Raw genomic sequence first — 112,319 nt, 5'->3', positions numbered from 1 at the left:
GGCAATCGGCCTCGTGCTGGTGCTCTCGGTCGACTGGTTCATCGGCATGGCCCGCGCGCTCGGCAACCTCGTCGGCAACTGCGTGGCGACGGTGGTGGTGGCGGCCTGGGAAGGCGACCTCGACCGCGCCAAGGCGGCCAAGGTGCTCGAAGGCGGCGAGATGGTGGACGTGACGGCGGGCTAGCGCTCCGGATCAATCGTTCCACTGGAGGAGCGGCGTTCCATACGCCCTCCTCCAAACGGACAGGAAGCGTGGAAACCAGGAGTGAGCTACGGCGCCCTTGTAAGCCCAGGTGCGATATTTCAGACCATGCTCCGAGATCAATTCCTGATAACCGCCATGGACCTCGGTCGCGGTCCGGATGTCCTTCAATATCCCCTGGGCGCAGGCCCGATAGGTATCGCCTCCCGAGAATTCGTCGTAGTCGAGCATGCGATCGGCAAACTCGACGTTGAAGGTCGGCCAGGACGAACGCCCCTGATAGGCGGGAGCTGCGATCTTGTGGATCATCTTGTTCCGGGGATTATCCGCGGACACCAGGAAATGGAACGTGCTGGGGATGCGGAAACGCGGCTCGGCGATGATCAGATCCGTCGTGGCCGCGAACAGCGCGCGCTCGCTTGCCTCGCTCATATCCCAAAATCCGCGATGCACGCTGACGAAGTCCAGGGCGACCGATGACACCGGCGAGCCCGCCGGACCATCCAGAGAGTGCCTGATATAGCCGCCCTTGCCGAACAGGCGGAGCAGGTCCCTCTTGTAGTGTCCGAGGTCGTGCCCGAGCAGCCGCTTCAGCTCATTCTCGTCGACGACCCCGAGCTGCACGCCCCACACGAACGTCGTGTAGACGCAGGCGTTGGTGACGAAACGTCTGCGCTCGGCACGCGTGTCCGTCGCCGCGGAACGCGGCGCGCGGGCGTCGCAGAGCAAATACCTGACACCGTCGTCGTCGAACGGCTCCAGCTCACGCGCGAGTTGAAGGATCGCGCGCTTCAGGTCGCCACCGTATTCGGCCAGCAACAAGCGGCCGGCATGCGCGCATTGTGACATCGCCAGATAGGACGACGCTCTCTCCTCGGCAAAGATCATCTGCCGCAGGCCGGCCAGAATGCCGAGCAGCGTGTCCGACGGGCGCGAGAAATAGTTCACGCCGAGATACCGTGCGTGTCCCGCCGGGACGATGGTCGTCGTGACGACGTTGGCTCGAACCGCCTCCAGCAACAGACGGACGCTCTTTTCGAGCAGACGCGCCCGCCGCACCGCGTCCTGCGCATCCATGATGGTCTCGGGGTCGAGGACATCAGGATAGAACCAGGCGAAGTCGCGCGGATAATAGGCGGATGCGTGCGGCGCTCCCGTGACGAGAAAGGACTCGGTCACCGAGAAGGCGCTGTCCATCGAGTGCCGGTAAAGATCCTCGATGGCCGACAACGAAGGATGCGACTTTCTCAGGAATCGATCACCGAGAAAATTGACGGCCTGAAGAGCGTTGGCGGCAAAGGTCGCGGCCATACCCTGGTAAAACCGATTTCCGCGATGTGACGGCAAGGAAATATCGCTGTTCATGTGCGCCTGGTGTCTCGGGATCCCGGCGATGGCCGGCCACCGTTCCAAGCGTGACTGATTCGTGTCTCGTCCCGATGACGTGCGGGCTCCCGATAGTCACTTCGCGCTGGCGCGATCCTCCCGCGGCCTGAAATTCTCGATCACCCTGAGCAGCACCCGTGCGCCGGCGTCGGCGTCGGCGAGCTCGACATGCTCGTCCGGGTGATGGCTGACGCCGCCACGGCAGCGGACGAAAATCATGCCAACATCGGCGATGTCAATCATGGCCATGCCGTCGTGCCCGGCCCCGCTCGGCAGGTCGAACACGGAAACGCCTTCCGCGGCGATCGCCTGCGCGATCTGGTCTTTCAGCCAGGACGCGCAGGGTGCGGTGCGGTTCTCGTGGGTGACATCGAGCTGGAGCGCCAGCTGCCGGCGCTTAGCGATCGCCTCGATCTGCCTGACGACGTCGGCGACCGCGCGCTTGCGGTGCATGTCGGTCGGCGCGCGCATGTCGATGGTGAAGGACACCTCGCCCGGGATGACATTGGTCGCGCCGGGCCTCGCCTGGATGTAGCCGACGGTGCCGACCAGGCCGCCCTCGTCGGTCCGGCAGAACTGCTCGATCGCGCCGATGCATTCGGCCGCGCCGGTGAGCGCGTCACGGCGCAGCGCCATCGGCACGGTGCCGGCGTGACCGGCCATGCCGTTCAGCCGCGCGGCCAGCCGTGTCGCGCCCGCAATCGCGGTGACAACGCCGACGGGCAGGTTCTGTGCTTCCAGCACCGGACCCTGCTCGATGTGCAATTCGAGATAGGCCAACAACTCGCGCCGGGCCCGCGCGGCCGCGCCGACATGGTCCGGGTCGAGGCCAAACTTGACGAGCGCATCGCGCATCGACACGCCGTCGCGATCGCGCGTGTTCAGGACGCTCTCGTCGAAAGTGCCGGCCACCGCACGGCTGCCGAGCAGCGTTGAGGCGAAACGTACCCCCTCCTCGTCGGCAAAGCCAATGACCTCGATCGCGAACGGCAGGCGCTTGCCGCGGCGGTTGAGATCGGCGACGCAGGCGATGGCCGTGATCACACCCAGCGGCCCGTCCCATTTGCCGGCGTCGCGCACGGTGTCGTAGTGCGAGCCGAGCATCAGGCAGGGCGCCCCCGGCCGCTCGCCCTCATAGCGGCCGCAGACATTGCCGATCGCATCGAGATGCGCGCTCATGCCGGCCTCACGCATCCAGCCGAGGATGAGATCCGCAGCGGCGCGCAGCTCCTTGCTGAGATAGATGCGGGTGAGCTTGTCGGTCTCTTCCGAAATCGCGCCGAGCACGTTGATGCGGCGAACGATCTCCTCGCCGAGCGATGCATCTTGAACGGCGGTAGCAGCACCCATCTCGGTCGAGCTTTCCATCTTCTGGGACCGCGGCGGCGGCGGTCCTGGCGGCGATCGATACAAGTTCGGTGCCAGCAAAATAATGCGGCCGGCGCCGTCCCAATCAGCGCGTGGTTAGCATGAATGCGCCTCGCCGGCAGACTGCCCGACGCCAGTCATGCACATGCGAGAGCTGGTTAAGACTGCTCAACTCCACTGCATACAATAGAACAACATTGCCCATAAATTGACCTGCTATTTTCCTCAGCAGGATTCCATCAAGATATATATCCTTTATTTTTCAATAGCTTGTATCGTTATGCACACTTCATAGCCTCTGGCACAAAGCTTGCGACAACTTATCCCGGCTCCGCCAAACCGGCGGTGGCCGCGAGATCAAGGCGGGGCATCCGCCAAGGGGAGCAAGCAATGGATTTTGGCAGGATTTCACGACGTCATTTGTTGCAGGGCGGCGCCGCCCTCACCCTCGGCGCGGCGGCGGGCGCCCGCCCGGCCTTCGCGGCCGACACCACCATCGGCTTCATCTATGTCGGCTCGCGCGACGACTACGGCTACAACCAGGCGCATGCCCAGGGCGCGGCAGCGCTAAAGAAGATTCCCGGCCTCAAGGTCGTCGAGGAAGAGAAGGTGCCGGAGACCGACGCGGTCGAGAAGACGATCGAGTCCATGATCAATCTCGATGGCGCCACCCTGCTCTTCCCGACCTCGTTCGGCTACTACAATCCGCACATGATCAAGATGGCCAACAAGTTCCCGAAGCTGCGCTTCGAGCACTGCGGCGGCCTCTGGACCGACAAGGACCCGAAGAACGCCGGCAGCTATTTCGGCTATATCGACGAAGCCCAGTACATCTCCGGCATCGTCGCCGGCTACACCTCCAAGAGCGGCAAGCTCGGCTTCGTCGCCGCAAAGCCGATCCCGCAGGTGCTGCGCAACATCAATGCCTTCGCGCTCGGCGCAAAGCTCGCCAATCCCAAGGCGACGACGCAGGTGATCTTCACCGGTGACTGGTCTATGCCGGTCAAGGAAGCCGAAGCCACCAACAGCCTGATCGACCAGGGCGTGGACGTCCTCACCTGCCACGTCGACGGGCCGAAGACGATGGTCGAGAACGCGGCGCGCCGCGGCGCCTTCGTCTGCGGCTATCACACCAACCAGTCGCCGCTCGCGCCGAAGGCGTATCTCACCGGCGCCGAGTGGAATTGGGAAGCGCTCTATCCGAAATTCGTCAAGATGATCGCCGCCGGCGAGAGCATCCCGAACTTCTATCGCGGCGGCCTCAAGGAAGAGATCGTCAAGACCTCGCCCTATGGCGAAGCCGTCTCCGCCGAAGCGCGCAAGCATGCCGACGACATCAAGGCCAAGTTCTTGTCGGCGGAAGGATACGCGATCTTCAAGGGAGGGCTCGTCGACAACAAGGGCAAGACGATGATCCCTGCCGGCACCGATCGCGGCCAGAAGGATCCCGAACTGGAGAAGATGGACTATCTCGTCGAAGGCGTGATCGGAGCGACTTCGTGACCACGGAAGCGGCGGATTCCGCCGAGGCGGCCGGGACAATTGCCCCGGCCGCCGATCCGGGATTCCTCCAGCGCCACGGCGCGACAATCGAGTACATCCTGATCCCGGGCGCGGCGCTCGCCGGCGCGCTCGTGGTCTTCGGCATTTTCGTCGCGATGTTCGGCAAGAACCCGCTCGACCTATATTTCTACATGTACTACGGCGCCTTCGGCACCTGGTTCTCCTGGCAGAACACGCTGACGCGCGCAGCGCCCCTGATCCTCACTGCGCTCTGCACCGCGCTGCCCGCGCAGCTCGGCATGGTCATCATCGGCGGCGAAGGCGCGCTGCTGATCGGCGCGCTGTCCGCGACGAGTGCTGCGCTCGCACTCCAAGGCATGCCGCCGCTCGTCGTGCAGATCGCCATGGTCATCGCCGGCGTGATCGGTGGCGGTCTGTGGATCATGCTATCCGGCGCGCTTCGGCAGTACCGCGGCGTCAACGAGACCATCTCGAGCCTGCTGCTCGTCTACATCGCGCTCGCGATCCTCAACCATCTCGTCGAGGGGTTGATGCGCGATCCCGCCAGCCTCAACAAGCCGTCGACCCGCGAGATCGGTGCCGCCAACATGATCGGCTCCATCCCCGGCACCGACGTGCATTGGGGTCTCGTCTTCGGCTTGATCGCGGCGATCGCCGCCTACATCCTGATCTATCACACCGTGTTCGGCTTCGCCGCGCGGGTCGCCGGCGGCAACATCCGCGCCGCGAAGATCGTCGGCCTCGGCGTCAGCAAGCTGATCCTGACCGTTTGTTTCCTCGCCGGCGGCGCCGCAGGCGTTGCCGGCATGGTCGAGGTCGCGGCCGTGCAGGGGCGCACCAACGCCAATCTCGCGGCTGGCTACGGCTTTACCGGCATTCTCGTTGCGTTCCTGGCGCGGCAAAATCCGCTCGCCGTCATCCCCGTCGCGATCCTGCTCGGCGGCATCAGCGCCAGCGGCGGCCTGTTGCAGCGCCGCCTGGGGCTGCCCGACGCCTCCGTGCTGGTGCTCCAGGGCATCATCTTCGTCTTCGTGCTGGCCAGCGATGCGCTCTACGGCCGCATCGGATTCTTGAAGGGAAGATCCTGAGATGGCAGACGGATCGATCGGACTCTGGACCGTCCCGCTCGCCGTGCTCGGCGGAGCCATTCGCGTCTCCACGCCTTTCCTGTTCGTGAGCCTGGGCGAATGCATCACGGAGCGCTCAGGCCGCATCAATCTCGGCCTCGAAGGCACGCTGGTGATGGGCGCGATGAGCGCCTACGGCATCTCCTATCTCTCGGGATCACCATGGTTGGGTGTGCTCGCCGCCGGCATCACCGGGGCGCTTCTCGGCGCACTGCATGCCGGCATCTGCTCGCTGCCGCGCGTCAACGACGTCGCGGTCGGCATCGCCCTGATGCTGTTCGGCACCGGGCTTGCCTTCTATCTCGGCAAGCCGCTGATCGAGCCCACCGCACCGCGGTTGCCCGCGATCGATTTCGGCTGGTGGAGCGACATCCCGCAGGTCCGCGCGGCGCTACGCGTCAATGTCCTGTTCCTGATCGGCGTCGCGCTGGCACCGATCCTGTATTGGGCCTTCAGAACCACGCGGTGGGGCCTTCTCATCCGCACCGCCGGCGAGAGCTCGGATGCGGCACGGGCGATGGGGCACTCCGTGCTGCTAATCCGCCTGCGTGCCACCATGGTCGGCGGCTTCCTCGCCGGCATCGGCGGCTCGTTCCTGTCGCTGTTCTATCCCGGAAGCTGGAACGAGGGCCTGTCCTCCGGGCAGGGCATCACCGCGGTCGCGCTTGTCATCTTCGCGCGCTGGGATCCCCTGCTCTGCCTGTGGGCCTCGCTCGCCTTTGGCGGCGCCGCGGCGCTGGGACCGGCACTGCAATCGGTCGGCGTCACCTCAGGCTATCACCTCTTCAACGCCGCGCCCTACATCCTGACGCTGGCGATCATGATCATCACCAGTTCGCCCAAACGCACGCTGACCGGCGCGCCCGCCGAACTCTCGATCACACGGTAACGCGCGACACGCAACGAGGTCGTCCATGCCCGAGCGCTACATCAAGTCCGAGCCCTATGCCTGGCCTTATAACGGTGACCTCCGTCCCGAGAACACGGCGCTGATCATCATCGACATGCAGACCGATTTCTGCGGGGTCGGCGGCTACGTCGACAAGATGGGCTATGACCTCTCGCTGACGCGGGCGCCGATCGAGCCGATCAAGAAGCTGCTCGCGGCGATGCGCGCCCAAGGCTTTCACATCATCCATACCCGCGAGGGCCATCGTCCCGATCTCTCCGACCTGCCCGCCAACAAGCGCTGGCGCTCGCGGCAGATCGGCGCCGGCATTGGCGACCCCGGACCCTGCGGACGTATCCTGGTGCGCGGCGAACCCGGCTGGGACATCATCGAGGAGCTTAGCCCCCTGCCGGGCGAGCCCATCATCGACAAGCCTGGCAAGGGCTCGTTCTGCGCCACCGACCTGGAGTTGATCCTGCGCGTGCGCGGCATCGAGAACATCGTGCTGACGGGCATCACCACCGACGTCTGTGTCCACACCACCATGCGCGAGGCCAACGACCGCGGCTTCGAATGTGTCCTGCTGCACGATTGCTGCGGCGCCACGGACAAGAGCAATCACGATCATGCGCTGAAGATGATCAAGATGCAGGGCGGCGTATTCGGCGCGGTCTCGACCTCCGAGGCCTTCATAGGAGCGATTTCGTGATCATCGGCGAAACGCCTCCGCCCTCAGGCGCGTTCGGCGTCGACGCCATCGCCATGACCATGCGCTTCGGCGATTTCCTGGCGCTCGACAATGTCGAGCTGAAGGTGCGGCCGGGGTCATTCCATGCGCTGCTCGGCGAGAATGGCGCCGGCAAGTCGACGCTCGTCAAGTGCATCATGGGCTATTACCACGCAACCGAGGGCGACATCATCGTCGGCGGCCGCGAGCAGGCGATCGCCAACCCGAAAGACGCTCACGCCCTCGGCCTCGGAATGGTCTACCAGCACTTCACGTTGGTGCCGGCCATGACGGTCGCCGAAAACCTCGTTCTGGCACGTGACATTGTGCCGGCCGTGGTGGACTGGTCGAAGGAGATGAAGCAGCTCGAGGCCTTTCTGGCGCGGATGCCCTTCAAGGTGCCGCTCTCCGCAAGAGTCTCCGACATCTCGGCCGGCGAACGGCAGAAATGCGAGATCCTGAAACAGCTCTATCTGAAGCGCCGCTTCCTGATCCTGGACGAGCCCACCTCGGTGCTGACGCCGGCGGAGGCGGACGAGGTGCTCGGCATGCTCCGCGACATGGTCGTCAAAGGCGAGCTGACGATCCTGATGATCACGCACAAGTTCCGCGAGGTCATGGCCTTTGCCGACGAGGTCACGATCCTGCGCCGCGGCAAGCTCGCCGGAGCCGGCAAGGTTGCCGAGCTGACGCCGGACGCGATGGCGCGCACCATGATCGGCGCCGAGGAGCTGACGGTGCAGCCGCCGCGCACCGGCGAAGCCGGCCAGGCGCGGCTGGAGCTGGAAAAAATTCGCGCGCTCGACGACGCCGGCGCCATTGCCGTCCATGACGTTTCCCTCACCGTGCGCGCCGGCGAGATCGTCGGCATCGCCGGCGTCTCCGGCAACGGCCAGCGCCAGCTCGTCGAGGTGCTGGCCGGCCAGCGCGAGGCCGAGAGCGGCGAGGTCCGCGTCGCCGGCGATCCCTATCACGCCAGCCGCGAGGAAATGCGGCGCCACAAGATGTCGCTGCTGCCCGAGGAGCCGCTGAAGAACGCCTGTGTCGGCGGCATGAGCGTCGCCGACAACATCGCCTTCCGCGAGTTCGACCGCGCACCGTTCGCCAGCGGCGGCTGGTGGCTCAATCGCAGCGCCTTCCGCAACGACGCCATGAAGAAGATCGGGCAGTACAAGATCAAGACTCGAACGCCCGATACGCCGATCTCGGCGCTCTCGGGCGGCAATGTCCAGCGCGCCGTGCTGGCCCGCGAGCTCGGCGGCGACGTCGAGGTGCTGATTGCCGCCAATCCCTGCTTCGGTCTCGACTTCGCGGCGGTGGCGCAGATCCACGCCGAGATCATGGCGGCCCGCAACCGCGGCGCGGCGGTGCTGCTCGTCAGCGAAGACCTCGATGAACTGCTCGAACTGTCCGATCGCCTCGTGGTAATGTTCCACGGCGAGTTCGTGTATGAAGCACGAACCAGCGAAGCCGATCTCACCGTGGTCGGCCGGCACATGGCGGGACACTGACTGCGGAGGACCGATGGACGGCGCACGCGACGAGCACTTTCTGCGTCTGTCCTTTGCGGTCGCCCGCCGTTCCCTCACCCATGGCAACCATCCCTTCGGCTGCGTCGTCGTCGGTGCGGACGGCAAGGTGCTGATCGAGACCGAGAACGGCTACATGCCCGATTGCGACGGCACTGCGCATGCCGAGCGCCTCGCGGCCACGCAGGCCTGCCGCACGCTCAGCCGCGAGGTGCTCGCAAAGGCCACGCTCTACTCCTCGGCAGAACCTTGTGCGATGTGCGCCGGGGCGATCTACTGGGCCGGCATCGGCCGCGTCGTCTACGGCCTCAGCGAGCACCGCCTGCGCGGCGTCACCGGCAACCACCCGGAGAACCCGACCCTCGATCTGCCCTGCCGCACGGTCTTTGCCAGCGGCCAGCGACCGACGGAAGTCGTCGGGCCGCTGCTGGAGGACGAGGCCGAGGTGCTGCACGACGGCGTGTGGACGAAGTAGCCGCCACCACAAACTCGGAAGCGTAGGGTGGGCAAAGGCGCTCTTGCGCCGTGCCCACCATTTGAATGCAATCGAAGCAGAAGTGGTGGGCACGCTTCGCTTTGCCCACCCTACGGCAGCGTCTTCCCGTAAATACAAATGGCGCCGCACGGGTCATGCGCGGCGCCGTCGTTGCAGCTTGGAGTCTTCAGCCGATTAGAACTTCACAGTGATGCCACCGTAGACCGTCGATTCGGTGCAGCTCTTGGTGCTCTGGCCGGTCGCGGCGACCGTGCAGACACCCGCCATGGCGTTGTGGTCGAGACCGAACTTGTTCTGCCAGTAGCGGTAGGCAACCCAGAGGTCGACGAAGTGCGAGTACTTGTCACCCCAGACCGCCTTCGAGGCATCGAAGGTCAGGCGGATCGGTTCGCTGTTCAGCTCGGTCTTGGACTTGGTGCTGAAGATGCCGGTGCCAGACAGCGCGGGAAGGCCGTTCGAGTCGCCCTTCGGTCCGTACCAGCCGGCGCGGCCGCTGATCGACCAGAATTGCATGTTGGGCGGCAGGAAGCCGAGGTCCATGTAGTAGTTGATCTCGACGGCCCAGGTCGGGTTGTAGCTGACATTGCCGTCCGAGTTACACGTCACGCCCGCAACGCCCGGTCCGAACAGGCCGCACTGGGTGAAGGCGTTGTGGTTCGAGAACTCCCAGTACATCAACGGAGCGACGTTGATGTAGCCCTTGTAGGGAAGGTCGAAGGCGAACTGGAGACCGGCGACGACGTCGCGCTTGGCGGGCGCGAGGAAGGTGTTCTCGGTGTTGGCGTCCATGCCGACTTCGAACGAGATGTTGTGCAGCGGCCCCATGGTGAAGGCCTTTGTGTTGAAGATCTCGTTCCAGCCGAAGGTCGAGCGGAACAGGCCATAGATCTCGGTCGCACCCGCGCAGTCGCTGGCGGTGCCGCCGATGTTCACGCCGGGCGCGACGCAAGGGCTGGCGGGGTCATTGTGACCCGACTTGAACATCGAGATGGTGAAGAAGTTGGTGCCGTAGGCCCAGAGGTCGAAGTGGGTGAAGGAGTAGACCTGCTTGGCTGTGGTGCCGTTGATGCTGCCGTCGGGGCGAACACTCCACATGCCGGGGTCGGTGCCCTTGGGCATCCAGGAGAACGTGACGCGGTTGTCGATCACCAGGAAGAACGGGAGGTCGGCCGGCTTCTTGGCAGCCTTGACCGGCAGATCCGCCGCCTGGGCCAGGCCAGAGGTAGCGAGCGTAGCAAGTGACAGCGCGGCGGCTGCAATTGCCTTGAAGCGAAACGACATCCTGAATACCCCCAAGTTTGGACACGTAAAAATGAACGTCCCTTGGGTGCGACACTTGCGCCGATCTCCCGGGGTGAGAAGCCTCAACTTTTTTCAAGGCATGCCGCTTGTTTCGGCAGCCGGTGGCTCTTCTCCGCGGAGTTTTGAGGATTCTTGTGCGCTCCCACCTGCCTGCATGCGGTAAGGCAAGGCGGGCCATTGCCGGACATTCCCGTTTGATTTTGTTTGCTTTTCATGTCGGGGCGAAAGGACAGACATGATGATCGGCGGCCATCGTCACGTCGGCCTGCAAATGCATACGCGCGGTGGCGCGACTTTGCTCAACTCCACGTCAAGCCTGCACAGCCGGTTCCGATTTGGCTTGAACCGTCACAAATTTGCAACAGACGTCACGCGCAAGCCGCGCCCGCAAGGACAGTCCTGAGGCGCTGGAGCACGATCCGCGCACGGCGAGAGCGGCGACTCGCCGCCTGCCGAAGCGTTGAGCAAGGGATGACGCTTTTTCACACCTTACGCGGCGGTTCAAACTAGCTCACTATTGAGGCACTTCACCCCATGCAAGCGCATCAGCGAATGTTAGATCCGACGCCTAACGGCCTGCATTCCGGCGAGTCCCCGCTGCTTCAGACGCTCGGGCTCACCAAGCGCTATGGGGATTTCCTCGCCAACGACTCCATCGACATCGATATCTGGCCGAAGGAAATCCACGCGCTGCTGGGCGAGAACGGCGCCGGCAAATCCACGCTCGTCAAGGCGATCTACGGGCTGATCCAACCCAGCGCCGGCGAGATTCGCTGGCAGGGCGAACGAATCGTGCTGTCGGGCCCGTCGGAAGCTCGCAGCCGCGGCATCGGCATGGTGTTCCAGCATTTCTCGCTGTTCGACAACCTCACCGTTGCCGAGAACGTCGCGCTCGGCCTCGATGGGAAAGAATCCTTCAAGGACATGTCGGCGCGGCTGGAGCAGGTGTCGAAGACCTATGGACTGCCGCTCGACCCCAGACGCGAGGTCTGGCAATTGTCGGTCGGCGAGCGCCAGCGCATTGAGATCGTCCGTGCGCTGATGCAGGATCCGAAATTCCTGATCCTGGACGAGCCCACCGCCGTCCTGACGCCGCAGGAGGCCGACCAGCTCTTCATCGTGCTGGAGCGGCTGAGGGCCGAAGGCCGCGCCATCCTCTACATCAGCCACAAGCTGGAGGAGGTGAAGCGCCTCTGCGACACCGCCACGATCCTGCGCGGCGGCAAGAAAGTAGACACCTGCAATCCCCGGCTCGAGACCGCCGCCTCGCTCGCGCGCATGATGGTCGGCGGCGAGATCAAGGAGGTCAAAGCGCCCGCCGGCCGCAAGACCACCGTGCCGCGGCTCGTCGTCAACGACCTCTCGCTCGCGCCGAGCGAAGCGCACGGCGTTCGGCTGGAGCACATCTCGTTCGAGCTGAAGGGCGGCGAGATTCTCGGCATCGCCGGCGTCGCCGGCAACGGCCAGGACGAGCTGTTCGCCGCGCTCTCCGGCGAGCGCCTGTCCAAGGACCCCGGCACGGTGGTGATCGAAGGCATCGCCGCCGGGCATCTGTCGATCACGCACCGGCGTAAGCTGGGTGCCGCTTTCGTTCCCGAGGAGCGGCTCGGCCACGGCACCGCACCGCGCATGAAGCTGTCGGAGAACGCGCTGCTGACCGGGCACGCCGCCAGCGGCATGGTCCATCGCGGCTTCATCGACACCGCCGCGACGCTGAAGACCGTCGATCGCGCGACCGAAACCTTCGACGTGCGCAAGGCCAAGCGCGATCCGGAGGCTGCGAGCCTTTCCGGCGGCAATCTGCAGAAGTTCATCGTCGGCCGCGAGATCCTGCGCAACCCGGCAGTGCTGGTGGTCAGCCAGCCGACCTGGGGCGTCGATGCCGGCGCCGCCGCGGTGATCCGCCAGGCGCTGCTCGATCTCGCGACCGCCGGCGCCGCGGTGCTGGTGACAAGCCAGGATCTCGATGAGCTCGCCGAGATCGCCGACCGCATCGCCGTGATGTTCCACGGCCACCTGTCGGCGCCGCTCGCAACAAGCGAAGCGACCCGCGAAAAACTCGGCCTTTTGATGGGCGGCAGCAGCCTGGAGCCGAAGGAGGCCGCGCATGCAGTTGGTGCTTGAGAAGCGCGCCGAGCGCTCCAACACGATCGCTCTGGTCTCGCCGCTGATCGCGATCGGCCTGACGATCGTCACCATGACCATCCTGTTCGCGATCCTCGGCAAGAATCCGCTCCTCGCCCTGCATGCCTATTTCATCGCGCCACTGACCGACGGCTATTCGCTCCAGGAGATCGCGGTGAAGGCGACGCCGCTGGTGATGATCGCGATCGGCCTGTCGCTCTGTTATCTCGCCAATGCCTGGAACATCGGCGCCGAGGGGCAATTCCTGATCGGCGCGGTCGCCGGAAGCTGGATCGCGGTGAAGACGCAAGGCACTGACGCCGGGGCCTGGGTATTGCCGGCCATGCTCGTGCTCGCAGCCGCTGCAGGCGCGCTCTATGCGCTGATCCCGGCGATCTGCAAGGTGAAGTTCGGCGCCAGTGAAATCCTGACCAGCCTGATGCTGGTCTATGTCGCCGACCTCTTCCTTGATTATCTCGTGCGTGGCCCCTGGCGCGATCCGCACGGTTTCAACTTCCCGACCACCGCCGAATTCGATCCGGTGGCGACGGTGCCGCTGCTGATCGAAGGCGGCCGGCTGCATCTCGGGTCGATCATCGCCCTGCTCGTCGTTGCGGCGGCGGCGATCCTGCTCGGACGAACCATCAAGGGTTTCGAGATTCGCGTAGTCGGCGCAGCGCCCCGCGCGGCGCGGTTCGGCGGATTCAACGCCGACCAGCTGATCATCCTGACCTTCGCGGTTTCCGGCGCGCTCGCGGGCCTTGCCGGCATCATTGAGGTCGCGGGTCCCGTCGGGCATCTCCAGCCCGGCATCTCGCCAGGCTACGGTTTTACGGCGATCATCGTCGCCTTCCTCGGCCGGCTGAACCCGCTTGGAATATTAATTGCAGGTCTTTTTCTCGCACTGACCTTTATCGGCGGCGAGCAGGCGCAGATCGCGATGAAGATCCCGTTGGATGTCACCAAGGTGTTTCAGGGCATTCTGTTGTTCTACGTGCTCGCCTGCGACTCCCTCATCCTCTACCGCTTCAAGCTGGTCTTCCCGAACCGACAGGTGGCCCGTGGAACTGGTTGAAGCCATCATCCTTGCGGTGCTCGCCGCCTCGACGCCGCTCCTGATCGCGGCGACCGGCGAGCTCGTGACCGAGCGCTCCGGCGTGCTCAATCTCGGCGTCGAGGGAATGATGATCGTCGGCGCGGCCTGCGGCTTTGCCGGCGCCTGGCTGACCGGCTCGATTCTGGTCGGCGCGCTGTTCGGCATCGTCGCGGGCACGCTGATGTCGCTGATCTTCGCGCTGATGGCGCTCGGGCTCGCCGTCAACCAGGTCGCAACGGGCCTCGCGCTGACCATTCTCGGCATCGGGCTCTCCGGCCTGATCGGCGCCGGCTTCGTCGGCGAGCGCATCACGCCGGCTGCGCATCTCGCCCTTCCCGGCCTCACCGACATTCCGCTGGTCGGCCGCGTGCTGTTCGGCGAGGACGCCTTCGTCTATTTCTCCATCGCGCTGATCATCGGCGTCTGGTGGTTCCTGTACTGCACGCGGGCGGGCTTGATCCTGCGCGCCTGCGGCGACAATCACGTCTCGGCGCATGCGCTCGGCTATCCCGTGCTGCGCATCCGCACCTTCGCCGTGATGTTCGGCGGCGCCTGCGCCGGCCTTGCCGGCGCCTATCTGCCGCTCGCCTATACGCCGTTCTTCATTCCGGGCATGACGGCGGGTCGCGGCTGGATCGCGCTGGCGCTGGTGGTGTTCTCGTCCTGGCGGCCGGGCCGGCTCGTGGTCGGTGCTTATCTCTTCGGCGCGGTGACCATCCTGCAACTGCACGCGCAGGGCTGGGGCGTCGGCATTCCCTCGCAATTCATGTCGGCGCTGCCTTACCTCGCGACCGTCATCGTGCTGGTCCTGTTGTCCCGCGCGCGCACCGGCGGCTCGACCGCGCCGGCCGCGCTCGGCACCGTGTTCGTGCCTGACCGCTGAGTTTTCATTTCCGCGACGGGCGCGATGGGGCGCGCACGCTGCGGATCGTGGCTTTCCCCGACTATCTGGAGATTGATGATGAGAAAATCACTTTTTGCGCTGGCTGCCGGGCTTCTGCTTGCCGGAAGCGTCAGTGCCGCCTCCGCCGCCGACAAGCTGAAAGTCGGCTTCATTTACCTCGGCCCGGTGGGCGACCTCGGCTGGACCTACCAGCACGAACAAGGACGCCTGGCGCTGGTGAAGGAACTGGGCGACAAGATCGAGACCACCACGCTCGAGAACGTCCCTGAAGGTCCCGACGCCGAGCGCGCCATCGAGCAACTCGTCCGCGCCGGCAACAAGCTGATCTTCACCACCTCGTTCGGCTACATGGACCCGACGCTGAAGGTCGCCAAGAAGTATCCGAACGTGCATTTCGAGCACGCCACCGGCTACAAGCGCGACAAGAACATGTCGACCTATTCGGCCAAATGGTACCAGGGCCGCTACATCCAGGGCCTGATCGCGGCCAAGATGTCGAAGTCGGGCGTGCTCGGCTATATCGGCTCGTTCCCGATTCCCGAGGTCGTCTCCGGCATCAACGCGACGATCCTCGCGGCGCAGACCATCAATCCGAACATCAAGGTCAAGATCATCTGGGCCAACACCTGGTTCGACCCGGGCAAGGAAGCCGACGCCGCCAAGGCGCTGATCGACCAGGGCGCCGACGTGATCATGCAGCACACGGACTCGCCGGCGGCAATGCAGATCGCCAGCGAACGCGGCAAGCTCGCCTTCGGCCAGGATTCCGAGATGATCAAGTTCGGGCCCAAGACCCAGCTGACCTCGATCCTCGACACCTGGGGCCCCTACTACATCGAGCGCGTCAAGGCCGAGCTGGCCGGCACCTGGAAGTCCGAGGACACCTGGGGCGGCCTCGACAGCCACATGTTCGCGATGGCGCCCTACACCAACATGCCCGACGACGTGAAGAAGATGGCCGAGGATGCCCAGGCCGCGATCACCGCCGGCAAGCTGCATCCGTTCAAATGCCCGATCGTTGGGCAGGACGGCAAGGAGGTCGAGTGCAAGGGCGGCGCCAATCTCGCTGACGGCCAGATCCTTGGCATGAATTTCTACGTCAAGGGCATCGACGACAAGCTGCCGGGCAAGTAGCACGCTTCTTGCATTGCCTGGACCACCTGCTCCTCCCGGAGGAGGTTCGGAGGGGGTAGCCACAAGCACCCGGCACTTGTGGTTGCCCCCTCTTTTTAGTCCGCCCCTATCCCGCCTGCATCGCCCGCGCCGCGGAACTGTGGCGGCGGATGAGATCGGCGACATCCAGTCCCGGAATCGCGCCGTCGATCACGGCCCATTGTCCTGCCACCATGACCCGGTCGGCCCGGTGCGCCCCGCACAGCACCAGCGCGGCCAGGGGATCGCCATGGCCGGAGAAACGCAGTTCGTCGAGCCTGAACAGCGCCAGATCGGCTGCCTTGCCCACGGCAATCTCGCCGAGTTCCGGCCGACCGACACAGGCCGCCGAGCCCTTGGTGGCCCAGCGCAGCGCATCCTTGTGGCTGACCTTCGTCACCCCGTAGCGCGCCCGTTGCAGCAGGAACGCGGCCCGCACCTCCTGCATCAGATTCGACCCGTCGTTCGAGGCCGAGCCGTCGACGCCGATGCCGACCCCGACACCGGCATCCTCCATCTCGCAGACCGGACAGCAGCCGGACGCCAGAAGCTGGTTGCTACAGGCGCAATGGCTGATGGTCGTCCTGGCCTTGCCGAGCCGCTTGATCTCGTCGGCGTTGAAAAAGATGCCGTGGGCGAGCCAGGTCCGCGCGTTGAGCCAGCCGCATTGCTCGAGATAGTCGAGCGGACGGCAGCCATACATCTGCTGGCAGAATTTGTTCTCGTCCTCGGTCTCGGCGAGATGGGTGTGCTGGCGCACGTCGAGCTTGTCGGCGAGATCGGCGGTCGCGCGCATCAGGGAGGTCGTCACCGAGAACGGCGAGCAAGGCGCCAGTGCGATCTGCACCATCGCATCCGCACCGCGCTGGTGATGTTTCGCGACGACGCGTGCGCTGTCGGCGAGGATCGTGTCCTCGTCCTGCACGACGCTGTCCGGTGGCAGGCCGCCGTCGCGCTGCGACAGGTTCATCGAGCCGCGTGTCAGCAGCACGCGCACGCCGAGCCGTTTTGCGACTCCGACCTCGATATCGACGGACTCCTCGAGCCCCGCCGGGAACACGTAGTGATGATCGGTCGTGGTGGTGCAGCCCGACAGCAGCAGCTCGGACATCGCCACGGTCACACCGAGCTCCAGCGATTCCGGCGTCATCCTCGCCCACACCGGATAGAGCGCCCGGAGCCAGGGAAACAGCACGCGGTCCATCGCCGCCGGCAGCGCCCGCGTCAGCGTCTGGTAGAAATGATGATGCGTGTTGATAAGGCCCGGCAGCACGACGTGTTCGCTCGCGTCGAACACCGCGACATCCGCCGTCGCAGGCACGCCGCCGGCCGGCACGAGCTCGACGATCCGGCCATCCTTCACCACGATCCCGCGCCCGGCGCCGTCGGCGAGGATGGCCAGGGGATCCCTGATCCAGATCGGCTTTGCGTCGCTCATGATCCTGTTTCTCCCCACATCCGCTGACGGCAGGCCTGCAAGGCGGAGGCCAGCCTAATCGCGTTCCCGCTGCGACTTCTTGTTGCGACTTGGCTCTGGTCTTGCAAGACTTTCTCTCGGTACAAATCACTCGATGCAAGCGCTGGCGCAGCCATGGACTTGAATACCATCACAGCCGTAGCCCATCCGCAAACGCGCGCGCAGCTGCCCGTTTGGACGCCAGGTGATGCTTGGCTCGCAGGCGGCACCTGGCTGTTCTCGGAGCCGCAAGCGCAGCTGACGCGGCTGATCGATCTCACCGATCTGAAATGGCCGGCGCTGACGATCACCGAGAGCCATCTCGGCATCGCCGCCACTTGCACCGTCGCGCAGATCGACGGACTCGCCTGCCCGCCCGACTGGCTCGCAGCGCCGCTGATCAACCAGTGCTGCCGCGCGTTCCTCGCTTCGTTCAAGATCTGGAAGACCGCGACCGTCGGCGGCAATCTCTGCATGTCGCTGCCGGCGGGACCGATGATCTCGCTCACATCCGCGCTCGACGGCGTCTGCACGATCTGGAAGGCCGGCGGCGGCGAACAGAAGATTCCCGTGATCGACTTCGTCACCGGCAACCAGCGCAACCGCCTGACGCCGGGAGACCTGCTGCGGCAGATCGATATCCCGATTGCCGCGCTGAAGCGCCGCACGGCGTTTCGCCAGATCTCGCTCGCCCCGGTCGGCCGCTCGGCGGCACTCCTGATCGGCAGCCTCGATAGCGACGGCAAGCTGGCGCTGACAGTCACCGCATCGACGGTGCGGCCGATCCGCCTCACCTTTCACAAAGCCCCGGACGCGAGCGCGGTTCGCGACGCGATCGTGCAGCAGGTCACCGATGACCTCTACCACACCGACATCCACGGCAAGCCGCTCTGGCGCAAGCACATGACGTTGCGGCTCGCCGAAGAGATTCGCGGCGAACTCCTGGGGGCAACGCCGTCATGAGCTTCGAGATCAACGGCAAGACGTTTCCGCAGGAGTCGCGTGCCGGCCAGTGCCTCCGCACGTTCCTGCGCGAGCTCGGTCATTTCGGCGTCAAGAAGGGCTGCGACGCCGGCGATTGCGGCGCCTGCACCGTACTGCTCGACGGCGAGCCGGTGCACAGCTGCCTGATCCCGGCGTTCCGCGCCGAGGGGCGCACTGTGACCACGATCGAGGGCCTCGGCGGCGACCACGGCGCGCATCCGATGCAGCAGGCCTTCCTCGATGCGCAGGGCTTTCAATGCGGCTTCTGCACCGCCGGCATGATCCTGACCTGCGCCTCGCTGAACCAGGCGCAGCGCACCGATCTCGGCGCCGCGCTGAAAGGCAATATCTGCCGCTGCACCGGCTATCGCGCGATCGAGGACGCGCTGCTCGGCAAGGTCAACGTCGAGGAGAGCGTCGAGGCCGGCGCCGCCTTCGGCCGCAGCCTTCCGGCGCCAGCAGGTCCCGATGTCGTGCGCGGCAAGGCACGCTACACGTTCGACACGCAGATTGACGGCCTGCTGCACATCAAGCTGCTCCGCTCGCCTCACGCGCACGCCAGAATCACCGCGATCGACAAGTCTGCGGCGCTCAGCGTTCCCGGCGTGCATGCGGTGCTGACGCATGAGGACGCGCCATCGGTGCTGATCTCGACCGCGCGGCACGAGAAGGACTGGATGGACCCCGAGGACACCCGCATCCTCGACGACGTCGTGCGCTTCATCGGCCAGAAGGTCGCGGCCGTCGTCGCCGAAAGCGAAGGCGCCGCCGAGGAAGCCTGCCGGAGGCTCAAGGTCACTTACGAGGTCCTGCCTGCGCTGATCGATCCAGAGCAGGCGATGGCGCCCGGCGCACCCATCATTCATCCCGACCGCACCACCGAGAACCGCGTCGCCGACGCCAGGCGCAACCTTGCGGCTGAGACCCATGGCGAGTTCGGCGATGTCGCAGCAGCACTCGCCACATCCGCCGTCACCTACGAAGCCACCTTCCACAGCCATCGCGTGCAGCACGCCGCGCTGGAGACCCATGGCGGCCTCGCCTGGCTCGACGCGTCCGGCGTGCTCAACGTCCGCACCTCGACGCAGGTGCCGTTCCTGACCCGGCGCGCGCTGTCCGACATCTTCCAGCTGCCCATGGACAAGGTCCGCGTGTTCTGCGAGCGCGTCGGCGGCGGATTTGGCGGCAAGCAGGAGATGTTCGTCGAGGATATCCTTGCGCTCGCCGCGCTGAAGACCGGACGCCCCGTGAAGCTGGAGCTCACCCGCGAGGAGCAATTCATCGCGACGTCGACGCGGCATCCGATGCGGGTCCACATCAAGGCCGGTGCCGATGCCGACGGCAAGCTCACCGCACTCCAGCTCGACGTGCTCTCCAACACCGGCGCCTACGGCAATCACGCCGGCCCGGTGATGTTCCACTCGCTGTCCGAGTCCATCGCCGTCTACAATTGTCCGAACAAGCGGGTCGACGGCTACGCCGTCTACACCAACACGGTGCCATCGGGCGCGTTTCGCGGCTATGGCCTGCCGCAGACGCTGATCGCGATCGAGGCCGCAATCGACGAGCTGGCCGGGCAGCTCGGCATCAGCCCCTACGACATGCGCCGGCGCAACATCGTCAAGCCAGGCGACCCCATGCTGTCGCCGCCGCCATCCGAATTTCACGACGTGCTCTATGGCTCCTACGGGCTCGACCAGTGCCTCGATCTCGTCGAGCGCGCGATGCAGGCGGATGGCCCGCGGCCGGAGCTGTCGCCGGAATGGCTGATCGGCGATGGCATCGCGCTGACCATGATCGACACCGTGCCGCCCGCCGGCCACATCGCGGACGCCATGATCGCGCTCAACGACGACGGCGGCTTCGATCTCACCGTCGGCACCGCCGAGTTCGGCAACGGCACCAGCACGGTCCACCGCCAGATCGCGGCGACGACGCTGGCGACCACCGTCGACAGGATTCGCCTGCGCCAGTCCGACACCGCCCATGGCGGCCACGACACCGGCGCCTATGGCAGCGCGGGCACCTTCGTCGCCGGCAAGGCGACGCATGCAGCCGCCATGCAGCTTGCCACGGACTTGAGGGCGGCCGCGGCCGGCGCCTGGCTTTGCGATGTCGGAAGCTGCGCGCTCGAGGACGAGTTCGTCGTGAGCGGCGTCAGGCGCATGTCCTTTGTGGAGCTTGCGAAGCTTGCGCGCGAACGCGGCCAGCCGCTCGCAGCACAAGGCAATTCCGGCGGCACGCCGCGCTCGGTCGGCTTCAACGTGCAGGGCTTTCGCGTGGCGGTGAACAAGGGCACCGGCGAGCTCAAGATTCTCAGAAGCGTGCAGGCCGCCGACGCCGGCGTCGTCGCCAATCCCATGCAGTGCCGCGGCCAGGTCGAAGGCGGCGTCGCGCAGGCGCTTGGTGCTGCGCTCTACGAGGAGATGGTGATCGACGCGGACGGCCGCGTCACCAACGCCAAATTCCGCGACTACCACCTGCCCTCCTTCGCGGACGTGCCGCGCACCGAAGTCTTCTTCGCCGAGACCTCCGACACCATCGGCCCCTTGGGCGCGAAGTCGATGAGCGAGAGTCCGTACAATCCGGTCGCCGCGGCGCTCGGCAACGCGATTGCAGACGCCACCGGCATCCGCTTCACCGCACCACCGTTCAAGCCGGACCGGCTGTTTCCGGCGCTGCACGATAAATTTGGTTAGTCCTATTTTGGGGGATTCATTCGTGAGCAGCGAGGTCCATCCCGTCGACGAAGTCCTGCCGGTCCCGCGCCTGCTCGCGCTCGGGCTCCAGCATGTGCTGGTGATGTATGCCGGCGCGGTCGCGGTGCCGCTGATCATCGGACGCGCGCTGAAGCTGCCGCCGGAGGACGTCGCCTTCCTGATCAGCGCCGACCTGTTCGCCTGCGGGCTTGCGACGCTGGTGCAATGCCTCGGCTTCCCCGGCGTCGGCATCCGCCTGCCCGTGATGATGGGCGTAACGTTTGCCTCGGTCGGACCGATGCTCTCGATGGCCGCCGCGCCCGACATCGGCCTGCTCGGCATCTACGGCTCCGTCATCGCCGCCGGCCTGTTCGGCATCGTCGCCGCGCCCTTCGTCAGCCGGCTGCTGCCGCTGTTTCCGCCGGTCGTCACCGGCAGCATCATTCTCGTCATCGGCATCTCCTTGATGCGGGTCGGGATCAAGTGGGCCGGCGGCGGCCTGCCGACCTTGACGAAGGTCGTCGACGGCGTTGCCGGCAGCTTTCCCAATCCGGCCTATGGGCAATTGCAGGGGCTCGGCATTTCGCTGTTCGTGCTGCTTTTCATCCTCGGCCTGATCAAATGGGGCACCGGCTTCCTCGCCAACGTCTCCGTGCTGCTCGGCATCGTCGCCGGCGCCGTGCTCGCGACCATTCTGGGCGTGATGCATTTCGACAAGGTCAGTGCTGCCTCCTGGGGCGCGCTGGTGATCCCGTTCCGCTTCGGCATGCCGCAATTCCACCTCGTGCCCGTCGTCACCATGTGTGTCGTCATGATCGTGGTGATGATCGAGTCGCTCGGCATGTTCCTCGCGCTCGGCGACATCACCGGCAAGACGGTCGACCGCGAAGCCCTGAGCCGGGGCTTGCGCGCCGACGGCGTCGGCACGCTGCTCGGCGGCATCTTCAACACCTTTCCCTACACCTCGTTCTCGCAGAATGTCGGCCTCGTCTCCGTCACCGGCGTGCGCTCGCGCTGGGTGACGGTGACGGGCGGCTGCATCATGCTCGGCCTCGGCCTGTTGCCGAAGCTCGCGGCGCTGGTCGAGGCGGTGCCGCTGGTCGTGCTCGGCGGCGCGGGCCTCGTGATGTTCGGCATGGTCGCGGCAACAGGCGCGCGCATCCTCACCTCGGTCGATTTCCGCACCAACCGCTACAATCTCTTCATCGTCGCGATCTCGATCGGCTTCGGCCTGATCCCGCTCGCCGCGCCCGGGTTCTTCCGGAACCTGCCGCATGATCTACAGCCGCTGCTGGAGTCCGGCATTTTGCTTTGTGCGGTGGTCTCGGTACTGCTCAACGCCTTCTTCAACGGCTTGGGCGGCGGCGCTGCGGCCGAGGCGGATGCAGCGGCAGTCGCGTCATCCGCACAACATGTCTAGCTAGCTGCCGCGATAGGTCGCGTAGCTCCAGGGCGTGACCAGCAGCGGCACGTGGTAGTGATTTTCCGGCTCGCTGATCGCAAAGCGCAATGGGATCTCGTCGAGGAACGGCGGCTCCGATAGCGGCACGTTGCGCTCGGCGTAATATTTGGCGACGCGGAAGCGAAGCTCGTAGCGGCCGATCGGAAGCGGACGGCCGCCGATCAACGGCTGATCGGTACGTCCATCCGCATTGGTGACGGTGCGCGCGATGACGCGGCTCTCGCCGAGACTCGCAAGCTCGATCAGCTCCACCGGGATACCTGGCGCGGGCTTGCCGGCGTGATTGTCCAGCACATGCGTCGAGAGCCGGCCATGCACCTTGAGCTTGTCGTCGGCGACGACGAGCTGGTCGAGCCGCAGCGCCGAGATGCGGCCGATCTCCTCGATCGCACGTCGCGTCTCGGTCTTGGCAATATTGAGCAGCCGCGTTTCGAAGTCGCGCAGCACGGAATCCTTCGTGTGACGGCGCACGCAGACGATGTAGGGGAAGCCGAACTTTTCACGGTACGCATTGTTGACGCGTTCGAACGCGGCATATTCGGCGTCCGACAGCCGGTCAAGCCCAGCGCTGTTCTGCTCGTCGGTCGATTCCGCCGTCAGGCCCGCGGCGCGCTGGGTCTTGTTGGCGAGATCGGGATGCGCCCGGATCAGCGCCAGCTGCACGTCGGGCTCGGCGCTCTGGATCGCGGCCATCAGCGCGGCGTGCAACTGGTTGATGCCGGTGAACGGCCGCTGCCCGGCGAGCTTCTCCGCAATCCACGGCGAATATTCGACGACATTGGCGAGGGCCGCGACGAAGTCGGCTTTGTCGGCGGCGTTGAGATCGGCGAGCGAGATTTGCGACATCACACCTTCACCCGATCTCGAAGGCGTCGGCAGCAAGATGCGCGTGCTTGTCGTGCCAGTGCTGCGCGATCTGGAGCCGCGTCGGCACCCAGACGCGCTCGTGCTTGCCGATGTAATCCAGGAAGCGGATCAACCCCGCGGCCCGGCCCGGCCGGCCGGCGAGGCGGCAATGCAGCCCCACCGACATCATCTTCGGCGCGGTCTCGCCTTCGGCGTAGAGCACGTCGAAGGCGTCCTTCAGATAGGTGTAGAACTGCTCACCCTCGGCAAAGCCCTGCGGGTTGATGAACCGCATGTCGTTGGCGTCCAGCGTATAGGGAATGATGAGCTGCTTGCCCCCGGCGCCCTTGACCCAATAGGGCAGATCGTCGGCATAGGAGTCGCAGAGATAGAGGAAGCCGCCCTCCTCCATCAGGAGGCGGTTCGTGTTGATCGAGGAGCGCCCGGTGTACCAGCCGAGCGGCCGCGACCCGGTCGCCTCGAGGTGGACGCGGATCGACTCGACGATCTCGGCGCGCTCCTGCGCCTCGGTCATGTCCTTGTGCTCGATCCATTTCAGGCTGTGGCTGGCGATGTCCCAGCCGGACTCCTTCATCGCGGCGACGATTTCCGGATTGCGCTTCAGCGCGGTGGCGACGCCGAACACGGTGGTCGGCCATTTGCGCTCACTGAACATCCGCCACAGCCGCCAGAAGCCGGCGCGCGAGCCATATTCGAACATCGATTCGATATTGGCGTGGCGCTGGCCCGGCCAGGGCTGCGCGCCGAGCACGTCGGACAGGAAGGCTTCCGAGGCGCGATCGCCGTGCAGGATGTTGTTCTCGCCGCCTTCCTCGAAATTGACGACGAACTGCACCGCGACCCGCGCGTTGCCCGGCCATTGCGGATGCGGCGGGTTGCGGCCGTAGCCGCGGAGATCGCGCGGGTAGCGGGTATCAGTCACTCAGACTTCCTCGAAGCGGATCGGCAGCGCGCCCTTCCACAGCACGCTCTTGCCCAGCGTCGCCAGATTCTCCAGCCCCGAGGTCACCGTGATGAAGTGATTGCCGGCGAGCTGGCCCATCTTGCTCGCGAAGCTCACGCCGCCATAGGCCATCAGGATCTCGGTCTCGCTGATGCCGCCGGGATAGAGGATGATCTGGCCCGGTGCGGGATAGCTGGTGTGGTTCTCGTAGCCGACGCCGAAATCGAGGTCGCCGAGCGGCATCCACACCGCCTCGCCGCTCCAGCGCACGTGGATGATGTGGCTTTCGAACGGCATAGCCTTGCGGAACGCGGCAACGGTCTTGGGCGCCAGTTGCTCCTCGAAGCGAGCATCGAAGGTATAGTCGCCGGCACGGATAACGAGTTTGCTCATCTCATCTCTCTGGATCGGGGGCTAAAGGCCCCACGGGGAACTTTCAAGCAAAGAGCATTCCATCGGGCTTCGCGCAAGGGGCGCGGCCCCTCACCTGCGGTCGTAGGACCAGCCGAAAATGCCGCTCCGCCGCGTCTCCGGCTCGGGCTCGGCGGCAGGCGGCGGCGCCTCCTTGAGTTCCGCCTGCGGCGGGGGTGGAGGCGGTGCGGGAAGGTTCTCGCATTTCATCGAGTAGACCAGCTTGCCGTCCGCGGTCCGCCCGATCGGCGCGCAGGGGTCCGGATGCGCCGCCGCACTCTTCGGAGTGAGCTTGACCTGCGCCGCGGCCGGCGAGGAGATCAGAAGAAGGACCAGCAGATATTTCGACATCGTTGTCGCCTGAAAACCAATTCGCCCCATTCAACCGGATTGCCGGGGGCAAGTCCATCGGGCCCAACCGGCCGATTGCCGAATATTTAGCCGGGACCAAAAAATTTGCTCGCCGCAACGTGATGGCTGCGCTTCCGATCGTGAGGCCGGCGCTGCTGATATTTGGCAGGGCCCATCGCCATGTCAGCCGCGACGACGAAATCATGTCTCACAGCCGGAGCGTCGTCACGGGAGAAACAACGATGCAAAAGACTTTCGCCATTCTCGGCGCAACGCTGATTGCCGCCGCCACCATCCAGACCGCCGCAGCCAGCGACCGCCACCACGCCCGCAAGGCGCAACCCGCTCCCATCACTCAATCGGTACGCGACTCCAACGCCGCACTCTGGCCGTCGCAGCCGACCGCGCCCGACTGGTCGCGCTACGCCAACGGCGCCATGTCGGCGCCGGCGGGACGGTGATGCTGGAAGCCTAGCGCGATAGAGCGCAACTGCTTCAATGCCGTCATTGCGAGGAGCTCGCGACAAAATTGCGAAGCAATTTTGTGCTCATGCGACGAAGCAATCCAGACTGCCTCCGCGGAAAGACTCTGGATTGCTTCGCTGCGCTCGCAATGACGGAGTATGAGGCATCGACCTCGTCCTCCAAATACAACTGTCATTCCCCGCGAAGGCGGGGAATCCAGTATGCCGCGGCCTCTCGGCTCAATCACAGCCGTCTCTGGAATACTGGATCGCCCGGTCGAGCCGGGCGATGACAGCGAGTGTGTAGTGCAAACACGCCTTCCCGTTCTCGCGGCTTAATTCGCCCGAGCTTTGCTTCGTCGCTCCACCCTCATTAGCCAAGAGGGCGCAGGGAAGGCCGGGTGCTGACCTAGCACCCGCGGTCCGCTGCGCGAAAGGTAGCGCAAAAGAACCGCACAGCAGCATACAGGTGTAGCCAATCACTCGGCCTTCCCTGCGCAGTGGTTGGACGGCTTATGCCGTGCTCTCCCGGGAGCCGAGTTCGTTCTGGCCTCCCTCGCTCTCGCGAAAGTCGCCGGCACCGCGCCGGTTGACGCAACTGCCGCATTCGCAAGAGCTTGACCGTAGCAACGACGGCCAGGACCACACGGTTTTGCCGTACGCACGGCTCGCTTGCTCGCCGCAGTTTTCCCGGCCCTGTCGACGGAGCCGGAAACTTACAGGCGAGACGAACCTGACAGCGCCGCTCATCCAGCGCGAAGTCCTGGGCTCACGGAGAGCAATCCGCCCTGCGCTTGACCTCTCGCGCCCGACGCTGCCGCGTCCACCGCAAACCCGGCTCGCGAAACGTGACGACACAAGATCGCCCCTCAAGGATGAGCCGGGATGGGCGACACATACGGCATTTCCGAATTTCGGTAAAGTGGAATATTTTTGCGCAAGTGGATTGACAGCTTCGCAGGTGTTTTGCCCGTCGGGCAAGATCTCGTAGCCCGGATGAGCGAAGCGACATCCGGGGTCTTGCCACGCGCTACAGCGGTCCCGGGTATCGCTGCGCTCACCCGGGCTGCGACGAAACAGCTATGGCGAAAACAACCGACTAATACGGCTGATATCAGTAGCCCGGGTCGTAATAATAGGGACTACCGCCGTAATAGCCCGGACCGCCATAGTAAGGACGCCGCCCATAGTAATAGTGGTCCTCATAATAGTCGCGGCGTCGCTGCTCGGCGATCACCCCGCCGATGATGCCCGCCGCGGCGCCCATGAAGGCGAGGCCCGCCGCGTTCGGCCCGCGTCGATAGTAGCGGTGGCGGCGTGCTGCGCTGAAATCAGTGACGTCGGAGGAGGCCTGACCTGCCTTCGCGGACGCCGCCTGTGCCGGCCCGGGGGATGCCGCAGCCGAGGGCGATAACGAGGTTGCGAGCAGCGCCAGGCCTGCGCACGCGGCCAGGACGGTGTTGCGGCCGGCTGCGGAAATCATGAGTCTGCTCATTTTGACCTTCCTCTGCTTTCACTCAAACACATCGATGCAAACCGTCGGTAACGCGCAAAGCACTGAAATGGTTTCGTGATCGCGGCAATCTGCCACGCCTTGAACGATTATCAACCGAACCACCTGATCCAGCTTGCGCCACGCAACCTGAGCGGATAATGAACAGCCGCGCCGTTTTTTCGGTCGCCGTAAGCGTTTCACGTGAACCAACGCATCAACCGACGCCGTCGGGATCGATGCCATTTGCAGGGTTCAACGTGACTGACGCGTCTTTTTCCGTAAGAGAAACCAGATGATTGCGGTTCGCAAACTGCCGGCGCGCTATGCGCCGATCGTGATGCCCTTTGTGCTGTCCATCCTCATGACAGCCGTGGTGTCGGTCATTTCGACGCTTCGAAGCCTCGGCGCAACGCCGGCCTTCCTCGCGACCTGGCCCGGCGCCTGGGCGCTGTCATGGCTTGTCGCCTTTCCAACGCTGCTGATGGTGCTGCCACTGGTCCGCCGGATCGTGGCCTGCGTGGTCGCGTCTCCATCGCAATGATCCGGAACAGCGCCTAGCGGTCTTCCGAAAGATCACGCGCAAACACCAACGTGAAGCGCGATGACGATTCATCGCAATCTCATCGCGCTTTACGACAGCGCCCCGAGCACGCCGCGCGTGGCCTTGTCGATCTCCTCGACATAGCGGCGACGGGCGAAGTTCTCGGTGAGGAAACCGACCACCTTGCGGCTGTCGGTGGAATCGACCACCGCCAGCATCTCGGCTTCCGCCTCGTCGAACACCGCCATCGCCGACTTCACGTTCATTTCCGGGATCAACACGATGTCGATCAGGCGGGCGAGCTCGATCACCTGGATGTCGTCGGCGATGGTGTCGAGGTCGCTGGAGAACAGATCGGGCAGCAGGACGAGGCCGATATATTTGTCCGCATTGTTGACGATGACGACTCCCGGCCGCGAGCCAAGCACGAATTCGCGGCGTACGGCGGCGATCGTCGTGGTCGACGGCACCTTGCCGACGTCGGAGCGCATCAGCCGCTCGACGGTCAGGTTGCGCAGCCAGCCGACGTCGTTGGCGCTGCGGATGGTCTCGCCGCGCAGATGCAGGCGCCAGGTCGAGAAGGAGTGGCCGAACATGAAGCGGACGCAGATCGAGGTCACGATGCAGCCGGCCAGCACCACGGCGGTGACGTCGACATTGCGGGTCATCTCGAGCACGAGGAACGACATCGTCAGGGGACCGCCGACGATGGCGACGCCGAGCGTCGCCATGCCCGTCAGCATCGCCACCAGCGGATCGATCACGAAGTTCGGGCTGATCAGCAACAGCACCGCGGAGAAGAACTTTCCGATCAGGCTGCCGACGAACAGCGAGGCGAAGAACAGGCCGCCGCGGAAGCCCGAGGCGAGCGAGATCAGGCAGGCCGTCACCTTCAGGGCGATGATCAGCGCTATCAGGCCGATCGTCATGTCGTGAAAGAGATCGAGCACCATGGCGCCGTGACCGGCCGCCAGCACCTGCGGCGTGACGATGGCAAAGCCGCCGACGACGAGGCCGCCCATCACCGGACGCAGCCAGACCGGCAGCCAGGCGAACAGGCGCTCGAACATCGGCGAGGAGCGCATCACGGCGATGCCGACGCCGCTGGTGATGAGGGCGAGACCGATCAGTGCCAGGTACTGCTCGACGCCGACGGCGCTGACCTTCGGTATCTCCAGCGAATACGGCGCGCCGCCGAGCCATTGCGCGGTCAGCGCACCTGCGAGCGAGGCCGCCAGGATCGGGGCGGCGCTGCCGACCGAATAGACGCCGACGATCAGCTCGCAGGCGTAGAAGGCGCCGGTGATCGGCGCGCCGAACGCCGCGGCGATCGCGGCGGCCGCACCGCAGCCGACCATCAGGCGCAGATCGTTGCGGCGCAGATTGAAGAACTTGCCGAGCAGCGAGGCGATGCCGGAGCCGATCTGGGTATAGCCGGCCTCGAGGCCGACCGAGGCGCCGCAGCCGTTGGAGATCAGCGTCTGGCTCGACACCACCAGGCTGTCGCGCATCGACAGATTGCCGCCGCGCAGCGCATTGGCCTCGATCGGGTCGACCGCGCTGGAGATCTTCATCCGCCGCCGCGACCATTCCATGATGCCGAGCGCCAATCCGCCGAGCGCAGGCGCGATCAGCGCCGCCCAGGGGCTGACCCTGGCGTTGGCCGACAGGCGGACGTCGACGGGAATGCCGTAGATGACCATATGGGCAATCTGCGCGATCTCGGCCATCAGCGTCACGATGGCGCCGGCCAGCGTGCCGATCACCAGTGCAAGCGGGATCAGGTAGAACTCGTTGCTGCGCAAGAGCGCGCGCAGGCGAACCATGAGGCGGTTCGATCCCTTGCGATCGGCGAGATGTCTGATCCGCACGAACACCTTCTGCCCGCCCTACCCTTCCGACATGCCGTAGCCGGACATGCGCTGGCGCACGCGTTCGACCTCGGCGCTAGAGAGCAGCGGCGGTTTCCCGATCTGGAGGCAGCCGTGATATTGCCGCGCCAGGGTCTCGACCTCGACAGCGAGCCACATCGCCTTGTCCAGCGTCTTGCCGATCGCGATCATGCCGTGATGGTCGAGCAGGCAGGCAAGCCGCCCCTCCAGCGCCCGCACCGCATGTTCGGACAGTTCCTCCGTTCCGAACGTGGCATAGGACGCGCAGCGGATGCTGTCGCCGCCTGCGGCCGCAATCATGTAGTGCACCGGCGGGATCTCCATGCCCATGATCGCCAGGATGGTGCAATAGGTCGGATGGGCGTGGACCACGGCGTTGACGTCGGGCCGGGCCTTCAGGATGTCGCGGTGGAAGCGCCACTCGCTGGACGGCTTCTGATCGGGCGCGTGCGAGCCGTCCATCGCCATGAACACGATCTGGTCCGGCGTCATGGCCTCATAGGGCACGCTGGTCGGCGTGACCAGCAGCCCGTCCACATGCCGGACACTGATATTACCGGAAGTGCCCTGGTTGATGCCGAGCGCATTCATGCGGCGGCAGGCGTCGATGATGGCCTGTCTCTTGGCGAGCTCGTCCACGGTCATCGACATCCCGATTTCATCTCGACTTCCTGGCGATGGGCGTTTGTCAGACCGGAAGTACGTCAAAGCAATATGGCAGCGCAAGCGAAAGCGACCGGACCGCCTGTCGTCTCGCCGGCCGGTCCGGCGCGGCACGAAATAGACCGTAAAATCAACGGATTAACGGATCGTCGCAATCCTACGGCAGGCTCGCCCGGACGGCCGCGATGCCGTTGATCACGAACTGCACGGAATAGGCGGCGAGCAGCATGCCGAGCACGCGCGAAAGCACGGCATTTCCGGTGCGCCCGAGGGTGCGGGCGATCAGGCGCGCGGACAGAAAGCACAGCATGCAGAGCAGGCACACCGAGAGGACGACCGCGATGATGATCGCGAGCCGCGCCCCGTAGCCGGCATCGCCCGTCAACAGCAATGTGGTCGCAATCGCGCCGGGACCGGCCATCATGGGGATCGCCAGCGGAAACACCGCGACATCGGACGCGTGCTCCGAGGTCGCCTTGTCGGCCTCGCGGGCCTCGCGATGCGGGCGGTCGCCGAAGATCATCTGGTAGGAGACGCCGAACAGCAGCAGCCCGCCGGCGATCTGGAACGCGGGGATGCCGATCCCGAGCTGGCGCAAAAGCCAGTTTCCGACCAGCGCGATCACCACCAGGATCGAGGCTGCGATCAGCGGCGCGCGCAGCGCGATCGTGCGCTTGACCGTGTCGGGCATGCCCCCGGTCGCGGCCAGGAAGGCCGGCGCAAGGCCGACGGGATCGACCACCAGCAGCAGCGTCACGAAGGCGGACAGGGCGAAGTCGAGCATGCGGCTGGGTCTCGCGCGAGGTGGGGCCGCAATCCATAACGGCTCGACGCGACCTTCGCGAGGAACATTTGCCCTCGCAGAGTCTTGGTCGCGCGAGGATTGAGGAGGGCCTCGCCTTCCCGTGTCGCCTCAAGAGGAGGATTTATGGCCAAACGAGCAAAGAAACGTGCGAACGCGAAAAAGTCCGCGGCGCGCCGGCCGCGTCAGGCGCCGAAGATGTTGAGCGACCTGTTTCTGGAGACGCTGAAGGACATCTATTACGCCGAGAACAAGATCATCAAGACGCTGCCGAAGATGGCGAAAGCGGCTCACTCCAAGCAGCTGTCCGCCGCCTTCAACAAGCATCTGCGCGAGACGCAGGGCCAGGTCAAACGCCTTGACCAGATCTTCAAGATGCTGGGCAAGCCCGCGCGCGGCAAGCCCTGTGAGGCGATCAACGGCATCACCGACGAGGGCGCCGGGATCATGAAGGATTTCAAGAACGCCCCCGCCCTCGACGCCGGCCTGCTCGCCGCGGCGCAAGCCGTCGAGCACTACGAGATCTCCCGCTACGGCACGCTGCGCACCTGGGCCGAGGAGCTCGGCATGCCGGACGCCGCCAGGCTGCTCCAGGCGACGCTCGATGAGGAAGAGGCGACCGATCACACCCTGACCGAGCTCGCCACCTCCGTGATCAACCTCGAAGCGGAAGAAGAATACCGCGCCGCCGCCTGATCGGCGCGCCCCGCCCAACTGTTGCCTACGACGCCGTGGAACATCTCCGCGGCGTCGTGGCGTCTGATTGCAAGGGCCTCCTCGGGTTCGAGGGGACAGGCATGCTCCAAACGCGCGAAGCTGGAATTCCGGGGAACCGTCCCCATATCCTCGTTTTCCAACCGCAGCGCCTTCCCCGAGTTTTGACCATGCAACCCAAAAATCCCCTCGACTGGATGCTGTCCGAAGCCCTGGACTCGCTGACCCGCGCCGAACGGCTGCGGCAGCAGTTCGGCCGCCAGGAAGCCTGCTGGGAGCCGCCGATCGACGTGCTCGAAACCGAGCATGAGCTCCTGATCCTGGTCGCGCTTCCCGGCGTCAATCCCGACAATGTCGAGACGGTGATCCATGACGGCGCGCTCGTCATCTCCGGCCAGCGCACCCTTCCGCCGGAGCTTCGCAACGCCCGCATCCACCGGCTCGAGCTGCCGCAGGGGCGTTTTGAGCGCCGCATTGCATTGCCCCTTGGCCGCTACGCCATCAGCCGCTTCGTGATGGACGGCTGCGTCGCGCTGCGCCTCGCCAAATCCTGAGGTCGATCATGGCCACCGAACAGATGAATACCACCCAGACCAATTCCACCGAGTCCGACGTGAAGATCCCCGACGACGCACTGATCATCATCCCCGTGCGCGAGATGGTGCTGTTTCCCGGCGCCATCGCGCCGATCGCGATCGCGCGGCCGAAGTCCATCGCCGCCGCGCAGCAGGCGCTGCGCGAGCAGCGGCCGGTCGGCATCGTCCTGCAACGCAGCCCGGAGACCGAAGAGCCGGGGCCGGACGATCTCTATCGGGTCGCTACCATCGCCAACATCGTGCGCTACATCACCGCGCCCGACGGCACCCACCACATCGTCTGCCAGGGCGTGCAGCGCGCGCGCATCCTCGACTTCCTGCCGGGGACTCCGTTCCCGGCCGCGCGGATCCAGCAGATTCCGGAGCCGACCACGACCTCGCCCGAGATCGAGGCGCGCGCGCTGAATTTGCAGCGCCAGGCGATCGAGGCGATCGAGCTGCTGCCGCAGGCGCCGCCCGAGCTGGTCGCGATGTTCCAGAGCACCACCGCGCCCGGCGCGCTGGCGGACCTGGCGACGTCGTTCATGGACATCAAGCCGCAGGACAAGCAGGAGGTGCTGGAGACCATCGACCTCTCCTTGCGGGTCGAGAAGGTGTCGAAGCACCTGGCGGAGCGGCTGGAGGTGCTGCGCATCTCCAACGAGATCGGCCAGAAGACCCGCGCCAGCTTCGACGAGCGGCAGCGCGAGGCGATCCTGCGCGAGCAGATGGCGACCATCCAGCGCCAGCTCGGCGAAGGCGACGGCAAGGCGGCCGAGGTCGCCGAGCTGAACGCTGCCATCGCCCAGGCCAAGATGCCGCCGGAGGCCGAGGCGCACGCCAAAAAGGAGCTGCGCCGCTACGAGCGCATGCCCGAGGCCGCCGGCGAAGCCGGCATGGTCCGCACCTACCTCGACTGGCTGATCGAGCTGCCCTGGGCGCTGCCCGCGGAGAAGCCGATCGACATCAAGGAGGCGCGCCGCATCCTGGATGCCGATCATTTCGGCCTGGAGAAGATCAAGAGCCGGATCATCGAATACCTGGCGGTGCGCAAGCTCGCCCCGCAGGGCAAGGCGCCGATCCTGTGCTTCGTCGGCCCGCCCGGCGTCGGCAAGACCTCGCTCGGCCAGTCCATCGCACGCGCGATGGATCGCCCTTTCGTGCGCGTCAGCCTCGGCGGCGTGCATGACGAGGCCGAGATCCGCGGTCACCGGCGCACCTATATCGGCGCGCTGCCCGGCAACATCATCCAGGGCATCAAGAAGGCCGGTAGCCGGAATTGCGTCATGATGCTGGACGAGATCGACAAGATGGGCCGTGGGGTGCAGGGCGATCCTTCCGCCGCCATGCTGGAGGTGCTCGACCCCGAGCAGAACGGGACATTCCGGGACAATTACCTGGGCGTGCCCTTCGACCTGTCGCGCGTTGTCTTCATCGCGACCGCCAACATGCTGGACCAGATTCCGGGTCCGCTGCTGGACCGCATGGAGCTGATCAGCCTCGCCGGTTACACCGAGGACGAGAAGCTGGAGATCGCGAAGCGCTATCTGGTGCGGCGGCAGCTCGAGGCCAACGGCCTGACGGCCGAGCAGGCCGAGATCGAGCCGGACGCGCTGAAGCTGATCGTCAAGGGCTACACCCGCGAGGCCGGCGTGCGTAACCTCGAGCGCGAGATCGGCAAGGTGTTCCGCCATGCTGCGGTGCAGGTCGCCGAAGGCTCGGCTGCGAAGGTCGTTGTGACGGTGAAGGACATCGCCACCGTGCTCGGCCAGCCGCGCTTCGAAGGCGAGATCGCGCAACGCACCAGCATCCCGGGCGTAGCCACCGGCCTTGCCTGGACGCCGGTCGGCGGCGACATCCTGTTCATCGAGGCCTCGCGCGTGCCGGGCCGCGGCGGGATGATCCTGACCGGCCAGCTCGGCGACGTCATGCGCGAGAGCGTGCAGGCGGCGATGACGCTGGTGAAGAGCAGAGCCAGCCAGCTCGGCATCGATCCGCAGCTGTTCGAGAAAAGCGACATCCACGTTCACGTCCCGGCGGGCGCAACCCCGAAGGACGGACCGAGCGCGGGGGTCGCGATGTACACGGCGCTGACGTCACTGCTCACCAATCGCACGGTGCGCAGCGACACCGCGATGACCGGCGAGATCTCGCTGCGCGGCCTGGTGCTGCCGGTCGGCGGCATCAAGGAGAAGGTGGTGGCCGCGGCCGCCGCCGGCTTGAAGCGGGTGATGCTGCCGGCGCGCAACAAGCGGGACTACGACGACATCCCGAAGAGCGCGCGGGACAACCTCGAATTCATCTGGCTGGAGCGCGTCGACGAGGCCATCGCCGCCGCGCTCGAGCCGGCCGAGGCCAAGGTCGAAGCGGCGGAGTGAATGCGATGAAGAAACTGCTGGAAAGAGCAAAGAGATCGCGGAAGACGCAGCGGCTGCGCCAGCTGCTTGATCGCGCCATCGACGGGGTTCGCGATGCGCTGGCGGGACCCGAGCCGCGGCTTCAGCCGGTCCCGGTCCGGGTCAAGCGCCGCAAAGGCTGAACCCCTCCGTTTCAGCCCTCGCGGTCGTCGAACACAAAAGGCCCCCTCTTTTCGAGGGGGCCTTTGCTTTATCAGGCCACGGCGTCCTTGGCAGCCTTGACCGGGCGGGCGCGGACGATCTTCCGGGCCGGCTTGGCCTTGAACATCATCTCTTCACCCGTGAACGGGTTGGTGCCCTTGCGCGCCTTGGTCGCGGGCTTCTTGATGACCACGAACTTGGCGAAGCCCGGCACCAGGAACAGGCCGTTCTTCTTGAGCTCCTTGTGACCGACGTCGGTCAGCGTCTCCATGACGCTCTTGACGTCGCGCTTGGAAAGCTCGGTGGCGGTCGCAATCTTTTCGATCAACTGCGATTTGGACATTTGGGCTGGCATCGTGTCTCCTCTGATTCGTTGCCGGTTGCATATTAGACCAACCGGCGAAGGCCTAGAGCCTTCTGCACAGTTATGTCGCGATTTTACGGGCTTTTTTGGCCCCCTGTGGCAAAAAACCCTGCTTTTTAGCTACTTCCGGAGCCGGAGGAGCCTCGGGCAGCGGATTTTACCTTGTTTCAAAGGCCCGCACGCAGCCTTGCTAAAGCTGATTCGCTGCTTTCGACAAGCGACGACCGGCCTCTTTGTGCAAGGAGGGGTGCGTTTCACCCTAGAAAATAAGGGTCGGATTGCACCGCAGCCGCTCCCTCTCCCCGTTTTTGCGGGGAGAGCTGAGGAGGCGTCGGCTAGACCCGCTCGATAATGATGGCGGGCGCCATGCCGCCGGCGGCACACATGGTGACGAGGCCGCGCTTCAGGTCGCGCCGCTCGAGCTCGTCGAGCACGGTGCCGATCAGGATCGAGCCGGTCGCGCCGATGGGATGGCCGAGCGCGATCGAGCCGCCATTGACGTTGACCTTGGCGCGGTCGAGCTTGAGGTCGCGGATGTATTTTTCCGCGACCACCGCAAAGGCCTCGTTGATCTCGAACAGGTCGATGTCGTCGATGGTGAGCCCCGCCTTCGCCAGCACCTTGCGCGTCGCCGGCACCGGCGCATTCAGCATCAGCGTCGGCGAGTCCCCCATGTTCGCCATCGCCACCACGCGAGCGCGGGCTTTAAGGCCATGCGCCTTGGCGTAGGCCGGCGAGGCCAGGAGGATCGCGGCGGCACCGTCGACGACGCCGGATGAATTGCCGGCGTGGTGCACGAAGTCGATGTTCAGATCCGGATATTTCTGCAGGATCAGGCCGCGATAGGTCGTGCCCTTGTCGTCGAGCGCATAATCCGCGATCGCGGGAAATGCGGGCTTCAGCGCGCTCAGGCCTTCCATCGTGGTCTGCGGCCGCGGATACTCTTCGTGGTCGAGCGCGAGGCTGCCGTCCTCGCGATGAACCGGCACGAGGCTCTTCTTGAAGTGCCCGTTCGCGATCGCATGCGCGGCGCGCTTCTGGCTCTCCAGCCCGAGCGCGTCGACGTCCCGTCGCGTGATGCCTTCCATGGTTGCTATCGCATCGGCGCAGACGCCCTGATGCGACTGCGGATGCCGCGCACGCAGGCGCAGATTGCCGCCGTCCATCATCATCGGACCGCCGCCGCGGCGTCCCTCCATCGACATCATCTCGCAGCCGCCGGCGATGACGAGGTCTTCGGCGCCCGCCATGATCGAGGATGCCGCCATGTTGACGCTGGTGATGCCGCTTCCGCAGAAGCGGTCGAGCGTCACCGCGCTGGCGCGCACGTCGTAGCCGGCATCGAGCGCCGACATCCGGCCGAGATCGCCGCTTTGTGTTGCGACCTGCGCGCTGCAGCCCCAGACGATGTCGTCGACGTCGGCGGTATTGATGCCGGTGCGATCGGCGAGCGCGCGCAGCACGGTTGCGCCGAGTTGCTGCGGATGAATGCCCGAGAGCGCTCCCTTGCCGGCCTTGCCGACGCCCCGCGGTGTCCGGCAGGTATCGATGATCAGCGCGTCAGCCATTGGCGTTGTCCTCTTGTTATGAGTGTTGAGAGGCGTTGTGAATCAGGGGGAGAGTTGAGTCAATGCGCGGTGCCTCCCCTTCGCCTCTCCCCGCTTGCGGGGAGAGGCCGGATTTTACGCGCAGCGGAAAATCCGGGTGAGGGGGAGCTTCGGCAAGGACGGTGACAGATGGACTCGCGGAGAGTCCCCCTCACCCGGAATTTGCTGCCGCAAATTCCGGCCTCTCCCCGCACGCGGGGAGAGGCGAAGGCACCGAGACCGCAGCTACACCCCCGCCGCGTTCCTCGCGATCACGTTGCGGTAGTAGCTCGCGCTGAGCTTTGGCGTACGGACCTGGGTGTCGAAATTGACGTGATAGAGCCCGAAGCGCTTGCTCAGCCCGAACACCCATTCAAAGTTGTCCATCAGGCTCCAGAGGAAATAGCCGCGCACCGGCACGCCTTCGGCGGTGGCGCGCTGGAGCTGGGCGAGATAGTTGCGCAGGTACATGATGCGGTCGGTGTCGTAGATCTTGCCGTCTGGCGTCACCACGTCGTCACCGGAGGTGCCGTTCTCGCTGATGTAGATCGCATCCGTCTTCCAGATCTTGGCCGCCAGCTTCGGCACCCAGTAGATCGTCTCCGGCGCCACGCGGAGCCAGTCCGAGTTCATGTGCGGAAAGGATTTCGGGATCGGCAGCGGCATGAAGCCGGCGCCCTGGTCGGACGGCACCACATAGTTCTGCGGCGCGTAGATGTTGAGACCGAGGAAGTCGACCGGCGAGGAGATGATCTTCAGCTCCGCGTCGGTGTATTTCGGCGCATTGGCGCCGGCGTATTTCAGGAAGGCCTCGGTGTAGCTGCCGGTCATGATGACGTTGAGATAACCCGCGTTCATCTCGCGTAGCGCGATCTCGGCGGCGCGGACATGCTCGGGCGTGTCGATCGCGGGAACGCAGACGTCGATGTTCTCGGCCGGCCCGATCCTGGTGCCGCGGCGGCCATGGGCGCGCACCGCCTGCACCGCGAGCCCATGCGCGAGCCCGCTGTTGTGCCTGACCTGGTTGACCTCTCCTTGCGGCAGCGTCACGCCGGGCGCATCGATGCCGAGGCCATAGCCGAACTGCACGAAGCGGCCGCTCTCGTTCAGCGTGAACACGTTCTTGACGCGGTCGGTCAGACGCTCGGCGACATAGGCGGCATAGTCGCCGAAGATCTTGCAGGTCTCCGTCGAGCGCCAGCCGCCAAAGCGGTCCTGGAGCGATTGCGGCAAGTCCCAATGATAGAGTGTCATCCACGGCTCGATGCCGTTCTTGAGCAGCTCGTCGACCAGGCGATTGTAGAAGTCGAGGCCCCCGGGGTTCGGCTTGCCGTCGCCGTCGGGAAACACCCGCGGCCATGCGATCGAGAAGCGGTAGGCCTTGCAGCCAAGCTCCTTGATGAGCGCGATATCCTCCTTGTAGCGGTGATAGTGCTCGTTGGCGCGATCCCCGGTCGAGCCGTCCTCGATCTTGCCGGGGATGCGGACGAACCTGTCCCAGATCGAGGCCCCTCGCCCGTCCTCGTTGACGGCGCCCTCGACCTGGTAGGACGAGGTCGCCGTGCCCCAGAGAAAGCCTTCCGGAAAGCCGCTGTCGCGCGAGGCAGCGGCCGCCGGCTTGGCGTCGGCGCCGTCCAGAGGGTTTGCGATTGCCGCCGCGGACAATCCCGCCAGCGCGGCAAACTGGCGACGCGAGACCTTGTCCGACATGTGATGCTGCCCCTGGGATGATGCTGGTGCGGCGGCACAATGACCGGTCGCGGGCGGTTTGAGAAGCGAGCTTTGAGGAAGGTCGGATGCAGAATTGCGCCGCCCGGGCCGCGACATAAGGATGCGGGCGACCCGGCCGGCCGGCGAAGCGCTCCCGCGATCAGCGCGAGCGCTTGGGAAGCTTTGGAAGCTTGCGGGGATTGAACGCAGGGACCTGTCCGGCTTGTTCAGGTGCCGCCGGCTTCTGTTCCGTCAGAATGAGCGTTCCATGGAGGATCATTCCCGGCACTTGTTGCGCCGTCGCCGTGTAAGTCGCGATCTTGCCGGGGCAGTGTCCCTCGATGTCCAGCGTGAGTTCATCATCGACGCCGAAGACCGTCGCACGTCCATCGGTATGACGTTTCGTCAACACGGTTGCGGTGAAGCGATCGCCGTCGACCTGGCAGGAGCCGTGATACGTCATCAGGCTGTCACGGCCCCAAATCTGGCCGTCTGCGACATGGACGATACCCGTCCCCTGATCGAGGGGCGTCTTGTACCACGCCGTGTAGGTGCCATCCTTCAGCATGGGAGCCGTCTCCCCTGGTAGTCCCCCGCAAACAATCCGCATGATTAGCGCTAAGAAAGCGTTAATCGCGCGGCCCGTGCCAATCCGGTCGGTCCCTGCGCAGCTCGGCTTCAAGATCCTCGATGATGCTATGAAGCAGACACGCGGCAAGCGGGTCGGTCACTTCCCGTTCCAGATGCCGATAACGCGCGATCCGGGATTCCTGCTCTCTCAACTGGTGCTCTGTCATCAGACGGGCCCTCCGGCAAACCGACGCGCAGACAGCCAAACAGTTTCGTTAAAATTTTCGGATCATTTGCCATGGTTTCCGGTCCGTTAAGAGCCGTCGGGCGCCAAGACGCAGCGCTTCATCGAGTTTCTGCGCGAACGGCTGAGCCGGGGGTAGATCGTGCCGCTCCAACCTCCCGTCTGCAGATCGCGCGTCGAGTTCACGCTTGCGAAAGATTGAGGCCCAAGCGAATCCACGATGTCACGGCACGTCGCCGGCCTTGCGACTCCCGCCGATGCTGTGCGGCTTGTTGAGGAAGAACTCCCGATTGCCGAGAGCCGCCTCCGCGTATTGATCGATCGCGACCTGGATGGCCTCGATGTGCATCCGGCACCAGCCTTCGTAGCAAGACAGGCGCCGCGCATGATCGAGCGCCTTCAGGAATTCCGGCGGCTCCTGCATGTCGGAGAAGTAGGTCGGCCTCTCCCCCTTCATGCCCGTGCCACCTCTCGCGGCGGGACAAGACGGCGCTTCTCGGCATGGACGCGCGGCGGCGTCGGCCGCCGGCGGGGAATGAAGAGGCTGGCGACGACAATCGGGTCGGTGTCACCAAGGGCGGCTCGCTCCTGGACGAGCCCGCTCATCACCGTGCGCATCTTCATGACCTCGTGGGCCACGAAAGTGCAGTCCTCGTCCCGGTTGATCTGTTCATGCATGATCGCTTCAGCCTCACGCATGCTGACACGTAACGCTCTGATGACTCTACGGATTTCATTGATGCGGTTGTCCATGGCTCGCTCCCTGGCTGGACGGCCAGCATAAGAACAAATCATGAACATTGTGTCAATCGGCCTAAGGTAGAACAGGTCGGTGCCGACACCCCATCACGAGCCTGGCGAAAGGTCGATCCGCCGAACTCAGAATGTCACCCGCATCCCCGCATAGAACGCGCGCGGCCTTGCCGGGCTCAGCGAGCGCGGGTCGGTGAATTCTGCGCCACCATTGGTGAAGTTGGGCAAGGCTTCGCGGTCGAAGAACTGTCCGTAGGTCGCGTAACGCTTGTCGAAGATGTTGTCGACCTTGCCATAGAGCTGGATGTTCTTCGCGACCTGGTACGAGGTGTGGAGATTGAACACGGTGTAGGACGGCAGCTTCGAATACTGGTTGGACTCGTCGCCGACGAAATACTGGCTCGAGACGAACAGCGCATTGCCCCCGACTTTCCAGACGTCGGTGACGTTGTAGTCGATGCCGACCTTGACCCGGTGGCGCGGGATCGCGGGAATCTGGTCGCCGGGCAGGACCTGGATGGTCTCGGTCACGGGATCCCTGAACGGACTTTCGGAGCCGAGCTCGAAAGCGTCGAGATAGCGTGCGTCGACGAACGCATAGCTCGCCTGGAACTGGAGCGTGGGCGACTTGATGTTGACCTCGGCCTCGAGCCCCTGACGCCGCGTCCTGCCGACATTGGTGAAATAGCCGAAGCCGGTGCGTCCGACCGCAGGAACGGCGACGATGTCGTCATAATTGGTGGCGCGGAAGCCGCCGATCTTCCATCCGAGCGTACCGATGTTCAGCTCCTTGGTGCCGCGCAGACCTGCCTCCATGGTCTTGGACACGACCTGATTCAGCGGCGGGTCCGAAACCAGAAACGCCGCGAGCAGGCAGGGCCGGACCGGGTCGGCGCAGCCGAGCTCGAGTGGCGTCGGCACGCGGTTGGCCTCGGAATAGCCGGCATAGGCCGTCAGCTCCGGCGTGATCTTGTAGGTGCCGCCGATCACCGGATTGAAGCGGGTGAAGGTGTGATCGCCGTTGAGACTGGTGCCGAGCTGATCCTCCAGCGTAATGCGCGCCACGTTGAAGCGGCCGCCGCCGGTGATGGCGAGCGCATCCGTGACGTTGAACGTGTCCATCGCGTAGAGGCCGTTATACTGATTGACGGTCCGCAGCGAGACCGGACCTGCGACGGTGTCAGGTACGCCGGTCGGTCCCAGGAAGATGCCGCTGCCGCTGACGACGTAGTCTTCTCCCATCGTGCCGATCTCGGCGGTCGCATTGTAGCGCGTGACACTGGCGTCGTAGCTTGTGCCCATCACGAAACGATTGTCGTGCCCGAACAGTTGATCGGTGTTGGTGGCCTGCCCCGACACGCCGAAGCTGGTCGACCGTATCGAGCTGCGGTCGATCTCGCCGAGGATCGTTCCCGGCGCAAAAGGATTGGCGAGCTGCACGCCGTTGGTACCGTTCGCGGGCGTGGTGTCATTGCCGAAGCAAAGCAGCGTTGGATCCGCACCGCATTCCTGCACATCGGTCGGGTTGCCGTCGACCAGCTTCTGCTCGTATCTGCGCAGATGCGCGGTGCCTTCCAGCGTCCAGGTCGGCGTCGCATCGACCTTTCCGGTGAAATTGAGATAGCCGACGCGGTTGCTTGTGGTCTGCGGCGTCGTGTAGGTCGCGCCCCAATACTTGTCGAGCAGCTCGGCCGGAACGGTGGCACTGGCCCCGAAATCGTTCTTGGCGATGCCCATGTTGGCGTGGAATTCGCTGTCGCCGGCCTTGTAGCCGACGTCGCCGTAGAAGCGCCGCACGTCAGATTGCGAGAAATTGCGGAAGCCGTTGTCGTGCAGGCCTTCGAGCGCGGCGTAGACGCCGTAATTCTTGTCGACCTGCTTGCCCCATTGCGCCGAGCCCTGGATGCGGCCGAACGAGCCGCCCATGACGTCGAGCTCGGCCCCCTGATAGGTGAAGCCGTCCTTCATCTGCAGATTGAGGGCCCCGCCGAGCGCGTTGAGGCCGAAGGCGGGATTGTTGGTCACCAGCGTCACCGACCTGATCGCGGCGGTCGGGATCAGGTCCCAGTTGACCGCGTCCGAGAAGGCTTCGTTGATGCGGACGCCGTTCTGGTACACGGCAAGGCCCTGCGGCGTGCCCGTCACTGGCGAGGCAACGAAGCCGCGGAATTCGACATCCGGCTGAAACGGATTGCCGGTGACTTCGGTGATATTTACGCCGGCGATGTTGTCGCGCAGCGCGTCGGTGACGTTGAGCGAGCCGGTCCGCTTGATCTGGTTGGCATCGACGGCGTTGATGGCCGACGGAACCTTGTCGACATCGAGACCCCTGCCGGTGCCCGGCGCGGTCGGGTAGACGTAGATGCGCGTCTTGGGGCGGGTCGACGACGATGCTACTGCTTGCGCCACCGGCCGCGACGGCACGTTGCGCCTTGTCGTCGCGGGCGGCGGCGCCGTCACCTCGACCGGCGGCAGGTTCTGAACGTTGGTCTCCTCATTCTGCGCGGCCCCGGCAGGGCCCGCAACGACCACCCCCGACAGCAGCCCTGTCGAAACCGAGGCCATCAACAAATGACGCTTGAACCAAAGACGCTTGACCATCCCAGCCTTCCCATCCGTGACCACCGGCTGTTTTGATTTTCGCCGTTTGGTCGAGACGAGTGTATTCGGCACAAGCTCACGCGCCAGCCACAAAAGATCGGGCAATATCCGCACCCGTTTTCCCGACCAAATCGGGAATTTTTCCCGATCAGGCCGCCGCCGTCGGCACCAGCGCCTCGACGGTCAAGCCGCCGTCGCCGGAGACGACGTTGAGCGTGCCGCCCAGCGCCAGAATCCGCTCGCGCATGCCGACGAGGCCGAAGCCGAGCTTCTGGCCTGGCTCCATGCCGCGGCCATTGTCGCTGACCCGCACCCGGGCACAGAAGCGGCCATCGCGCGTGAGCTGCTCCGCCGGCTCGATGACGACATTGACCGCGGTCGCGCCGGCATGACGGAACACGTTGGTGAGCGCTTCCTGCACGACGCGGTAGATGGTGAGGTCGGCGGTCTCTCCCGTCGCCCCGAGCCCGGACGCGATCGTGGTCTGGATCGTGACGTCGGGATGCGACTCCCGCCACAGCCGCGACAGCGATTCGAGTGCCTGGCCGAGGCCAAGCTCGGCGAGGCCGACGGGCCGCAGCCGCTCCAGCACGCGGCGGGTGAATTGCTGGAGCGCGTTGATCTGTTCCAGCATGGCGCTGCCGTGTTTTCGCACGGCGTCCGCGCTCGGCGCGCGTCCATCCGCCTGTTTCGCCAGCGCGCTGGCATGCGCGCGCAGCGAAAACAGATACGGCCCGAACTCGTCATGCAGCTCGCGCGCGATCTCCTTGCGCTCCACGTCCTGGAGCGACACCGCGCGCTCGGCGAGCCGCCGCTTGTCCTCGACCGCCTCACCGAGGGTTGCCGCAAGATGGTTGAGCTTGGTGCAGATCGCGGCGAGCTCGGGCGCGCCGCCCGGCGCGACGCGCGCCTCATAGTGCCCGCCCTCTAGCTCGGTCATCGCCTCCGCCAGCGACTGGAGCGGCGCCAGCGCCCGCCCGACCACCGTCATCATCACCAGGAAGAGCGCGAGCGCGATCACCGAGCCGACCTCGAGCTGGGTCACGATGCCGTCCCATATCTCGGCGATCTCGTCGTCCGGATGCGAGGTGATCCGCAGCGAGCCGGGCTTGCCATGGATCGAGACGGGCACGCTGACCGCGGTCTGGTCGGGATGAACCAGGCTGACGAACCAGGCCGGCGGCCCGCGCGTGTCGTCATCGGCGTCGGGCCGGGGCGGCGTCAGCGGGTTCCCGCCGGAATCATGAAGCGCGATGCTGACATGACGCAGCCGGCTGAGATCGCGCGCGATCTGGTTCAGCCTCGCATCCGGATCGGGCGCCTCGTTCAGGTCCGCCACGATCATCTCGATGAACTCGCGCGCGAGCCGGATCACGCTCTGGTCCTCGGCCTGCACCCGCGGCCCCGCCTCCGTGACCTGGCGGCCGATGTTGACGGCGAGCCCCAGCGCCAGCAGAAGCGCCAGCAGCAGGTTGATGCGCGCGCGCAAGGATAGATTTTGCCACATTGGTGTCGCCTGTGCCTCGCGAAGCTTGACCCGCACCTGTCCGATGACGTTGACAGAGGCGAAGCGCCCGATATCTAATCGAAAGCGTACAGCAATCCCGGCCGGGTTGCATGAGGCGACATGAGACGCGCGTGGCTCTCCTGTCGGTATCATGCGGCGCAAAACAGGCAAGTTCAGTCACAGGGAACGCGCTGTCGCGGGGAACGCCTATGCGCATTCTGATCGTCGACGATCATCCCATTGTTGCCTCCGGCTGCCGTGCCGTGCTGGCCGACGAGGGCGAGATCGAGATCCTGGAGGCCGCCGACGCCGAAGACGGCGAGTGCGTCTTCATTGTCGAGCGCCCCGACCTCTGCGTCATCGACATCAACCTGCCGACCGTCTCCGGCTTCGAGCTGGCGCGCCGCATCCTCGAGCGCGCGCCCGAGGCCCGCATCATCATGTTCAGCATGAACGACGACCCCGCTTTCGCCGCCCGCGCAATCGAATGCGGCGCCAAGGGCTACGTCTCCAAGACCGGCGACCCCGACGATCTCGTCGAGGCGATCCACACCGTCGGAAGCGGCGGCACTTATCTTCCGAGCGCGATCGCGCGCAGCATCGCCTTCGCCGGGCCGGCACTGGCGCAAAGCCCGCTGTCCAAGCTGAACGCGCGCGAGATGGAGATCCTGCGGCTGCTCAGCGCCGGAAAGAGCCTGTCCGAGATCGCCTGGCTAGTGCAGTCGTCCTACAAGACGGTCGCCAACACCTCGTCGATCATGCGCCAGAAGCTCGGGGTCAAGACCTCGGTCGAGCTGGTGCGGCTGGCGATCGACAGCGGCGTCGCCTGACGCGCGGGCAGCCGCCACAAATTCGGTCACACAAGCGTTGCAATGTTGATGTGGTTAAGTGCCACTGGAGTTAGGGCATGACGATTCAGACTGTCTCGACCAATAAATCCTACGGCGGCGTGCAGGGCGTATACCGCCATGCGAGCCAGGCGACCGGAACCGACATGGTGTTCTCGGTCTACGTTCCCCCGCATGCGGACGGCGCAAAGCTTCCCGTGGTCTGGTATCTGTCGGGACTCACCTGCACGCATGCCAACGTCACCGAGAAGGGCGAATTCCGCAAGGCCTGCGCCGAGCTTGGCCTGATCTTCGTCGCGCCCGACACCTCGCCGCGCGGGCCGGACGTGCCGGGCGATCCCAACAATTCCTATGATTTCGGCCTCGGGGCCGGCTTCTATGTCGACGCGACGCAGGAGCCGTTTGCGCGCAACTATCGGATGTGGAGCTATGTCACCGACGAGCTGCCGAAGCTGGTCGCCGAGAACTTTCCGGTCGATGCCAGGCGGCAGTCGGTGATGGGCCATTCGATGGGCGGCCACGGCGCGCTGACGGTGGCGCTGCGCAACCCGCACCGCTATCGCGCGGCGAGCGCGTTCGCGCCGATCGTGGCGCCGTCGCAGGTGCCCTGGGGCATCAAGGCCCTGACCGGCTATCTCGGGCCCAACAAGGACAACTGGCGCAGCCACGACACCGTGGCGCTGATCGAGGATGGCGCGAAATACTCGGGCTTCCTGGTCGATGTCGGCGATGCCGACAACTTCCTGAAGGAGCAGCTCAAGCCGGAGCTGCTGCAAGCCGCCTGCACGAAAGCGAGCATCCCGCTGACGCTGCGGCGGCAGGCGGGCTACGACCACAGCTATTATTTCATCTCGACCTTCATGGGCGATCATCTCAACTGGCATGCGGAGAGATTGAAGGGGTGAGCTCGCTCTCTCCTCCCCCTCTCCCCGTACTTACGGGGAGAGGGTTGGGGTGAGGGGCTGCTTCGGCAGAGACGGTGAGAATTGTACTTGTGGCGCAAATTCCGGCCTCTCCCCGCAAGGGGGGGAGTGGCGAAGATCTCATGGCTTGCCGTAATTCGGCGCCAGCAACCGGTTGCGGATCAGATAGCTCATCGTGCGGGTCCAGGATTCGTCGGTGTTGCCGCGCATGTCGGCGCTCGCCACCGTGATCATGTTGCCGGTCTTCACGTCGCGCAGGTAGATGTTGAGGTTGATGATCAGGTTCGAGACCTTCTGCACCATGCCGGTGATCTCCAGGTCGGCACCCAGCTGCCCGGCGAGCTTGAGGTCGCAGCCGCCGCAGGCCTGTAAGTTGGCGTGACGGGCGGCGTCCCTGACCGGCGCGATGTCGAGCACCTGGAACCGGCCTGAATCAGCCAGCTCCGTCCGCAGCTGCTCGCTGATGTGATCCAGCCGTACCAGCTCGGGCTTGGAGCCGTAGAACTCGCCGGGCAGGCTGGTGTCGATCAGCTCGAAGTCGAACACGGCGAGCTTCGGCGGATCGGCGAGCGCGACTGAGCCCGTCAACAGCAAAGCGGCGAAACATAGCAGCGCTCGCATGATCGTGATTCCGCCGCCTCGCGTCGCGAGGACGAAATGCGGGGTTGCATGCCCTGACAAATCGGTCATGCTTTAACAGAGACAATTCTCCATCGGCGGTCAAGCCGGGGAGAACGCCTGGAGGAAACATGATCCGATGGTTGGTCGGCCTGATCGGCTTAGGTCTTGCTGCGACGAGCGCGTTCGCGGCCGACCCTGTCATGATCGGCGTCGGCTATCTCGGACTCGCCGGCACCAGATCGACGCTGTCGCTGGTCGAGCAGCCCGCGGAGAATGACGGCGTCGCCGGCGCTCGCCTCGCCATCGAGGACAACAACACCACCGGAAAATTCCTGGGCCAGCGCTTTGCACTGGAGGAGCGCCGCATCAGGGAAGGCGAGGACTTGGTGCAGGCCGCGACCGCGCTCGCCGAGAAGAACGGCTTCATCATCGCCGATCTGCCTGCGGATGCGCTGCTGAAAGTGGCCGACGCCCTGCGCGAGCGCGGCACGCTGCTGTTCAACGCCGGGGCGATCGACGAGCGGCTGCGCGAGGCCGATTGCCGCGCCAATGTCATCCACACCGCGCCGACGCGCGCGATGCTGGCAGACGCGCTCGGCCAGTATCTGGTGTGGAAGCAGTGGAAGCGCTGGCTGCTCGTGGTCGGCTCGCATGACGAGGACAAGCTGTTCGCCGATGCGCTGAGGCGCACGGCCACACGATTCGGCGCCAAGATCGTGCAGGAGCGCACCTTTGAAGACGCCGGCGGAGCGCGCCGCACCGACTCAGGCGTGACGCTGATCCAGCGCCAGATGCCGGTGTTCACGCAGCAGGCCCCTAGCTACGACGTGCTGGTCGCCGCCGACGAGAGCGAGGTGTTCGGCGCCTATCTGCCCTACCGCACCTGGGATCCGCGGCCCGTCGCCGGCTCGGCGGGCCTCGTGCCGCGCAGCTGGGACGCCGCGCAGGACCAGTGGGGCGCAATCCAGATGCAGAACCGCTTCGTCAAGCTGAACTCGCGGCGGATGACGGCGCTCGACATGCAGGCCTGGACGGCTGTGCGGATGATTGGCGAAGCCACCTCGCGCACCAATTCCGGCGATGTGAAAAAGGTCGCAGATTTCATCAAGGGGCCGGATTTTTCCGTCGCCGCCTTCAAGGGCACGCGGCTGACGCTGCGCGACTGGAATCTCCAGCTGCGCCAGCCGATCCTGCTGGTCGACGGCCGCATGGTGGTGTCGGTGTCGCCGCAGGAAGGTTTTCTGCACCAGGTCTCCGAGCTCGATACGCTCGGCTACGACCGTCCGGAGAGCAAATGCAAATTGAAGTGAGCGATGTGATGAGATCGAGCCCTCGCCGCAACGACGCTGCGCCCCCTCTCCCGCTTGCGGGGGAGGGTTGGGGTGGGGGTGTCTCCGCGCGCGAGAGCCCCCAAGAGGAGCGAGCCCCCACCCGCATCGCATCTATCGATGCGATGCGACCTCCCCCGCAAGCGGGGGAGGTGAAACCAATCCGCAGCGGAATGTCGCGCATGTGGCGTGTTGGGCTTCTCTCTGGACTGGCGCTCATGACCGCGCCCGCGCACGCCTACATCGCCTATGTCTCGAACGAGAAGAGCAACACGGTCTCGGTGATCGACACCGACAGCTGGACGGTGACCAAGACCATCAAGGTCGGCCAGCGCCCGCGCGGCATCGACTTCACGCGCGACGGCAAGTTCGTGATGGTCGCGGTCGGCGACGACGACACCATCCAGGTGATCGACGCCAAGACGCAAAGCGTGGTGGACAGCCTGCCCTCCGGCCCCGACCCCGAATTGTTCGCCCAGGATGCCGCCGGCAAGATCCTCTATGTCGCCAACGAGAACGACAACACGGTGACCGTGATCGATCTCGAGAAGCGCGCCCGCCTCGGCGACATCCAGGTCGGCGTCGAGCCCGAGGGCATGACCATCAGCCCCGACGGCAAGACGCTGATCAACACGTCCGAGACGACCAACATGGCGCATTTCATCGACACCGCCTCGCGCCAGATCGTCGCCAACGTGCTGGTCGACGCGCGGCCGCGCTTTGCGGAGTTCAAGCACGACGCTTCCGAATTGTGGGTGTCCTCGGAGATCGGCGGTACGGTCTCGATTATCGATCCCGGGAAGCACGAGGTGATCGGCAAGGTCACGTTCGAGATTCCGGGCCTGCGGAAAGAGGCCATCCAGCCAGTCGGCATCGGCATGACCAGGGACGACAAGACCGCCTTCGTCGCGCTCGGCCCCGCCAACCGTATCGCCGTGGTCGATGTCGCGACGCGGAAGGTGACGAAATACCTGCTGGTCGGGCAGCGGGTCTGGCACATGGCGTTCACGCCGGACGAAAAATACCTGCTCACCACCAACGGCGTGTCGAACGATGTTTCCGTGATCGACGTCGCCGCGCAGAAGGTGATCAAGACCATTCAGGTGGGCGAACTGCCCTGGGGCATCGCGATCGCGCCATGACCAGTCCCGCCTCCATCGCCGAGCCGCGCGACAGCGCGCCGAAGCTAGATCCGGCGGCGGTGCCGGCGCTGTCGGTCGACGGCGTCAGCCATGCCTACGGCCCGCGCCGGGCGTTGATGGACGTCTCCTTCAACGTGCAGCCCGCGAGCTTCACCGCATTGCTCGGCCTCAACGGCGCCGGCAAGAGCACGCTGTTCTCGCTCATCACGCGGCTGTTCGGCATCCAGTCCGGCCGCGTCGGCATCTTCGGTCATGACGTCAGCAAGAGCCCCGGCGAGGCGCTGCGGCTGCTCGGCGTCGTGTTCCAGCCGCGCACGCTCGATCTCGATTTGTCGCTGACGCAGAACCTGCTCTATCACGCCGCGCTGCACGGCATCAGCCGCCGCGAGGCGGCCGCGCGCAGCGCCGAACTGCTCGGCCGCATCGGCCTCTCCGAGCGCGCCGGCAGCAAGGTGCGCGATCTCTCCGGCGGCCAGATGCGGCGGCTGGAGATCGCACGCGCGCTGCTGCACCGGCCGCGCCTGTTGCTGCTGGACGAGCCGACCGTCGGCCTCGACGTCAAGGCGCGCGCCGATATCATCAGCCACGTCCGCCAGCTCGTCACCGAGCAAGGCATCGGCGTGCTCTGGGCCACGCATCTGTTCGACGAGATCATGGCCGGGGACGACCTCGTGGTGCTGCACCAGGGCAAGGTGCTGGCGCAGGGGCCGATGAGCCGCGTCGTCACCGAAGCCGGCGCACAGGACGTCAACACCGCCTTCATGCGCCTGACCGGCGCGCAAGTAGTGCCGGGAGGCGGCGTATGAGCAGCATCACCACGCGCGAGGCGCCGCGCGGCTTCTCGTTCCAGGAGTACATGACTTGCCTCACCGGCATCGTCTGGCGTGAGGGCTTGCGCTTCCTGCATCAGCGCGAACGCTTCGTCTCGGCGCTGGTGCGCCCCCTGGTGTGGCTCTTCATCTTCGCGGCCGGCTTCCGCCAGGTGCTCGGCATCTCCATCATCCCGCCCTACGAGACCTACATCCTCTACGAGGTCTATATCGCGCCGGGGCTGATGGCGATGATCCAGCTCTTCAACGGCATGCAGTCCTCGCTCTCGATGGTCTATGACCGCGAGATGGGCAATATGCGCACGCTGCTGGTGAGTCCGCTGCCGCGCGGCTTCCTGCTGTTCTGCAAGCTGCTGGCGGGCACCGCGGTGTCGCTGCTCCAGGTCTATGCGTTCCTCTTGATCGCCTGGTTCTGGGACATCACGCCGCCATCATCCGGCTACTTCACCGTGCTGCCCGCGCTGATCCTGTCCGGACTGATGCTGGGTTCGCTCGGCATGCTGATCTCCTCCGGCATCAAGCAGCTGGAAAACTTCGCCGGCGTGATGAACTTCGTGATTTTCCCGATGTTCTTCGCCTCCTCCGCACTCTACCCGCTCTGGCGGGTGCAGGAGGGCAGCCCTTATCTGTACTATCTCTGTGAGGCTAATCCGTTCACCCATGCGGTCGAACTGATCCGTTTTGCGCTCTACGGGCAAATCAACTGGATCTCGCTGGCGGTGGTTGCGACCTGCACAATCGTCTTCATGATCGGTGCGATTCTGGCCTATGATCCCTCGCGCGGGCTGGCGCGACGGGGCCCTGCGGGAGGCGAAGGATGAAGGCTCGGACCGTGACCATGGCCGTTCTGGCGCTCGCCGCCGCGAGCACGGCCGCGCGCGCGGCCGATCCGCGCTATCCGGACTGGCCCTGCACCCAGGCGAAAGTGCCGGAGATCTCGCTCGCCGCCGTCTGGGCCGGCCCGGCGCTCGACGATGTCCAGACCAAGTGGAAGGACGATGCCAGGATCAGCGCGCTGGTCTCAAAACTGTCGGCGCGCAAGACGCCGCTGGACGAGGCCGAGAAATCGGTGAAGGAATTCCTGGCCGGCTCCGCCGCTGACAAGACCGCGAACGCAAAGCTCCTCTTCGCCGGCCTGTTCGACACCCTCAACGCCCAGCGCTCGCAGGTCATGAACGGGCTCGAACGGGTCAGCCGCAAGCAGCGCGACGCCGCCGACAAGATCCGCGACGAGACAATTCAGCTCCAGGCACTCCAGGGCGCGACACCGCGCGACGAGGCCAAGGTCGAGGCGCTCAGCAACGAGCTGGTCTGGAAGACCCGCATTTTCGAGGACCGCCACAAGGTGGTGCGGTTCGTCTGCGAGGTTCCGACCGCGATCGACCAGCGCCTGTTCGCGCTCGGCCGTGTGATCCAGCAGGAAATGGAATAGCGTCAACCTCGCTGACGGCTCCGCAGAAGTTCCCGCGATCTCATTGCGACTATTAACCTTTGCCGCGCTATCTGCCGGAACCAAATCGCTCTAGGATGTCTTGTCGATGTGAATCTCGAAATGCCCGGAGGCCTCGATGGGAACCACCAGATTCATCCTCGCAGGCGCTGCGGTCCTCAGCGTGCTCGCATCCAGCGCTTTTGCTGACGACATGACCGGAATGGTCACCAGGATCGACCGTCTCAACGGCACGATCTCGATCCAGCAGACGCAGAAGGGAACGGTCGGCGGGAGCGCAGGCGGCGCCGGCATGCTCCAGGAGTACAAGGCCAAGGATGCCGCGATGCTGGATGCCGTCCATGCCGGCGACAGGGTGAACTACTCTGCAACCGACAATAACGGCACGGGGACGCTGACCAAGCTGCAGAAGCAGTAGGCCTCCACGGCGTCATGGCCGGGCTAGTCCCGGCCATCCACGCCTCGCCCACAGCGCGAAGAACGTGGATGCCCGGGACATAGGCGAGCGAAGCGACGCCGTCCTTCGGACGGCTATGCCCGGGCATGACGGTTACTATTGATCCGGCCGCGGCTCCGGCTGCCCTTCGTCGGTCGGCAATGCCGCGCGCTCCCAGCCGTCGGTGCCATCAGGATACCAGGCGATGTTGGAATAGCCGTAAGCCAATGCACGCCTGGCGGCGTTCCAGGACATCCAGCAGTCGGCCAGGCAATAGATCACCAGCAGCGCGGCCTTGTCGCCGCGCGACGCTTGCGCGAGGCCGCGCTGCAAATAATCGTCCATGGCTGGCGGCAAATTTCCGTAGCCGGTATCCGGCAGCCACAGGCTGCCGGGAATGTTTCTGCGCGGCGCATCGCGCCAGACCGTACCTTCGGGAAGATTTTTCGGCTTCGGCGCGCGCGGCATCACGTCGATGAACGCGCCGCTCTTGTCCCGCCAGATCGCCTCCGCTTCGGCTGTGGTGAGCACGCGCGCGCCGGCGAGCGTCGCCGGCACCGGCGCGCGGTAATTGTCGGTGCGGTAGCCCTCGGGCTCGAACGGCTCCGGCTGCTGCGCCAGTGCCGGTGCCGCCAGAACGGCGGCGACCAGTGCAGCGGCAACGCGCCGCCTCATGGCGCCTTCTTGGCCGTCTCCGCGCCGAGCGGCCGGTCGCTCTCGTCCAGCAAGGGAACGCCGAAGTCGAGCAGGATCTTGTTGATCTCGCCCTGGTTCTCCTGGATCAGCTTGTTGAGCTGCCGCTTCCAGTTCTGGTCGGCGGGACGCACGCCCATGCCGATGCGATAGACCAGCTTCGGACCGGTGGTTTCCTTCACCAGCGGCGTGACATGGAGCGAGCCGGCTTTCTTGGCATAGAAGCCGGCCATCGGTCCCCACAGCACGCCGGCGTCGATCTTGCCGGCCGAGAGGTCGTCGATCATCGCCTGCGCGGAGTTGTCGAAGCGCGTGTCGATCATCAGCGGATAGGGCTTGGCGTCGCCCATCAGGCCTGCGATCGCCATATTGGTTGCCGGCGGCGTGCCGGCGACGATGCCGACGTGCTTGCCCTTGAGCCTGGTATCTTCGAGCGTGTCGACGTCTTCGAGCCCGCTGCCGGCCTTTGCGACCAACGCATAGGTCGTGCGGTAATAGGGATTGGTGCCCTGCACGAGGTCGTCGCCTTGCGGGAAACCCATGATGACGTCGCAGCGATGTGCGCCCAGCGTCATCCGGACGAAGCCTGTCGCCTGCGGGAAGAACACGTAGTCAAGCTTCTTGCCGAGCTTGTCGGCGAACAGCTCGGCGAGCTTGTTCTCGAACCCCTCGCCCTTCTCGTTGGAGAACGGCAGATTGCGCGGATCGGCGCAGACCCGCAGCACCTTCGGGTCGACCAGCTCGAACGAGAGGTCTCCGGTCTCGCTGGTTTGCGCCATGGCGACGCCGCCCAGCGCGCAGGACGCAACCAGACCCCACAGCAAGAACAACCCGCGACGATGTCGTCCGGCCTCCGTCATCGCGCTTCCTCCTCGTTTTGTTTGAATGTTATCCATGCAACGCATGACGCGCCATGTTTTGCCAAACCTTGCGCTGGCTTCCCTTTGTTGCAGTGCAATGCAGCAAATCCTTTGAACTGGGGCGGAAAAGTGTCTCACATCGCTTCAATGATCGCTGCCCTGACCCTGCTCGGGATAGCGACGCTAGCACGCACTGATGCAGCCGAATTGCCTGTAAGCGAAGTCGCGCCGGGAATCTTCGTACACTCCGGGACCATTGCCCTGATGACGCGCGAGAACGAGGGCGACATCGCCAATGTCGGCTTCATCGTGGGCACTGACGCGGTCGCCGTGATCGACACCGGCGGCAGCTTGCGCGAGGGCGAGGCGCTGTTGGCGGCCGTGCGGGCCCGCACTGAGAAGCCGATCCGCTACGTCATCAACACCCACGGCCATCCCGACCATGTCTTCGGCAATGCAGCCTTCGTTGCGGAAGGAACCAGCTTCGTCGGCCACAGCAGGCTGCCGCAGGCACTGGCGACGCGCGGGCCCTACTATCTCGACAATTTCCGTCGCATCATGGGCGGCGAGCTGATCGATCCCGTGAAGATCGTACCGCCCACCCTACTCGTTTCGGACACGATGACGCTCGATCTTGGATCGCGACGCCTGACCTTGCGGGCCTGGCCGGCCGCGCACAGCGACAATGACCTGACGGTGTTCGACGAGACGACCAAGACGCTGTTCGCGGGCGACCTCGTCTTTCTCCGCCACATTCCGGTCATGGACGGCAGCATTCGCGGCTGGCTTGCCCTGCTTAGGGAGCTTGAAGCGGTTCCGGCAATTCGCGTCATTCCCGGTCACGGCCCCGTGAGCGAGTGGCCTGCGGCGCTGGCCGATGAACGACGTTATCTCACGACGATGCTGTCCGACGTCCGCACACTCAACAAGAAGGGCGCGCCGATCCGAACCGCCGCGGACAAGGCCGCTGAATCGGAACGGCCGCACTGGCAGCTGTTCGAGGACTACAATGCCCGCAACGCAACCGCAGCATTTTCGGAAATTGAATGGGAGTAGCGGGCGCGCTACGCTATGCAGGGATGAGCTTCGCGGACCCTGACTGCTTCGTCCGCACGGGACCATGACCATGACGGGATGCATACGCCGCCTGCCCCTGATCGCCCTCCTCCTCGGCGTCGCCTTTGCCGCGCCGACGCAGGCCGAAGAGACCTACGATCCCTGGCCGGGCCTGGTGCAGGACATCTTCAGCAACCGTCCAATGAACGACGGCGCCAACGTGATCGGCATCGAGATGCCGTATCGCGCCGAGGACGCGGCCATCGTGCCGGTGACCCTGCGCAGCAAGCTCTCGCCGGGCGATGCCCGCCGTATCCGTTCGATCACGCTGGTCATCGACCGCAATCCGGCGCCAATGGCGGCGAAATTCGAGCTCGGGCCGGATGCCAATGTCAGCGAGATCTCCACGCGCGTGCGCGTCAACAACTACACCGACGTCCACGCGGTGGCCGAGCTCAGCGACGGCCAGCTCTATGTTTCCAAGACCTATGTGAAGGCCTCCGGCGGCTGCTCCGCGCCTGCGGGAAAGAATGTCGAGGAAGCCAAGAACCGGCTCGGCCAGATGCGCTACCGGCAATTCGCGCGCGAGGACGCGCCGGCGAGCCGCGTCCGCGAGGCGCAGATCATGATCGGCCATCCCAACAATTCCGGCCTGCAAATGGACCAGGTCACGCAGCTCTATATTCCCGCCTTCTTCATCAACCAGTTGAAGCTGACGCAGGACGACAGCCCCGTGCTGTCAATGGAAGGCGGCATCTCGATCTCCGAAGATCCCAATCTGCGCTTCACCTATGTCTCCAACGGCGCCAAGCGTTTCCGCGCGGAAGCGAAGGACACGGATGGACATGTGTTTCGGAACGAGTGGGATGTGGAGAAGCCGGGGACTTGATAGTCTCGCCGTCATTCCGGGGCGGTCCGCGGGACCGAACTATAGTGCGCGATTGCGCACCTGAGAATCTCGAGATTCCGGGTTCGATGCTTCGCATCGCCCCGGAATGACGGTGTTAGATCAGAAACACCTCACCTCGGCTTCCGCCTGCGCCCGCCTCAAATCATTCACCGCCGAATTCGCCTGCTCCGACGTGCGAAACTGGACGCCGAGATTGCCGCGCACCTGGGACATGCTGAGCGCGGTCTCGGCGGTGACGTAGCGCTCATAGGTGACGATCGAGGCCACTACGTCGATCGAGCAGGAACATTGCTCGATCGCGGCCCGTGTCTCGCCATTGGCCTTCATACAGCCATAGACATATTCCGCGCGCGCCGCCGTCGGATAGTCGTTGGCCTCCTGCGCGCACGCCGTGGACACGGTCGCCGCCAGCACCGCCAATGCGGCGACAATCGGTCGTAGCTGTCCCGCCAGATTCATGAGCGTCCTCCCGCTGGTTGCGATGAAAGCTATGCTATGCGTATTGTCCTGAAAAGCACTCCCTTCGAGGAAACGGCTCACAAGGTGATGAGAGCAATTGGTCGGACATTGGCGCTCGCGGTGACGCTGGCGCTGACACAGGTCGCAAGCGTCCGCGCCGCGGATACCATCCGCCTTGCGGTGCAGAAGACCGGAACATTCTCCTGGGAGCTGGCTGCGATCCGGGCCGGCGGCCTCGACAAGGAAGCCGACCTGTCGCTGGAGGTCACCGAGCTTGCGAGCCCCGAAGCCGGCAAGATCGCGCTGCGTGCGGGCAGCGCCGACATCATCCTGTCGGACTGGCTATGGGTGTCGCGCGAGCGCGCCCTCGGCGCCAAGCTCACCTTCTACCCCTATTCCAGCGCACTTGGCGCCGTAATGGTGCCCGCGGCCTCGCCGATCAAGACGCTCGCCGACCTCAAGGGCCGCAAGCTCGCCGTCGGTGGTGGCGCGATCGACAAGAGCTGGCTGCTGCTGCAGGCGCGGATGAAGCAGGACGGCATCGACCTGAAGTCCGACGCGACCATCGTCTATGGCGCGCCGCCCTTGATCGCCGCCAAGGCGCTCGACGGCGAAATGGATGCCAGCCTCAATTTCTGGAATTTCTGCGCCCAGCTCGAGGCCAAGGGCTTTCGCCGCCTCGCCGGCATCGAGGACATCCTGCCGAAGTTGGGGGCCAAGGGCGCGGTCTCCGCGGTCGGTTATGTCTTCGACGAGGGCTGGGCCGCAAGCCACCGCGATGCGGTGGCGCGTTTCATTGCGATGACCCGCAAGGCCAAGCAGCTGCTGGTCACCTCCGACGCCGCCTGGGAGAAGATCGCGCCGCTCACCGGCACGAGCGATGCCGTCATGCTCAAGACCTACCGTGACCGTTATCGCGACGGCATTCCGCGCCGGAGCATCGCCGACGAGGAGGCCGATGCGCGCGTGCTCTATCGCGTGTTGGCCGAGACCGGCGGCCGCGACCTGGTCGGGCCGGCGGCCGAACTCGACCCCGGCACCTTCTATCATGCAGTCCCCGGAGACTGAGGTGCTGCGTCTGCTCTCGTTTTCCCTGTTCCTCGCGACCTGGTGGCTTGCAGCGCTGTTCGTCGGCGGCGCAAAGCTGCCCTCCCCGCCTGCCGTGCTCACCGTCATCATCGCGGAAGCGTCGAGCGGCGCGCTGTTCCTGCATCTTGGCGCCACGCTGGCGCGCGTCGCGCTCGCCTTCGTGCTGGCGATGTCGCTCGGCAGCGCCATCGGCTACCTGATGGGACGGGTGAAGCTCGCCGACCGGCTCGGCGATCCCTGGCTGATCCTGCTGCTCAACCTGCCGGCGCTGGTCGTGATCGTGCTCGCCTATATCTGGGCCGGCCTGACCGAGGCGGCGGCGATCGCCGCGATCGCCATCAACAAGCTGCCGACCGCCATCGTCACCTTGCGCGAGGGCACGCGCGCGCTCGACCGTTCGCTGGACGAGATGGCGAGCGTGTTCGCGATGCCGCGCTGGCGTGCCTTCCGCCATGTCGTGCTGCCGCAGCTTGCGCCCTATATCGCGGCCTCGGCGCGCTCCGGATTGTCGCTGGTGTGGAAGATCGTGCTGGTCGCCGAACTCCTGGGACGGCCGAACGGCGTCGGCTTCGAGATCGGCGTCGCCTTCCAGCTGTTCGACACGCCGCGGCTACTCGCCTACTCCCTGACATTCGCCGCCGTCGTGCTCGTGATCGAGACCGTGCTGGTGCAGCCGTTCGAGGCCCGTGCAACAAGGTGGCGGCCCCGTGCGGCTTGAAGTCGATATCACAGGCAAGACGTTCAGGAGTGCCGCGGGCGAAATGCACGAGGTGCTGGCCCCGGTCAAGTTCGCGGTTCAATCCGGCGAGGTCGGCGTGCTGATCGGTCCCTCCGGCTGCGGCAAGAGCACGATGCTGCGCATCATCCTCGGGCTCGACCGCGATTTCCACGGGACCGTCGCGCGACCGCCGGAAGCGCGGATCGGGATGGTGTTCCAGGAGCCGCGGCTGCTGCCGTGGCGCTCGGTCGAACAGAATGTGCGGCTTGCGGCTCCAGACATCTCCGAGGCGAAGCTGTCGGAGCTGTTCAGGATCCTGGAACTGGAAGCGCATCGCAGCCACTTTCCCGGCGAATTGTCGCTGGGTCTTGCCCGGCGCGTCGCTCTGGCTCGCGCCTTCGCAGTCGAGCCCGATCTGCTCGTGCTCGACGAGCCCCTCGCCTCGCTCGACGACGCGCTCGCGGGGCGCCTGCGCGACGAGATCGCGACGCTGGTCGCAAGCCGCCCCGTGATGACGCTGCTCGTCACCCACAGCCTCGACGATGCGGTCCGCCTCGGCGACCGCCTGTTCTTCCTGTCGCCGCAGCCGGCGCGCATTCTGGCAGAGGTGCCCATCAGCATCCCGCGTGGGGCACGCGGCGACGCAGAGATCGCCACGATCAAGGCGGACCTCGTGGCGAGGATCCAGGGCGAACATGGCGGCGAACGCGCCGGGCGTGATGCCTCATAGGCAACCACGCCAAGCGCGTGCTAAACAGGGCCGGTAGCGGAGCCTGATGATGAAGCGAATGATCGCCCTCATGACGCTTGGCCTCGCTCTCGTCGCGACCATGGCGAGCGCGCAGGACATGATGCGTGACGTCGACCTCACGTCGCCCGCGATGGTCTCCGCGGAAATGAGCCGGCAGGAGGTCGAGGCCATCCTGCGCAAAGCGAGCGCCGGGGCGCCGGCCGATTTCACCGGCAAGCGGTTGTCGGGGCTCGATCTCTCGGGTCTCGACCTTTCCACGGTGATTCTCCGTGCGGCACGCCTCAACAAGACAAAACTCGCCGGTGCCCGTCTTGATCATGCGATCCTCGATCAGGCGTGGCTGCTGGACGCCGATCTCGCGGGCGCGAGCCTGAAGGGCGCCAACCTGTTCGCCTCGCAGATGGCGCGCGTGCGTCTAGACGGCGCGGACCTGACCGGTGCTCGCATCGCTGCCGACCTCACCGGCGCAAGCCTGGTCGGCGCCTCGATTGCGGATGCGCATCTTGGCGCCGATATGCGCAACCAGTCGATGGGACTCATGCGCGCCGTGCTGCGATCCGCCAATCTGGAACGGCTGAACGCGCGCAACGCCGACCTGTCGCGCGTCGATCTTGAATTTGCCTCCCTCAAGGGAGCCGACCTGACCGGTGCGTCGCTCAAAAATGCTCAGCTCGGCGGCGCCGACCTGACCGGAGCCACCGTCACTGACGCCGATTTCGAGGGCGCTGATCTTACCTCAGCGAAGCTGATCGCGCCGATCGGCCTTGACCGCGCCCGGAATTTCGACAAGGCAAAGAACCGCGAGCGCCTGATCAGGGAATAAAGGCGCGCCTTTGGGAGGATCGGTTGATGCGTTGGTTTCTGGCTTTGATCGCCTTGTTGACGTTTGCCGGCGAAACCGCCGCCCAGAGCAAGGGCAAAGGCATCCGGCTCTGGAACCTGACGACGGAGACGATCTCCGGTTTCCAGCTCTCGCCCGCCGGCAAGACCGAGTGGGGACCGAACCAGTGCCTGAACGACAAGGACAAGGAGGTAGACCACGACGAGCGGCTGCGCATCACCGGCGTCGAGCCCGGCCGCTACGACGCCAAGGTCAGCTATCCCAATGCGCGGCAGTGCGTCGTCCGCGACATCGAGATCAAGGCCGACGCGGTGTTCTCGATCGCCGACAAGGATCTGAAGGACTGCACGAAATAGGACGGCCGCGTCACGCCTTGTCGTTCGCGTGCGGATATTCGCAGCGCCACCGTACCGCCTGCCACTTCGGATGGTCGCCAACCCATTGCGCGATATAGGGTGGCGCCGCCATCGCGCATTGCCGCGGCGACCCCGCATAGTTGAACACCAGATGCTGTTCCTCGCAGGTCGCAGGCGACAGCACCGCACACACAGTCACCACCAGGTCGATAGGGTTCATGCCGGAATCCTCACGCAAGGGCGATCAAGGTTTAGCATGAAAGGCTACGTTCCGAGGAGCCGGAAGTTTCAATCCGCCGTGAGGGTTGGCCGGAACAGCCGATCTCTCTGCTGCGCGAGGTCCTAACATGCGAGGCTAGAACTTGAGCCCTTGACGCTTCCACGTCGTCATGGCCGGGCTTGTCCCGGCCATCCACGCCTTGCTCCGCGGTACAGAGAACGTGGATGCCCGGGACAAGCTCGGGCATGACGACCCTGCATTAGAAATTAACGCCGAACACCAGCCGCGCCTGATGGCGCTCGAAATTGACGAGGTCGAGATTGGCGCCCGATCCGGCCGGGCGGCCCCAGGCCTGCATGCTCCAGCTCAGGGTGAGGCGCGAGCGCTCGGAGAGCTGGAAATAGGCGGTCGGGCCGACGAACAGGGCCTGGCCCGAGAATTCGCCGAGGCCGATGCCCTCGTATTGCCGGAAGTAGCGCAGCTCGCCGCCGAGCAACATGTTGGGCCGCACCCGCACGAGGCCGGCGAAGGCCGCGCCGATCGTGGAGCTTTTCTCCGACAGCCCCGCCACGTCGAAGCGCGCCCATTCCGGCTGATAGATCAGGTTGAGGGCGCCGATGGCAAAGTTCGGGATCAGCTCGCGATCGAAGGCGAGCGTGAACTCGGTGCCGTACATCCGCCCCTTGGCGCCGCTGGTCTCGTCGATGCGATCGCCGTGGAGCTCGGCGGCAACGGTCAGGCCAAACGGCGCGCGCTCGCGGTCGAGCAGGCGATAGCGCAGGTCGAGCGAGGCGCCCTGGAAATTGAATTGACGGCGATCGTCGATATCGGGGACGCCGGTGATGTCGTGCAGGCTGGCGGTGGCGCCGAGCTCGATGCGGAAGTTCGGGAGCGGCACCACCTCGATCTCGACCTCCTGCGCGAGGGCGCGATAGGTGCCGCCGCCCTTGCCGAACCGCCCCGTGGTCTGGCTCTGGAATTCGCGCTCGCCGGGATTTCCGACATCGGTGCCGATCATGAAGCCGAAGATGTGCTCGGTATCAAAGCCCTCCTCGGCGTGCACGCAGGTCGGTGCAAGCGCGAATGTGCAGGCAGCCATGATCCAGAAGGTTTGAGCTCTCGCGCGCATCCCGAACACTACCACGGCTTCGACGGCGTTTGCCATCGAAGCCGCGGCAGGTTCGTCAGTCTTACTTGCGCGAAGCGCAGGCGTACATGTTGATTTCCATGCCGACCGGCACTTCCACGATCTTCGGAGCTTTCCAAGCCATCCGGGGTCTCCCAAGGTATTGAGCGCGACATCGCGCGAGGCAAAACCTAGGGCTGCGTCAGGCACAGCGCAAGTCTGGAATCGGAGCGCAAACACAGCGAACTGTCGCATATCGCTTGCGAATTTCCCTCTCGGGCAAACCGTCTTCGCTCCCAGTCAAGCGCGGCTGCTTTCACCGCAACAAGCGCAGCAGCGCGCGGCCGGCGCGCGAGTTCAGCTCCTTCGCATCGAGCGTGCCGTCCTTGTCCGGATTCGCAGCGTTGAAGCGCTGCTCCACCACAGCGAGATATTCGTCGAGCGTGAGAGTCCCGTCGCGGTCGGGGTCGGCGGCGGCGAGCTCTTTCGCGGTCAGCCGTCCGCGCAATTCGCGCGCGTCCAGCGTCCCGTCGTGGTCGGGATCGAGCTTGGCGAACAGCGCCGTAGCCGCCTTCTTCACCTCGGCAAGGTCGAGCGTGCCGTCATTGTCGGTATCGAACATCTTGACGGCATTGCCGGAGGCCGACCAGGCCGGACCGGACAGCAATGCAACCGTGAGCGCAAGCGCAACAGAGCGACGCGATATCATGAAAACCTCCCTCACCAAGAGCTCCGATTCGAGCCGGATCGACACGACATAAGTCCACAAGCGAGGCCCGGTTCAAGTCCTGAATTGCAAGCATCGCGCCGCACAACTCGCGGAACCCGCCGGCCCGAGCGCGGCGGCCCCGCGCTGGCATTGCCTCATGCCGTGGAATTTTTTCAGCGCCTGCGCACAAGTGAGAGTCGGTCGTCAGGTTTGCGTAAGGTAACTGACATCTGCGTCCAACATACCGTCATCACGTTTACGACTTTCGTATTGACGCGTTTTGCATTCGGGCGGAGTGTTGCTGTCGCAGCGTCAAAAGGCGCGCATATTTGGAGGAACGGATGAAACGCTTTGCGATGGCCGCGAGCCTCGTCATGCTTGCATCAACGTATGCAAACGCCCAGACCACCGAGCAACTGGTCAAGGGTGCGACCGATACATCGAACGTTCTCAACTACGGGATGGGCTACAATCTCCAGCGCTTCTCGACCCTGAACCAGATCAACAAGGACACGGTGAAAAACCTCGTCCCGGTCTGGAACTACTCCTTCAATGACGATCGCAGCGAGGAATCGCAGCCACTGGTGTACCAGGGCGTGATCTACGTGACCTCGCACAACGCGACCATGGCGGTCGACGCCAAGACCGGCAAGCAGATCTGGAAATCCAAGATCGAGTATCCCGCCGAGACGCCGCGCATCGTCTGCTGCGGCATCATCAACCGCGGCGCCGCGCTCTACGACGGCAAGGTGTTCCGTACCACCCTCGACGCCAACGTGATCGCGCTCGACGCCAAGGACGGCAAGGAGCTGTGGCGGCAGAAGGCGGCCGACATCAAGGAAGGCTATTCGATGACGGTGGCCCCGCTGGTCGCCGACGGCGTCGTCATCACCGGCATCTCCGGCGCCGAGTTCGGCACCCGCGGCTTCATCGACGGCTGGGATCCGGCGACGGGCAAGCATCTCTGGCGCACCCATTCGATCCCCTCTCCCGACGAGCCCGGTGGCGACACCTGGAAGGGCGACACCTGGAAGCTCGGCGGCGGCTCGACCTGGATCACCGGCTCCTACGATCCCGAGCTGAACACCGTCTATTGGGGCATCGGCAATCCCGGCCCGTTCAACTCGGCGGTGCGCCCCGGCGACAACCTCTACACCTGCTCCGTGCTGGCGATGGATCCCAAGACCGGCAAGATCAAGTGGCACTACCAGTTCTCGCCGAACAATCCGTTCGACTATGACAGCGTGGCCGAGATGGTCCTCGCCGACATGAACGTCGAGGGCAAGCCGACCAAGGTGCTGATGGATGCCAACCGCAACGGCTTCTTCTACGTGCTCGACCGCACCAACGGAAAGCTACTCGCGGCCAATCCCTACGTGAAGGTGAACTGGGCGACCGGCGTCGACATGAAGACGGGCCGCCCGATCGAGACCGACGTTTCGAAGGACGCCCGCGAGGGCAAGAAGGTGACGGTCTATCCGTCGATCCTCGGCGGCAAGAACTGGGAGCCGATGTCGTTCAATCCGCAGACCGGATTGGCCTACGCCAACACGCTCGCCTTCGGCGGCAAGTACAAGGCCGAACCGGTCACCTTCAAGCAGGGCGAATGGTATCTCGGCATGGACCTCACCGATCCCTGGGAATTCGGGGACGGCGCGCGCGGCCATCTGAAGGCGATCGATCCGATGACCGGCAAGGCCAAGTGGGAGGCGCCCGCCGACATCCCGCGCTTCTCCGGCGTGCTGTCGACCGCGGGCGGCGTCGTGTTCACGGGCGCGCTGACCGGCGAGTTCGAGGCCTTCGATGCCGACACCGGCAAGAAGCTCTGGCAGTTCCAGACCGGCTCCGGCATCGAGGGACAACCGGTGACGTGGCAGCAGGATGGCGTGCAGTACATCGCCGTCACCAGCGGCTACGGCGGCGTCTACTCGCTGTTCTCCGGCGACGAGCGGCTCGCCAAGGTGCCGCCCGGCGGCTCGCTGTGGGTCTTTGCGGTCAAGCAATAGCCCCGGCAAGATGCTGAGAGAAGTGGCTTACAAGACGGCGGCGAAGATCGCCGCCGTCGCGGTGCTGACGGTCGCGCTTGCGGCGACCGCTCGTGCCGCAGATGACGCAACCGGCAATCCCGTGCAGGCGCAGATCGACCATGGCAAGTCGACCTATGCCGAGAAATGCTCGCACTGCCACGGCCCCAATCTGATGAACTCCGGCACCATCACGCCGGACCTCCGCACCTTCCCCGACGACAGGACGCGCTTCGTCACCACCGTGAAGAACGGCAAGAACAACAAGATGCCGCCCTGGGCGGACATCCTCAGCGACGACCAGATCGGGGAGCTCTGGGTCTTCATCTCGAGCCGGAGAAAGCCATGAGGCGCTGGCTCGCCGCCTGGAGCCTCGCCGCGGTCCTCGCGGCCAATGCTGCGCATGCGGCCGATGGTCCGTTGAGCGTCTGTCTCGACGAGGACCGGCCGCCGCTCTCGGTGCATCACGAGGGCAAGGCGGATTCCGGCTTCGATGTGCTGCTGGCGCAGGCGATCGCGGAGCGGATCGGACGACCGCTGAAGATCCAGTGGTTCGAGAGCAGGCTGGATGAGGATTCCAGCCCGCAGCTCGAGGCCAATGCGCTGCTCTCCGACGGCCGCTGCGCGCTGGTCGGCGGCTATGCGCTGACGACGGATTCCCTCGTCAAGCCCGGCATGAAGACGGCGCGCCTGCCGGATTTCACCGGTGCCACGCGCGAGGACCGGCGGCGCCGCGTCGCGCTCGGCGAGCTCACCCCGAGCCAGCCTTACGTCTACTCGCCGATGACGGTGGTGCTCGGGCCGAAGGCGAAGGGGCGCAAGATCGCCGACATCGGCGATCTTGCCGGGCTCCGCCTCGCCATCGAGAGCGGCTCGCTCGGCGATGCGATCCTGATGACCTTCGACAAGGGACGCCTGATCGACGGCATCACGCATCTCGTTCCCGGCCGCGACGATCTCCTCGGCGCGCTCGCCAGCGGCGACTATGATGCGACACTGATCGACCTCGGCCGCTTCGATGCCCACCGCGCCGCGCATCCGGATACGGCGATCACCGCGTCCGGCTACTATTATCCGATCGGCGCCAATCGTGGTTATGTCGGGCTTGCCAGTGACCCTGCCCTGATCGACGCCGTCAACAAGGCACTGACCGAGCTCGCAGCTGAAGGCAAGATCGCCGAATTCGGCAGGCAGGCCGGCCTCACCTATTTGCCGCCGCGGGAGCCCGTGATCCTCGGCGATGTCTGGATGAAGATCATTCAGCGGTGATTCTGTTCGTCATTCCGGGGCGCCCGCAGGGCGAACCCGGAATCCATTTCTCCGCAGAGCATGCGGCCCCAATGGATTCCGGGCCTGCGCGCTTCGCGCGCTCCCGGAATGACGGCGGATGTGGCTGGCAGCGTCTCACTTCGTATAATGCGGCGGTTCATTCGGCCATTTGGTGAAGTCGTGAGCGCCTCCGCCACAGACCTGCGCGCCACCCTCTCCCGGGAAATCAAGACCGGCGAGCTGCTGCGCGCGCTGATCGTCGGTCCGAACAAGCAGCGCCATACCTTCCAATGCGCCAATCTGTCTCGCCTGCCGACCATGGCAGAGACGGCGTGATGCAGTAGCTTCGGTAAAAATCCGGGAGAGAATCATGTCCGCAAAACTCGATCGCCGCCACTTCGTCGCCGCCGGCACCACCGCACTCGCGATGCCCTTCCTCGCGCGCAGCGCCTCGGCACAAGGCACATCTCAAGGCACATCTCAAGGCACCTGGCCGTCGCGGCAGATTCGCATGATTTGCAGCTACCCGGCCGGCGGACAGACCGACCTGCTCGCGCGCGCCTACGGCGAATTCATCTCCAAGCAGGTCGGCAAGACCGTCGTGATCGAGAACAAGCCCGGCGCCGCCGGCGCGATCGGCACGGCCGAGGTTGCCCGCGCGGAGCCCGACGGCCACACCATCCTGTGCTCGATCTCGACCACCTACATCATGAACCGGGTGGTGATGAAGAATCCCGGCTACGACATGGACAAGGACCTGACACTCGTCAGCGTCATTCCGGGCGCCGGCCTTTTGCTGGTCGCGAACCCCAAGACCGGCGTCAAGACGCTGGAAGATTTCGTCGCGTTCGCGCGCAAGAGCGGCAAGGTGAACTTCGGCACCTACAGCGCGGGCTCGTCCCCGCACATGACGATCAACGAGCTCAACAAGCAATACGGCCTCAACATCGAGCCGGTCCATTACCGCGGCGAAGCCCCGATGTGGACCGGAATGCTGGAAGGCACGCTCGATGCCGCGATGGGCAGTTACACGGCCGCGCAATCGGTCCTGCAAAGCGACCGCGGCACCGTGTTCGCGGTGCATTCGAAGAAGGTCGACGCGATTCCGGCCATCAAGACCCTCCCCGAACAGGGCGCCACGTCGAAATTCTTCACCGTCAGCGGGTTCACCGGCTGGGCGGTGCCGAAGGCAACGCCGCAGCCGGTGGTCGACCGGCTGGCCGAGCTCTGCGTCGCCGTCAACAGCGATCCGAAGGTGAAGGAGGTGCTCGCGACCTTCGTGCTCGAACCCGCGATCGGCTTCAAGGAGACCAATGCGCTGTATCAGCGCGAGCTGCCGATCTGGATCGAGAGCGCGCGGTCGTTGGGCCTCGAGCCGGCTTGAACCTTTGGGCATGGCGCATCGGACACGCTTCCGCGGTGCGGCACGGCATCCGACCAAAGCCTAGGTCGATGTCGGCGACGGCCCCCACTATCATAGGTGGTGCCGGAGAACCTCGGGGTCCGAACGAGAAAGGCCGATCGCATGACGCCAGATGCCATCGCCATAGCCGCCATGATCATCCTGCTCTTTCCGATGGGCTATTTCACGCTGGCCTCGCCCGCCTTCCTGCTGGTGAAGCTCGACATCCGGCCCGTCGCCCTGCTGCTGCGTGGAATGTTCAATGCCCATTTCCTGGTCATGGGCGTTGCCGGAATCATCGGGACGGCGGCTTTCCTCCTCGCCGGACGGCTGCTCTTCGCCGCGGCGGTCGGCCTGCTTGCAGCTGTGGCGATTGGCGGGCGCCGCTGGTTCATGCAGCGGATGGACGACCAGCTCAGCGCGAGTGATGCGGGCGACACCGAGGCTCCGCGGCGGCTACGCCGGCTGCACTGGAGCGGGATGCTGTGCAACGCGGTCCTGCTTGCCGCTCTGCTGGCCAGCATTCCCTACATTGCGACGACGGCATGAGCGCATTGGCCGCTCGCCGGGAGCTCCCCGGCGTGCGCCTAATGCTCGTTCGCGGCCGCGGCGCTCTGCTGCCCCTTGTGGATCGAGGACGGCACCACACCGAAATATTTCCGGAATACGCGGCTGAAATGCGATGAGCTGGAAAAGCCCCAGGAGAATGCCACGTCGGTGATGGTCTTGCCGGCGTGGGCCTCGAGCTCCTGACGGCAGTTCTGAAGCCGCGCCTGCCAGATGTAATCGCTCACCGTGGTGCCGCGCTCGGAGAACAGCATGTGCAGATAGCGCTTGGAGCAGCCGAGCTCGGCGGAGATCTGGTCGATGCACAGATCCGGATCGCGCAGGTGCTCGCGGATGAAGAACTGCGCGCGCACATACATCGCCTCGGGCCCGACCCGATCGAACATCGTGTCGGCTTCGCGCAGCGGCAGCAGCAAAAGGTCGATCAGCGAATCGGCGACGCCGACCGCGCTATTCGCCGACAGCTTGGCCGCCTCGTCGAATGTCGCGTGGACGAAATCGTGGGCGATCCGCCCCGTGCCCGTCTTCGCCGACAATTTGCAGGCCGGCATCCGCTGCGACGGGAAGCCGCGGTCGCGCAGCAGTGCCTTCGGCACGATCACCACGTCGTGACGCGTGAAGGCGGGGCTGATGATCGAATGCGGGCAGGATACGTCATAGGCGATGATGTCGCCGGGATTGATTTCGATGTGACGGCCTTCCTGCTCGAAATAGGACACGCCGTAGGTCTGGAAGTGGATTTTTATGTACGGGTGTTCGTTGGCCTTGGCGCGCGCCAGCGTGTGCGCGATGCGATGCTGGCTGACCTCGATCTGACACAGCTTCAGGCGCGAGACGGTGGTGTAGTCGATGCGGCCCTCGAGCGAGGACGCCTCCAGCGGATCGACGTCGAAATGCCCACACAGACTGGTCAGCCCGTCGATCCAGCTCTGGATCTGGCGCTTCGGCGTCATTCCCGTCGTCGAGAGCGTGTGAATGGTGTCGGACATTAATCCAGCCACTGGTTTGATTCGGAAATTTCGACGCGAATCGCGACCAGCGCTTCCGGAGCCCTCAGCCGAGATTGCGTGACGTTTACCTCGAATTTGAGCGGTCTTCTGCAACGAGCGCCATCGTTTCATTGCCGCCCTTGAAGGTTAATCCTCCGCCTTAGTTGCAGCGCCGTCAAGGGGAACCTGAGCGCAGAGCGCGGTCCCGAAGCGACGCGGAAGCCGCTGAATTCGCTACTGCAAAATCAAAATCTTCGCGTCCGTGCGCTGTCAAGCAAACCGGCTTCCCTCTTGGGCAAGTTTCCCGATGACGAAGTCGTTAGGGATTGCGGCAGGAACAACAAGAACGGGCCGCTCCTGCACGTGGACCCGTGGCTCTCATCAGGAGGAGGAAACACCGCACCATCGTTTCTGGTCCCAATCGTGACCGCCCTGCACGAGCAGACGCCGGACGAGAAGCCCGGTGATTGAGCAACGCTTCGGAAACAATAAACGATACCAACGGAGGAATAACTATGCGCAAGGTGCTACTGGCGACCTATCTTGGCTCCGCGGCGGCTCTCGCCGTCGGCAGCGCTTCAGCCAATGACGAGCTGATCAAGATGTCGCAGAACCCGAAGGACTGGGTGATGCCGGCGGGCGACTATGCCAATACCCGCTATTCCAAGCTGAACCAGATCAACGCACAAAACGTGGGCAAGCTCCAGGTCGCCTGGACCTTCTCGACCGGCGTGCTGCGCGGCCATGAAGGTGGCCCGCTGATCATTGGCAACATGATGTACGTCCATACGCCGTTCCCGAACAAGGTCTACGCTATTGACCTTTCCAACGAGAACAAGATCGTCTGGAAGTACGAGCCGAAGCAGGACCCGAACGTCATCCCGGTGATGTGCTGCGATACGGTCAACCGCGGCCTGTCCTATGGCGACGGCAAGATCATCCTGCATCAGGCCGACACCAACCTCGTCGCGCTCGACGCCAAGACGGGCCAGGTGGCCTGGTCGGCGACGAACGGCGATCCGAGCAAGGGCCAGACCGGCACCTCGGCGGCGCTGGTCGTCAAGGACAAGGTCCTGGTCGGCATCTCCGGCGGCGAATTCGGCGTGCAGTGCCACGTCACCGCTTACGATCTCAAGAGCGGCAAGCAGGTCTGGCGCGCCTTCTCCGAAGGTCCGGACGACCAGATCAAAGTCGATCCGGCCAAGACGACGTCGCTCGGCAAGCCCGTCGGTGCCGACTCCTCGCTGAAGACCTGGCAGGGCGACCAATGGAAGATCGGCGGCGGCTGCACGTGGGGCTGGATGTCCTACGATCCCGCTCTGAACCTCGTCTATTACGGGTCGGGCAATCCTTCGACCTGGAATCCGAAGCAGCGTCCGGGCGACAACAAGTGGTCGATGACCATCTTCGCACGCGACGCGGACACCGGCATGGCCAAATGGGTCTACCAGATGACGCCCCACGACGAGTGGGACTATGACGGCGTCAACGAGATGATCCTCTCGGATCAGCAGATCAACGGCCAGGCGCGCAAGCTCCTGACGCATTTCGACCGCAACGGCCTTGGCTACACCATGGACCGTGAAAGCGGCGAACTGCTGGTTGCCGAAAAGTACGATCCGAAGGTGAACTGGACCTCCGGCGTCGACATGGACAAGAACTCGCCGACCTATGGCCGTCCGAAGGTGCTCGACGCAGCTTCGACCGACAAGGCGGGCGAGGACCACAACGTGAAGGGCATCTGCCCGGCCGCGCTCGGCACCAAGGACGAGCAGCCGGCAGCCTACTCGCCGGACACGCAGCTGTTCTACGTTCCGACCAACCACGTCTGCATGGACTACGAGCCGTTCAAGGTGAGCTATACCGCGGGCCAGCCCTATGTGGGTGCGACGCTCTCGATGTATCCGCCGCAGGGTGAAAGCCACATGGGCAACTTCATCGCCTGGGACGGCAAGACCGGCAAGATCGTCTGGTCGAACAAGGAGCAGTTCTCGGTCTGGTCGGGTGCGCTCGCAACCGCCGGCGGCGTGGTGTTCTACGGCACGCTCGAAGGCTACCTGAAGGCGGTCGACGCCAAGTCCGGCAAGGAGCTCTACAAGTTCAAGACTCCGTCCGGCATCATCGGCAACGTCACGACCTATGAGAACGGCGGCAAGCAGTACGTCGCAGTGCTCTCGGGCGTCGGCGGATGGGCCGGCATCGGTCTCGCCGCAGGCCTGACCGATCCGACCGCCGGTCTCGGCGCAGTCGGTGGCTACGCGGCCCTCAGCAACTACACGGCACTCGGCGGTACGCTGACCGTGTTCTCGCTGCCGGCGAACTAGCCCTACCTTCGTGTCGCTCCGGCGCGTGGATCAACTCCACGCGCCGGCTCGTCTCCACCGAACGCCTTCGAGGATAATCTCTTGCGTAAAATCTGCTTTGTCATTGCTGCGATCATCTTCGTGACTTCGGGGGGAATAGCCGTTGCGGACGGTCCGGGCGACCCGACCGCCGTCAAGAAGGAAGACGACGGAAAGTGGCTCGATAAGGAAGGAAACCCGACCTACAAGATTTCGGCCGACGGCACCGTGGACTGGTTCACCTATTCCGGATATCGCCGCTATCACTCCGACTGCCACGTCTGCCATGGCCCCGACGGCATGGGATCCACCTACGCACCGGCGTTGAAGGATTCAGTCAAGACCATGAGCTATGGCGACTTCCTCGGCGTCGTCGCCTCCGGTCGCAAGAACATCTCGACCGCGCAGGAGAACGTCATGCCAGCCTTCGGCGACAACCCCAACGTCGCCTGCTACATGGACGATCTCTACGTCTATCTGCGCGCCCGCTCCAACGAGGCGTGGGGCCGGCAGCGTCCCTCCAAGAAGGAGGAGAAGAACGAGACCTACACCAAGGCGGAAGACGCCTGCATGGGCAAGAAATGAACGTTACCAGGACCGATACCACCTCTTGGCGTCCTGCGAGAATTTGAGGAGTTTACGATGAAGACACGTGCCGCCGTTGCTTTCGAAGCCAAGAAACCACTCGAGATCGTCGAAGTCGATCTGGAAGGACCGAAGGCCGGCGAAGTCCTGGTCGAGATCAAGGCGACGGGCATCTGCCATACCGACGCCTACACGCTCGACGGCTTCGACAGCGAAGGAATCTTCCCGTCGATCCTCGGCCATGAGGGCGCCGGAATCATCCGCGAGATCGGCCCCGGCGTGACCTCGGTCAAGCCGGGCGACCACGTCATCCCGCTGTACACGCCGGAATGCCGGCAGTGCAAAAGCTGCCTGAGCCAGAAGACCAATCTCTGCACCGCGATCCGCGCGACGCAGGGCAAGGGCGTGATGCCCGACGGCACCAGCCGCTTCTCCTACAAGGGCAAGCCGATCTACCACTACATGGGCTGCTCGACCTTCTCGAACTTCACCGTGCTGCCCGAGATCGCCGTCGCCAAGATCCGCGAAGACGCGCCGTTCGACAAGAGCTGCTACATCGGCTGCGGCGTCACCACCGGCGTCGGTGCGGTCGTCAACACCGCCAAGGTCGAGCCGGGCGCCAACGTGGTCGTGTTCGGCCTCGGCGGCATCGGACTGAACGTCATCCAGGGCGCCAAGATGGCCGGCGCCGACAAGATCATCGGCGTCGACGTCAATGATTCCAAGGAGGAATGGGGCCGCCGGTTCGGCATGACCCACTTCGTCAACCCGAAGAAGATCACCGGCGACATCGTTCCGCATCTCGTCAACCTCACCGACGGCGGCGCCGACTACACCTTCGACTGCACCGGCAACACCACCGTGATGCGCCAGGCGCTGGAAGCCTGCCATCGCGGCTGGGGCACCTCGATCATCATCGGCGTCGCCGAAGCCGGCAAGGAGATCGCCACCCGCCCGTTCCAGCTCGTCACCGGCCGCAACTGGCGCGGCACGGCCTTCGGCGGCGCGCGCGGCCGCACCGACGTGCCGAAGATCGTCGACTGGTACATGAACGGAAAGATCCAGATCGATCCGATGATCACCCACGTGCTCAAGCTCGAAGAGATCAACAAGGGCTTTGACCTCATGCACGAGGGCAAATCCATCCGTTCCGTCGTCGTCTACTAGCTCACTGCCATCACCCCAAGGAGGATCGTCCCATGACTATTGCACTCCACCCATCGATCGACAACGGCCTCAAACAGGGCAGCGGCAACTTCGCCGGCGGCACGCTCGCCTGCAAATGCAAGGACCATCAGGTCAAGGTCGGCATCAAGGGCGACGTCGCCCACAACCACGCCTGTGGCTGCACCAAGTGCTGGAAGCCGCAGGGCGCGACATTCTCCGTCGTCGCGGTGGTGCCGCGCCAGAACGTCACCGTGCTCGAGAACGGCGACAAGCTCGAGATCGTCGATGCCTCCGCGGTGATCCAGCGCCACGCCTGCAAGGCCTGCGGCACGCACATGTACGGCCGCATCGAGAACAAGAACCATCCGTTCTACGGCCTCGACTTCATCCATCCCGAACTGTTCCAGGAGCAGGGCTCGCAGGCGCCGCAATTCGCCGCCTTCGTCTCCTCGGTGATCGAATCCGGCGTGAAGCCGGAGCAGATGGCCGGCATCCGTTCGCGGCTGAAGGAAATCGGGCTCGAGCCTTATGACTGCCTGTCGCCCGCGCTGATGGACGCGATCGCGACCCACGTGGCGAAAGCCAAAGCAGCCTGACGAAGGCGACCTGAACGAGGCGGCCCGAGCAGGGCCGCCGGACCCACGCCACGTCCGCTCGCTGGTTCAGACCAGCACCAGCGAGCCGGACGGAGGTGGCTTCCCACGATCGCGACGAGGCCGCCGCTTCTGCACTCTGCGTCTACGAGGGCCACGCTCCCTCAGTCCTGGTCTCTGAATGACTGCGCAGCGCCGCCCGCTTTCCGATTGAAGTCGGCGGCACCTGCGTTTCTCCCTCCCTCGACTGAGGCATCCTGCTTCGTCCGTACAGTCTTTCTGGCGGACGAAGCTTTTTTGCTGCGGCCTGCTTTGCAATTGCGCAATGCGCGCGGCGCGATGCCGCGCCCTGCTTTTGACAAATCACAGATGCAACCTCTTCACGCCGAGAACAACCGGCTGTGAATGCCGGACCGGCGCGATCCCTGCTACGATCGCGCCGTGACGATGCCGCGCGAAGTTCAATCAAATAAGAACAAAACGGGAGGTATCGAACACATCCAGACATCGCCATTGGCGTTCCTGCCTCCCTCCGGGATTTGCCCGCGCGGGATGACGGCGGAACGCGGCAACGACGCACGAACCGCCGCCGGCGCATGCCGGCGCATTTAATTCATGCTTATGAAGAGCGAGGGACGATCATGATCAAGGTGAAGATCAACGGCCAGGAACAGAGCTGGGACGGCGACCCGAATCTCCCGCTACTCTGGTTCCTGCGCGACGAGGCCGGGCTGACAGGCACCAAGTTCGGCTGTGGCCAGGCCTTGTGCGGCGCCTGCACCGTCATCGTCGACAAGGAGGCGGTGCGCTCCTGCGTCACGTCGATCAACGACGTCGCCGGCCGCGAGGTCACGACGATCGAGGGATTGCATCCGAACGGCGATCACCCGGTTCAAAAAGCCTGGCGCCAGGTCAACGTGCCCCAATGCGGCTTCTGCCAGGCCGGCCAGATCATGCAGGCCGCGGCGCTCCTGATGGACAACCCGAAACCCTCGCACGACCAGATCCGCGAGGCGATGTCCGGCAACATCTGCCGCTGCGGCTGCTACCAGCGCATCGAGAACGCGGTCCATCTCGCATCGACGGGAGTGTGACATGAATTTCATCGACAATCCCCGGAAGCTTCACAGCTTCGAAAAGAACATCCGTGTCGAGAAGGTCTCGCGCCGCAGCATCCTGAAGGGGCTCGGCGTCACCGGCGGCTTCGTGCTCGCCGCGCCCGTGATGTCCCGCCAGGCATTTGCCTATGAGACCGGCGCCGGAAAGATGCCGCATGGCGTCGTTGTCGATCCGCGCGTGTTCGTCGCGGTCGCGCCCGACGGCATCGTCAGCATCGTCGCCCACCGCTCCGAGATGGGCACCGGCGTGCGCACCAGCCTGCCACTGATCGTGGCCGAGGAGATGGAGGCCGACTGGTCCAGGGTCAAGGTGCAGCAGGCCCATGGCGACGAGGTCAAGTTCGGCAACCAGGACACCGACGGCTCGCGCAGCACGCGGCATTACCTCATCCCGATGCGCCAGATCGGCGCCGCCGCCCGCACCATGCTGGAACAGGCCGCCGCCAAGCGCTGGGGCGTTCCGGCAACGGAGGTCAAGGCGGTCAATCACGAGGTCGTCCATAGCGGCAGCGGGCGCAAGCTCGGCTTCGGCGAGCTCGCCGCCGACGCCGCCAAGGAATCGGTGCCGAGCGTCGAAGGCCTCAAGCTGAAGGACCCCAAGGACTTCCGCTATCTGACCAAGGGCCAGATCGGCATCGTCGATCTTCACGACATCACCACTGGCAAGGCGCGCTACGGTGCGGACGTGCGCCTTCCCGGCATGAAATATGCCGTGATCGCGCGCCCGCCGGTGACCGGCGGCAAGCTCGCCTCGTTCGATCCGAACGAGGCGTTGAAGGTGCCCGGCGTCGAGAAGGTGATGCAGGTGCGCGGCTGGCCGTGGCCGTCGAAGTTCCAGCCGCTCGGCGGCGTCGCGGTGATCGCGCGCAATACCGGCGCGGCGATCAAGGGCCGCGACGCGCTGAAACTGGTCTGGGACGACGGCGCCAACGGCAAATACGACTCCGTCGCCTACCGCAAGGAGCTCGAGGAGGCCTCGCGCAAGCCCGGCCTCGTCGTGCGCAAGGAGGGCGATGCGGACGCCGCCCTGAAGGGCGCCGACAAGGTGATCGTCGGCGAGTACTACGTCCCGCATCTCGCCCATGTCGCCATGGAACCGCCGGTGGCGGTCGCCGACGTCAAAGGCGACAAGGCCGAGATCTGGGCGCCGGTGCAGAGCCCGGGCGGCACCCGCGAGGACGTCGCCAAGACGCTCGGCATTCCGGAAGCGAACGTCACCGTCAACGTCACGCTGCTCGGCGGCGGTTTCGGCCGCAAGTCGAAATGCGACTATGCGCTCGAAGCCGCGCTGCTGTCGAAGGAGCTGGGCGCGCCGGTGAAGGTGCAGTGGACGCGGGAGGACGACATCCACAACGGCTTCCTGCACACCGTCTCGGTCGAGCGGATCGAGGCCGGCCTCGACAAGAGCGGCAAGGTGATCGCCTGGCGCCACCGCAGCGTGGCGCCCAGCATCGCCTCGACCTTTGCGGCCGGCACGGTGCATCAGGCGCCCTTCGAGCTCGGCATGGGCCTCGTCGACATGCCGTTCGAGATCGCCAACATCTCCTGCGAGAACCCGGAGGCTGCGGCGTTCACCCGCATCGGCTGGTTCCGCTCGGTCTCGAACATCCCGCGCGCCTTCGCGGTGCAGTCGATGGTCGGCGAGATCGCGAACGCGACCGGCCGCGACCAGAAGGAGACGCTGCTCGCGCTGATCGGCAGCCCGCGGATCGTCAAGCCCGCGGTGAAGGACATGTGGAACTACGGCGAGCCGCAGGACAGCTACCCGATCGACACCGCGCGCCTGCGCAAGGTGGTCGAGCTGATAGCCGAGAAAGGCGAATGGGGCCGTCAGGTGCCGAAGGGCCACGGTCTCGGCATCGCCGTACACCGCAGCTTCGTCAGCTACATCGCGACCATCGTCGAGGTGGCCGTCGACGACAAGGGCAAGCTGACGGTGCCGCGGGTCGACACCGCGATCGACTGCGGCACCTACGTCAACCCCGAGCGCATCGCCTCGCAGATCGAGGGCGCGGCGATCATGGGTCTCAGCCTCGCCAAATATGGCGAGATCACCTTCAAGGACGGCAAGGTGCAGCAGAAGAACTTTGACGACTTCCAGGTCGTCAGGATCGACGAGTCTCCCATGGTGACCAACGTCCACATCGTGCCGCCCGCGCCGGGCACGCCGCCGAGCGGCGTCGGCGAGCCCGGCGTTCCGCCGTTCGCGCCGGCGCTGATGAATGCCATCTTCGCCGCGACCGGAAAACGCATCCGGAGCTTGCCGATCGGCAAGCAGTTGGAGGCGTAAGGAACGCACGCGGCCTCGCGCCGTCTCCATCAGCCGATGTGCCCTCTCCCCCTGTGGGAGAGGGCAGCGACGCCGGTTGCTACGATCTCGCTCGGGTGAGGGGTTTGTCTCCGCGGATAGAGACCCCTCATCCGGCGCTTCGCGCCACCTTCTCCCACACAGGGGAGAAGGGAAGACAGCACTCTCGGCACACACAAAATGCGGCGGACGTTTCCGTCCGCCGCATTCGCCACCCCCCTTGCTGCTCCGCCTCTTCCGATCCGCCCGCGGAGCTATTTCTTCAGCGCGAACACCCAGATCACGCCGCCCTGTGGCACATTGGCCTCGATGCCGATGTTGTTGGTCACCAGCGCATCCTGGATCCGCTGCGCGTCCACACCCCATCCCGACTGGATCGCGATGTATTGCGTGCCGTCGATCTCATACGACACCGGCATGCCCATGATGCCGGAGTTGGTCTTCTGCTCCCACAACAGCTCGCCGGTCTTGGCGTTGAAGGCGCGGAAGTTGCGGTCGTTGGTGCCGCCGGCAAAGATGAGATCGCCCGCGGTCGCCGTCACCGAGCCGAACAGCTGCGACTTCGGGAAGTTGTGCTGCCACACCTTCTTGCCGGTGACGGGATCCCAGGCCTGGAGCTCGCCAAAATGATCCGCGCCCGGCTTGGTCTTCAGCCCGATGTCTTCCGGCTTGGTGCCGAGCCAGAGCTCGCCCGGCTTGAGTGCGACCTTCTCGCCGGTGAATCCGCCGCAGAAATTCTCGTTGGCGGGCACGTAAACCAGGCCCGTCTTCTGGCTGTAGGCCGCCGACGGCCAGTCCTTGCCGCCCCATAGAGAGGGACAGAACTCCACGCGCTTGCCAATCACCGGCTTGTGCGCGGGATCGACGATCGGCTTGCCGGTTTCGGCATCGATGCCCTTCCAGACGTCGGTGGAGACGAACGGCCAACCTGCCACGTAGTTGATCTTGGTCGGCGTGCGCTCGAGCACCCAGAAGATCGCATCGCGCCCCGGATGGACCAGGCTCTTGATGCTGCGGCCGTCGCGTTGCAGGTCGATCAGCATCGGCGCTTCGACCTCGTCCCAGTCCCAGGAATCGTTCTGATGGTACTGGTGATAGGTCTTGATCTTGCCGTTGTTCGGATCGAGCGCGAGCACCGACGAGGTGTAGAGATTGTCGCCGGGATGGGTCTCGCCCGGCCACGGCGCCGCGTTGCCGACGCCCCAATAGATCGTCTTGGTGTCCTTGTCGTAATTGCCGGTCATCCAGGCCGAGCCGCCGCCGTTCTTCCAGTCATCGCCCTGCCAGGTGTCGTGACCGGGCTCGCCTTCGCCGGGAATGGTGTAGGTCCGCCACAGCTCCTTGCCGTCCTTGGCGTCATAGGCGGCGACATAGCCGCGCACGCCGAACTCGCCGCCGGAGCCGCCGACGATGACCTTGCCGTCGACGATCAGCGGCATCAGGGTCATGTACTGGCCCTTCTTGTAGTCCTGCACCTTGGTGTCCCACACCACCTTGCCGGTCTTGGCGTCGAGCGCGACCACATGATCGTCGGTGGTGGCGAGATAGAGCTTGTCCTCCCACAGGCCGACACCGCGGCTGGTCGGATGCAGCTGGAACAGATCGTCGGGAAGCTGCCGCTTGTAGCGCCAGTACTCGTCGCCGGTCTTCGCGTTCAGCGCGATCACCTGCCCCATCGGGGTCGCCACGAACATCACGCCATTGTTGATGATCGGCGGCGCCTCGTGGCCTTCGACGACGCCTGTTGCAAACGTCCAGACCGGCGTGAGACCCTTTACGTTCGAGGTGTTGATCTGGTCGAGCGGGCTGTAGCCCTGCCCGTCATAAGTGCGCCGATAGAGCATCCAGTTGCTCGGTTCCGGATTCTCCAGGCGCTGCGCGGTGACCGGCGAATAGTTCTCGATCGGGCCGGCACCGGCGGCGGTCGAGGCAAGACAGGTGAAGGCGACGAAGCCGGACAGAAACCATTGCTTCCTGGTCATGGACGTTCCCCTTTTTCATCCGTTTGAATTCTTGTGTTGAATTCTTTTCGTTCGTCCCGTCGTCCGCCCGTCGGCGGATGCGGCCTCTCGTGACGCGGGCACAACCCGCGACCGTCCATCATCCTGGCTGCGCGCCACCTACCTTTCCGATGAAGTTTCCGGCGACGCTGAGCGAACCTTCAGCGAACGCCAGTGGCAGCGCCGCGAGCCGTCGCGGTGCCGGCCCGAACACGACCTGCGCGCCCGCGCGAGGATCGTATTCGGAGTTGTGGCACATGCACTTGAGCACCTCCTTGTCGCCGACGTCGCTCTTCACCCAGGCGGTGACGGGACAACCGGCATGGGCGCAGATCGCCGAATAGGCGATGATGCCGTCGACGGCGCGCGCGCGGGTCTGCTCGTCGAGCTCGGCGGGATCGAGCCGGATGACCAGGATCTCGTTGAGCCGCGAGGCGCTGCGCACGACCGAGGTCTTGGGATCCTTCGGCCAGGCATGCACCGGCGGCCCGCCGGCCTGCAGGTCGGCCGCCGTGATCAGCTTTCCCTCCTGGTCACCTTCGGAGAAGACGAGCACATCGCCCTTCTGCGGTCGTTCGTCGGAGCCTGGCGGATCCTCGCCTGCGCGCGCCGATGCGGAACAGCCGAGGCAGGCGGTGGTGGCGAGCGCACCCAGCAGCAGCGTTCGCCGCGTCTGCTCTGCGCCCGCGTCAACTTCAGGTTCCGCAGGGTTCTCGGAAGATGAGGAATTGATGTTGAACGATGCGCGCGACATGCCCGCTAGCAGGCGCTGGAACTCTGCCGGAAAAAAGGCGAAGAATTGGCGCCGCAGTGCATCAATATGGCTCTGCTCGCTTTGATTGAACGAGAGTGAACGCGTTCAAACGTATTTTCACCAGTTCTACGCCGCACCACGCGAGCGGCATGATGATTTTGCAGATCAGACCGATGATGTTGGAATTGGTGCAACGCGCCATCGCGCGATGTGAGCTGCACGTTTCTCAGGCAGGCATTTTGTGTTTCACGATCTGAGCACGTGACGCGGCGAAGCGATGCGGCCTGCGACGGTTGCCGACGCCATTTCAAAACTGTCGGCGATGCGCCGTGCCTTGTCGATGAAGAGCGCAGCCGCCGCGGGCGGACAGACGTCGCGCGCGGTCTGTTCGAACAGATCGAGCCAGCGGTCGAAATGATCACCGACAAGGCCGAGCGGCAGATGCGCACGCATCGGCGAGCCATGATAGCGGCCGCTCATCAGCACGACTGACGACCAGAAGTCTCCGAGCTTGGCGAGATGCTCGTCCCAATTCTGCACGACCGCGAACACCGGCCCCAGCAGCGCGTCCTCGCGCACGCGCCCGTAAAAGCGGGTGACGAGTTCCGCGATCATCTCTTCGGTGATCCCGGTGCGCTCGATCGCATCCTGGGTCAGCAGGTTCCGGCGCGCGGCTGCCGCCTCACGCTCGGCCTTCAGTCGATCCGACATTGTCCTTTGTTATCCGTTCCGTTGTTCCCGCGGGCCGCCCGTTCAACATTGTCGGGTCAATTGCGCGCGGCGTCTTTGTCGCAGCGCAAATTGCGGGAGGGGCGGCGAGGCTCGAAGGCCCCGCCGCCTACGCCTGTCATCAGGCGCCGTAAGTGTAAAAACCCTGCCCGGTCTTGCGGCCGAGATGGCCGGCATCGACCATTTCCTTCAGCAAGGGGGCCGGACGGTATTTGGGGTCGTTGAAGCCTTTGTAAAAGACCTCCATCACCGACAACATGGTGTCGAGCCCGACGAGATCGGCGAGCGCCAGCGGCCCGATCGGATGGTTGCAGCCGAGCTTCATGCCGGCGTCGATCTCTTCCGCCGTCGCGATCCCCTCCTGGAGGGCGAAGATCGCCTCGTTGATCATCGGGCAGAGGATGCGGTTGACCGCGAAGCCCGGACTGTTCTTGGCCGTGATCGCCACCTTGCCGACGCGCTGGGCGAAATCGAGCGCCTTGGCGTGGGTGTCGTCGGAGGTCTGCAGGCCGCGGATGAGCTCGAGCAGCGCCATCACCGGCACAGGATTGAAGAAGTGCATGCCGATGAAGCGGTCGGGGCGATCGGTTGCGGCGGCAAGCTTCGTGATCGAGATCGACGAGGTATTGGTTGCAACGAGCGTGCGCGGCGACAGCGTCGCACAGAGGTCCTTCAGGATCTTGACCTTGAGCTCCTCGTTCTCGGTGGCGGCCTCGATCACCAGGTCGCAATCGGCCAGCTTCGCCCGATCGGTGGTGCCGGTGATGCGCTTGAGCGTCGCCTCGCGGTCGACCGCCGACATCTTCTCCTTCTTGACCAAGCGCTCAAGGCTGCCGCCGACGGTCGAAAGCCCGCGGTTCACCGCCGCATCGGAAATGTCGACCATCACGACCGAGAGCCCGGCCGCGGCGCAGATTTGCGCGATGCCGTTCCCCATGGTCCCTGCCCCGATGATGCCAACGGTTTGGATCATTGCGTCACATCCTTCTCATCCTTGCGGGCGTGCCGGTAGCGGCGCGGCCCCATTGCTCCTGCACCAGGGTCTAGCACCGCCGCCGGGGAGGCGCGACCTGATCCTGCCCCTTCCTTAAAGCATCCATCGCGGGAATAAAGCCGCAAAAGGGCATGATTTGGAGGTCTCGGGCCCGTTTGGCCCGAGCCATGCGGCGCATGCGCCCGTCCAGGCTGCGGCCAGGACCGGATCGATCAGCGGAGGCAACCCGCGGCGTCAGTCGCCTCATCCGAGACGGAGCACCTTGCCCGGATTCATGATGTTCTTGGGATCGAGCGCCCGCTTGATCGTACGCATGATGTCGAGCTCGGTCCTGGAGCGATAGTGCTGGAGCTCGTCGAGCTTCTCGATGCCGATGCCGTGCTCGGCCGAGATCGAGCCGGCCATGGACGTGATCAGGTCGTTGACGCCCCGCGTGATCGCCGCAGAGTACTGGTTGAGCGTCTCGCGATCCATGCCCTTCGGGCCCATGAAGGAGAAGTGCACATTGCCGTCTCCGATGTGCCCGAGCGGATAGGGGCGGATCGTCGGCAGGACGTCGAGCACGGCCTTGAGGCCCCTGTCGATGAACTCGGGAATCCGGGAGATTGCGACCGACACGTCGTAGCTCAGGCCCGGCCCCTCAGCGCGCGATGCCTCGGCCACGCTCTCGCGAATGCGCCACATGTTGCGCGACTGCGCTTCGGTTTGCGCAATCACCGCATCGAGCACTCGGCCCGCCTCGAGCTGATCGGCCAAGAACTGCTCCATCCGGTCCGGCATGCCCGTGCCGCCGTCCTGCCGCGGCCGGGCCGACGACCATTCGAGAAGGAGATACCATTCGGTCTCGGCCTTGAGAGGGTCCTGGGTGCCGGGAATATGGCGCAGCACCATGTCGGTGCAGGCGCGGCTCATGAGCTCGCAGGAGCCGACATTGTCGTCGGACGCGGCATGCGCCTCCGACAGGAGCTCGATCGCCGCCCTGGGATCGCGGATCGCGAGCCATGCCGTGCACAAATCCTTCGGCGCGGGCCAGAGCTTCAGCACCGCCTTCGTGATGATGCCGAGCGTCCCCTCGGCACCCATGAATAGATGCTTGAGGTCATAGCCGGTGTTGTCCTTCTTGAGTGCGCGCAGCCCGTCCCAGACATCGCCGTTGGCCAGCACGACCTCGAGACCCAGCACCAGATTTCGCGCATTGCCGTAACGCAGCACCTGCACGCCGCCGGCGTTGGTGGAGAGATTACCGCCGATCATGCACGAGCCCTGGGCACCGAGGCTGAGCGGAAAGAAGCGGTCGTGGCGCGCGGCCGTGTCCTGGAGCGTCTGGAGGATGCAGCCCGCCTCCACCGTCATGGCGTAGCCGACGGGATCGACATTCAGCACATGGTTCATGCGACCGAGCGACAGCACGATGCCGCGGTGCGCCGGCCACGGCGTGGCACCACCCATCAGGCCGGTGTTGCCGCCCTGCGGCACGATGGCAATGCCGTTGTCGTAGCAGAGCTTGACGACAGCGGAGACTTCCGCGGTATTGGCCGGACGCACGACCGCCGCGGCCTGCCCTGTCAGCTCGCCGCGCCAATCGGTCACGAACGGGCGCTTGTCCTGCTCGTCCAGGATCAGGCCCTTGTCGCCCACGATGGCTCGCAAGCGGTCGAGAATGGCTGGCGTCACGGGCGCAGTCGGAATGGAGGGAGCGGTGAGAAGGGCTGCGCCCGGCATGTGTTCCTCGCTTTGCGGCTCTTCTGCGCAGCCTGGGGCGCGCCGGCCTTCGTTGTCGTTCTCAATTCTGGACGTTTGCGCGATGAGCCTAGCACGAAGGTAACGCTCGCGGGAACGTCCCCGGCTGCGACGCTTGCGCAAACCTGCCTCGGCTGCTGAACGGGAAGCGCACTTCCGTCGACGCCCGGCGTGCCTTACTGTGCCAAGATCAACCTGGATTGGAGATCATGAGCCGCTTCTGGAGTCCCGTCGTCCACACGCTGTCGCCCTACGTCCCGGGCGAGCAGCCGAAGCAGGATGGCGTCGTCAAGCTCAATACCAACGAGAATCCCTATCCGCCCTCGCCGCGCGTGCTGGCGGCGATCGCGTCGGCTGCGGAGCGGCTGCGCCTTTATCCAGATCCGCGCGCCACGCGCCTGCGCGAGGCGATCGCGGCGTATTGCGATGTTGCGGCCGAGCAGGTGTTCGTCGGCAACGGCTCCGACGAGGTTCTGGCCCACACCTTCCCGGCCCTTCTGAAGCACGACAGGCCGCTTCTGTTTCCCGACGTCACCTACAGCTTCTACCCGGTCTATTGCCGCCTCTATGGCGTCGCTCACGAGGAGGTGCCGCTCGATGCCGCGATGCGGATCGAGATCGCCGACTACAGGCGGCCGTCGAGCGCCATTCTTCTCTGCAATCCGAACGCGCCCACCGGCATCGCCCTTCCGCGCGACGCGGTCGCGGCACTGCTCGCCGAAAACCCGGACCGGCTGGTGGTGGTGGACGAGGCCTATGTCGATTTCGGCGCCGAGAGCGCCGTGCCGCTCGTTACGCACCACGACAATCTGCTCGTCATCCAGACCTTCTCGAAGTCGCGCGCGCTCGCAGGCTTGCGGGTCGGATTTGCCATCGGCCAGCGGCCGCTGATCGAGGCGCTGGAGCGCGTGAAGGACAGCTTCAACTCCTATCCCGTCGATTGCCTCGCCATCGCCGGCGCCGTCGCTGCGATCGAGGACGAGGCATGGTTCCTCGAGAGCCGCACCCGCATCATCGCGAGCCGCGACGTGCTCACGCGCGATCTCGCGCAACTCGGCTTCGAGGTGCTGCCGTCGCTTGCGAACTTCGTGTTCGCGCGTCATCGGCGCCGGAGCGGTGCCGATCTCGCGGCCGCCCTTCGCCAGCGCGGCGTGCTGGTCCGCCATTTCAAGAAGCCGCGCATCGAGGACTTCCTGCGCATCACGGTCGGAACGGATGAGCAGTGCGGCCGGCTGATTGAAGTGCTGCGCGAGTTGATCTAGTTGAGGGCATGCGGCGGCCCGCCGCATGCTCACCACAATGGAAGTTGCAGGGACCAGTCTGTGACGCGCCTTTGCCGCCTCGACATCGACGCCCTGGAGGCCGCCCGAACATTGAAGTTCAGGCGCGGATGAACGACTTCGCACGATCCGTTGGTGCCGCCTTCGCGCTGATCGGCGAGGCCGATTCCGAGCTTGTGGGCATCGTCGCCTTGTCGGTGCGCGTCAGCCTGACCGCGAGCATCGTCGCGCTCCTGATCGGCGCACCGTTCGGCGCCTTGCTCGCGATCGCCCGTTTTCGCGGACGTCAGGTCATCATCGTGCTGACCAATGCGCTGCTCGGCCTGCCGCCGGTCGTGGTCGGGCTCGCGCTCTATCTGCTGCTGTCACGGTCCGGCCCGCTCGGGGCGGCCGGCCTGCTGTTCACGCCGGCGGCCATGGTGATCGCGCAGACGCTGCTCGCGACACCGATCGTGGTGGCGCTGGTGCACAGGCCGGCGAGCCTGCTCTGGGCGGAGTATGGCGATCTGGCGCGGATCGACGGGCTGTCGGTCCTGCGCAGCATGGGGCTCCTGTTCGCGCTGGGACGGACTTCGCTGCTGACGGCCTTTCTCGCGGCCTTCGGGCGCGCCATCGCCGAGGTCGGCGCCATCATCGTCGTCGGCGGCAACATCCGCGGCTTCACGCGCACGATGACGACCGCCATCGCGCTGGAAACCAGCAAGGGCGACCTGCCGCTGGCACTGGGGCTCGGGCTGATCCTGCTCGCGCTCAGTGTGGCGGTGTCGACCGTCGCTTTCCTGCTAGTTGGACGCGTTGGGGAAAAATAGCTGCTCGCCGCCGACCTTGTAGCCGGCAATCGCCTGCTGTCCCTTCGGGGAAACCAGCCAGTCGATGAAGGCCTGCCCATCCTGCGCCTTCACGTTGGAATGCTTTGCCGGATTCACGAGCATGACGCCGTACTGGTTGAAGAGCCGCTTGTCCCCCTCGGTCAGGACGGCGAGCTCGCCGCGGTTCCTGAACGACAGCCAGGTGCCACGATCCGACAGAAGATAGGCGTTCGAGGACGAGGCCATGTTCAGCGCCGGCCCCATGCCCTGACCGATCTCGCGATACCAACTGTCCTTGCCGGCACTGAGATCGACGCCTGCCTCTTTCCACAATCTCAGCTCGGCTGCGTGCGTGCCGGACTTGTCGCCGCGCGAGATAAACGGCGCCTTCGCCGCCGCGATCTTGCGCAGCGCGTCAGCGACGTCCTTGCCGCCGCCAATTCGCGCCGGATCGCTCTTCGGCCCGACGATGACGAAGTCGTTGTACATGACGTCGAAACGCTTCACGCCCTGCCCTTCGGACATGAACTGGTCTTCGGCGGGCCTGTCATGGACGAACACCACGTCGGCATCGCCTCTCCGCCCGATATCCAGCGCCTGGCCGGTGCCGACGGCTACGACCTTCACGTTGATGCCCTCGGCCTTCGAGAACAGCGGCAGCAAATAGCCGAACAGACCCGACTGTTCCGTCGATGTCGTCGAGGCCACGATGATGGTGCGATCCTGCGCAAATGCGCATGTTGACCAGACCAGAACCGCTGCGATGGCGGCAAGCTTCCTCATTGTGACGTCCTCGCTCCCCAGACATCTCAAACTACGCGGGGAGGATGACGCAGGGAAGCCCGACGTTCGGCGGCGCGGTTGCACTGTGGTCGGAGTCACAATGGCGAACGGCGATAATGCGGTGTCATTGCGACCGCAGCTTCTCGCGCGATGGTGTGCGGATGTTCTGCAATTGGTCCCACCTACATTGACATCGGTGTGACGGCCGGGGCAGTTTTTCATATTGCTGGCGAATCAGCGATTGCTTCACGCCGAGTATCTCTTGGACAACTCCCTGTGCTTTCGAGACTGATATCGTTGCTGCGCCGCATCCCTGCGGTGAAATGGGCGTTTACGAGGCTTCGGCCCTTGCCGCACGGCGGAAGCATTGACGTTTCGCCGATCGCCACGAACGATTCGCCTGCCATCGTCGTCGACGTTGCAGAGGCCGCGCGCACTCCCGACATCAGCATCAGCGCCGATCCACCGCTCAGCGACCCGGGCATCGCGGTCGCGGCGCCGGTCGCCGAGGACGACACTGCGATCTCTGTCATCGCGGAGAGTCCGCCGGCTGCGCGGACAGATACCGGCGACAGCGACGGTTCACCTCCGGAGACGTCGACGGAGGTCAACGAGGTCGTCGTGGAGGAGGCTTCGATCTCGTCTGTCGACGAGGAGACCAGGCCCGTTGATGTTCCCGAACTCACCGTCAGCGAGGCCGCACCTGCGGAACTCGGGACGGATGTCGAGTCGGTCGGCGCCGAAGAGGCCTCAGTCCCGTCTGTCGACGTCGATAGCGCGCCGGTCGACATTCCCGAACTCATCGTCAGTGGCAGTCCATCTCGCGAGTTCTCTGCCGGCGTTGAGCCCGTCGTCGCCGAGGCGGCACCGGTTTCGTCCTTCGACGTTGAAATCGCTCCGGCTGCTACCCTCGACGTCGTCGTCAGCCACGAGCCACCTCCTGGCGTCCTCGTGGATGTTGAGCCGGCCGTCGTGGACGACCCGCCTGTCGCTCTTGTCGAGATCGAGGTCTCTGCGGCTGATATCCCAGCCGTCAGCGTCGACAGCGGGTCAACCGCCGACGTCGCCATGGAGATCGAGCCGGTCCCCGCAAGCGATCCCGCACCGGTCACAGCGGTCGCCACGGAGGACACTTCTGCCGCCACCTCTGCGGTTGACGCGGACATCGCGCCGGAGCCGATCCTTGCGTCTCCCGCACCGGAGATCCGCAGCGCACCGAAAGTTCGCGCAAAAGCGACGGAACCCGTCGATCGCGCGGCGCTGATCCGGCAGCGCTGGGCGGAGACCGGGATCAGGATGTGGAATCCGCGGCTTCACGGCACCGGCGATGCCACGCTGAACATCCAGGGCCGGGTCGAGCTGCTGCCGCCCGCGCCCGGCGAGACGATGCCGCGCTACGACAAGCTCGAGTTCAGGATGCTGGGCGGGCAGATCGTTTGCGAGGGCGTCATCGTCGAGGCGCCCGCACAGGCGAGCCATCGCAGCTTTACCCGGCTCGCCGAGACAGGGAAGCCAGACCGGGTCCGCGAGCCGGTGCGGGAACGCCAGGCCGCTCTCGCCTGATCCTTTTCCCTGCGGGGATACTCGCCATATGCTAGGCTGACGCCCCGGATATGGGAGATCGCATGCCCGCGACATCGTTGCGATTGATCGTGATCGTCGCCCTCTGCATCTCGCAAGGAGCATTGGCGGCGTCCAGTAAGCGGCCGCGCCACGTTCCGGCAACGGCACCCGCCGTCGATCCCGCGGCGCCCTACAAAGCCGACCGGCTCTCGTCCTCGCGTGGCGAGACGATCCTCAATACGCCCAGCCAGACCACCGTGCTCACGCGGCAGGTCCTCGACGACATGAAGGCGACGAGCCTGCGGGACGCAATGCGCTCGACCGCCGGCGTGACGATCGGGCGATAGGCTCGCGCTCAGCTTTCACCAAACGCACCGATATTCCCGCACGGCCCATGAATTTTTGCGGACACGTGGCAGTTGCCCTGAGCGCCAGCCACGACGTAACTTGCGCACCGCTCGGGCCACAACGCCCGCGCCAGACCAAAACGCCAAGAACACTGTGGGAGGTAAACTATGAGAAGGCTGACGGCCGCGCTGTGTGCTCTGACCCTGCTCTCGACTGGCGCGCAGGCGCAAACCATCAAGGATTTTCTGGCAGTCGCCATGAAGAGATGGACGGCGCCGTTCGAGCCGTTCCAGCTCATCGACAACATTTACTATGTCGGAACCGACGGCATTGCCGTCTATGTCATCAAGACATCGCAGGGCCTGATCCTGATGGACACGGCGATGCCCCAGTCAACCGGCATGATCAAGGACAATATTGCGAAGCTCGGCTTCAAGGTTGCCGATATCAAGCTCATCCTCAACACGCACGCGCATCTCGACCACACCGGCGGCTTCGCCGAGATCAAGAAGGAGACCGGCGCGCAGCTCGTTGCCGGCGAGCGCGACAAGCCACTGCTCGAAGGCGGCTACTATCCGGGTGACGAGAAAAACGAGGACCTCGCCTTCCCCGCGGTGAAAGTCGATCGCGCGGTGAAGGAAGGCGACAGGGTCACGCTCGGAGACACCACGCTGACGGCACACGCAACACCCGGCCACTCGCCGGGCTGCACGAGCTGGGAGATGACCGTCAAGGACGGCAAGGAGGACCGCGAGGTGCTGTTCTTCTGTAGCGGCACGGTGGCGCTGAACCGGCTGGTCGGCCAGCCGACCTATGCCGGCATCGTCGACGACTACCGCGCGACTTTCGCCAAGGCCAACGCGATGAAGATCGACGTGCTGCTCGGGCCGCATCCGGAAGTCTACGGCATGCAGGCCAAGCGCGCAGAGATGAAGGATGGCGCGCCGAACCCGTTCGTCAAGCCGGGCGAGCTCGTGACCTACGCGACCAGCCTGTCGGAGGATTTCGACAAGCAGCTCGCCAAGCAGACCGCGGCGCTGGAGAAGAAATAGCGTCATCAGATGCTGCCTTCCACCTCTCCTCGGGCGGGGAGAGGTGCGGCAACAGGTTGCGGCGACGCACATGGTTAGCAGAGTGTAGCCGCAGCCTTGCAGTACTTTGCACTCGATACTGCTCGTTTCCATGGCCTCATATCGTTAACGCGACCTCACCAACGCACGCGAGCGGAACGGCTGCGGCAGCGTGCAACCAGCGCTAGCCTTTCCGCACGAAACTCGTCTAACGCGCCCTTTACCCCCGCTGTGCAAGATCGCCCTCGTTTTGAAGGGATCCGGGGCGCGTATTTCAATGCCTGTCGCCAATTTGAAGTCTCACTTCGCCGCCGCAATGCGGCTGTTTCGCGTACCGGCGGACAACCCGGACCTGACGCGCGCGCAGTTCGACGCCTTCTCCAAGCAGGTCCCGCTGCTCTACTTCATTCTCATGAGCAACACGATCGCGGTCGCCTACACATATGTGAACGTGGCGCCGGACTGGTTGACGATGATCGTGCCGAGCGTGCTGACCGTGCTTGCGGCCCTGCGCACCTTCTGGTGGCTGCGCCAGCGTCACCTCGTGCGCAGCGACGCCGACATCCTGCGCAATCTGCGCGCCACCAACTGGATGACATTGCCGATCGGCGCAGGCTTCACCATCTGGTCCTTCGCCCTCTACCCTTACGGCGATCCTTTCGCCAAGAGCCAGGTCGCCTTCTACATGGCGGTGACCGTGATCGGCTGCATCTTCTCGCTGATGCATCTGCGCTCCGCGGCGCTGATCGTGACGCTGGTCGTCGACGTGCCCTACGTGCTGTTCTTCTGGGCCACCGGCGAGCCGACGCTGAAGGCGATCGCGGTCAACAATCTGCTGGTCTCCGGCGCGATGGTGACGGTGCTGTTCATCTACTATCGCGACTTCGCCGATCTCGTCGCCAGCCGCAAGTCGCTGCTGGCGCAGCAGGCGGCGACCCAGGCACTCTCGGACGAGAACTTCCGCCTCGCCAATCTCGATTCCCTCACCGAGCTGCCGAACCGCCGCCGCTTCTTTGCCGAGCTGTCCAGCGCCTTCGTTGATGCCGAGCGCAGGAGCGTCCGCGTCGCGGTCGGGATCATCGATCTCGACGGCTTCAAGCCGATCAACGACAATTACGGGCACTCGGTCGGCGACCGCGTCCTGATCGAGGCGGGCCGACGCATCCGCGAGACCTGCGAGGGCTTCGGCCCGCAGCGAGTGGAGTTCGCCCGGCTCGGCGGCGACGAGTTCGGTCTTGTCGTGTGCGGCGACCCCGAGGAGGCGGATCTGACGCGGCTCGGCGAACGCATCGGCGACCAGGTCAAGCTTCCCTACCAGCTCGACACCGCCCATACCGGTCTATCCTGCTCGATCGGCTTCGCATTGTTCCCGCAATCGGCAACGACGGCGGAAGCGCTCTATGAATGCGCCGACTATTCGCTCTATCACGCCAAGCGCCATCTGCGCGGCCGCACCGTGATCTTCTCGAGCGAGCTCGAGGCCGAGATCCGCAGCCGCGGCGTCATCGAGAATCTGCTGCGCACCGCCGATTTCAGCACCGAGATGGACCTGGTGTTCCAGCCCATCGTGGACGCCATGAGCGAGCACACTACCGGCTTCGAGGTCCTGGCGCGCTGGCACAGCTCCCGCCTCGGCCTGGTTTCGCCGGCCGACTTCATCCCGGCCGCCGAGCGCATCGGCCTGATCCGGCCGCTGACGCAGGCGCTTCTGATCCGCGCACTCGCGACGGCCAGGACCTGGTCCGACCACATCCGCCTGTCGTTCAACCTCTCCGCCCACGACATCTGCTCGCCCGAAGGGATCCTGCCGCTGATCACCATCGTGGAGAAGAGCGGGCTGCCGCCACACCGGATCGATTTCGAGATCACCGAGACCGCCGTCACCTTCGACTTCGTGCGCGCGCAGCAGTCGATCGCGGCATTGAAGGCAATGGGCTGCGGCATTTCGCTGGACGATTTCGGCACCGGCTATTCCTCGCTGAGCCACGTGCACCGCCTGCCGCTCGACAAGATCAAGGTCGACCGCAGCTTCGTCGCCGACATCAACGACAATCCCGTCAGCCACAAGATCATCAAGTCGCTCACGGGCCTCTGCGACGACATGGAAATCGCCTGCGTCGTCGAAGGCGTCGAGACCCGCGCCCAGCTCGACAGCCTGCGCCGCCTGGGATGCGACTTCATCCAGGGCTACTACTTCGCAAAGCCCATGCGGGGCGATGCAATCGGCGAGCACCTCGCGAAGGAACGGCAACGCCTCGACGGCGCCGAGGCCAAGGTCGTGGCCTGAGGTCACACCGCGCAGTAGCGCTCCTGAATGTCCTTGTCCGCCAGCAGCGCCGCGGCGCTGCTTTGATGCACGACCTCGCCCTGGTCGATGATCACGGCACGATCGGCAAGCCGCAGGGCCCATTCGACATTCTGCTCCACCAGAAGCAACGTCTTGCCTTCATCACGCAGGCGGCGGAACAACACGCCCATCTCCTCGACCAGCACAGGCATGATCCCCTCCGAGGGCTCATCGAGCAGGACCATCCTGGGCCTGGCGATCAGGGCGCGCGCGATCGCCAGCATCTGTTGCTCGCCGCCGGAGAGCGTCACGCCCTCCTGATCGAGGCGTTCCTTCAGGCGCGGAAAGGTCTCGGCGATCTCGTCGATCGCAGTGCGCTCATCGATCTCGCTGCCGGCAGCAACCAGGCCGAGCCGCAGGTTCTCGCGCACGGACAGGCCAGGGACGATGCGGCGCTCTTCGGGCACATAAGCGAGGCCAAGATGAAAGCGCTGATGGGCGCGGAGCGGCAACAGCTCCCTGCCCGCAAAGCGCACGCGACCCGTCGCTTTCGGCATAAGGCCCATCATTGCCCGCAAGGTCGTGGTCTTGCCCGCACCGTTGCGGCCGACGAGCGCAACCACTTCGCCCTCCTTCACCTGCAGGGAAATGCCGTGAAGGACATGGCTCGCGCCATACCAGGCGTGGAGGTTCTCGATTTCGAGCAGCGCGGTCTCAGCCATAGCCTTCACTCTGTCCGAGGTAGACCCGGCGGACTTCCGGATTGCTCCTGATCTCGTCGGGCGCGCCGTCCGCCAGCAGGCGGCCGTGATGCAGCACCACGACGCGCTTGGACAGGCCCAGCACCATCTTCATCTTGTGCTCCACCAGCAGCACGGTGCGCTTGTCGGCGAGCCGTTCGAGCAGCGCGACCATGTCCTTGGTCTCCTCCGGTCCCATGCCGGCGGTCGGCTCGTCGAGCAATAGCAATTCCGGCTCGGAGACCAGCGCAATCGCGATCTCCAGCGCGCGCTGCTGGCCATGCGACAGGAATTTCGCCACCTCGCTGCGCTTACCGAGCAGCCCGACGGCGTCTAGCGCGGCATCGGCCCGCACATTCAGCTCCGCCAGCCGGGCACGGTTGCGCCAGATGTCGTAGCTGACGGTCAGCGCCTGTGCTGCCACGCGCACGTTCTCGTGCACGGACAGGTCCGGGAAGATGTTGGTGATCTGGTAGGAGCGCGAGATGCCCTGATGCACGAAGCGATGCTGGGGCAGGCCATTCAGCTCGCGTCCCCTGAAGTGCAGCTTGCCCGAGGTCGGCGTCAAAGCACCCGAGAGAATGTTGAAGAAGGTGCTCTTGCCGGCGCCGTTCGGCCCGATGATCGAGGTGAGCTGTCCCGCCGCAAAGGACACGGTGATGCCTTCGAGCGCGACGAAGCCTCCAAAGCGCTTGCCGATCCCCTCGGCGCGAAGCAACTCGCCGCTCATGGCCGTGCCTTTCCGACGCCGAGCGCATCGAGCAGCGTGCCCCAGATGCCCTTGGGCAGGAACAGCACAAAGAGGACGAAGATCGCGCCGACAAAGATCTGCCAATGCGGCGTCCAGAGCGAGATGACGTCCTCCAGGATCAGGAAGCTCGCCGCGCCGACGAACGGGCCGAAGAAGCTGCGGGCGCCGCCGAGCAACACCATCATCACGATCATGCCGGAGGTCTGGTAGTGCAGGATGTCCAGCGGCACGATCGACAGATGCAGCGCCAGCATGCAGCCGCCAAGCGAGGAGATCGCGCCCGACAGCATGAACACGATCAGCTTGCTGCGCTCGACGTCATAGCCGCAGGCCCGCGCCCGCTGCTCGTTCTCGCGGATCGCCTCGATCACGGCACCGAACGGCGAGTTCAGGATGCGCGACTGGAACCACAGCGCCAGCGCCGCGAAGACCATCAGCACGTAGTATTTGTTGATGGGGTCGAGGAAATTGACGGAAAGGCCGAACAGGCTGATGCGGTCGACGGTGAAGCCGCGCAGGCCGTTCTCGCCGCCGGTGAAGGACGAGGCCTGCAGCGCGACGTAATAGACGAGCTGGGCCAGCGCCAACGTTACCATGGAGAAGTAAATGCCACGGGTGCGTGTCGAGACGATGCCGATCGCAGCAGCGAGGCAGGTGCTGAGGAGCACGGCGATCGGCACCGCGGCGAACCAGGGCACGCCGTAGCGGCCGATCGCAATGCCGGTGAAGTAGGCGCCCGCGCCGAAGAAGGCGGCCTGGCCGAACGACAACAGCCCGGTGTAGCCGAACAACAGATTGTAGCCCATCACCACGACCCCGTAGATCAGGACGTTCACGGCCAGCGCCTGTGACGGCAGCAGCCAGGGCAGCACGGCAAGCACCGCGATCGAGAGCAGCACACGCTGGTCGAGAATCCAGGCGATCCCATTGCGCGAGGGCCGGGCTACCGACTCGCCGCTCGAAGGCAGCATCACGCGGTCCTCCCTCTGACGCCGAACAGGCCCTGCGGGCGGATCAGCAGCACCACCGCCATCAGCGCGAACATGACGATGGTCGCCATCTCAGGGGCGAACAGCGCGACCATGCTGATGGATATGCCGACCATGAGGCCGGCAACGACAGCCCCGACGATCGAACCAAGGCCACCGATCACGGTCACCACGAACGCCTCCGCAAGCACGAGCGAGCCCATCTCCGGATTGACGCTGCGCATGGGACCGGCGAGCACGCCGCCGAGCGCGGCGAGCCCGACGCCGAGGCCGAAGATCGCAAGCCAGACCCGGCCGATATCGACGCCGAGCACCTGCATGATGGTGGGATCGCGCGCGCCGGCGCGCACGATCAAGCCGATGCGGGTCTTTTCCAGCGTCAGCCAGAGCACCAGCAGCACCACGGCCACCAGCGCGATGACGAACAGGCGGTAGCGCGGGAAGAAGCCGATGCCGAGATCAAGCACACCGACCAGTTGCGGCGGGGTTGGAAACGGAATGCCGTCGCTCCCGAACACGATGCGCACACCTTCGACGAGGATGTAGCTGAGGCCGAAGGTGAGCAGCAACGGATCGTCGATCGAGCGTCCATAGAGCCTGCGGATCAGGACGAACTCGATCAGCATGCCGAAGGCGCCGATCAGGATGGGAGCGAGCAGCAGTCCCCACCAGAAGCTTCCGGTGAGCGACGCCAGATACAGCCCAGCATAGGCCCCGATCATGAACAGCGCGCCATGGGCGAAATTCACCACCCCGAGCATGCCGAACACGATCGTCAATCCAAGCGCAGTGATCACCAGGACCGCCCCAAGGGCGATCCCGGAGAGAAGCTGCATGATGATCAGCGACAGGTCCATCGTCACAAGACTTACGTCGCGTGGCCGAGTTCGCTGCAGCTGCGCAGCATGTCGTCGGAGCCGGCGTCATTGGCGAGAATGGCGAACAGATCGTTGTCGTTGGCCATCGCGGACTTCTTCTTGGACTCCAGCACCAGCACCGACTGCACCGACTGATGATCGCATTTGCGGTAGTGCTGCGGCCCCTTGGTCAGATCGTACTGCAGCTTCTCCAGGGCATCGACGACCTTGTCGGTGTCGGTGCCGCCGGCGGCCTCGATGGCGGCCAGCAACGATCCGACGCCAGAATAGCCATAGGCACCGTAATCGGTCGGGATCGCGCCGCCGTTGGCGGCCTTGAATGCCGCGTTGAAGCTGGCTGCCGTCTTGCTCTGCGTCTCAAGGCCCCAATAATAGTTGGCACCGCCGACCACGCCCTCGAACACGTCAGGGCCAACCGCGAGGCGCTGGTTGTGCAGGATGACGGGCACGACGATCTTCATCTGCTGCTTCACGCCGAAATCGACCGCCTGCTTGATCGCGTTGGCCTGGTCCCGGCCGAAATTGGAGATGCAGAGCACGTCCGGTCGCATCGACATCAGCCGTGGCATGAAAGTGGAATAGTCGGCCGCCCCGAACGGATGCAGAATTTCGCCGACAGTGTCAGCACCAATAGTCGTCTGCGCGCGCTTGAAGCCGCGCAGCATCTCATGGCCGTAGGCATAGTCGGCAACGAGATGGGCGACCTTCATGCCCTTCTTCAGGGTCTGCCGCGCTACCGCAGCGGTGGTCATGTGCGGGTTGAGCGCCTCGTGGAATGTGTACTTGCTGAAATCCTTGGCCTCGTTGATCGTGTCGGACTGACTGATCGAGACGTAGATCACGCCGCGGGCGCGGGTGACCTCGTTGACTGCGAGCTGCACGGCGCTGGAGAGCGCGCCGACCACCGCATGAACCTTGTCTTTCTCGATCAACTCCAGTGTGCGGGTCGCAGCTTCGCCCGCATTGAGCTTATCGTCGCGCACCAAGAGCTCGACCTTGCGGCCGCCGATGCCGCCCTTGTCGTTGACCAGCTTGACGGCGAGCTCGGCGCATCTGACCTGGTCGCGCGCTTCCGCTGCGAACGGCCCTGTCAGCGGCGTCGGGAAGCCGATGCGGATCGACTCATCGGCGGCGCGGCCGAGCCGGGGCATCGCGAGCAGCGCCGCGCTGGCCGAGAGGCCGGCGAGTGCGGTGCGGCGGGTTATTTTCGGGGTCGAACCGGATTTAGGCATGATTTCCTCCAGGGTCTTTTTTCTAGAAATGCTTCAGGGCTTTCAGGACTTTTGTCGGCGTGATCGGAATTGAGTTGATCGTGGCGCCGAACGGCGCGAGCGCGTCGTTGACCGCGTTGAGCACGCAGGCTGACGCCGCCGCCGTGCCGGCCTCGCCGACGCCCTTGGCGCCGAGCACGGTGTCGGCGGTCGGCGTCTCGACATGGCCGATGACAATGTCGGGCATCTCCATCGGCATCGGAACGAGGTAATCGGCGAGCGAGCCATTCATGAGCTGACCGGTTTCGCTGTAGCGGCATTCCTCGAACAGCGCGGCACCCAGCCCCTGCACGACGCCGCCGCGGAGCTGCTCGTCCACCAGCATTGGATTGATGACGCGGCCGCAATCCTCGACGATGAAATGCTTCAGCATCTTGATGAAGCCGGTCTCGACATCGACCTCCAGCGAACAGCCCTGAATGCCGTTGGTGAAGGCGAAGGGATAACCCTGCGGGGCGAAGTGATGGCTTACCGTGAGCTGCGCCTGCGTGCCCGGCGGCAGCGTATCGGAGCGGAAATAGGCGATGCGCGCGATCTCCGCGATCGGCATGCGCTGGTTCCGCGTCACCGCATCGACGACCTCGCCATCGATGATGTCGAGCGCAGATGGCTGCTCCTGGAGGATCAGCGCGGCGATCTCCAGAATATTGCGCTTGAGCGCACGCGTGGCCTGGAGCGCGGTCTCGCCGCCGATGCCGGCGCCGCGGCAGGCCCAGGTGGCGCCGCCATGCGGCGTCACCTCGGTATCGCCGGTGATGACCTTGACGCGCTCCTGCGCGAGGCCGAGCTGGTCGGCCACGATCTGGCTGATGATCGCCTCGGTGCCCTGCCCCTGCTCGGTGACCGAGATCAGGCAGCGCACCTCGCCCGACGGCGTCAGGCTGAGAATGGCGCCGTCCTGTGAGGAGATCCGCGCGCCTCCGACGCCATAGAAGGCCGGGCTCGGGTTGGTGATCTCGACAAAGGTGGCGATGCCAATGCCCCGATAGATGCCGCGCTTGCGCAAATTCGCCTGCTCGGCACGCAGCGCGTCATAATCCATCATCTCATGCAGGCGCTTCAGGCAGGCCTGATGGGACAGCGCCTCGAAGCGGTAGCCGGTCGGCGAGGTCTGCGGATAGGCATCATCGGCGATCACGTTCTGTGCGCGGATGGCAAAGGGATCGAGCCCGACCTTGGCTGCGGCCATATCCACCAGCCGCTCGGTGACGGCGCAAGCGATGGGATGGCCGACAGCGCGATACTGGCTGGTCTGCACCTTGTTCTGGAAGAGCACCTCCAGCGTGGCGCGATAGTTCCTGAAGCGATAGGGCGCGCCCATCAGGCGGATCACCTGATTGCCTTCGACCACGCTGGTGCGCGGATAGGTCGAGAACGCGCCGATCGCGGTCAGGTCAAGGACGTCCATCGCCAGGATTTCGCCCTTGGCATCGACCGCCATGCGGGCCCGGACGCGATGGTCGCGGGCATGGATGTCGGAGACAAAGGATTCAATGCGGTCGGCGACATATTTGACGGGGCGGCCGAGCAGGATCGAAAGGCCGACCACCGCCATGTCCTCGTGATAGACATGAAGCTTCATCCCGAAGGAACCGCCGATGTCGGTTGCGATGACGCGAACGCGGGCCTCGGGGATGCCGTAGTGGCGCGAATAGAGATCCTGGAACTGGTAAGGCGTCTGCGTCCCGTGATGCACCGTGAGCGCGCCGGCAGCGGGATCATAGTCGGCGACGATCGCGCGTGGCTCCAGCGTCACCGCGGTGTGGCGGCCGAAGGAGAATTCCTCCTCCACCACGTGGGCCGCTTGCGCGAAGGCCTCGTCGACGGTGCCGTTGTCGAGCTGAGCGCGGAAGCAGGTGTTGTTGGCGCTGCCGGGATTGATCACCGGTCCGCCAGCTTCTCGCGCACCATCGATATCGACGACGACGGGAAGGTCCTCGTAATCGATCTCGATCAACTCCAGCGCGTCTTCCGCGATCGCCCGGCTCTCGGCAACGACGGCGACCACGGCCTGCCCGGCCCAGACCACACGGTCCAGCGGCAATGGCAGTTGCGGGGCGGAGGTCATGCCCTTGAAATGATCGAGCGTGCCGGTCCAGGGCGTGCAGATTTTTGCCAGATCAGCGCCAGTCGCGACAAGATGCACACCCTCGAGCGCGCGGGCTTCGTCGATGTTGATCGCAACGATTTGCGCATGCGCATGCGGGCTACGCAGGAACGCGGCATGGAGCATGCGCGGCAGCTTGAGATCGCTAATGTAGCGCCCGCGTCCGGCCAGCAGCCGTTTGGCGTTCGGCCGCGGCACGGAACGGCCGATATAGGAATTCGGACGATCGAGCGAGGTCAGCGGCGCGATCATGTGGCGTCTCCGCCCTGGCTGCGCGCTTTGGCCACCGCATCGATCGCATCGACAATCGCCTCATAGCCGGTGCAGCGGCAGAAATTGCCGGACAGCGCGTCGCGGATCTGCTCGCGGCTCGGCTGCGCCACCTGCGAGAGCAGCTCCTGTGCGTTGACCAGCATGCCCGGCGTACAGAAGCCGCATTGCAGTGCGTTGCGGCGATGAAATTCGGCCTGGAGGTCGGCGATCACGCCACTCTCGGAGAGGCCCTCGATGGTGTCGATCTTCGCACCGTCGGCCTGCACCGCGAACATCAGGCAGGAATGCACGGCGCGGCCATCGAGCTGCACGAGGCAGGCCCCGCAGGCGCCCATCTCGCAGCCGGCATGCGTCCCCGTCAGTTCGAGCGCATTGCGCAGGCAATCGACCAGCGTCTCGCGCGGCGCGACCTCGCAGGCAACCTTGCGGCCGTTGACGACGAGGCGGACCCGCGCGGTCGCCTCGACGTCCCCCAGCAGGGTTTCGTCGAAGCCGCTCATGCGCCCTCACCCAGACGTCCGAGCAGGCGTCCCAGCAGCACACGGGCGAGATGCAGCCGCATCGCCGGCGGCACCTCGTCGCTGTCAGGCGGCGCGAGATCGCCTTCGAGCGCGGCTTGGGCGACAGCGATACGCTCCGCATCGAGGGACGAACCGATCAGGGTCGCCTCCGCTCCCTTCACCCGTGTCGGCGTATTGCCGACAGAGAAAAAGGAGATGCGGATGTCGTCGATGCGTTCGCCGGAGAAGGTCGCAAGCATGCCGCAGCCGACCAATGCATAGTCGCCGCGCCGCCGCGCCAGTTCGTCGAACGCAAAGCGCTGGTCGGCCTTGAACAGGGGAACGTAGACAGCGGTGATCAGCTCGCCGGGTTGCAAGGCAGTCTCGAACAGGTCGATGAAGAAATCGTCCGCTCGCACCCGCCGGGCGCCGGAAGGACCTGCGATCTCGATCTCGGCATCGAGCGCCAGCGTCATCGCTGGAAATTCGGAAGCCGGGTCGGCAAGCGCAACGCTGCCGCCAAAGGTGCCGCGGTTGCGAATCGCGGGATGGGCGACGAACGGCGCCGCAGCATGCAGCAGCGGCGCGAACTCGGCGATCAGCGGCTCGCTCAGCATCTCGCAATGGCGCGTCAGCGCGCCGATGCGCAAATAGCCGCCTTCGCGCCTGACGCCGCGCAGCTCGTCAATATGGGTGATGTCGATCAAGAGCCGCGGCGCCTGCAGCCGCAGCGACAATGCCGGCACGAGGCTCTGGCCCCCGGCGATGAAGCGTGCGTCATCGCCGGCGCGCGCATGAGCATCCAGCGCCTGGTCGACCGTCGCAGCACGAAAATAGCTGAAAGCCCTCGCCTTCACCGCCGTTTCCTCGATATCCGTCGGCTCATCAGCCGGGATGCCAGATTTGTAACCATCTGGTCTCAAAATCCTGACATGCCTCCGGGGAACGGTCAACAGGAAATGACCATTTGGTTACAAATGCACCTTGGGCTATGAAGGCAACAAGACGTGCGATTCAGCGACGAAATGGCCCGAAAAGCGCAGAAACCAGCGAAGCGACCGGTCCGACGACGGCCCGAGACTGGCAGCAAGACCGCGCCAAAGCGCCGCAACATGCGCGCGGCCGACCGCGAGCGCGCAATCGTGGACGAAGCGATCCGCTTCTTTGCCGAGCATGGCTTCGAGGGACAGACCCGCGAACTGGCAAAACGCATGGGCATCACCCATTCGGCAATCTATCGCCACTTCCCGAGCAAGGAAGCGCTGATCGAGCGGGTGTACCAGGAGGTCTATCTCAGCCGCTGGTCGCCCGACTGGGGGCCGATGATCCAAGACCGCTCGCTGTCGCTGGAGGCGCGGCTGACGCGCTTCTATCTCGACTATGTCGAACGCGTGTTCGAGTACAATTGGGTGCGGATCTTCGTCTTCTCCGGCATGAAGTCGTTCGGCATCACCGGCCGCTATCTCGACATTGTCCGCCGCGAGATCATCGAGCCCGCGGCCGCCGAGCTGCGTCACGATCTCAAGCTGCCCGATGCGAAGTCCCGCCCACTGAGTGAGCGCGAGACCGAGCTGTTCTGGGGCCTGCACGGCCGCATCTTCTATCTCGCCATCCGCAAATTCATCTACGAAACGCCGATCCCGCCCGATCTCGACGCAATCGTCCGCGACGCCGTCCAGACCTTCATGGACGGCGCGAAGACGACGATGCCAAAGCTGCTGATGAGCGGCTAGCTACTTCGAAAGGCTCGGCAGATCGAGCCCCTTGTCACGGGCGCAGTCGATCGCGATGTCGTAGCCCGCGTCGGCATGGCGCATGACGCCGGTGGCCGGATCGTTCCAGAGCACGCGCGCGATGCGCTTTGCAGCTTCCGGCGTGCCATCAGCGACGATCACCATGCCGGCATGCTGCGAATAGCCGATGCCGACGCCGCCGCCATGATGCAGCGACACCCAGGTCGCGCCGCTGGCGCAATTGAGCAGCGCGTTGAGCAGCGGCCAGTCGGACACCGCATCCGATCCGTCCTTCATGGCTTCGGTCTCGCGGTTCGGGCTTGCCACCGAGCCGCTGTCGAGATGGTCGCGGCCGATCACGACCGGCGCCTTGAGCTCGCCGCGCGCCACCATCTCGTTGAAGGCAAGGCCTAGCCGGTGGCGATCGCCGAGGCCGACCCAGCAGATGCGCGCCGGCAGCCCCTGGAACTTGATGCGCTCCCTGGCCATGTCGAGCCAATTGTGCAGATGCTTATCGTCCGGCATCAGCTCCTTGACCTTGGCGTCGGTCTTGAAGATGTCCTCGGGATCGCCCGACAGCGCGGCCCAACGGAACGGCCCGACGCCGCGGCAGAACAGAGGGCGGATATAGGCAGGAACGAAGCCGGGGAAATCGAAGGCGTTCTTCAGGCCCATGTCCTGCGCCATCTGGCGAATGTTGTTGCCGTAGTCGAGCGTCGGAATCCCTTGCGCGTGGAAATCCAGCATGGCCTGGACATGCTCGACCATCGAGGTCTTCGAGGCGCGCTCGACGGCCTTCGGATCGGACGCGCGCTTGGCTTCCCAGTCGGCGAGCGTCCAGCCTTTGGGGAGATAGCCGTTGATCGGGTCATGGGCGCTGGTCTGGTCGGTGACGATGTCCGGCTTGACGCCGCGACGCACCAGCTCCGGAAAAATCTCCGCGGCATTGCCGAGCAGGCCGACTGAGATTGCCTTCTTCGTCTTTGCGGACTCTTCCATGATCGCGAGCGCCTCGTCGAGCGTCGCGGCCTGCCGATCGAGATAGCCGGTGCGCAACCGCATCTCGATGCGGCTCGGCTGGCATTCAACTGCGAGCATCGAGGCTCCCGCCATGGTCGCGGCCAGCGGCTGCGCGCCACCCATGCCGCCAAGGCCGGCGGTGAGAATCCATTTGCCGGCAAGGCTGCCGCCATAATGGCGACGACCGACCTCGACGAAGGTCTCGTAGGTGCCCTGCACGATGCCCTGGCTGCCGATATAGATCCAGGAGCCGGCCGTCATCTGGCCGTACATCATCAGGCCCTTGCGATCGAGCTCGTTGAAATGGTCGAGCGTCGCCCAATGCGGCACGATGTTGGAGTTCGCGATCAGCACGCGAGGAGCATCGGCGTGGGTGCGGAAGACACCGACCGGCTTGCCGGACTGGATCAGCAGCGTCTCGTCGTCTTCGAGCTTGCGCAACGCCGCCGTAATCCGGTCAAAGCTCTCCCAGTCGCGCGCGGCACGGCCGATCCCGCCATAGACGACGAGCTCGCTCGGGCGCTCCGCGACATCAGGATCGAGATTGTTCATCAGCATGCGCAAGGGAGCCTCCGTCAGCCAGCTCTTGGCGCTGATGTCGCGGCCGCGGGGCGCGCGGATGGTGCGGTCGTTGTCCAGTCGGCGGTTCATGCGGAACACCTCTTCAGGCAAGTCTCGGAAATGGATCAGATGGGAGCACGCCGATCGCAGCCGCCGGCAGCGCATCGGCCTCGACGAGCGCGGCTGCCTTGGCGAGATCGCCGGCCATGTAGCGGTCGGCACCGAGCGCGGGCACCTGTTCGCGGAGCGCGGCGATGACGGCGACGAGCGGCGCGCTGGTCGCATGCGGCGCGCGCAGCGTAATGCCTTGCGCGGCGACCAGAAGCTCGATGCCGAGGATGGCGGCGAGATTGTCCGCCATATCGGCGAGGCGCCTCGCCGCATGCGCGGCCATCGACACGTGGTCTTCCTGGTTGGCGCTGGTCGGCGTCGAATCGATCGAGCAGGCAGCCGCACGCTGCTTGTTCTCGGCATAGAGCGCGGCCGCCGTCACCTCGGCGATCATGAAGCCGGAATTGATGCCGGGATCGGGCGTGAGGAACGGCGGCAGACCGAAATTCAGCGCGGGATCGACCAGCGTCGCGATGCGCCGCTCGCTGATCGCGCCGATCTCCGACAGCGCGAGCGCGATCGTATCGGCCGCAAACGCCACGGGCTCGGCGTGGAAATTGCCGCCGGAGACGATCTCGCCGGTCTCGACCAGGACGAGCGGGTTGTCGGTGACGGCATTGGCCTCGACGATCAGGGCTCGCGCAGCCTGCGTGATCAGATCGAGCGCGGCCCCTGCGACCTGCGGCTGGCAGCGCAGGCAATAGGGATCCTGCACGCGTTCGTCGCCTTCGAGATGCGACAGGCGGATGTCGCTGCCGTCGAGCAGCGCGGTCAGCGTCGCAGCCGCGGCGATCTGCCCGGCATGGCCGCGCAGCGCCTGGATTTCAGGGCGGAACGGCGCTGTGGAGGCCATCGCTGCATCGACCGACAGCGCGCCGGTGACGAGCGCGGCACGGGCCAGATGAAACCCACGCAGCACGCCGGAAATGGCATAGGCGGTCGAAAACTGCGTACCGTTGATCAGCGCGAGCCCCTCCTTGGGCCCGAGGGTCAGCGGCGCAAGCCCGGCGGCAGCGAGTGCCTCGCCGCCGGACATGGTCTTGCCGTCGACAATCGCCTGTCCCTCGCCGATCATGACGGCGGTCATGTGCGCGAGCGGCGCGAGGTCACCGGAGGCGCCGACCGAGCCCTGCTGCGGAACCAGCGGACAGACGCGCCGCGCCAGCATTCCCTGCAACTGCTCGATCACCTCGCGGCGTACGCCAGATGCGCCGCGCCCGAGCGAGATGATCTTCAGCGCCATCATCAGCCGCACGATCGGCTCCGGCGTCGCCGGACCGACACCGCAGCAATGCGAGACGATGAGGTTGCGCTGGAGCAGCGCGGTCTGGTCAGGCGGGATGCGCTTCGAGGCGAGCTTTCCGAAGCCGGTATTGATGCCGTAGACGGGGGTGTCTGCTTGCGCCGCCTTGGCGACGATCGTCGCGGCTGCGTCGACACGCGGCCAGAACGACGGATCGAGCACGACGGGCTGGCCCGCAAGCACGCGCGCGAGATCGTCGAGGCTGACCGTTCCCGGTTTGACGACGATCGCCGCGTCCTGCTCCGTCATTGCCCCCTCCAAACCCGGCGGTGCAGCGGATTGAAGCCGATGCGGTAAACGAGCTCGGCGGGCCGCTCGATGTCCCAGATCGCGAGATCGCACCATTTGCCGGCCTCTAACGTCCCGGTTTCATCGAGCACGCCAAGCGCGTGCGCGCCTTCGCGGGTGACGCCGGCGAGGCATTCGGCCACTGTCATCCGGAACAGCGTCGCGCCCATGTTCATCGCCAGCAGCAGCGAGGTCAGCGGCGAGCTACCGGGATTGCAGTCCGACGCCAGCGCCATGTGGACGCCGTGCTTGCGGAACGACTCGACCGGCGGCTTCTGCGTCTCGCGGATGAAATAGAAGGCGCCCGGCAACAGCACAGCCACCGTTCCCGCCTTCGCCATCGCGGCAGCACCTGCTTCATCGGTATGCTCGAGATGATCGGCCGACAGTGCGGAGAATTTTGCCGCGAGCGCAGCACCGCCGAGGTTCGACAATTGGTCGGCATGAAGCTTGACCGGCAGCCCGAGTCCCCTCGCCGTCTCGAACACCCGCGCGGTCTGCCCGGCGGAAAACGCGATGCCCTCCATGAAGGCGTCGACGGCATCGGCAAGACCAGCCTTGGCAACCGCGGGCAGCATCTCCTTGCACACGAGATCGATATAGCGATCCTTGTCACCATCGGCCTCGGGCGGCAACGCGTGGGCGCCGAGGAAGGACGTGCGGATCGCAACCGGCCGCTGGCGGCCGAGGCCGCGCGCAGCCGCGAGCTGCCGCATCTCGGTCTCGGCGTCGAGGCCATAGCCGGACTTGATCTCGACCGTGGTGGCGCCCTCGCCGATCAGCGCGTCGAGCCGCGGCAGCGCGCTTGCGACGAGCTCGGCCTCGCTCGCCTTGCGCGTCGCGGCCACCGTCGAGACGATGCCGCCGCCGGCGCGCGCGATCTCCTCGTAGCTTGCACCCCTCAGGCGCAGCTCGAACTCGTGCGCACGGTTGCCGCCATAGACCAGATGAGTGTGGCAGTCGACGAGGCCCGGCGTGATCCAGCGCCCCGCGCAATCGATCCGCTTGATGGCATCTGCGTCAGCCGGAAAGTCCGCCGCCGCACCCGCATAGACGATGTGGCCGCCGCGCGCGGCAATCACGCCGTGCTCGATCTCGCCGAGATCGGGGCGATCGGCCCGCATCGTGGCGAGGCGGGCATTGTGCCAGATCCGGTCGAAGCGCTCTGCCATGCAACTGTCCCTTCGCGGATGTCCCTGCGCCCTGGGATGCTTGACTTATATGTCTAGACATATAATCGTAAGGCGGTTCTGTCCAGCCGGCGTGTAATCATGACCCGACTGCATTTCGCCTCCGCGCTCCTGCCCTCGGGCTGGGCCAATGACGTGCAGGTGGTGATCACCGCCGGCGCGATCGCGGCGGTGACACCGGGCGTGACGCCGGTCGCCGGCGACGAGCGCCACGAAATCGCGCTTCCGGGGCTGGCAAGCCTGCACAGCCACGCCTTCCAGCGCGGCATGGCGGGACTTGCGGAACAGCGCGGCGACTCGACCGACACGTTCTGGACCTGGCGCGAGACGATGTACCGCTTCGCGCTGGCGATGACGCCGGACGATGTCGCGGCCGTCGCAACGCTGCTTTATGTCGAGATGCTGGAGCAGGGTTTTACCCGCGTCGGCGAATTCCACTATTTGCATCACGATCGCGACGGCTCGCCCTACGCCGACCTCGCCGAAATGGCCACGCGCATTGCGCAGGCTGCCGAAGCGTCGGGTATTGCGCTGACGCTGCTGCCGAGTTTTTATGCGCATGGCTCTTTTGGGGGCGCAGCACCACATGCCGGCCAACGCCGCTTCATCTGCTCGGTCGATCGGTTTGCGGCGCTGATGGCTGCCTCGCGCAAAGCGATCGCAACATTGCCAGGGGCCAATATCGGCATCGCGCCGCACAGCTTGCGCGCGGTGGCACCGGACGAGTTCGCGGCGATCATTCCGCTCGCCGACGGCGGCCCTGTGCACATTCATGCCGCAGAGCAGGTGAAGGAAGTCGAGGATTGCCTGGCCTGGTCGAGCCGGCGCCCTGTGCAATGGCTGCTGGAGCACGCACCGGTCGATCAACGCTGGTGCCTCATCCACGCAACCCACACGACGAACGAGGAGGTCACCGCGCTCGCCAGGACAGGCGCGGTTGCCGGCCTCTGCCCCATCACCGAAGCGAGCCTCGGCGACGGCATTTTTCCAGCCCGCGAATTCCTCGACGCCGGCGGCCGGTTCGGCGTCGGCACCGATTCGAATGTGCTGGTCGGTGCCGCCGACGAGCTGCGCCAGCTCGAATATGGCCAGCGGCTGAAGCATCGCCAGCGCAATGTGCTCTCCGGCGGCGCTGGCGCCTCGACCGGACGCACGCTGTTCGATCAAGCCCTCGCCGGCGGCTCGCGGGCACTTGCGCAGCCGACTGCCGGCCTCACGCCGGGGGCACGCGCCGACATCGTCACGCTCGATGCCGCGCATCCGTCGCTCGCGGGACGTCAGGGCGATGCGGCCATCGACGGCTGGATCTTTGCGGCAGGCGGCGGCGCGATCGATTGCGTCTGGGCCGGCGGCGACAAGGTCGTCGAGGGCGGACGGCACCGGCTGCGCCAGGCGGCGCGCGAGCGCTTCAACGCATCGGTACGGAGGCTCCTCGCATGAGCCTCGCTACTGATGGCGCCGACCAGCCGACGCTCTACAAGCGGATCCGCGCCGACATCGAGAATCGCATCCTGACCGGCGAGTGGCCGCCGGGTCATCGCATTCCGTTCGAGCACGAACTGGTGGCGCGCTACGGCTGCTCGCGCATGACCGTGAACAAGGCGCTGTCGGAACTCGCGCAGGCCGACTTGATCGAGCGGCGGCGCCGCGCCGGATCGTTCGTCCGCCGGCCGCAGCATCAGTCCGCGGTGCTCAAGATCGCCGACATCCGCGCCGAGATCACCGCACTCGGCCGCGCTTACGGCTACGAGCTGATCCATCGCAAGCTGCGCATAGCGACCGCCGCCGACCGCGACCGTCTTGGCGTGAAGAAGGCCGGAAAGGTGGTCGCGATCGCCTGCCGCCATAGCGCCGACAACGTGCCGTTTGCCGTCGAGGACAGGCTGATCGACCTCTCGTCCGTGCCGGATGCTGCGACCGCGGACTTCTCGCGCGAACCGCCCGGCTCGTGGCTGCTTCACCATGTCCCATGGACGGAGGCCGAGCATACGATCAGCGCCATCGTTGCGGACGATCGCGCGGCGCAAGCGCTCGACATCGCCGTCGGCGCGCCCTGCCTCGTGATCGACCGCTACACCTGGCGCAGTACGCGCACGATCACCGCCGTGCGGCTGCTCTATCCCGGTGACTCCCACCGCCTTGTCGCCCGATTCAAGGGAGGCTGAGAGATCAATGTCGGCACAATTCGTGCAACGCTTCGGGCAACGGTCCGCATGGACCGACACGAACAGATCAACAGGACGTCAATCCATCGATCGGCAAGAGGACGACAATCATGCGTAGTTCAAAGGTATTCGCGACAATCATTGCCCTCGCGGCCTCCACTCCGGTGCTCGCCGACGACGTCAAGGTCGGCGTCGGCATCTCCGGGTGGACCGGCTTCGCGCCGCTGACGCTGGCGAAGGAAGCCGGCATCTTCAAGAAGAACGGCCTCGACGTCACGATCAAGAAGATCCCGCAGAAGGACCGCCACCTTGCGATTGCTTCCGGCGACATCCAGTGCGCGGCGACCACGGTGGAGACCTGGATCTCCTGGAACGCCAACGGCGTTGCCACCAAGCAGATCTTCCAGCTCGACAAGAGCTATGGCGCCGACGGCATGGCCGTGCGCAACGACATCGCCGCGATCAAGGATCTGAAGGGCAAGACGGTTGCGGCCTCCGCGCCCGGCACCTCGCCGTATTTTGCGCTGGCCTGGATGCTCAAGAAGAACGGCCTCACCACGAAGGACGTGACCGTGGTGAATCTCGAGCCCGCCGCGGCCGCGCAGGCCTTCGTCTCCGGCCAGAACGACGCCGCCATGACCTACGAGCCGTATCTGTCGACCGTGCGCGCTGCGCCCGACAAGGGCAAGATCATCGCCACCACGCTGGACTATCCGATCGTGATGGACACGTTTGGCTGCACGCCGAAATTCCTGAGCGAGAATCCGAAGGCGGCGCAGGCGCTCGCCAACAGCTATTTCGAGGCGCTCGAGATGATCGCCAAGGACCAGGCCAAGGCCTATGAGATCATGGGCGCGGACGTGAAGCAGACCGGCGAGCAATTCGGCAACTCGGCAAAATATCTGCGCTGGCAGGACAAGGCCGCGAACCAGAAGTTCTTCGCGGGCGATTTCCTGACCTTCAACAAGGACGCCGCCGAGCTCCTGCTCGAGATCGGCATCATCAAGGCCGCGCCGAAGGTCGAGGACCTCTACGACGCGAGCTTCATCAAGTAGACTTCTGCAAGCTGCCGGTTCCGCCAGGAGGCGGAGCCGGCGCGTGATCGACTATTCGGATAGACAGTTTGATGCGTCCCCTGGATCCCGTGACATCGAGGCAGCGTGTGGCCTTTGGCCTCGCGTTCTTCGTGCTGTTCGTTGCCCTCTGGTCCTGGGCGACCTTCGGCGGCCATGTGTCGAAGACCTTCCTCGCCAACCCGCTGACCATGGTGCAGGAAGGTTTTGACCTGCTGACGAAGCAAGGCTTCGTGTTCGACATCGGCATGACGATCTGGCGCGTCGTCGGCGGCTTCGCGCTCGCCGCGATCATCGCGGTGCCGTTCGGCGTGCTGATGGGTGCCTACAAGCCGGTCGAGGCCTTTCTCGAACCGTTCGTCTCCTTTGCACGCTACCTGCCCGCCTCCGCCTTCATCCCGCTCTTGATCCTGTGGGCCGGCATCGGCGAGCTGCAAAAGCTGCTCGTCATCTTCATCGGCTCGGTGTTCCAGGTCATCCTGATGGTGGCGGTGACCGTCGGCGCGACGCGGCGCGATCTGGTCGAGGCGGCCTATACGCTCGGGGCCAGCGACCGCGGCATCATCCGCCGTGTGCTGCTGCCCTCCTCCGCGCCGGAAATCGCCGAGATCCTGCGGCTGGTGCTGGGCTGGGCCTGGACCTATGTCATCGTCGCCGAGCTGATCGGCTCGTCCTCCGGTATCGGCCATATGATCACCGACAGCCAGGCGCTGCTCAACACCGGCCAGATCATCTTCGGCATCATCGTGATCGGGCTGATCGGCCTCGTCTCCGACTTCCTGTTCAAGGCGTTCAACGCCTGGCTGTTTCCGTGGAAGCTCGCATGACGACGCTGAAGATCGAACAGGTCTCACGGACCTTCCCCGCGCGCCACGGCAATGCGCCGACCAGGGCGCTGGAGCCGACCGACCTCATCATCGGCAACAACGACTTCGTCACCATCCTCGGCCCCTCCGGCTGCGGCAAGTCCACGCTGCTTCGTATCGTCGCCGGCCTCGACCGCCCGACCGGCGGGCGCGTCACGCTCGACGGGCGCGAGGTGACGAGCCCGGGGGCGGATCGCGGCATGGTGTTCCAGTCCTATACGCTGTTTCCCTGGTTGACCGTGCGCGAGAACATCGCCTTCGGCCTGCGCGAGCGCGGCGTGTCGCAGGACGAGCGGTACAAGATCGCCGACGCCTTCATCCGCCAGGTCGGATTGTCCGGCTTCGAGAACCACTGGCCCAAGCAGCTCTCCGGCGGCATGCAGCAGCGCACGGCAATCGCCCGCGCGCTTGCCAATGATCCAAAGATTCTGCTGCTCGACGAGCCCTTCGGCGCGCTCGACAACCAGACCCGCGCCTTGATGCAGGAAATGCTGCTCGGGATCTGGGAGCGCGACCAGAAGACCGTGCTGTTCGTGACCCACGACATCGAGGAGGCGATCTTCCTCGGCAGCCGCGTCATCGTCATGAGCGCACGCCCCGGCCGCATCAAGGCCGAGATTGCCATAGACCTGCCGCATCCGCGTTCCTACAAGATCAAGACCACGCCGGAATTCGTCCAGCTCAAGGAACGGCTGGTCGAGGAAATCCGCACCGAGGCGTTGAAGGTTGCCGAACATGCCTGACAATGGTCCTTCCTTCGACGGCGCACGCGTTCTCGCCGACCTCAATGCGCTGCGCGCCATCGGCGCCTACAAGACCGGCGTGCACAAGCCGACCTTCTCCGAACCGCACAAGCAATCGCTGGAATGGCTGGTTCAGAAGCTGCCCGACGCGGGTCTCTCCGCCGCGATTGACGGCATCGGCAATGTGTTCGGGACGAGCACCAAGCCCGGCCCAAAGCTTCTGGCGGGCTCGCACCTGGAAAGCCAGAACTACGCCGGCTGGCTCGATGGTCCGCTCGGTGTCGTCTACGCGCTCGAGGCCGCGCGGGTGCTCAATGCCGATCCCTCCGTGAACGGCGCGGTCGAAGTCGCCGCCTGGTGCGACGAGGAAGGACATTTTGGCAGCTTCCTCGGCTCGCGCTCCTATCTGGGGCAAGTCACCGAGGCCGACATCGACGCCGCGCGCGACCGCACCAACGGACGGCCCATGCGCGATGCGCTTGCCGACATGGGGCTCGCGGGACGCTCGCGCATCACCGCCGAGAAGGGGCGGCACGTCGGATATCTGGAGGCGCATATCGAGCAGGGCGATACGCTCGAGAGCGGACAGCTCGCGGTCGGCGTCGTGACCTCGATCGTCGGCATCTGGCAATACCGGATCAACTTTGTCGGCGAGCAGAACCACGCCGGTACCACCCGCATGGCTGCGCGCAAGGACGCCGGCCTTGCGCTGGCCAAATTCTGCGTCGCGATCGACGAGCGCTTCCCGGCCGCGTGCGGTCCGCGCACGGTCTGGACCACGGGCCGCATCACGCTCGATCCGGGCGCGCCGAGCATCATTCCGGGTGGCGCCGAAATGCTGTTCCAGATCCGCGACGACAACCCGGCGGTCATCGCGCGGCTGGAGGAATTGCTGAAGGCCATGGCGGACGAGGTCAACGCGAGCGGCCCCTGCGCCGTGACCGTGGAGAAGCTGCGGACCGGTGCTCCCGCCTTGATGAACTCCGGCTTTCAGGACGCGATCGAAGCTGCGAGCAAGGCTGTCGCCGGCGGACGATCCATCCGCATGCCCAGCGGCGCCGGCCACGACGCGCAGATGCTCGCGACCATCATGCCCGCGGGGATGCTGTTCGTGCCGTCGATCGGCGGCATCAGCCATCACTGGACCGAGAACACCGCGGACGCCGACATCGTCACCGGCGCGCAGGTCTTCGTCGACGCCTGCCGGCGAATCCTCGGTGGTTAGGCCTCTGATGCCGGCATGAGCGCAAGCGAGACTTATACCGAGGCGACGACCGGCTACTGGCAGGAGCTGACGCCGGAGGTTCCCTTGCGTTTCCCGGCTACGCCACCTTATCGCTTGGGCTATCCCGCGACACTCCCCTGCGGCCGTATCCTGGTTCTGCCGCTGCGCCAACTGCCCGATGGCAACCGCGCCGTCGCATCGCTGATCGCCAATCAGGCCTCACATCTCGTTGTCGCCGCGCTCGCCGACCACATGGCGACGCAGGCGCGCGCATTCGATGCCGAGATCATCGTCGGACTGCCGACCCTTGGTCTTGCCTTCGCATCGCTGGTCGCCGAACGGCTGGGACAGACGCGCTATGTCCCGCTCGGCTATTCCCGTAAATTCTGGTACGACGACGCGTTATCCGAGCCCGTCAGTTCGATCACCAGCCCCGACGCCGGGAAAAAGCTGCGCCTCGATCCGAACCTGCTGCCCCTGCTCGAAGGCCGCCGCGTCGTGCTGGTCGATGATGCGATCTCGACCGGCGCGACCGCGATCGCCGCCGTACGCCTGCTGCAGAAGGCCGGCGCCGAGATTGCCGGCATGGTCGTTGCGATGAAGCAGACCAATCGCTGGCATGCCTCGACCACGGCCCTTCCGGTTCGCGCAGTCTTCGGGTGCCCGCTCTTCCAACGTGGCGACGGCGGCTGGATACCGCTCGCGGAGACGCAACCCAACATTCCCTGATGGGTCAGGCGATTGCGAGCATCGGCTATGTTGGCCGGCCCGAGGCACCTGTCTTGAGCAGGATTGGGCAAAACCCGACCGCTTTGGGAAAGATCGCGGGTCCGCATCGCGGCTAGAATCTGGCTCGCACACGCGAGAGATCCGCCATGGCCGAGAGCCCGAACGATGCCGCAACGCCCGCCTCCATCGTCGAGGCCCTGAAGGCCGTCGCCGGCAATCCGCCGAAGGTCCGCGCCAGCTTCGCCAAGGGCTGGTGCGTTCGGGGTACCTACACCCCGTCGGACCGCGCGGAGGAGATTACGCGATCGCGGAGCTTCACAAGACCATCGCGCGTGCTGGCGCGCTTCTCGGTCGGCGGCGGCAATCCCAACGTCGCGGATACCAACAACCTCGTGCTGCGCGGCTTCAGCTTCAGGCTCGGCGACGAGGATCATCGATCCGACATTCTCGTGGAAAGCGCGCCTGTGCACTTTGCACGAACGCTCGACCAGATGCTGGCCTTCCTCGCGGCGCGCATCCCGGGACCCGATGGCAAGCCTGACATGGCGAAGGTCAGGGCCTTCTCGACGGCCAATCCCGAAACGCTCAACCAGGCGAACTACGTCGCCGCGCGTCCGCTGCCCGGAAGCTTCGCCGGCACCACCTATTGGGGCGTGCATTCCTTTCCGGCGACCAACGCCGAGAATGAGACGCGCTTCATCAAGTTCAAGGTCGTCCCGGCCCGCGGCGAGATCACGCTGAGCGAGGACGAAGCCAGGACGAAGCCGGCCGACTTCCTGCACGACGACCTCGGCACGCGGATCGCTGCGGGCAATGTCCGCTTCAACGTGATGGCGCTGCTCGACCGCCCCGGCGACCCGACCATGGATGTCACCATACGCTGGCCGGACGAGGATCAACGCGACGAGGTGCGCCTGGGCACGATCGTGATCACGGGCTTCGAGCCGGATCAGGCCTGCGATGTCACCATCTTCAATCCGGCCAATCTCGCCGAGGGCATCGGTCACCCGCCGGACGAGATCTTTGCAGCGCGGCGCGCCGCCTACATGATCTCGCTCGCAAAGCGCCGCTGAGCACGGAAGGCGTCCGGATTCACGTCTCGCCGTTCGATGCACCGAGCATCTCGCGGCGCCATGCTGCCGGGCTGACGCCGACGATCGAGGAGAACACGCGCGTGAAGTGACTCTGGTTGGCAAACCCGGCCGAGATCGCGATCTCCGACAGCGGCAGGTCGCGGACGCTCATCAACTGCTTGGCGGCCTTCACGCGCTGCTGAAGCAGCCATTGGTGCGGCGGCACACCGACCGAGATTCGAAACGCGCGGGAGAAATGGCTGACCGAAAGGTCGAGCTCGGCCGCGATCCTCTGCAGCGAGAGCTTGCCGCCGAGATCCGATTCGAGCCTCTCGCAGGCGCGTTTCGCCTGCCACGGCGCGAGACCGCCGCGCGCAAGCCCGGACGTGCGCTGGAGCCCGCCATAGGTCTGGGCGACATGGGCGGTCAGCCCGAGCATCATGTGATCGATGAAAAGCTGATTGGCCTCGTCCGGCCGGCGCAGGCCCTCCTGCAGCGACGCGCCGATGTGGCGGACGATTCGGTCGTCATGGCCAACACCGATCTGACAGTCGAGCTCGTCAACCCGCGGCGCGTTGCACTGCTCGGCGATGCTGTCGAGCGCC

The 112,319-nt window shown here is 65.1% G+C and carries 110 protein-coding genes (2 of these 110 running past the window's edge); 62 read left to right on the top strand and 48 right to left on the bottom strand.

The annotated features are described in order from the left end of the window. On the top strand, positions 1-184 hold the final stretch of the coding sequence (locus AB5K84_RS14905) for a dicarboxylate/amino acid:cation symporter (protein WP_028174415.1). It extends 1,136 nt beyond the left edge of the window; 184 of the gene's 1,320 nt are visible here — the last part of the coding sequence; its start codon lies off the left edge, out of view; its stop codon occupies positions 182-184. A 9-nt stretch (positions 185-193) separates the two neighbouring features. Here the strand turns inward: AB5K84_RS14905 and AB5K84_RS14900 are convergent, their stop codons facing one another. Continuing rightward, a complete protein-coding gene (locus AB5K84_RS14900) occupies positions 194-1,567 on the bottom strand; it encodes a hypothetical protein (protein ID WP_097532424.1) in 1,374 nt (457 codons plus the stop codon). 96 nt (positions 1,568-1,663) lie between these two features. Next, positions 1,664-2,938 (bottom strand): allantoate amidohydrolase, encoded by a 1,275-nt coding sequence (locus AB5K84_RS14895; protein WP_162603830.1) that lies wholly within the window; start codon positions 2,936-2,938, stop codon positions 1,664-1,666. 408 nt (positions 2,939-3,346) lie between these two features. Between AB5K84_RS14895 and AB5K84_RS14890 the strand changes: the two genes are divergently transcribed. Genes AB5K84_RS14890 through AB5K84_RS14865 form a run of 6 tightly spaced genes read left to right on the top strand, consistent with a single transcriptional unit; the run spans position 3,347 to position 9,227 of the window. Then, positions 3,347-4,459, top strand: a complete 1,113-nt coding sequence (locus AB5K84_RS14890) for a BMP family ABC transporter substrate-binding protein (RefSeq protein WP_038966718.1) — start codon at positions 3,347-3,349, stop codon at positions 4,457-4,459. Next, a complete protein-coding gene (locus AB5K84_RS14885) occupies positions 4,456-5,568 on the top strand; it encodes an ABC transporter permease (protein WP_110116800.1) in 1,113 nt (370 codons plus the stop codon). Before AB5K84_RS14890 ends, AB5K84_RS14885 begins: the two co-directional genes overlap by 4 nt. A 1-nt stretch (position 5,569) precedes the next feature. After that, on the top strand, positions 5,570-6,496 hold the full coding sequence (locus AB5K84_RS14880) for an ABC transporter permease (RefSeq protein WP_110116801.1): 927 nt from the start codon (positions 5,570-5,572) through the stop codon (positions 6,494-6,496). Between the two features lie 25 nt (positions 6,497-6,521). Beyond that, entirely contained in the window at positions 6,522-7,205 is a 684-nt protein-coding gene (gene biuH, locus AB5K84_RS14875; protein WP_097532426.1) for a biuret amidohydrolase, read from the top strand. Continuing rightward, a complete protein-coding gene (locus AB5K84_RS14870; protein ID WP_110116802.1) occupies positions 7,202-8,734 on the top strand; it encodes an ABC transporter ATP-binding protein in 1,533 nt (510 codons plus the stop codon). Before biuH ends, AB5K84_RS14870 begins: the two co-directional genes overlap by 4 nt. 13 nt (positions 8,735-8,747) lie before the next feature. After that, positions 8,748-9,227, top strand: a complete 480-nt coding sequence (locus tag AB5K84_RS14865) for a nucleoside deaminase (RefSeq protein WP_110116803.1) — start codon at positions 8,748-8,750, stop codon at positions 9,225-9,227. Between the two features lie 195 nt (positions 9,228-9,422). Here the strand turns inward: AB5K84_RS14865 and AB5K84_RS14860 are convergent, their stop codons facing one another. Next, a complete protein-coding gene (locus AB5K84_RS14860; protein WP_097532429.1) occupies positions 9,423-10,529 on the bottom strand; it encodes a hypothetical protein in 1,107 nt (368 codons plus the stop codon). A gap of 573 nt (positions 10,530-11,102) precedes the next feature. On the opposite strand from AB5K84_RS14860, the gene AB5K84_RS14855 reads away from it, so the two are divergent. From AB5K84_RS14855 to AB5K84_RS14840, 4 genes are all read left to right on the top strand, one after another. Next, on the top strand, positions 11,103-12,674 hold the full coding sequence (locus AB5K84_RS14855; protein ID WP_028174406.1) for an ABC transporter ATP-binding protein: 1,572 nt from the start codon (positions 11,103-11,105) through the stop codon (positions 12,672-12,674). Beyond that, positions 12,658-13,749 (top strand): ABC transporter permease, encoded by a 1,092-nt coding sequence (locus AB5K84_RS14850; protein WP_028174405.1) that lies wholly within the window; start codon positions 12,658-12,660, stop codon positions 13,747-13,749. The genes AB5K84_RS14855 and AB5K84_RS14850 overlap by 17 nt, the downstream gene beginning before the upstream one ends. Then, positions 13,736-14,653: an ABC transporter permease gene (locus AB5K84_RS14845; RefSeq protein WP_011088898.1), complete on the top strand. Its 918-nt coding sequence runs from the start codon at positions 13,736-13,738 to the stop codon at positions 14,651-14,653. Before AB5K84_RS14850 ends, AB5K84_RS14845 begins: the two co-directional genes overlap by 14 nt. Positions 14,654-14,731: 78 nt before the next feature. Beyond that, positions 14,732-15,808, top strand: coding sequence for a BMP family ABC transporter substrate-binding protein (locus tag AB5K84_RS14840; protein WP_162603694.1), 1,077 nt, complete (start codon positions 14,732-14,734; stop codon positions 15,806-15,808). 106 nt (positions 15,809-15,914) lie between these two features. Here the strand turns inward: AB5K84_RS14840 and AB5K84_RS14835 are convergent, their stop codons facing one another. Further along, on the bottom strand, positions 15,915-17,264 hold the full coding sequence (locus AB5K84_RS14835; protein ID WP_162603695.1) for an 8-oxoguanine deaminase: 1,350 nt from the start codon (positions 17,262-17,264) through the stop codon (positions 15,915-15,917). A gap of 153 nt (positions 17,265-17,417) precedes the next feature. Here AB5K84_RS14835 and AB5K84_RS14830 point away from each other — a divergent pair, with 153 nt between their 5' ends. From AB5K84_RS14830 to AB5K84_RS14820, 3 genes are read left to right on the top strand one after another with little or no spacing between them, the layout of a single operon-like run. Next, on the top strand, positions 17,418-18,245 hold the full coding sequence (locus tag AB5K84_RS14830) for an FAD binding domain-containing protein (protein ID WP_110116806.1): 828 nt from the start codon (positions 17,418-17,420) through the stop codon (positions 18,243-18,245). Then, on the top strand, positions 18,242-20,965 hold the full coding sequence (locus tag AB5K84_RS14825; protein WP_110116807.1) for a molybdopterin-dependent oxidoreductase: 2,724 nt from the start codon (positions 18,242-18,244) through the stop codon (positions 20,963-20,965). Before AB5K84_RS14830 ends, AB5K84_RS14825 begins: the two co-directional genes overlap by 4 nt. Positions 20,966-20,987: 22 nt before the next feature. Then, positions 20,988-22,385 carry a nucleobase:cation symporter-2 family protein gene (locus AB5K84_RS14820; RefSeq protein WP_110116808.1) on the top strand — a complete coding sequence of 466 codons (1,398 nt, stop codon included), beginning with the start codon at positions 20,988-20,990 and terminating at the stop codon, positions 22,383-22,385. Here the strand turns inward: AB5K84_RS14820 and uraD are convergent, their stop codons facing one another. From uraD to AB5K84_RS14800, 4 genes are all read right to left on the bottom strand, one after another. Continuing rightward, entirely contained in the window at positions 22,386-23,273 is an 888-nt protein-coding gene (gene uraD / locus AB5K84_RS14815; RefSeq protein ID WP_038966721.1) for a 2-oxo-4-hydroxy-4-carboxy-5-ureidoimidazoline decarboxylase, read from the bottom strand. Positions 23,274-23,280: 7 nt separating this feature from the next. Beyond that, positions 23,281-24,216 carry an allantoinase PuuE gene (puuE, locus tag AB5K84_RS14810; protein ID WP_110116809.1) on the bottom strand — a complete coding sequence of 312 codons (936 nt, stop codon included), beginning with the start codon at positions 24,214-24,216 and terminating at the stop codon, positions 23,281-23,283. Further along, positions 24,217-24,630, bottom strand: a complete 414-nt coding sequence (locus AB5K84_RS14805; protein WP_011088906.1) for a DUF3830 family protein — start codon at positions 24,628-24,630, stop codon at positions 24,217-24,219. It lies immediately after the preceding gene. A gap of 90 nt (positions 24,631-24,720) precedes the next feature. Next, entirely contained in the window at positions 24,721-24,999 is a 279-nt protein-coding gene (locus tag AB5K84_RS14800; RefSeq protein ID WP_038966722.1) for a hypothetical protein, read from the bottom strand. A 2-nt stretch (positions 25,000-25,001) separates the two neighbouring features. On the opposite strand from AB5K84_RS14800, the gene AB5K84_RS14795 reads away from it, so the two are divergent. Continuing rightward, the gene (locus AB5K84_RS14795) at positions 25,002-25,460 is read left to right on the top strand and encodes a hypothetical protein (protein WP_236842105.1); all 459 of its coding nucleotides are present in this window, start codon (positions 25,002-25,004) and stop codon (positions 25,458-25,460) included. A gap of 1,117 nt (positions 25,461-26,577) precedes the next feature. Here AB5K84_RS14795 and AB5K84_RS14790 read toward each other — a convergent pair. Further along, complete coding sequence (locus AB5K84_RS14790; protein ID WP_011088909.1) at positions 26,578-26,958, bottom strand: hypothetical protein; 381 nt, start codon at positions 26,956-26,958, stop codon at positions 26,578-26,580. A 292-nt stretch (positions 26,959-27,250) separates the two neighbouring features. Here AB5K84_RS14790 and AB5K84_RS14785 point away from each other — a divergent pair, with 292 nt between their 5' ends. After that, positions 27,251-27,499 (top strand): DUF2798 domain-containing protein, encoded by a 249-nt coding sequence (locus AB5K84_RS14785; RefSeq protein WP_027546509.1) that lies wholly within the window; start codon positions 27,251-27,253, stop codon positions 27,497-27,499. An 89-nt stretch (positions 27,500-27,588) separates the two neighbouring features. Here AB5K84_RS14785 and AB5K84_RS14780 read toward each other — a convergent pair whose 3' ends face one another. From AB5K84_RS14780 to AB5K84_RS14770, 3 genes are all read right to left on the bottom strand, one after another. After that, entirely contained in the window at positions 27,589-29,376 is a 1,788-nt protein-coding gene (locus AB5K84_RS14780) for a chloride channel protein (protein WP_441232534.1), read from the bottom strand. 12 nt (positions 29,377-29,388) lie between these two features. After that, on the bottom strand, positions 29,389-30,042 hold the full coding sequence (locus tag AB5K84_RS14775) for an L-fuculose-phosphate aldolase (RefSeq protein ID WP_171463797.1): 654 nt from the start codon (positions 30,040-30,042) through the stop codon (positions 29,389-29,391). A gap of 169 nt (positions 30,043-30,211) precedes the next feature. Beyond that, the gene (locus AB5K84_RS14770) at positions 30,212-30,838 is read right to left on the bottom strand and encodes a MarC family protein (protein WP_110116810.1); all 627 of its coding nucleotides are present in this window, start codon (positions 30,836-30,838) and stop codon (positions 30,212-30,214) included. A 144-nt stretch (positions 30,839-30,982) separates the two neighbouring features. On the opposite strand from AB5K84_RS14770, the gene AB5K84_RS14765 reads away from it, so the two are divergent. From AB5K84_RS14765 to AB5K84_RS14750, 4 genes are all read left to right on the top strand, one after another. Further along, positions 30,983-31,552: a YciE/YciF ferroxidase family protein gene (locus tag AB5K84_RS14765; RefSeq protein WP_097532440.1), complete on the top strand. Its 570-nt coding sequence runs from the start codon at positions 30,983-30,985 to the stop codon at positions 31,550-31,552. Positions 31,553-31,740: 188 nt separating this feature from the next. Then, a complete protein-coding gene (locus tag AB5K84_RS14760) occupies positions 31,741-32,124 on the top strand; it encodes an Hsp20/alpha crystallin family protein (protein WP_011088914.1) in 384 nt (127 codons plus the stop codon). A gap of 8 nt (positions 32,125-32,132) precedes the next feature. Then, on the top strand, positions 32,133-34,523 hold the full coding sequence (lon, locus tag AB5K84_RS14755) for an endopeptidase La (RefSeq protein ID WP_110116811.1): 2,391 nt from the start codon (positions 32,133-32,135) through the stop codon (positions 34,521-34,523). After that, positions 34,520-34,684: a hypothetical protein gene (locus AB5K84_RS14750; protein WP_158516566.1), complete on the top strand. Its 165-nt coding sequence runs from the start codon at positions 34,520-34,522 to the stop codon at positions 34,682-34,684. Before lon ends, AB5K84_RS14750 begins: the two co-directional genes overlap by 4 nt. A gap of 71 nt (positions 34,685-34,755) precedes the next feature. Here AB5K84_RS14750 and AB5K84_RS14745 read toward each other — a convergent pair whose 3' ends face one another. The 9 genes from AB5K84_RS14745 to AB5K84_RS14705 all read right to left on the bottom strand — a co-directional run bounded on the left by AB5K84_RS14745 (position 34,756) and on the right by AB5K84_RS14705 (position 44,038). Continuing rightward, entirely contained in the window at positions 34,756-35,058 is a 303-nt protein-coding gene (locus AB5K84_RS14745) for an HU family DNA-binding protein (RefSeq protein ID WP_008139488.1), read from the bottom strand. A 344-nt stretch (positions 35,059-35,402) separates the two neighbouring features. After that, positions 35,403-36,635, bottom strand: coding sequence for an acetyl-CoA C-acetyltransferase (locus AB5K84_RS14740; RefSeq protein WP_110116812.1), 1,233 nt, complete (start codon positions 36,633-36,635; stop codon positions 35,403-35,405). A 264-nt stretch (positions 36,636-36,899) separates the two neighbouring features. Beyond that, on the bottom strand, positions 36,900-38,363 hold the full coding sequence (locus tag AB5K84_RS14735; protein WP_162603696.1) for a GH1 family beta-glucosidase: 1,464 nt from the start codon (positions 38,361-38,363) through the stop codon (positions 36,900-36,902). A gap of 160 nt (positions 38,364-38,523) precedes the next feature. Then, positions 38,524-38,931 (bottom strand): hypothetical protein, encoded by a 408-nt coding sequence (locus AB5K84_RS14730; protein ID WP_162603697.1) that lies wholly within the window; start codon positions 38,929-38,931, stop codon positions 38,524-38,526. Positions 38,932-38,992: 61 nt separating this feature from the next. Next, positions 38,993-39,160: a hypothetical protein gene (locus AB5K84_RS14725; protein WP_165448169.1), complete on the bottom strand. Its 168-nt coding sequence runs from the start codon at positions 39,158-39,160 to the stop codon at positions 38,993-38,995. A 240-nt stretch (positions 39,161-39,400) separates the two neighbouring features. Next, a complete protein-coding gene (locus AB5K84_RS14720; RefSeq protein WP_027546492.1) occupies positions 39,401-39,634 on the bottom strand; it encodes a hypothetical protein in 234 nt (77 codons plus the stop codon). Next, on the bottom strand, positions 39,631-39,930 hold the full coding sequence (locus AB5K84_RS14715) for a hypothetical protein (RefSeq protein ID WP_162603698.1): 300 nt from the start codon (positions 39,928-39,930) through the stop codon (positions 39,631-39,633). The genes AB5K84_RS14720 and AB5K84_RS14715 overlap by 4 nt, the downstream gene beginning before the upstream one ends. Positions 39,931-40,056: 126 nt before the next feature. Then, positions 40,057-42,531: a TonB-dependent receptor gene (locus tag AB5K84_RS14710; protein ID WP_441232533.1), complete on the bottom strand. Its 2,475-nt coding sequence runs from the start codon at positions 42,529-42,531 to the stop codon at positions 40,057-40,059. 148 nt (positions 42,532-42,679) lie between these two features. Continuing rightward, positions 42,680-44,038 (bottom strand): histidine kinase, encoded by a 1,359-nt coding sequence (locus AB5K84_RS14705; RefSeq protein WP_441232532.1) that lies wholly within the window; start codon positions 44,036-44,038, stop codon positions 42,680-42,682. A gap of 209 nt (positions 44,039-44,247) precedes the next feature. On the opposite strand from AB5K84_RS14705, the gene AB5K84_RS14700 reads away from it, so the two are divergent. Both AB5K84_RS14700 and fghA read left to right on the top strand, forming a co-directional pair. Then, a complete protein-coding gene (locus AB5K84_RS14700; protein WP_162603700.1) occupies positions 44,248-44,868 on the top strand; it encodes a response regulator in 621 nt (206 codons plus the stop codon). A 77-nt stretch (positions 44,869-44,945) separates the two neighbouring features. Continuing rightward, positions 44,946-45,791 (top strand): S-formylglutathione hydrolase, encoded by an 846-nt coding sequence (gene fghA, locus AB5K84_RS14695; RefSeq protein ID WP_110116818.1) that lies wholly within the window; start codon positions 44,946-44,948, stop codon positions 45,789-45,791. A gap of 138 nt (positions 45,792-45,929) precedes the next feature. On the opposite strand, the gene AB5K84_RS14690 is transcribed toward fghA, so the two are convergent. Next, positions 45,930-46,499, bottom strand: coding sequence for a DUF3280 domain-containing protein (locus AB5K84_RS14690; protein WP_110116819.1), 570 nt, complete (start codon positions 46,497-46,499; stop codon positions 45,930-45,932). A gap of 59 nt (positions 46,500-46,558) precedes the next feature. Between AB5K84_RS14690 and AB5K84_RS14685 the strand changes: the two genes are divergently transcribed. The 6 genes from AB5K84_RS14685 (at position 46,559) to AB5K84_RS14660 (ending at position 51,598) form a co-directional block, all read left to right on the top strand. Further along, complete coding sequence (locus AB5K84_RS14685; protein WP_110116820.1) at positions 46,559-47,740, top strand: ABC transporter substrate-binding protein; 1,182 nt, start codon at positions 46,559-46,561, stop codon at positions 47,738-47,740. A 191-nt stretch (positions 47,741-47,931) separates the two neighbouring features. Then, positions 47,932-48,900 carry a YVTN family beta-propeller repeat protein gene (locus AB5K84_RS14680; protein ID WP_028174379.1) on the top strand — a complete coding sequence of 323 codons (969 nt, stop codon included), beginning with the start codon at positions 47,932-47,934 and terminating at the stop codon, positions 48,898-48,900. Then, positions 48,897-49,706, top strand: coding sequence for an ABC transporter ATP-binding protein (locus AB5K84_RS14675; protein WP_110116822.1), 810 nt, complete (start codon positions 48,897-48,899; stop codon positions 49,704-49,706). The genes AB5K84_RS14680 and AB5K84_RS14675 overlap by 4 nt, the downstream gene beginning before the upstream one ends. Then, positions 49,703-50,551, top strand: a complete 849-nt coding sequence (locus tag AB5K84_RS14670) for an ABC transporter permease (RefSeq protein WP_110116823.1) — start codon at positions 49,703-49,705, stop codon at positions 50,549-50,551. Before AB5K84_RS14675 ends, AB5K84_RS14670 begins: the two co-directional genes overlap by 4 nt. Further along, entirely contained in the window at positions 50,548-51,162 is a 615-nt protein-coding gene (locus AB5K84_RS14665; RefSeq protein ID WP_110116824.1) for a hypothetical protein, read from the top strand. Before AB5K84_RS14670 ends, AB5K84_RS14665 begins: the two co-directional genes overlap by 4 nt. Before the next feature lie 136 nt (positions 51,163-51,298). Continuing rightward, complete coding sequence (locus AB5K84_RS14660; RefSeq protein WP_011088933.1) at positions 51,299-51,598, top strand: copper-binding protein; 300 nt, start codon at positions 51,299-51,301, stop codon at positions 51,596-51,598. A 135-nt stretch (positions 51,599-51,733) separates the two neighbouring features. Here AB5K84_RS14660 and AB5K84_RS14655 read toward each other — a convergent pair whose 3' ends face one another. Continuing rightward, positions 51,734-52,291: a PQQ-dependent catabolism-associated CXXCW motif protein gene (locus AB5K84_RS14655; RefSeq protein WP_110116825.1), complete on the bottom strand. Its 558-nt coding sequence runs from the start codon at positions 52,289-52,291 to the stop codon at positions 51,734-51,736. Beyond that, complete coding sequence (locus AB5K84_RS14650; protein ID WP_038966732.1) at positions 52,288-53,169, bottom strand: substrate-binding domain-containing protein; 882 nt, start codon at positions 53,167-53,169, stop codon at positions 52,288-52,290. The genes AB5K84_RS14655 and AB5K84_RS14650 overlap by 4 nt, the downstream gene beginning before the upstream one ends. Before the next feature lie 129 nt (positions 53,170-53,298). On the opposite strand from AB5K84_RS14650, the gene AB5K84_RS14645 reads away from it, so the two are divergent. After that, positions 53,299-54,225, top strand: a complete 927-nt coding sequence (locus AB5K84_RS14645) for a quinoprotein relay system zinc metallohydrolase 2 (protein ID WP_162603702.1) — start codon at positions 53,299-53,301, stop codon at positions 54,223-54,225. A gap of 70 nt (positions 54,226-54,295) precedes the next feature. Beyond that, positions 54,296-55,114 (top strand): quinoprotein dehydrogenase-associated SoxYZ-like carrier, encoded by an 819-nt coding sequence (locus tag AB5K84_RS14640; protein ID WP_038966743.1) that lies wholly within the window; start codon positions 54,296-54,298, stop codon positions 55,112-55,114. A 120-nt stretch (positions 55,115-55,234) separates the two neighbouring features. Here the strand turns inward: AB5K84_RS14640 and AB5K84_RS14635 are convergent, their stop codons facing one another. Beyond that, positions 55,235-55,594, bottom strand: a complete 360-nt coding sequence (locus tag AB5K84_RS14635; protein ID WP_038966733.1) for a hypothetical protein — start codon at positions 55,592-55,594, stop codon at positions 55,235-55,237. A gap of 87 nt (positions 55,595-55,681) precedes the next feature. Between AB5K84_RS14635 and AB5K84_RS14630 the strand changes: the two genes are divergently transcribed. The 5 genes from AB5K84_RS14630 to AB5K84_RS14610 are packed head-to-tail and all read left to right on the top strand — an operon-like array spanning position 55,682 to position 59,349. Then, positions 55,682-56,662, top strand: a complete 981-nt coding sequence (locus AB5K84_RS14630; RefSeq protein ID WP_039186037.1) for an ABC transporter substrate-binding protein — start codon at positions 55,682-55,684, stop codon at positions 56,660-56,662. A 1-nt stretch (position 56,663) separates the two neighbouring features. Continuing rightward, positions 56,664-57,401, top strand: coding sequence for an ABC transporter permease (locus AB5K84_RS14625; protein ID WP_011088940.1), 738 nt, complete (start codon positions 56,664-56,666; stop codon positions 57,399-57,401). Next, positions 57,391-58,131 (top strand): ABC transporter ATP-binding protein, encoded by a 741-nt coding sequence (locus AB5K84_RS14620; protein ID WP_441232531.1) that lies wholly within the window; start codon positions 57,391-57,393, stop codon positions 58,129-58,131. The genes AB5K84_RS14625 and AB5K84_RS14620 overlap by 11 nt, the downstream gene beginning before the upstream one ends. Positions 58,132-58,177: 46 nt before the next feature. Then, positions 58,178-58,975, top strand: coding sequence for a pentapeptide repeat-containing protein (locus AB5K84_RS14615; protein ID WP_441232530.1), 798 nt, complete (start codon positions 58,178-58,180; stop codon positions 58,973-58,975). Between the two features lie 26 nt (positions 58,976-59,001). Then, entirely contained in the window at positions 59,002-59,349 is a 348-nt protein-coding gene (locus AB5K84_RS14610) for a hypothetical protein (RefSeq protein WP_011088943.1), read from the top strand. A 10-nt stretch (positions 59,350-59,359) separates the two neighbouring features. Here AB5K84_RS14610 and AB5K84_RS14605 read toward each other — a convergent pair whose 3' ends face one another. From AB5K84_RS14605 to AB5K84_RS14590, 4 genes are all read right to left on the bottom strand, one after another. Further along, positions 59,360-59,569: a hypothetical protein gene (locus AB5K84_RS14605; protein WP_011088944.1), complete on the bottom strand. Its 210-nt coding sequence runs from the start codon at positions 59,567-59,569 to the stop codon at positions 59,360-59,362. A gap of 259 nt (positions 59,570-59,828) precedes the next feature. Then, positions 59,829-60,734, bottom strand: coding sequence for a hypothetical protein (locus AB5K84_RS14600; RefSeq protein WP_038966738.1), 906 nt, complete (start codon positions 60,732-60,734; stop codon positions 59,829-59,831). 25 nt (positions 60,735-60,759) lie between these two features. Further along, complete coding sequence (gene pqqA, locus AB5K84_RS14595) at positions 60,760-60,840, bottom strand: pyrroloquinoline quinone precursor peptide PqqA (RefSeq protein WP_008562446.1); 81 nt, start codon at positions 60,838-60,840, stop codon at positions 60,760-60,762. 171 nt (positions 60,841-61,011) lie between these two features. Then, positions 61,012-61,404 carry an EF-hand domain-containing protein gene (locus tag AB5K84_RS14590; protein WP_162603704.1) on the bottom strand — a complete coding sequence of 131 codons (393 nt, stop codon included), beginning with the start codon at positions 61,402-61,404 and terminating at the stop codon, positions 61,012-61,014. Between the two features lie 341 nt (positions 61,405-61,745). Here AB5K84_RS14590 and AB5K84_RS14585 point away from each other — a divergent pair, with 341 nt between their 5' ends. The 6 genes from AB5K84_RS14585 to AB5K84_RS14560 all read left to right on the top strand — a co-directional run bounded on the left by AB5K84_RS14585 (position 61,746) and on the right by AB5K84_RS14560 (position 66,648). Then, positions 61,746-63,410 (top strand): methanol/ethanol family PQQ-dependent dehydrogenase, encoded by a 1,665-nt coding sequence (locus tag AB5K84_RS14585; protein WP_110116828.1) that lies wholly within the window; start codon positions 61,746-61,748, stop codon positions 63,408-63,410. 10 nt (positions 63,411-63,420) lie between these two features. Beyond that, positions 63,421-63,777 carry a c-type cytochrome gene (locus AB5K84_RS14580; RefSeq protein ID WP_060908403.1) on the top strand — a complete coding sequence of 119 codons (357 nt, stop codon included), beginning with the start codon at positions 63,421-63,423 and terminating at the stop codon, positions 63,775-63,777. Then, positions 63,774-64,697: a substrate-binding periplasmic protein gene (locus AB5K84_RS14575; RefSeq protein ID WP_110116829.1), complete on the top strand. Its 924-nt coding sequence runs from the start codon at positions 63,774-63,776 to the stop codon at positions 64,695-64,697. The genes AB5K84_RS14580 and AB5K84_RS14575 overlap by 4 nt, the downstream gene beginning before the upstream one ends. Positions 64,698-64,877: 180 nt before the next feature. Continuing rightward, entirely contained in the window at positions 64,878-65,033 is a 156-nt protein-coding gene (locus AB5K84_RS14570) for a hypothetical protein (protein WP_162603449.1), read from the top strand. Positions 65,034-65,067: 34 nt separating this feature from the next. Continuing rightward, positions 65,068-66,081 carry a Bug family tripartite tricarboxylate transporter substrate binding protein gene (locus AB5K84_RS14565; RefSeq protein WP_110116831.1) on the top strand — a complete coding sequence of 338 codons (1,014 nt, stop codon included), beginning with the start codon at positions 65,068-65,070 and terminating at the stop codon, positions 66,079-66,081. A 141-nt stretch (positions 66,082-66,222) separates the two neighbouring features. Continuing rightward, positions 66,223-66,648: a hypothetical protein gene (locus AB5K84_RS14560; RefSeq protein ID WP_028174359.1), complete on the top strand. Its 426-nt coding sequence runs from the start codon at positions 66,223-66,225 to the stop codon at positions 66,646-66,648. 38 nt (positions 66,649-66,686) lie between these two features. Here the strand turns inward: AB5K84_RS14560 and AB5K84_RS14555 are convergent, their stop codons facing one another. After that, complete coding sequence (locus AB5K84_RS14555; protein WP_028174358.1) at positions 66,687-67,655, bottom strand: helix-turn-helix domain-containing protein; 969 nt, start codon at positions 67,653-67,655, stop codon at positions 66,687-66,689. A gap of 515 nt (positions 67,656-68,170) precedes the next feature. Here AB5K84_RS14555 and xoxF5 point away from each other — a divergent pair. The 6 genes from xoxF5 to AB5K84_RS14525 all read left to right on the top strand — a co-directional run bounded on the left by xoxF5 (position 68,171) and on the right by AB5K84_RS14525 (position 75,750). Continuing rightward, positions 68,171-69,979: a lanthanide-dependent methanol dehydrogenase XoxF5 gene (gene xoxF5 / locus AB5K84_RS14550; RefSeq protein WP_011088953.1), complete on the top strand. Its 1,809-nt coding sequence runs from the start codon at positions 68,171-68,173 to the stop codon at positions 69,977-69,979. A gap of 81 nt (positions 69,980-70,060) precedes the next feature. Further along, complete coding sequence (locus AB5K84_RS14545) at positions 70,061-70,582, top strand: c-type cytochrome, methanol metabolism-related (RefSeq protein ID WP_249162777.1); 522 nt, start codon at positions 70,061-70,063, stop codon at positions 70,580-70,582. A gap of 57 nt (positions 70,583-70,639) precedes the next feature. Further along, entirely contained in the window at positions 70,640-71,749 is a 1,110-nt protein-coding gene (locus AB5K84_RS14540) for an S-(hydroxymethyl)glutathione dehydrogenase/class III alcohol dehydrogenase (RefSeq protein ID WP_060908407.1), read from the top strand. 32 nt (positions 71,750-71,781) lie between these two features. Beyond that, complete coding sequence (gene gfa, locus AB5K84_RS14535) at positions 71,782-72,345, top strand: S-(hydroxymethyl)glutathione synthase (protein ID WP_110116832.1); 564 nt, start codon at positions 71,782-71,784, stop codon at positions 72,343-72,345. Between the two features lie 638 nt (positions 72,346-72,983). Then, positions 72,984-73,436, top strand: coding sequence for a (2Fe-2S)-binding protein (locus tag AB5K84_RS14530; protein WP_011088958.1), 453 nt, complete (start codon positions 72,984-72,986; stop codon positions 73,434-73,436). Position 73,437: 1 nt separating this feature from the next. Next, positions 73,438-75,750, top strand: coding sequence for a xanthine dehydrogenase family protein molybdopterin-binding subunit (locus tag AB5K84_RS14525; protein WP_110116833.1), 2,313 nt, complete (start codon positions 73,438-73,440; stop codon positions 75,748-75,750). A gap of 272 nt (positions 75,751-76,022) precedes the next feature. Here AB5K84_RS14525 and AB5K84_RS14520 read toward each other — a convergent pair whose 3' ends face one another. The 5 genes from AB5K84_RS14520 to AB5K84_RS14500 form a co-directional block, all read right to left on the bottom strand. Further along, the gene (locus tag AB5K84_RS14520) at positions 76,023-77,750 is read right to left on the bottom strand and encodes a methanol/ethanol family PQQ-dependent dehydrogenase (RefSeq protein WP_028174355.1); all 1,728 of its coding nucleotides are present in this window, start codon (positions 77,748-77,750) and stop codon (positions 76,023-76,025) included. Between the two features lie 118 nt (positions 77,751-77,868). After that, complete coding sequence (locus AB5K84_RS14515) at positions 77,869-78,522, bottom strand: ubiquinol-cytochrome c reductase iron-sulfur subunit (RefSeq protein WP_011088961.1); 654 nt, start codon at positions 78,520-78,522, stop codon at positions 77,869-77,871. A gap of 246 nt (positions 78,523-78,768) precedes the next feature. Continuing rightward, complete coding sequence (locus tag AB5K84_RS14510; RefSeq protein WP_011088962.1) at positions 78,769-79,233, bottom strand: group III truncated hemoglobin; 465 nt, start codon at positions 79,231-79,233, stop codon at positions 78,769-78,771. Between the two features lie 139 nt (positions 79,234-79,372). Then, positions 79,373-80,224 carry a 3-hydroxybutyryl-CoA dehydrogenase gene (locus AB5K84_RS14505; protein WP_110116834.1) on the bottom strand — a complete coding sequence of 284 codons (852 nt, stop codon included), beginning with the start codon at positions 80,222-80,224 and terminating at the stop codon, positions 79,373-79,375. Between the two features lie 264 nt (positions 80,225-80,488). Further along, positions 80,489-81,967, bottom strand: a complete 1,479-nt coding sequence (locus AB5K84_RS14500; RefSeq protein WP_110116835.1) for an FAD-binding oxidoreductase — start codon at positions 81,965-81,967, stop codon at positions 80,489-80,491. Between the two features lie 227 nt (positions 81,968-82,194). Between AB5K84_RS14500 and hisC the strand changes: the two genes are divergently transcribed. Then, positions 82,195-83,247, top strand: coding sequence for a histidinol-phosphate transaminase (gene hisC / locus AB5K84_RS14495; protein WP_110117349.1), 1,053 nt, complete (start codon positions 82,195-82,197; stop codon positions 83,245-83,247). Between the two features lie 128 nt (positions 83,248-83,375). Beyond that, the gene (locus AB5K84_RS14490) at positions 83,376-84,074 is read left to right on the top strand and encodes an ABC transporter permease (protein ID WP_011088966.1); all 699 of its coding nucleotides are present in this window, start codon (positions 83,376-83,378) and stop codon (positions 84,072-84,074) included. Here the strand turns inward: AB5K84_RS14490 and AB5K84_RS14485 are convergent. Next, a complete protein-coding gene (locus AB5K84_RS14485; protein WP_038966748.1) occupies positions 84,048-84,857 on the bottom strand; it encodes an extracellular solute-binding protein in 810 nt (269 codons plus the stop codon). The two genes, AB5K84_RS14490 and AB5K84_RS14485, sit on opposite strands and share 27 nt — an antisense overlap. Before the next feature lie 198 nt (positions 84,858-85,055). On the opposite strand from AB5K84_RS14485, the gene AB5K84_RS14480 reads away from it, so the two are divergent. The 4 genes from AB5K84_RS14480 (at position 85,056) to AB5K84_RS14465 (ending at position 90,125) form a co-directional block, all read left to right on the top strand. Continuing rightward, positions 85,056-86,420 carry a hypothetical protein gene (locus AB5K84_RS14480; protein WP_441232529.1) on the top strand — a complete coding sequence of 455 codons (1,365 nt, stop codon included), beginning with the start codon at positions 85,056-85,058 and terminating at the stop codon, positions 86,418-86,420. A gap of 62 nt (positions 86,421-86,482) precedes the next feature. Beyond that, positions 86,483-86,767, top strand: a complete 285-nt coding sequence (locus AB5K84_RS14475; RefSeq protein ID WP_171463799.1) for a TonB-dependent receptor plug domain-containing protein — start codon at positions 86,483-86,485, stop codon at positions 86,765-86,767. A 168-nt stretch (positions 86,768-86,935) separates the two neighbouring features. After that, positions 86,936-87,820 (top strand): BJP family subclass B3 metallo-beta-lactamase, encoded by an 885-nt coding sequence (gene blaBJP / locus AB5K84_RS14470; RefSeq protein ID WP_110116837.1) that lies wholly within the window; start codon positions 86,936-86,938, stop codon positions 87,818-87,820. 295 nt (positions 87,821-88,115) lie between these two features. Beyond that, the gene (locus AB5K84_RS14465) at positions 88,116-90,125 is read left to right on the top strand and encodes a putative bifunctional diguanylate cyclase/phosphodiesterase (protein WP_162603706.1); all 2,010 of its coding nucleotides are present in this window, start codon (positions 88,116-88,118) and stop codon (positions 90,123-90,125) included. A gap of 2 nt (positions 90,126-90,127) precedes the next feature. Here AB5K84_RS14465 and AB5K84_RS14460 read toward each other — a convergent pair whose 3' ends face one another. Genes AB5K84_RS14460 through AB5K84_RS14425 form a run of 8 tightly spaced genes read right to left on the bottom strand, consistent with a single transcriptional unit; the run spans position 90,128 to position 98,491 of the window. Beyond that, positions 90,128-90,847: an ABC transporter ATP-binding protein gene (locus AB5K84_RS14460; protein ID WP_038966750.1), complete on the bottom strand. Its 720-nt coding sequence runs from the start codon at positions 90,845-90,847 to the stop codon at positions 90,128-90,130. Next, on the bottom strand, positions 90,840-91,595 hold the full coding sequence (locus tag AB5K84_RS14455; RefSeq protein WP_011088973.1) for an ABC transporter ATP-binding protein: 756 nt from the start codon (positions 91,593-91,595) through the stop codon (positions 90,840-90,842). Before AB5K84_RS14455 ends, AB5K84_RS14460 begins: the two co-directional genes overlap by 8 nt. Next, complete coding sequence (locus tag AB5K84_RS14450; RefSeq protein ID WP_110116839.1) at positions 91,592-92,590, bottom strand: branched-chain amino acid ABC transporter permease; 999 nt, start codon at positions 92,588-92,590, stop codon at positions 91,592-91,594. Before AB5K84_RS14450 ends, AB5K84_RS14455 begins: the two co-directional genes overlap by 4 nt. Next, positions 92,587-93,462, bottom strand: a complete 876-nt coding sequence (locus AB5K84_RS14445; RefSeq protein ID WP_028174342.1) for a branched-chain amino acid ABC transporter permease — start codon at positions 93,460-93,462, stop codon at positions 92,587-92,589. Before AB5K84_RS14445 ends, AB5K84_RS14450 begins: the two co-directional genes overlap by 4 nt. 11 nt (positions 93,463-93,473) lie before the next feature. Further along, positions 93,474-94,715: an ABC transporter substrate-binding protein gene (locus tag AB5K84_RS14440; protein ID WP_110116840.1), complete on the bottom strand. Its 1,242-nt coding sequence runs from the start codon at positions 94,713-94,715 to the stop codon at positions 93,474-93,476. 22 nt (positions 94,716-94,737) lie between these two features. Then, the gene (locus tag AB5K84_RS14435) at positions 94,738-97,113 is read right to left on the bottom strand and encodes a xanthine dehydrogenase family protein molybdopterin-binding subunit (RefSeq protein ID WP_110116841.1); all 2,376 of its coding nucleotides are present in this window, start codon (positions 97,111-97,113) and stop codon (positions 94,738-94,740) included. Then, positions 97,110-97,634, bottom strand: a complete 525-nt coding sequence (locus AB5K84_RS14430) for a (2Fe-2S)-binding protein (protein WP_110116842.1) — start codon at positions 97,632-97,634, stop codon at positions 97,110-97,112. The genes AB5K84_RS14435 and AB5K84_RS14430 overlap by 4 nt, the downstream gene beginning before the upstream one ends. Further along, positions 97,631-98,491 carry an FAD binding domain-containing protein gene (locus tag AB5K84_RS14425; protein WP_110116843.1) on the bottom strand — a complete coding sequence of 287 codons (861 nt, stop codon included), beginning with the start codon at positions 98,489-98,491 and terminating at the stop codon, positions 97,631-97,633. The genes AB5K84_RS14430 and AB5K84_RS14425 overlap by 4 nt, the downstream gene beginning before the upstream one ends. Positions 98,492-98,746: 255 nt before the next feature. Between AB5K84_RS14425 and AB5K84_RS14420 the strand changes: the two genes are divergently transcribed. Next, on the top strand, positions 98,747-99,367 hold the full coding sequence (locus tag AB5K84_RS14420) for a TetR/AcrR family transcriptional regulator (protein ID WP_161533931.1): 621 nt from the start codon (positions 98,747-98,749) through the stop codon (positions 99,365-99,367). On the opposite strand, the gene hutU is transcribed toward AB5K84_RS14420, so the two are convergent. The 3 genes from hutU to hutI are packed head-to-tail and all read right to left on the bottom strand — an operon-like array spanning position 99,368 to position 103,822. Next, positions 99,368-101,038 (bottom strand): urocanate hydratase, encoded by a 1,671-nt coding sequence (gene hutU, locus AB5K84_RS14415; protein WP_011088981.1) that lies wholly within the window; start codon positions 101,036-101,038, stop codon positions 99,368-99,370. A gap of 13 nt (positions 101,039-101,051) precedes the next feature. Further along, the gene (gene hutH / locus AB5K84_RS14410; RefSeq protein ID WP_110116845.1) at positions 101,052-102,611 is read right to left on the bottom strand and encodes a histidine ammonia-lyase; all 1,560 of its coding nucleotides are present in this window, start codon (positions 102,609-102,611) and stop codon (positions 101,052-101,054) included. Further along, positions 102,608-103,822, bottom strand: a complete 1,215-nt coding sequence (hutI, locus tag AB5K84_RS14405; protein WP_110116846.1) for an imidazolonepropionase — start codon at positions 103,820-103,822, stop codon at positions 102,608-102,610. Before hutI ends, hutH begins: the two co-directional genes overlap by 4 nt. A gap of 99 nt (positions 103,823-103,921) precedes the next feature. Between hutI and AB5K84_RS14400 the strand changes: the two genes are divergently transcribed. The 8 genes from AB5K84_RS14400 (at position 103,922) to AB5K84_RS14365 (ending at position 111,714) form a co-directional block, all read left to right on the top strand. Continuing rightward, the gene (locus tag AB5K84_RS14400; RefSeq protein ID WP_110116847.1) at positions 103,922-105,280 is read left to right on the top strand and encodes a formimidoylglutamate deiminase; all 1,359 of its coding nucleotides are present in this window, start codon (positions 103,922-103,924) and stop codon (positions 105,278-105,280) included. Then, entirely contained in the window at positions 105,277-106,005 is a 729-nt protein-coding gene (hutC, locus tag AB5K84_RS14395; protein WP_110116848.1) for a histidine utilization repressor, read from the top strand. Before AB5K84_RS14400 ends, hutC begins: the two co-directional genes overlap by 4 nt. A 110-nt stretch (positions 106,006-106,115) precedes the next feature. Further along, a complete protein-coding gene (locus AB5K84_RS14390; protein WP_060908427.1) occupies positions 106,116-107,060 on the top strand; it encodes an ABC transporter substrate-binding protein in 945 nt (314 codons plus the stop codon). Between the two features lie 71 nt (positions 107,061-107,131). Next, on the top strand, positions 107,132-107,905 hold the full coding sequence (locus AB5K84_RS14385; RefSeq protein ID WP_110116849.1) for an ABC transporter permease: 774 nt from the start codon (positions 107,132-107,134) through the stop codon (positions 107,903-107,905). Continuing rightward, positions 107,902-108,687, top strand: coding sequence for an ABC transporter ATP-binding protein (locus AB5K84_RS14380; RefSeq protein ID WP_162603707.1), 786 nt, complete (start codon positions 107,902-107,904; stop codon positions 108,685-108,687). The genes AB5K84_RS14385 and AB5K84_RS14380 overlap by 4 nt, the downstream gene beginning before the upstream one ends. Further along, entirely contained in the window at positions 108,680-109,912 is a 1,233-nt protein-coding gene (locus AB5K84_RS14375) for a Zn-dependent hydrolase (protein WP_110116851.1), read from the top strand. The genes AB5K84_RS14380 and AB5K84_RS14375 overlap by 8 nt, the downstream gene beginning before the upstream one ends. Positions 109,913-109,927: 15 nt before the next feature. Then, a complete protein-coding gene (locus AB5K84_RS14370) occupies positions 109,928-110,641 on the top strand; it encodes a phosphoribosyltransferase (RefSeq protein ID WP_110116852.1) in 714 nt (237 codons plus the stop codon). 146 nt (positions 110,642-110,787) lie between these two features. Then, the gene (locus tag AB5K84_RS14365) at positions 110,788-111,714 is read left to right on the top strand and encodes a catalase family peroxidase (protein ID WP_110116853.1); all 927 of its coding nucleotides are present in this window, start codon (positions 110,788-110,790) and stop codon (positions 111,712-111,714) included. Positions 111,715-111,733: 19 nt separating this feature from the next. Here the strand turns inward: AB5K84_RS14365 and AB5K84_RS14360 are convergent, their stop codons facing one another. Next, a protein-coding gene (locus AB5K84_RS14360; RefSeq protein WP_028174327.1) for a helix-turn-helix domain-containing protein crosses the window boundary here: on the bottom strand, positions 111,734-112,319 show its 3' portion. The gene runs 347 nt beyond the window's last position; the window shows 586 of its 933 coding nt (coding positions 348-933); its start codon lies beyond the right edge, outside the window; its stop codon occupies positions 111,734-111,736.

The sequence above is a fragment of the Bradyrhizobium sp. 1200_D9_N1_1 genome (assembly GCF_052075915.1).
Taxonomy (GTDB): Bacteria; Pseudomonadota; Alphaproteobacteria; order Rhizobiales; family Xanthobacteraceae; genus Bradyrhizobium; species Bradyrhizobium diazoefficiens.
This window is presented reverse-complemented; position numbering and strand designations above follow the sequence as displayed.

What these genes read in the sequence shown, in the direction of transcription:
- AB5K84_RS14475 (WP_171463799.1), top strand. Translation starts at nt 86,483, where the DNA reads ATGCCCGCGACATCGTTGCGATTGATCGTGATCGTCGCCCTCTGCATC.
- AB5K84_RS14510 (WP_011088962.1), bottom strand. Translation starts at nt 79,233, where the DNA reads ATGTCGGATCGACTGAAGGCCGAGCGTGAGGCGGCAGCCGCGCGCCGG.
- AB5K84_RS14825 (WP_110116807.1), top strand. Translation starts at nt 18,242, where the DNA reads ATGAGCTTCGAGATCAACGGCAAGACGTTTCCGCAGGAGTCGCGTGCC.
- AB5K84_RS14690 (WP_110116819.1), bottom strand. Translation starts at nt 46,499, where the DNA reads ATGACCGATTTGTCAGGGCATGCAACCCCGCATTTCGTCCTCGCGACG.
- AB5K84_RS14740 (WP_110116812.1), bottom strand. Translation starts at nt 36,635, where the DNA reads ATGGCTGACGCGCTGATCATCGATACCTGCCGGACACCGCGGGGCGTC.
- AB5K84_RS14785 (WP_027546509.1), top strand. Translation starts at nt 27,251, where the DNA reads ATGATTGCGGTTCGCAAACTGCCGGCGCGCTATGCGCCGATCGTGATG.
- uraD (WP_038966721.1), bottom strand. Translation starts at nt 23,273, where the DNA reads ATGTCGCAAATCTCGCTCGCCGATCTCAACGCCGCCGACAAAGCCGAC.
- AB5K84_RS14575 (WP_110116829.1), top strand. Translation starts at nt 63,774, where the DNA reads ATGAGGCGCTGGCTCGCCGCCTGGAGCCTCGCCGCGGTCCTCGCGGCC.
- AB5K84_RS14720 (WP_027546492.1), bottom strand. Translation starts at nt 39,634, where the DNA reads ATGAAGGGGGAGAGGCCGACCTACTTCTCCGACATGCAGGAGCCGCCG.
- AB5K84_RS14615 (WP_441232530.1), top strand. Translation starts at nt 58,178, where the DNA reads ATGATGAAGCGAATGATCGCCCTCATGACGCTTGGCCTCGCTCTCGTC.
- AB5K84_RS14665 (WP_110116824.1), top strand. Translation starts at nt 50,548, where the DNA reads ATGAAGGCTCGGACCGTGACCATGGCCGTTCTGGCGCTCGCCGCCGCG.
- biuH (WP_097532426.1), top strand. Translation starts at nt 6,522, where the DNA reads ATGCCCGAGCGCTACATCAAGTCCGAGCCCTATGCCTGGCCTTATAAC.
- AB5K84_RS14635 (WP_038966733.1), bottom strand. Translation starts at nt 55,594, where the DNA reads ATGAATCTGGCGGGACAGCTACGACCGATTGTCGCCGCATTGGCGGTG.
- AB5K84_RS14655 (WP_110116825.1), bottom strand. Translation starts at nt 52,291, where the DNA reads ATGAGGCGGCGCGTTGCCGCTGCACTGGTCGCCGCCGTTCTGGCGGCA.
- AB5K84_RS14660 (WP_011088933.1), top strand. Translation starts at nt 51,299, where the DNA reads ATGGGAACCACCAGATTCATCCTCGCAGGCGCTGCGGTCCTCAGCGTG.
- AB5K84_RS14640 (WP_038966743.1), top strand. Translation starts at nt 54,296, where the DNA reads ATGACGGGATGCATACGCCGCCTGCCCCTGATCGCCCTCCTCCTCGGC.
- AB5K84_RS14710 (WP_441232533.1), bottom strand. Translation starts at nt 42,531, where the DNA reads ATGGTCAAGCGTCTTTGGTTCAAGCGTCATTTGTTGATGGCCTCGGTT.
- AB5K84_RS14465 (WP_162603706.1), top strand. Translation starts at nt 88,116, where the DNA reads ATGCCTGTCGCCAATTTGAAGTCTCACTTCGCCGCCGCAATGCGGCTG.
- AB5K84_RS14605 (WP_011088944.1), bottom strand. Translation starts at nt 59,569, where the DNA reads ATGAACCCTATCGACCTGGTGGTGACTGTGTGTGCGGTGCTGTCGCCT.
- hutU (WP_011088981.1), bottom strand. Translation starts at nt 101,038, where the DNA reads ATGAACCGCCGACTGGACAACGACCGCACCATCCGCGCGCCCCGCGGC.
- AB5K84_RS14600 (WP_038966738.1), bottom strand. Translation starts at nt 60,734, where the DNA reads ATGGCAAACGCCGTCGAAGCCGTGGTAGTGTTCGGGATGCGCGCGAGA.
- AB5K84_RS14375 (WP_110116851.1), top strand. Translation starts at nt 108,680, where the DNA reads ATGCCTGACAATGGTCCTTCCTTCGACGGCGCACGCGTTCTCGCCGAC.
- AB5K84_RS14790 (WP_011088909.1), bottom strand. Translation starts at nt 26,958, where the DNA reads ATGAGCAGACTCATGATTTCCGCAGCCGGCCGCAACACCGTCCTGGCC.
- AB5K84_RS14445 (WP_028174342.1), bottom strand. Translation starts at nt 93,462, where the DNA reads ATGGACCTGTCGCTGATCATCATGCAGCTTCTCTCCGGGATCGCCCTT.
- AB5K84_RS14530 (WP_011088958.1), top strand. Translation starts at nt 72,984, where the DNA reads ATGATCAAGGTGAAGATCAACGGCCAGGAACAGAGCTGGGACGGCGAC.
- AB5K84_RS14630 (WP_039186037.1), top strand. Translation starts at nt 55,682, where the DNA reads ATGAGAGCAATTGGTCGGACATTGGCGCTCGCGGTGACGCTGGCGCTG.
- AB5K84_RS14590 (WP_162603704.1), bottom strand. Translation starts at nt 61,404, where the DNA reads ATGATATCGCGTCGCTCTGTTGCGCTTGCGCTCACGGTTGCATTGCTG.
- AB5K84_RS14775 (WP_171463797.1), bottom strand. Translation starts at nt 30,042, where the DNA reads ATGTCGATGACCGTGGACGAGCTCGCCAAGAGACAGGCCATCATCGAC.
- AB5K84_RS14560 (WP_028174359.1), top strand. Translation starts at nt 66,223, where the DNA reads ATGACGCCAGATGCCATCGCCATAGCCGCCATGATCATCCTGCTCTTT.
- AB5K84_RS14585 (WP_110116828.1), top strand. Translation starts at nt 61,746, where the DNA reads ATGAAACGCTTTGCGATGGCCGCGAGCCTCGTCATGCTTGCATCAACG.
- AB5K84_RS14505 (WP_110116834.1), bottom strand. Translation starts at nt 80,224, where the DNA reads ATGATCCAAACCGTTGGCATCATCGGGGCAGGGACCATGGGGAACGGC.
- AB5K84_RS14800 (WP_038966722.1), bottom strand. Translation starts at nt 24,999, where the DNA reads ATGTCGAAATATCTGCTGGTCCTTCTTCTGATCTCCTCGCCGGCCGCG.
- AB5K84_RS14770 (WP_110116810.1), bottom strand. Translation starts at nt 30,838, where the DNA reads ATGCTCGACTTCGCCCTGTCCGCCTTCGTGACGCTGCTGCTGGTGGTC.
- xoxF5 (WP_011088953.1), top strand. Translation starts at nt 68,171, where the DNA reads ATGCGCAAGGTGCTACTGGCGACCTATCTTGGCTCCGCGGCGGCTCTC.
- AB5K84_RS14430 (WP_110116842.1), bottom strand. Translation starts at nt 97,634, where the DNA reads ATGAGCGGCTTCGACGAAACCCTGCTGGGGGACGTCGAGGCGACCGCG.
- AB5K84_RS14610 (WP_011088943.1), top strand. Translation starts at nt 59,002, where the DNA reads ATGCGTTGGTTTCTGGCTTTGATCGCCTTGTTGACGTTTGCCGGCGAA.
- AB5K84_RS14895 (WP_162603830.1), bottom strand. Translation starts at nt 2,938, where the DNA reads ATGGGTGCTGCTACCGCCGTTCAAGATGCATCGCTCGGCGAGGAGATC.
- AB5K84_RS14805 (WP_011088906.1), bottom strand. Translation starts at nt 24,630, where the DNA reads ATGAGCAAACTCGTTATCCGTGCCGGCGACTATACCTTCGATGCTCGC.
- blaBJP (WP_110116837.1), top strand. Translation starts at nt 86,936, where the DNA reads ATGAGAAGGCTGACGGCCGCGCTGTGTGCTCTGACCCTGCTCTCGACT.
- AB5K84_RS14515 (WP_011088961.1), bottom strand. Translation starts at nt 78,522, where the DNA reads ATGTCGCGCGCATCGTTCAACATCAATTCCTCATCTTCCGAGAACCCT.
- hisC (WP_110117349.1), top strand. Translation starts at nt 82,195, where the DNA reads ATGAGCCGCTTCTGGAGTCCCGTCGTCCACACGCTGTCGCCCTACGTC.
- AB5K84_RS14685 (WP_110116820.1), top strand. Translation starts at nt 46,559, where the DNA reads ATGATCCGATGGTTGGTCGGCCTGATCGGCTTAGGTCTTGCTGCGACG.
- AB5K84_RS14830 (WP_110116806.1), top strand. Translation starts at nt 17,418, where the DNA reads ATGGACTTGAATACCATCACAGCCGTAGCCCATCCGCAAACGCGCGCG.
- AB5K84_RS14835 (WP_162603695.1), bottom strand. Translation starts at nt 17,264, where the DNA reads ATGAGCGACGCAAAGCCGATCTGGATCAGGGATCCCCTGGCCATCCTC.
- AB5K84_RS14440 (WP_110116840.1), bottom strand. Translation starts at nt 94,715, where the DNA reads ATGCCTAAATCCGGTTCGACCCCGAAAATAACCCGCCGCACCGCACTC.
- AB5K84_RS14860 (WP_097532429.1), bottom strand. Translation starts at nt 10,529, where the DNA reads ATGTCGTTTCGCTTCAAGGCAATTGCAGCCGCCGCGCTGTCACTTGCT.
- AB5K84_RS14735 (WP_162603696.1), bottom strand. Translation starts at nt 38,363, where the DNA reads ATGTCGGACAAGGTCTCGCGTCGCCAGTTTGCCGCGCTGGCGGGATTG.
- AB5K84_RS14400 (WP_110116847.1), top strand. Translation starts at nt 103,922, where the DNA reads ATGACCCGACTGCATTTCGCCTCCGCGCTCCTGCCCTCGGGCTGGGCC.
- AB5K84_RS14490 (WP_011088966.1), top strand. Translation starts at nt 83,376, where the DNA reads ATGAACGACTTCGCACGATCCGTTGGTGCCGCCTTCGCGCTGATCGGC.
- hutC (WP_110116848.1), top strand. Translation starts at nt 105,277, where the DNA reads ATGAGCCTCGCTACTGATGGCGCCGACCAGCCGACGCTCTACAAGCGG.
- AB5K84_RS14705 (WP_441232532.1), bottom strand. Translation starts at nt 44,038, where the DNA reads ATGTGGCAAAATCTATCCTTGCGCGCGCGCATCAACCTGCTGCTGGCG.
- AB5K84_RS14715 (WP_162603698.1), bottom strand. Translation starts at nt 39,930, where the DNA reads ATGGACAACCGCATCAATGAAATCCGTAGAGTCATCAGAGCGTTACGT.
- AB5K84_RS14580 (WP_060908403.1), top strand. Translation starts at nt 63,421, where the DNA reads ATGCTGAGAGAAGTGGCTTACAAGACGGCGGCGAAGATCGCCGCCGTC.
- AB5K84_RS14435 (WP_110116841.1), bottom strand. Translation starts at nt 97,113, where the DNA reads ATGATCGCGCCGCTGACCTCGCTCGATCGTCCGAATTCCTATATCGGC.
- hutH (WP_110116845.1), bottom strand. Translation starts at nt 102,611, where the DNA reads ATGACGGAGCAGGACGCGGCGATCGTCGTCAAACCGGGAACGGTCAGC.
- fghA (WP_110116818.1), top strand. Translation starts at nt 44,946, where the DNA reads ATGACGATTCAGACTGTCTCGACCAATAAATCCTACGGCGGCGTGCAG.
- AB5K84_RS14525 (WP_110116833.1), top strand. Translation starts at nt 73,438, where the DNA reads ATGAATTTCATCGACAATCCCCGGAAGCTTCACAGCTTCGAAAAGAAC.
- AB5K84_RS14455 (WP_011088973.1), bottom strand. Translation starts at nt 91,595, where the DNA reads ATGAGCGGCGAGTTGCTTCGCGCCGAGGGGATCGGCAAGCGCTTTGGA.
- AB5K84_RS14365 (WP_110116853.1), top strand. Translation starts at nt 110,788, where the DNA reads ATGGCCGAGAGCCCGAACGATGCCGCAACGCCCGCCTCCATCGTCGAG.
- AB5K84_RS14745 (WP_008139488.1), bottom strand. Translation starts at nt 35,058, where the DNA reads ATGCCAGCCCAAATGTCCAAATCGCAGTTGATCGAAAAGATTGCGACC.
- AB5K84_RS14850 (WP_028174405.1), top strand. Translation starts at nt 12,658, where the DNA reads ATGCAGTTGGTGCTTGAGAAGCGCGCCGAGCGCTCCAACACGATCGCT.
- pqqA (WP_008562446.1), bottom strand. Translation starts at nt 60,840, where the DNA reads ATGGCTTGGAAAGCTCCGAAGATCGTGGAAGTGCCGGTCGGCATGGAA.
- AB5K84_RS14865 (WP_110116803.1), top strand. Translation starts at nt 8,748, where the DNA reads ATGGACGGCGCACGCGACGAGCACTTTCTGCGTCTGTCCTTTGCGGTC.
- AB5K84_RS14370 (WP_110116852.1), top strand. Translation starts at nt 109,928, where the DNA reads ATGAGCGCAAGCGAGACTTATACCGAGGCGACGACCGGCTACTGGCAG.
- AB5K84_RS14855 (WP_028174406.1), top strand. Translation starts at nt 11,103, where the DNA reads ATGTTAGATCCGACGCCTAACGGCCTGCATTCCGGCGAGTCCCCGCTG.
- AB5K84_RS14390 (WP_060908427.1), top strand. Translation starts at nt 106,116, where the DNA reads ATGCGTAGTTCAAAGGTATTCGCGACAATCATTGCCCTCGCGGCCTCC.
- AB5K84_RS14420 (WP_161533931.1), top strand. Translation starts at nt 98,747, where the DNA reads ATGCGCGCGGCCGACCGCGAGCGCGCAATCGTGGACGAAGCGATCCGC.
- AB5K84_RS14900 (WP_097532424.1), bottom strand. Translation starts at nt 1,567, where the DNA reads ATGAACAGCGATATTTCCTTGCCGTCACATCGCGGAAATCGGTTTTAC.
- AB5K84_RS14675 (WP_110116822.1), top strand. Translation starts at nt 48,897, where the DNA reads ATGACCAGTCCCGCCTCCATCGCCGAGCCGCGCGACAGCGCGCCGAAG.
- AB5K84_RS14520 (WP_028174355.1), bottom strand. Translation starts at nt 77,750, where the DNA reads ATGACCAGGAAGCAATGGTTTCTGTCCGGCTTCGTCGCCTTCACCTGT.
- AB5K84_RS14760 (WP_011088914.1), top strand. Translation starts at nt 31,741, where the DNA reads ATGCAACCCAAAAATCCCCTCGACTGGATGCTGTCCGAAGCCCTGGAC.
- AB5K84_RS14650 (WP_038966732.1), bottom strand. Translation starts at nt 53,169, where the DNA reads ATGACGGAGGCCGGACGACATCGTCGCGGGTTGTTCTTGCTGTGGGGT.
- AB5K84_RS14565 (WP_110116831.1), top strand. Translation starts at nt 65,068, where the DNA reads ATGTCCGCAAAACTCGATCGCCGCCACTTCGTCGCCGCCGGCACCACC.
- AB5K84_RS14485 (WP_038966748.1), bottom strand. Translation starts at nt 84,857, where the DNA reads ATGAGGAAGCTTGCCGCCATCGCAGCGGTTCTGGTCTGGTCAACATGC.
- AB5K84_RS14540 (WP_060908407.1), top strand. Translation starts at nt 70,640, where the DNA reads ATGAAGACACGTGCCGCCGTTGCTTTCGAAGCCAAGAAACCACTCGAG.
- hutI (WP_110116846.1), bottom strand. Translation starts at nt 103,822, where the DNA reads ATGGCAGAGCGCTTCGACCGGATCTGGCACAATGCCCGCCTCGCCACG.
- AB5K84_RS14380 (WP_162603707.1), top strand. Translation starts at nt 107,902, where the DNA reads ATGACGACGCTGAAGATCGAACAGGTCTCACGGACCTTCCCCGCGCGC.
- AB5K84_RS14460 (WP_038966750.1), bottom strand. Translation starts at nt 90,847, where the DNA reads ATGGCTGAGACCGCGCTGCTCGAAATCGAGAACCTCCACGCCTGGTAT.
- AB5K84_RS14670 (WP_110116823.1), top strand. Translation starts at nt 49,703, where the DNA reads ATGAGCAGCATCACCACGCGCGAGGCGCCGCGCGGCTTCTCGTTCCAG.
- AB5K84_RS14730 (WP_162603697.1), bottom strand. Translation starts at nt 38,931, where the DNA reads ATGCTGAAGGATGGCACCTACACGGCGTGGTACAAGACGCCCCTCGAT.
- lon (WP_110116811.1), top strand. Translation starts at nt 32,133, where the DNA reads ATGGCCACCGAACAGATGAATACCACCCAGACCAATTCCACCGAGTCC.
- AB5K84_RS14880 (WP_110116801.1), top strand. Translation starts at nt 5,570, where the DNA reads ATGGCAGACGGATCGATCGGACTCTGGACCGTCCCGCTCGCCGTGCTC.
- AB5K84_RS14725 (WP_165448169.1), bottom strand. Translation starts at nt 39,160, where the DNA reads ATGACAGAGCACCAGTTGAGAGAGCAGGAATCCCGGATCGCGCGTTAT.
- gfa (WP_110116832.1), top strand. Translation starts at nt 71,782, where the DNA reads ATGACTATTGCACTCCACCCATCGATCGACAACGGCCTCAAACAGGGC.
- AB5K84_RS14890 (WP_038966718.1), top strand. Translation starts at nt 3,347, where the DNA reads ATGGATTTTGGCAGGATTTCACGACGTCATTTGTTGCAGGGCGGCGCC.
- AB5K84_RS14385 (WP_110116849.1), top strand. Translation starts at nt 107,132, where the DNA reads ATGCGTCCCCTGGATCCCGTGACATCGAGGCAGCGTGTGGCCTTTGGC.
- AB5K84_RS14840 (WP_162603694.1), top strand. Translation starts at nt 14,732, where the DNA reads ATGAGAAAATCACTTTTTGCGCTGGCTGCCGGGCTTCTGCTTGCCGGA.
- AB5K84_RS14700 (WP_162603700.1), top strand. Translation starts at nt 44,248, where the DNA reads ATGCGCATTCTGATCGTCGACGATCATCCCATTGTTGCCTCCGGCTGC.
- AB5K84_RS14555 (WP_028174358.1), bottom strand. Translation starts at nt 67,655, where the DNA reads ATGTCCGACACCATTCACACGCTCTCGACGACGGGAATGACGCCGAAG.
- AB5K84_RS14765 (WP_097532440.1), top strand. Translation starts at nt 30,983, where the DNA reads ATGGCCAAACGAGCAAAGAAACGTGCGAACGCGAAAAAGTCCGCGGCG.
- AB5K84_RS14500 (WP_110116835.1), bottom strand. Translation starts at nt 81,967, where the DNA reads ATGCCGGGCGCAGCCCTTCTCACCGCTCCCTCCATTCCGACTGCGCCC.
- AB5K84_RS14680 (WP_028174379.1), top strand. Translation starts at nt 47,932, where the DNA reads ATGTCGCGCATGTGGCGTGTTGGGCTTCTCTCTGGACTGGCGCTCATG.